Origin of the sequence: Pseudomonas sp. MF4836, assembly GCF_002018875.1 — a bacterium.
Taxonomy (GTDB): domain Bacteria; phylum Pseudomonadota; class Gammaproteobacteria; order Pseudomonadales; family Pseudomonadaceae; genus Aquipseudomonas.
On record NZ_MVOL01000002.1, the window covers coordinates 1 to 112,333 of the forward strand.

General features: G+C 63.9%; 99 protein-coding genes, 1 tRNA gene, 3 rRNA genes and 1 pseudogene (1 of these 104 cut by a window edge). 66 read left to right on the forward strand and 38 right to left on the reverse strand.

Annotated elements, in window-relative coordinates; translation table 11 throughout:
* From MF4836_RS03370 to rrf (MF4836_RS03380), 3 genes are all read left to right on the forward strand, one after another.
* Nucleotides 1-109 (forward strand): 23S ribosomal RNA (locus MF4836_RS03370); the annotation flags it as partial.
* 154 nt (nucleotides 110-263) lie between these two features.
* Nucleotides 264-379 (forward strand): 5S ribosomal RNA (gene rrf / locus MF4836_RS03375).
* 109 nt (nucleotides 380-488) lie between these two features.
* Nucleotides 489-604 (forward strand): 5S ribosomal RNA (gene rrf, locus MF4836_RS03380).
* A gap of 191 nt (nucleotides 605-795) precedes the next feature.
* Here the strand turns inward: rrf (MF4836_RS03380) and MF4836_RS03385 are convergent.
* The 4 genes from MF4836_RS03385 to MF4836_RS03400 form a co-directional block, all read right to left on the reverse strand.
* Entirely contained in the window at nucleotides 796-1,971 is a 1,176-nt protein-coding gene (locus MF4836_RS03385; protein WP_078469155.1) for a PepSY-associated TM helix domain-containing protein, read from the reverse strand.
* A 71-nt stretch (nucleotides 1,972-2,042) separates the two neighbouring features.
* On the reverse strand, nucleotides 2,043-4,532 hold the full coding sequence (locus MF4836_RS03390; RefSeq protein WP_078469156.1) for a TonB-dependent siderophore receptor: 2,490 nt from the start codon (nucleotides 4,530-4,532) through the stop codon (nucleotides 2,043-2,045).
* Between the two features lie 100 nt (nucleotides 4,533-4,632).
* The gene (locus MF4836_RS03395; RefSeq protein WP_078469157.1) at nucleotides 4,633-5,643 is read right to left on the reverse strand and encodes a FecR domain-containing protein; all 1,011 of its coding nucleotides are present in this window, start codon (nucleotides 5,641-5,643) and stop codon (nucleotides 4,633-4,635) included.
* A gap of 5 nt (nucleotides 5,644-5,648) precedes the next feature.
* Nucleotides 5,649-6,149 (reverse strand): sigma-70 family RNA polymerase sigma factor, encoded by a 501-nt coding sequence (locus MF4836_RS03400; protein ID WP_078469158.1) that lies wholly within the window; start codon nucleotides 6,147-6,149, stop codon nucleotides 5,649-5,651.
* Nucleotides 6,150-6,461: 312 nt separating this feature from the next.
* Between MF4836_RS03400 and MF4836_RS36050 the strand changes: the two are divergent.
* Together MF4836_RS36050 and MF4836_RS36055 are read left to right on the forward strand one after the other, a co-directional pair.
* A pseudogene (locus MF4836_RS36050) lies at nucleotides 6,462-7,487 on the forward strand (HAMP domain-containing protein); the annotation flags it as partial.
* Between the two features lie 69 nt (nucleotides 7,488-7,556).
* Nucleotides 7,557-8,342, forward strand: coding sequence for a methyl-accepting chemotaxis protein (locus MF4836_RS36055; RefSeq protein ID WP_371106565.1), 786 nt, complete (start codon nucleotides 7,557-7,559; stop codon nucleotides 8,340-8,342).
* Nucleotides 8,343-8,414: 72 nt separating this feature from the next.
* On the opposite strand, the gene MF4836_RS03410 is transcribed toward MF4836_RS36055, so the two are convergent.
* Nucleotides 8,415-9,209, reverse strand: coding sequence for a thioesterase II family protein (locus MF4836_RS03410; RefSeq protein ID WP_078469160.1), 795 nt, complete (start codon nucleotides 9,207-9,209; stop codon nucleotides 8,415-8,417).
* Between the two features lie 109 nt (nucleotides 9,210-9,318).
* Nucleotides 9,319-10,008, reverse strand: coding sequence for a GntR family transcriptional regulator (locus MF4836_RS03415; protein WP_078469161.1), 690 nt, complete (start codon nucleotides 10,006-10,008; stop codon nucleotides 9,319-9,321).
* 297 nt (nucleotides 10,009-10,305) lie between these two features.
* Between MF4836_RS03415 and MF4836_RS03420 the strand changes: the two genes are divergently transcribed.
* From MF4836_RS03420 to MF4836_RS03450, 7 genes are all read left to right on the forward strand, one after another.
* Complete coding sequence (locus MF4836_RS03420; protein WP_078469162.1) at nucleotides 10,306-11,226, forward strand: LysR family transcriptional regulator; 921 nt, start codon at nucleotides 10,306-10,308, stop codon at nucleotides 11,224-11,226.
* 126 nt (nucleotides 11,227-11,352) lie between these two features.
* Nucleotides 11,353-12,897 carry an MFS transporter gene (locus tag MF4836_RS03425; RefSeq protein ID WP_078469163.1) on the forward strand — a complete coding sequence of 515 codons (1,545 nt, stop codon included), beginning with the start codon at nucleotides 11,353-11,355 and terminating at the stop codon, nucleotides 12,895-12,897.
* Nucleotides 12,898-12,922: 25 nt separating this feature from the next.
* Nucleotides 12,923-13,981 (forward strand): HlyD family secretion protein, encoded by a 1,059-nt coding sequence (locus tag MF4836_RS03430; RefSeq protein ID WP_078469164.1) that lies wholly within the window; start codon nucleotides 12,923-12,925, stop codon nucleotides 13,979-13,981.
* The gene (locus tag MF4836_RS03435; RefSeq protein ID WP_078469165.1) at nucleotides 13,978-15,477 is read left to right on the forward strand and encodes an efflux transporter outer membrane subunit; all 1,500 of its coding nucleotides are present in this window, start codon (nucleotides 13,978-13,980) and stop codon (nucleotides 15,475-15,477) included. The genes MF4836_RS03430 and MF4836_RS03435 overlap by 4 nt, the downstream gene beginning before the upstream one ends.
* Before the next feature lie 71 nt (nucleotides 15,478-15,548).
* Nucleotides 15,549-16,058 carry a sigma-70 family RNA polymerase sigma factor gene (locus MF4836_RS03440; RefSeq protein ID WP_020300726.1) on the forward strand — a complete coding sequence of 170 codons (510 nt, stop codon included), beginning with the start codon at nucleotides 15,549-15,551 and terminating at the stop codon, nucleotides 16,056-16,058.
* The gene (locus MF4836_RS03445) at nucleotides 16,055-17,008 is read left to right on the forward strand and encodes a FecR domain-containing protein (RefSeq protein WP_078469166.1); all 954 of its coding nucleotides are present in this window, start codon (nucleotides 16,055-16,057) and stop codon (nucleotides 17,006-17,008) included. The genes MF4836_RS03440 and MF4836_RS03445 overlap by 4 nt, the downstream gene beginning before the upstream one ends.
* Before the next feature lie 102 nt (nucleotides 17,009-17,110).
* Entirely contained in the window at nucleotides 17,111-19,573 is a 2,463-nt protein-coding gene (locus MF4836_RS03450) for a TonB-dependent siderophore receptor (RefSeq protein ID WP_078469167.1), read from the forward strand.
* A 9-nt stretch (nucleotides 19,574-19,582) separates the two neighbouring features.
* Here MF4836_RS03450 and MF4836_RS03455 read toward each other — a convergent pair whose 3' ends face one another.
* The gene (locus MF4836_RS03455; protein WP_078469168.1) at nucleotides 19,583-20,296 is read right to left on the reverse strand and encodes a DUF3142 domain-containing protein; all 714 of its coding nucleotides are present in this window, start codon (nucleotides 20,294-20,296) and stop codon (nucleotides 19,583-19,585) included.
* Nucleotides 20,297-20,299: 3 nt separating this feature from the next.
* Entirely contained in the window at nucleotides 20,300-22,465 is a 2,166-nt protein-coding gene (locus MF4836_RS03460) for an outer membrane assembly lipoprotein YfiO (RefSeq protein WP_078469169.1), read from the reverse strand.
* A gap of 252 nt (nucleotides 22,466-22,717) precedes the next feature.
* Here MF4836_RS03460 and MF4836_RS03465 point away from each other — a divergent pair, with 252 nt between their 5' ends.
* From MF4836_RS03465 to MF4836_RS03480, 4 genes are read left to right on the forward strand one after another with little or no spacing between them, the layout of a single operon-like run.
* Nucleotides 22,718-23,497, forward strand: a complete 780-nt coding sequence (locus MF4836_RS03465) for an efflux RND transporter periplasmic adaptor subunit (RefSeq protein ID WP_078469170.1) — start codon at nucleotides 22,718-22,720, stop codon at nucleotides 23,495-23,497.
* A complete protein-coding gene (locus MF4836_RS03470) occupies nucleotides 23,494-24,813 on the forward strand; it encodes an efflux RND transporter periplasmic adaptor subunit (protein ID WP_078469171.1) in 1,320 nt (439 codons plus the stop codon). Before MF4836_RS03465 ends, MF4836_RS03470 begins: the two co-directional genes overlap by 4 nt.
* The gene (locus MF4836_RS03475) at nucleotides 24,813-26,909 is read left to right on the forward strand and encodes an efflux RND transporter periplasmic adaptor subunit (protein WP_078469172.1); all 2,097 of its coding nucleotides are present in this window, start codon (nucleotides 24,813-24,815) and stop codon (nucleotides 26,907-26,909) included. The genes MF4836_RS03470 and MF4836_RS03475 overlap by 1 nt, the downstream gene beginning before the upstream one ends.
* Nucleotides 26,910-26,936: 27 nt before the next feature.
* Nucleotides 26,937-27,431 carry a GNAT family N-acetyltransferase gene (locus MF4836_RS03480; protein ID WP_078469173.1) on the forward strand — a complete coding sequence of 165 codons (495 nt, stop codon included), beginning with the start codon at nucleotides 26,937-26,939 and terminating at the stop codon, nucleotides 27,429-27,431.
* Here MF4836_RS03480 and MF4836_RS03485 read toward each other — a convergent pair.
* Both MF4836_RS03485 and MF4836_RS03490 read right to left on the reverse strand, forming a co-directional pair.
* Nucleotides 27,424-27,735: a DUF6916 family protein gene (locus MF4836_RS03485; protein ID WP_078469174.1), complete on the reverse strand. Its 312-nt coding sequence runs from the start codon at nucleotides 27,733-27,735 to the stop codon at nucleotides 27,424-27,426. The genes MF4836_RS03480 and MF4836_RS03485 overlap by 8 nt on opposite strands.
* Before the next feature lie 56 nt (nucleotides 27,736-27,791).
* Nucleotides 27,792-28,382, reverse strand: a complete 591-nt coding sequence (locus MF4836_RS03490) for a phage tail protein (protein WP_078469175.1) — start codon at nucleotides 28,380-28,382, stop codon at nucleotides 27,792-27,794.
* Nucleotides 28,383-28,616: 234 nt separating this feature from the next.
* Here MF4836_RS03490 and MF4836_RS03495 point away from each other — a divergent pair, with 234 nt between their 5' ends.
* The 7 genes from MF4836_RS03495 to MF4836_RS03525 all read left to right on the forward strand — a co-directional run bounded on the left by MF4836_RS03495 (nucleotide 28,617) and on the right by MF4836_RS03525 (nucleotide 41,256).
* Nucleotides 28,617-30,203, forward strand: a complete 1,587-nt coding sequence (locus MF4836_RS03495; protein WP_078469176.1) for a glycosyltransferase family 39 protein — start codon at nucleotides 28,617-28,619, stop codon at nucleotides 30,201-30,203.
* A 164-nt stretch (nucleotides 30,204-30,367) separates the two neighbouring features.
* Nucleotides 30,368-31,213, forward strand: a complete 846-nt coding sequence (locus tag MF4836_RS03500; protein ID WP_078469177.1) for a sulfotransferase family protein — start codon at nucleotides 30,368-30,370, stop codon at nucleotides 31,211-31,213.
* Between the two features lie 98 nt (nucleotides 31,214-31,311).
* Nucleotides 31,312-37,359, forward strand: a complete 6,048-nt coding sequence (locus tag MF4836_RS03505) for an Ig-like domain-containing protein (protein ID WP_238596121.1) — start codon at nucleotides 31,312-31,314, stop codon at nucleotides 37,357-37,359.
* A gap of 40 nt (nucleotides 37,360-37,399) precedes the next feature.
* Nucleotides 37,400-38,914 (forward strand): TolC family protein, encoded by a 1,515-nt coding sequence (locus MF4836_RS03510; RefSeq protein ID WP_078469179.1) that lies wholly within the window; start codon nucleotides 37,400-37,402, stop codon nucleotides 38,912-38,914.
* Nucleotides 38,898-39,503, forward strand: a complete 606-nt coding sequence (gene cysC, locus MF4836_RS03515; protein ID WP_078469180.1) for an adenylyl-sulfate kinase — start codon at nucleotides 38,898-38,900, stop codon at nucleotides 39,501-39,503. Before MF4836_RS03510 ends, cysC begins: the two co-directional genes overlap by 17 nt.
* Nucleotides 39,500-40,291 carry an aspartyl/asparaginyl beta-hydroxylase domain-containing protein gene (locus tag MF4836_RS03520; RefSeq protein ID WP_078469181.1) on the forward strand — a complete coding sequence of 264 codons (792 nt, stop codon included), beginning with the start codon at nucleotides 39,500-39,502 and terminating at the stop codon, nucleotides 40,289-40,291. The genes cysC and MF4836_RS03520 overlap by 4 nt, the downstream gene beginning before the upstream one ends.
* Nucleotides 40,279-41,256: a sulfotransferase family protein gene (locus tag MF4836_RS03525; RefSeq protein WP_078469182.1), complete on the forward strand. Its 978-nt coding sequence runs from the start codon at nucleotides 40,279-40,281 to the stop codon at nucleotides 41,254-41,256. Before MF4836_RS03520 ends, MF4836_RS03525 begins: the two co-directional genes overlap by 13 nt.
* Here MF4836_RS03525 and MF4836_RS03530 read toward each other — a convergent pair.
* Both MF4836_RS03530 and MF4836_RS03535 read right to left on the reverse strand, forming a co-directional pair.
* A complete protein-coding gene (locus tag MF4836_RS03530; RefSeq protein ID WP_078469183.1) occupies nucleotides 41,245-42,003 on the reverse strand; it encodes a slipin family protein in 759 nt (252 codons plus the stop codon). The genes MF4836_RS03525 and MF4836_RS03530 overlap by 12 nt on opposite strands.
* Nucleotide 42,004: 1 nt before the next feature.
* Nucleotides 42,005-43,375, reverse strand: coding sequence for an NfeD family protein (locus tag MF4836_RS03535; protein WP_078469184.1), 1,371 nt, complete (start codon nucleotides 43,373-43,375; stop codon nucleotides 42,005-42,007).
* A gap of 234 nt (nucleotides 43,376-43,609) precedes the next feature.
* On the opposite strand from MF4836_RS03535, the gene MF4836_RS03540 reads away from it, so the two are divergent.
* The 22 genes from MF4836_RS03540 to MF4836_RS03645 all read left to right on the forward strand — a co-directional run bounded on the left by MF4836_RS03540 (nucleotide 43,610) and on the right by MF4836_RS03645 (nucleotide 64,625).
* Entirely contained in the window at nucleotides 43,610-44,071 is a 462-nt protein-coding gene (locus tag MF4836_RS03540; RefSeq protein WP_020296389.1) for an aminoacyl-tRNA deacylase, read from the forward strand.
* 51 nt (nucleotides 44,072-44,122) lie between these two features.
* Nucleotides 44,123-44,368, forward strand: a complete 246-nt coding sequence (locus tag MF4836_RS03545) for a DUF2789 domain-containing protein (RefSeq protein ID WP_020296390.1) — start codon at nucleotides 44,123-44,125, stop codon at nucleotides 44,366-44,368.
* A 65-nt stretch (nucleotides 44,369-44,433) separates the two neighbouring features.
* Nucleotides 44,434-44,679 carry a type II toxin-antitoxin system Phd/YefM family antitoxin gene (locus tag MF4836_RS03550; protein ID WP_078469185.1) on the forward strand — a complete coding sequence of 82 codons (246 nt, stop codon included), beginning with the start codon at nucleotides 44,434-44,436 and terminating at the stop codon, nucleotides 44,677-44,679.
* On the forward strand, nucleotides 44,669-44,950 hold the full coding sequence (locus MF4836_RS03555) for a type II toxin-antitoxin system RelE family toxin (RefSeq protein ID WP_078469186.1): 282 nt from the start codon (nucleotides 44,669-44,671) through the stop codon (nucleotides 44,948-44,950). The genes MF4836_RS03550 and MF4836_RS03555 overlap by 11 nt, the downstream gene beginning before the upstream one ends.
* A 147-nt stretch (nucleotides 44,951-45,097) precedes the next feature.
* The gene (locus tag MF4836_RS03560; RefSeq protein WP_078469187.1) at nucleotides 45,098-45,526 is read left to right on the forward strand and encodes a MarR family winged helix-turn-helix transcriptional regulator; all 429 of its coding nucleotides are present in this window, start codon (nucleotides 45,098-45,100) and stop codon (nucleotides 45,524-45,526) included.
* Nucleotides 45,523-47,607 (forward strand): FUSC family protein, encoded by a 2,085-nt coding sequence (locus tag MF4836_RS03565; RefSeq protein WP_078469188.1) that lies wholly within the window; start codon nucleotides 45,523-45,525, stop codon nucleotides 47,605-47,607. The genes MF4836_RS03560 and MF4836_RS03565 overlap by 4 nt, the downstream gene beginning before the upstream one ends.
* The gene (locus MF4836_RS03570) at nucleotides 47,604-47,813 is read left to right on the forward strand and encodes a DUF1656 domain-containing protein (protein WP_020296394.1); all 210 of its coding nucleotides are present in this window, start codon (nucleotides 47,604-47,606) and stop codon (nucleotides 47,811-47,813) included. Before MF4836_RS03565 ends, MF4836_RS03570 begins: the two co-directional genes overlap by 4 nt.
* A complete protein-coding gene (locus MF4836_RS03575) occupies nucleotides 47,810-48,706 on the forward strand; it encodes an efflux RND transporter periplasmic adaptor subunit (RefSeq protein WP_078469189.1) in 897 nt (298 codons plus the stop codon). The genes MF4836_RS03570 and MF4836_RS03575 overlap by 4 nt, the downstream gene beginning before the upstream one ends.
* Nucleotides 48,703-50,151 (forward strand): efflux transporter outer membrane subunit, encoded by a 1,449-nt coding sequence (locus tag MF4836_RS03580; RefSeq protein ID WP_078469190.1) that lies wholly within the window; start codon nucleotides 48,703-48,705, stop codon nucleotides 50,149-50,151. The genes MF4836_RS03575 and MF4836_RS03580 overlap by 4 nt, the downstream gene beginning before the upstream one ends.
* Nucleotides 50,152-50,244: 93 nt before the next feature.
* A complete protein-coding gene (locus MF4836_RS03585) occupies nucleotides 50,245-50,877 on the forward strand; it encodes an NADH:ubiquinone oxidoreductase subunit N (protein ID WP_078469191.1) in 633 nt (210 codons plus the stop codon).
* Nucleotides 50,878-51,139: 262 nt separating this feature from the next.
* On the forward strand, nucleotides 51,140-52,642 hold the full coding sequence (locus MF4836_RS03590) for a YdgA family protein (protein ID WP_078469192.1): 1,503 nt from the start codon (nucleotides 51,140-51,142) through the stop codon (nucleotides 52,640-52,642).
* 349 nt (nucleotides 52,643-52,991) lie between these two features.
* The gene (gene pgaA / locus MF4836_RS03595) at nucleotides 52,992-55,469 is read left to right on the forward strand and encodes a poly-beta-1,6 N-acetyl-D-glucosamine export porin PgaA (RefSeq protein ID WP_078469193.1); all 2,478 of its coding nucleotides are present in this window, start codon (nucleotides 52,992-52,994) and stop codon (nucleotides 55,467-55,469) included.
* Between the two features lie 12 nt (nucleotides 55,470-55,481).
* Nucleotides 55,482-57,479 carry a poly-beta-1,6-N-acetyl-D-glucosamine N-deacetylase PgaB gene (gene pgaB / locus MF4836_RS03600; RefSeq protein WP_078469194.1) on the forward strand — a complete coding sequence of 666 codons (1,998 nt, stop codon included), beginning with the start codon at nucleotides 55,482-55,484 and terminating at the stop codon, nucleotides 57,477-57,479.
* Nucleotides 57,480-57,482: 3 nt separating this feature from the next.
* Nucleotides 57,483-58,829 (forward strand): poly-beta-1,6-N-acetyl-D-glucosamine synthase, encoded by a 1,347-nt coding sequence (pgaC, locus tag MF4836_RS03605; RefSeq protein ID WP_078469195.1) that lies wholly within the window; start codon nucleotides 57,483-57,485, stop codon nucleotides 58,827-58,829.
* Nucleotides 58,829-59,350 (forward strand): poly-beta-1,6-N-acetyl-D-glucosamine biosynthesis protein PgaD, encoded by a 522-nt coding sequence (gene pgaD / locus MF4836_RS03610; protein WP_078469196.1) that lies wholly within the window; start codon nucleotides 58,829-58,831, stop codon nucleotides 59,348-59,350. Before pgaC ends, pgaD begins: the two co-directional genes overlap by 1 nt.
* Nucleotides 59,351-59,434: 84 nt before the next feature.
* Nucleotides 59,435-59,965 (forward strand): hypothetical protein, encoded by a 531-nt coding sequence (locus MF4836_RS03615; protein ID WP_153050186.1) that lies wholly within the window; start codon nucleotides 59,435-59,437, stop codon nucleotides 59,963-59,965.
* 6 nt (nucleotides 59,966-59,971) lie between these two features.
* Nucleotides 59,972-60,439 (forward strand): hypothetical protein, encoded by a 468-nt coding sequence (locus tag MF4836_RS03620; protein WP_078469198.1) that lies wholly within the window; start codon nucleotides 59,972-59,974, stop codon nucleotides 60,437-60,439.
* A gap of 159 nt (nucleotides 60,440-60,598) precedes the next feature.
* Nucleotides 60,599-61,159: a YbhB/YbcL family Raf kinase inhibitor-like protein gene (locus tag MF4836_RS03625; protein ID WP_020297015.1), complete on the forward strand. Its 561-nt coding sequence runs from the start codon at nucleotides 60,599-60,601 to the stop codon at nucleotides 61,157-61,159.
* A gap of 87 nt (nucleotides 61,160-61,246) precedes the next feature.
* Nucleotides 61,247-63,013 (forward strand): vWA domain-containing protein, encoded by a 1,767-nt coding sequence (locus MF4836_RS03630; protein ID WP_078469199.1) that lies wholly within the window; start codon nucleotides 61,247-61,249, stop codon nucleotides 63,011-63,013.
* Between the two features lie 37 nt (nucleotides 63,014-63,050).
* Nucleotides 63,051-63,632 carry an RNA polymerase sigma factor gene (locus MF4836_RS03635; RefSeq protein ID WP_078469682.1) on the forward strand — a complete coding sequence of 194 codons (582 nt, stop codon included), beginning with the start codon at nucleotides 63,051-63,053 and terminating at the stop codon, nucleotides 63,630-63,632.
* On the forward strand, nucleotides 63,629-64,354 hold the full coding sequence (locus MF4836_RS03640; RefSeq protein ID WP_078469200.1) for a hypothetical protein: 726 nt from the start codon (nucleotides 63,629-63,631) through the stop codon (nucleotides 64,352-64,354). Before MF4836_RS03635 ends, MF4836_RS03640 begins: the two co-directional genes overlap by 4 nt.
* A gap of 82 nt (nucleotides 64,355-64,436) precedes the next feature.
* Nucleotides 64,437-64,625: a hypothetical protein gene (locus MF4836_RS03645; protein ID WP_078469201.1), complete on the forward strand. Its 189-nt coding sequence runs from the start codon at nucleotides 64,437-64,439 to the stop codon at nucleotides 64,623-64,625.
* 60 nt (nucleotides 64,626-64,685) lie between these two features.
* Here MF4836_RS03645 and MF4836_RS03650 read toward each other — a convergent pair whose 3' ends face one another.
* From MF4836_RS03650 to MF4836_RS03690, 9 genes are all read right to left on the reverse strand, one after another.
* Nucleotides 64,686-65,150 (reverse strand): hypothetical protein, encoded by a 465-nt coding sequence (locus MF4836_RS03650; RefSeq protein ID WP_078469202.1) that lies wholly within the window; start codon nucleotides 65,148-65,150, stop codon nucleotides 64,686-64,688.
* On the reverse strand, nucleotides 65,147-66,001 hold the full coding sequence (locus MF4836_RS03655) for a hypothetical protein (RefSeq protein WP_078469203.1): 855 nt from the start codon (nucleotides 65,999-66,001) through the stop codon (nucleotides 65,147-65,149). Before MF4836_RS03655 ends, MF4836_RS03650 begins: the two co-directional genes overlap by 4 nt.
* Nucleotides 66,002-66,156: 155 nt before the next feature.
* Nucleotides 66,157-67,488 (reverse strand): carbohydrate porin, encoded by a 1,332-nt coding sequence (locus MF4836_RS03660; protein WP_078469204.1) that lies wholly within the window; start codon nucleotides 67,486-67,488, stop codon nucleotides 66,157-66,159.
* 146 nt (nucleotides 67,489-67,634) lie between these two features.
* Nucleotides 67,635-68,441 carry an HpcH/HpaI aldolase family protein gene (locus MF4836_RS03665; RefSeq protein WP_078469205.1) on the reverse strand — a complete coding sequence of 269 codons (807 nt, stop codon included), beginning with the start codon at nucleotides 68,439-68,441 and terminating at the stop codon, nucleotides 67,635-67,637.
* A gap of 15 nt (nucleotides 68,442-68,456) precedes the next feature.
* Nucleotides 68,457-69,227, reverse strand: a complete 771-nt coding sequence (locus MF4836_RS03670) for an SDR family NAD(P)-dependent oxidoreductase (protein WP_078469206.1) — start codon at nucleotides 69,225-69,227, stop codon at nucleotides 68,457-68,459.
* Between the two features lie 24 nt (nucleotides 69,228-69,251).
* A complete protein-coding gene (gene rhaT, locus MF4836_RS03675) occupies nucleotides 69,252-70,310 on the reverse strand; it encodes an L-rhamnose/proton symporter RhaT (RefSeq protein ID WP_078469207.1) in 1,059 nt (352 codons plus the stop codon).
* A gap of 61 nt (nucleotides 70,311-70,371) precedes the next feature.
* Nucleotides 70,372-70,692, reverse strand: coding sequence for an L-rhamnose mutarotase (locus tag MF4836_RS03680; protein WP_178102912.1), 321 nt, complete (start codon nucleotides 70,690-70,692; stop codon nucleotides 70,372-70,374).
* Nucleotides 70,693-70,707: 15 nt separating this feature from the next.
* Nucleotides 70,708-71,892 carry an L-rhamnonate dehydratase gene (gene rhmD, locus MF4836_RS03685; RefSeq protein ID WP_078469208.1) on the reverse strand — a complete coding sequence of 395 codons (1,185 nt, stop codon included), beginning with the start codon at nucleotides 71,890-71,892 and terminating at the stop codon, nucleotides 70,708-70,710.
* Nucleotides 71,893-72,245: 353 nt separating this feature from the next.
* Nucleotides 72,246-73,121 (reverse strand): amidohydrolase family protein, encoded by an 876-nt coding sequence (locus tag MF4836_RS03690; RefSeq protein ID WP_078469209.1) that lies wholly within the window; start codon nucleotides 73,119-73,121, stop codon nucleotides 72,246-72,248.
* Between the two features lie 120 nt (nucleotides 73,122-73,241).
* On the opposite strand from MF4836_RS03690, the gene MF4836_RS03695 reads away from it, so the two are divergent.
* Nucleotides 73,242-74,186, forward strand: a complete 945-nt coding sequence (locus MF4836_RS03695) for a LysR family transcriptional regulator (RefSeq protein ID WP_078469210.1) — start codon at nucleotides 73,242-73,244, stop codon at nucleotides 74,184-74,186.
* 193 nt (nucleotides 74,187-74,379) lie between these two features.
* Here the strand turns inward: MF4836_RS03695 and MF4836_RS03700 are convergent.
* Nucleotides 74,380-74,456: transfer RNA gene (locus MF4836_RS03700), tRNA-Arg, on the reverse strand.
* Between the two features lie 244 nt (nucleotides 74,457-74,700).
* Here MF4836_RS03700 and MF4836_RS35470 point away from each other — a divergent pair.
* From MF4836_RS35470 to MF4836_RS03725, 5 genes are all read left to right on the forward strand, one after another.
* Nucleotides 74,701-74,940, forward strand: coding sequence for a hypothetical protein (locus tag MF4836_RS35470; RefSeq protein ID WP_078469211.1), 240 nt, complete (start codon nucleotides 74,701-74,703; stop codon nucleotides 74,938-74,940).
* Nucleotides 74,941-74,990: 50 nt separating this feature from the next.
* Nucleotides 74,991-75,425, forward strand: coding sequence for a hypothetical protein (locus tag MF4836_RS35755; protein ID WP_078469212.1), 435 nt, complete (start codon nucleotides 74,991-74,993; stop codon nucleotides 75,423-75,425).
* 348 nt (nucleotides 75,426-75,773) lie between these two features.
* Entirely contained in the window at nucleotides 75,774-77,216 is a 1,443-nt protein-coding gene (gene gabD, locus MF4836_RS03715) for an NADP-dependent succinate-semialdehyde dehydrogenase (protein ID WP_020296991.1), read from the forward strand.
* Between the two features lie 176 nt (nucleotides 77,217-77,392).
* A complete protein-coding gene (gene gabT / locus MF4836_RS03720; RefSeq protein ID WP_020296990.1) occupies nucleotides 77,393-78,670 on the forward strand; it encodes a 4-aminobutyrate--2-oxoglutarate transaminase in 1,278 nt (425 codons plus the stop codon).
* Nucleotides 78,671-78,806: 136 nt separating this feature from the next.
* Nucleotides 78,807-80,021, forward strand: coding sequence for an HDOD domain-containing protein (locus tag MF4836_RS03725; protein ID WP_078469213.1), 1,215 nt, complete (start codon nucleotides 78,807-78,809; stop codon nucleotides 80,019-80,021).
* 28 nt (nucleotides 80,022-80,049) lie between these two features.
* Here MF4836_RS03725 and MF4836_RS03730 read toward each other — a convergent pair whose 3' ends face one another.
* From MF4836_RS03730 to desA, 3 genes are all read right to left on the reverse strand, one after another.
* The gene (locus tag MF4836_RS03730) at nucleotides 80,050-80,298 is read right to left on the reverse strand and encodes a hypothetical protein (protein WP_078469214.1); all 249 of its coding nucleotides are present in this window, start codon (nucleotides 80,296-80,298) and stop codon (nucleotides 80,050-80,052) included.
* Nucleotides 80,299-80,386: 88 nt separating this feature from the next.
* Nucleotides 80,387-81,376, reverse strand: coding sequence for a GGDEF domain-containing protein (locus tag MF4836_RS03735; RefSeq protein ID WP_078469215.1), 990 nt, complete (start codon nucleotides 81,374-81,376; stop codon nucleotides 80,387-80,389).
* 328 nt (nucleotides 81,377-81,704) lie between these two features.
* Nucleotides 81,705-82,889, reverse strand: coding sequence for a delta-9 fatty acid desaturase DesA (desA, locus tag MF4836_RS03740; RefSeq protein WP_020296986.1), 1,185 nt, complete (start codon nucleotides 82,887-82,889; stop codon nucleotides 81,705-81,707).
* Nucleotides 82,890-83,035: 146 nt separating this feature from the next.
* Here desA and dibA point away from each other — a divergent pair, with 146 nt between their 5' ends.
* From dibA to MF4836_RS03770, 6 genes are all read left to right on the forward strand, one after another.
* On the forward strand, nucleotides 83,036-84,955 hold the full coding sequence (gene dibA / locus MF4836_RS03745) for a phosphodiesterase DibA (protein ID WP_078469216.1): 1,920 nt from the start codon (nucleotides 83,036-83,038) through the stop codon (nucleotides 84,953-84,955).
* A 266-nt stretch (nucleotides 84,956-85,221) separates the two neighbouring features.
* On the forward strand, nucleotides 85,222-85,404 hold the full coding sequence (gene oscA / locus MF4836_RS03750) for a sulfur starvation response protein OscA (protein ID WP_007941032.1): 183 nt from the start codon (nucleotides 85,222-85,224) through the stop codon (nucleotides 85,402-85,404).
* Nucleotides 85,405-85,561: 157 nt separating this feature from the next.
* Nucleotides 85,562-86,572, forward strand: a complete 1,011-nt coding sequence (locus MF4836_RS03755) for a sulfate ABC transporter substrate-binding protein (RefSeq protein WP_020296984.1) — start codon at nucleotides 85,562-85,564, stop codon at nucleotides 86,570-86,572.
* Nucleotides 86,573-86,679: 107 nt separating this feature from the next.
* A complete protein-coding gene (gene cysT, locus MF4836_RS03760) occupies nucleotides 86,680-87,498 on the forward strand; it encodes a sulfate ABC transporter permease subunit CysT (RefSeq protein ID WP_020296983.1) in 819 nt (272 codons plus the stop codon).
* Between the two features lie 13 nt (nucleotides 87,499-87,511).
* Nucleotides 87,512-88,384, forward strand: coding sequence for a sulfate ABC transporter permease subunit CysW (gene cysW / locus MF4836_RS03765; RefSeq protein WP_078469217.1), 873 nt, complete (start codon nucleotides 87,512-87,514; stop codon nucleotides 88,382-88,384).
* Between the two features lie 3 nt (nucleotides 88,385-88,387).
* Nucleotides 88,388-89,377: a sulfate/molybdate ABC transporter ATP-binding protein gene (locus MF4836_RS03770; RefSeq protein ID WP_078469218.1), complete on the forward strand. Its 990-nt coding sequence runs from the start codon at nucleotides 88,388-88,390 to the stop codon at nucleotides 89,375-89,377.
* A gap of 64 nt (nucleotides 89,378-89,441) precedes the next feature.
* Here the strand turns inward: MF4836_RS03770 and MF4836_RS03775 are convergent, their stop codons facing one another.
* A complete protein-coding gene (locus MF4836_RS03775; protein ID WP_078469219.1) occupies nucleotides 89,442-89,972 on the reverse strand; it encodes an Mpo1 family 2-hydroxy fatty acid dioxygenase in 531 nt (176 codons plus the stop codon).
* A 99-nt stretch (nucleotides 89,973-90,071) separates the two neighbouring features.
* Between MF4836_RS03775 and MF4836_RS03780 the strand changes: the two genes are divergently transcribed.
* A complete protein-coding gene (locus MF4836_RS03780) occupies nucleotides 90,072-90,758 on the forward strand; it encodes a Crp/Fnr family transcriptional regulator (RefSeq protein ID WP_078469220.1) in 687 nt (228 codons plus the stop codon).
* A gap of 3 nt (nucleotides 90,759-90,761) precedes the next feature.
* Here the strand turns inward: MF4836_RS03780 and uraH are convergent, their stop codons facing one another.
* Complete coding sequence (gene uraH, locus MF4836_RS03785; RefSeq protein ID WP_078469221.1) at nucleotides 90,762-91,172, reverse strand: hydroxyisourate hydrolase; 411 nt, start codon at nucleotides 91,170-91,172, stop codon at nucleotides 90,762-90,764.
* 140 nt (nucleotides 91,173-91,312) lie between these two features.
* Nucleotides 91,313-91,792, reverse strand: a complete 480-nt coding sequence (locus MF4836_RS03790) for a GlcG/HbpS family heme-binding protein (protein WP_078469222.1) — start codon at nucleotides 91,790-91,792, stop codon at nucleotides 91,313-91,315.
* Nucleotides 91,793-91,928: 136 nt separating this feature from the next.
* Between MF4836_RS03790 and MF4836_RS03795 the strand changes: the two genes are divergently transcribed.
* From MF4836_RS03795 to MF4836_RS03805, 3 genes are all read left to right on the forward strand, one after another.
* Nucleotides 91,929-92,609 (forward strand): heavy metal response regulator transcription factor, encoded by a 681-nt coding sequence (locus tag MF4836_RS03795; RefSeq protein WP_078469223.1) that lies wholly within the window; start codon nucleotides 91,929-91,931, stop codon nucleotides 92,607-92,609.
* A complete protein-coding gene (locus MF4836_RS03800; protein ID WP_078469224.1) occupies nucleotides 92,599-93,987 on the forward strand; it encodes a heavy metal sensor histidine kinase in 1,389 nt (462 codons plus the stop codon). Before MF4836_RS03795 ends, MF4836_RS03800 begins: the two co-directional genes overlap by 11 nt.
* An 80-nt stretch (nucleotides 93,988-94,067) precedes the next feature.
* Nucleotides 94,068-94,316: a helix-turn-helix domain-containing protein gene (locus MF4836_RS03805; RefSeq protein ID WP_078469684.1), complete on the forward strand. Its 249-nt coding sequence runs from the start codon at nucleotides 94,068-94,070 to the stop codon at nucleotides 94,314-94,316.
* Between the two features lie 210 nt (nucleotides 94,317-94,526).
* On the opposite strand, the gene MF4836_RS03810 is transcribed toward MF4836_RS03805, so the two are convergent.
* Entirely contained in the window at nucleotides 94,527-95,531 is a 1,005-nt protein-coding gene (locus MF4836_RS03810; RefSeq protein WP_078469225.1) for an AraC family transcriptional regulator, read from the reverse strand.
* Between the two features lie 332 nt (nucleotides 95,532-95,863).
* Here MF4836_RS03810 and MF4836_RS03815 point away from each other — a divergent pair, with 332 nt between their 5' ends.
* Entirely contained in the window at nucleotides 95,864-96,790 is a 927-nt protein-coding gene (locus MF4836_RS03815; RefSeq protein ID WP_238596122.1) for an alpha/beta hydrolase, read from the forward strand.
* Here MF4836_RS03815 and MF4836_RS03820 read toward each other — a convergent pair.
* Together MF4836_RS03820 and MF4836_RS03825 are read right to left on the reverse strand one after the other, a co-directional pair.
* Nucleotides 96,784-97,599, reverse strand: a complete 816-nt coding sequence (locus tag MF4836_RS03820; protein WP_078469227.1) for an ABC transporter ATP-binding protein — start codon at nucleotides 97,597-97,599, stop codon at nucleotides 96,784-96,786. The two genes, MF4836_RS03815 and MF4836_RS03820, sit on opposite strands and share 7 nt — an antisense overlap.
* Nucleotides 97,596-99,194 carry an ABC transporter permease gene (locus MF4836_RS03825; protein WP_078469228.1) on the reverse strand — a complete coding sequence of 533 codons (1,599 nt, stop codon included), beginning with the start codon at nucleotides 99,192-99,194 and terminating at the stop codon, nucleotides 97,596-97,598. Before MF4836_RS03825 ends, MF4836_RS03820 begins: the two co-directional genes overlap by 4 nt.
* A gap of 293 nt (nucleotides 99,195-99,487) precedes the next feature.
* Here MF4836_RS03825 and MF4836_RS03830 point away from each other — a divergent pair, with 293 nt between their 5' ends.
* Nucleotides 99,488-100,510, forward strand: coding sequence for an ABC transporter substrate-binding protein (locus tag MF4836_RS03830; RefSeq protein ID WP_078469229.1), 1,023 nt, complete (start codon nucleotides 99,488-99,490; stop codon nucleotides 100,508-100,510).
* A 124-nt stretch (nucleotides 100,511-100,634) separates the two neighbouring features.
* Here MF4836_RS03830 and MF4836_RS03835 read toward each other — a convergent pair whose 3' ends face one another.
* Entirely contained in the window at nucleotides 100,635-101,555 is a 921-nt protein-coding gene (locus MF4836_RS03835; protein ID WP_020296968.1) for a LysR family transcriptional regulator, read from the reverse strand.
* Nucleotides 101,556-101,739: 184 nt separating this feature from the next.
* On the opposite strand from MF4836_RS03835, the gene MF4836_RS03840 reads away from it, so the two are divergent.
* On the forward strand, nucleotides 101,740-102,645 hold the full coding sequence (locus MF4836_RS03840) for a TauD/TfdA dioxygenase family protein (RefSeq protein WP_078469230.1): 906 nt from the start codon (nucleotides 101,740-101,742) through the stop codon (nucleotides 102,643-102,645).
* A gap of 252 nt (nucleotides 102,646-102,897) precedes the next feature.
* On the opposite strand, the gene MF4836_RS03845 is transcribed toward MF4836_RS03840, so the two are convergent.
* Nucleotides 102,898-104,514: an alkaline phosphatase family protein gene (locus MF4836_RS03845; RefSeq protein ID WP_078469685.1), complete on the reverse strand. Its 1,617-nt coding sequence runs from the start codon at nucleotides 104,512-104,514 to the stop codon at nucleotides 102,898-102,900.
* Nucleotides 104,515-104,643: 129 nt separating this feature from the next.
* Nucleotides 104,644-105,588, reverse strand: a complete 945-nt coding sequence (locus MF4836_RS03850) for a LysR family transcriptional regulator (protein WP_078469231.1) — start codon at nucleotides 105,586-105,588, stop codon at nucleotides 104,644-104,646.
* A 154-nt stretch (nucleotides 105,589-105,742) separates the two neighbouring features.
* On the opposite strand from MF4836_RS03850, the gene MF4836_RS03855 reads away from it, so the two are divergent.
* Together MF4836_RS03855 and MF4836_RS03860 are read left to right on the forward strand one after the other, a co-directional pair.
* A complete protein-coding gene (locus tag MF4836_RS03855; protein ID WP_078469232.1) occupies nucleotides 105,743-108,127 on the forward strand; it encodes a TonB-dependent receptor in 2,385 nt (794 codons plus the stop codon).
* A gap of 66 nt (nucleotides 108,128-108,193) precedes the next feature.
* Entirely contained in the window at nucleotides 108,194-109,501 is a 1,308-nt protein-coding gene (locus tag MF4836_RS03860; RefSeq protein WP_078469233.1) for an aryl-sulfate sulfotransferase, read from the forward strand.
* A gap of 59 nt (nucleotides 109,502-109,560) precedes the next feature.
* Here the strand turns inward: MF4836_RS03860 and MF4836_RS03865 are convergent, their stop codons facing one another.
* From MF4836_RS03865 to MF4836_RS03885, 4 genes are all read right to left on the reverse strand, one after another.
* The gene (locus tag MF4836_RS03865) at nucleotides 109,561-109,950 is read right to left on the reverse strand and encodes an Imm50 family immunity protein (RefSeq protein WP_078469234.1); all 390 of its coding nucleotides are present in this window, start codon (nucleotides 109,948-109,950) and stop codon (nucleotides 109,561-109,563) included.
* A 45-nt stretch (nucleotides 109,951-109,995) separates the two neighbouring features.
* On the reverse strand, nucleotides 109,996-110,694 hold the full coding sequence (locus MF4836_RS03870) for a hypothetical protein (protein ID WP_153050187.1): 699 nt from the start codon (nucleotides 110,692-110,694) through the stop codon (nucleotides 109,996-109,998).
* A gap of 39 nt (nucleotides 110,695-110,733) precedes the next feature.
* A complete protein-coding gene (locus tag MF4836_RS03880) occupies nucleotides 110,734-111,150 on the reverse strand; it encodes an SMI1/KNR4 family protein (RefSeq protein WP_238596123.1) in 417 nt (138 codons plus the stop codon).
* A 124-nt stretch (nucleotides 111,151-111,274) separates the two neighbouring features.
* Nucleotides 111,275-112,333: the 3' portion of a CynX/NimT family MFS transporter gene (locus MF4836_RS03885; RefSeq protein WP_078469238.1), read on the reverse strand. Its footprint extends 147 nt past the window's final position; 1,059 of the gene's 1,206 nt are visible here — the last part of the coding sequence; the start codon falls outside the window, past its right edge — the gene reads right to left on this strand; the stop codon is at nucleotides 111,275-111,277.

Genomic DNA, 112,333 nt, shown 5'->3' on the forward strand with positions numbered 1-112,333 from the left:
CTTGAGTTCCCTGAAGGGCCGTCGAAGACTACGACGTTGATAGGTTGGGTGTGTAAGCGCTGTGAGGCGTTGAGCTAACCAATACTAATTGCCCGTGAGGCTTGACCATATAACACCCAAGCAATCTCGTAACTTCGTAAGAAGAACCTGATTGCGGTGTGTGAAGACGAAACGAACCGAAAGTTCGAGAGAAACACACAAATCTATTACATACCCAATTTGCTGAAGCGAGACCATCTGGTCACGACTCAGTACCCGAATTTCTTGACGACCATAGAGCATTGGAACCACCTGATCCCATCCCGAACTCAGCAGTGAAACGATGCATCGCCGATGGTAGTGTGGGGTTTCCCCATGTGAGAGTAGGTCATCGTCAAGATTAAATTCCAGAACCCCTGATTGCTAACGCAATCAGGGGTTTTGTTTATGTAGAAGTCCATGATTTTCACCGGCACGTTGCTAGCGCAACGGACTGGTACACAGAATTTCTTGACGACCATAGAGCATTGGAACCACCTGATCCCATCCCGAACTCAGCAGTGAAACGATGCATCGCCGATGGTAGTGTGGGGTTTCCCCATGTGAGAGTAGGTCATCGTCAAGATTGAATTCCGAAACCCCTGATTGCTAACGCAATCAGGGGTTTTGTTTTTGTGCGAGATAAAGCCTGAGGCGCGATTGAGCAGGTGGCCCATGGCGAGCAAGGCCTTGCCTCAGGATCACTAGTAGCGTCTATCGAAGCCGCTTGTAGCCGGCTTCGACACAGGCTCAACCCGTATTGGACAGCTTGCTAGCTCAACCCCTACGAGCCCTGGCGCTTCTGCGCGCAAGCAACTTGCGCCACCAGATGTAGACACCCGTCAGCGACAGCCCGGCAATCAATACGCCCAATACGGCAATCAGGATCTGCCCGGTCAACCCGATGATTCGCCCGCCGTGAATCGGCAGTTGCAGCCGATAAAAGCGCTCGCCGAGGGTGCCTTGGCCGGCGATTTCCTGGCCCAGCAAGCGCCCGTTTGTACCGTGGAAGAACAGCCAGGATTTACCATGAGCCTCGGTATCGTGCTGACCGAAACCGGCCCCGTAGAAGTTGTACTCGAAGCTGTAATACAGCTCACCGATCGCGGCTTTCAAACCCAGGCGCCGGCCTTCTTCCAGGGCGCGCTCATAGGCTTGTTGATAGCTGATTTGGGTCACCCCCAGCTCTGTCGCCGGCAGCCGCCCACGGGCCTCATACACGCTGGGCTCAACCGTGGAAAACAGTGACACCGCAGGCTTGAACACCTGACTGGGCAGGTTCATGGCCACGCTGCTGATGGCGATCGGCACCAGCAGCAGCCACAACCATAGGCCCCCGGCGCGATGCAGGTCATAGTTGAGCCGATAGGCATGCCCGCCCTTGATCTTCCAGGCCGTCGACCACTTGCGCCAGAACGGCCGTCCGCGCGGCAAGGTCAGCAGCAGGGCCACCAGGCAATCGATGACCCAGGCGCAGGCCACCAGCCCCATCAGCCATAACCCCCAATTGCCCGGCAGGGCGAGGGTGTAGTGAAACTCCAGGAGGAACGGGATTAAGTTTTCCCGTTGCAGACAACACGCGCCCCATTCCCGCTGCCCTTGCTGCTCGCCGCTCACCGGGTCGAGGTAGAACACCTGATTGCTTTCGGCAAAGGGTTTGCCGGTGGCAGGATCGGTCCGGGGCACGGCGGCGAGCAATGCGGTATGCCCGCTTTCACTCGGGTACTCCATGTACCAGACCTGCAGCCGAGGATGTTGTGCCTGCAACCGGTCGACCAAGGCACCCGGTGGCAGCGCCTGACCTTGGCTCGGGGTGGTGTAGAAGGTCGGGTTGAGCCATTCATCAAGTTCATGATGAAACGCCAGAATGCTCCCCGTGAGCCCGGCCAGCAGCAGGAACAGGGCAGTGGCCAGGCCAATGTAGCGATGCAGTAGAACCAGAAGTGCGCGCATGGAATTTTCCCGTAGAGACGACAAAGCCAGCGCCCGGTTTCAGGCGCTGGCTTTGGGGGAACCGACAATGATTAGAACTGGTAGCTCAGGGTCGCCGCGACGTTGCGTTCTTCACCCATGTAGCAATAGCCCAGGCTGGCACAGGAGGCGATGTAGCTCTCGTTGGTCAGGTTGTTGGCATTCAGGCGCACGTCCAGGCCCTTGAGCCCGACCTTGCCCAGGTCGTAACCGACCGATGCGTCGAACAAGGTGTAGGCCGGCACCTTCATGGTGTTTTCCGCATCAGCCCAGCTGTAACCCACATAACGCACACCGCCGCCCAGGCGCAGGCCATCGAGGGCCCCCTGGCGGAAGTTGTAGTCGGCCCACAGCGACGCCATCTGGCGCGGGGCCTGAGTGGGCGAGTTGCCTTTGTTGTCGAGGGTGCTGCCTCTCAAGGCGCTCGGCATCGTCTTGGAATATTCGATATCGGTCAGGGTGTAACTGCCGAGCACTTTCAGGTTGTCGCTCAGTTGCATATGGGCTTCGAGTTCCAGGCCTTGGGAGCGAACTTGGCCAACAGGGCGGAAGAAGTCCTCCTGAGGCTGTTTCGACGCGAGATTTTCCTGCTCGATGCGAAACACCGATGCCGTGAACAGGTTCTCGGTGCCTGGCGGCTGGTACTTGATACCCGCTTCCCACTGGGTGCCCTCGGTCGGCGCCAGAGGTTTGCCAGTCTGGTCGGTCACCGAGTTCGGATTGAAGGACTCGGAGTAGCTGATGTAGGGCGCGATGCCGTTTTCAAACAGGTACAGCACACCCGCACGACTGGTGAGTTTGCTCGGCGTGTCGGTGGACTTCGGCCCTTCGTTGATGCGGTCTTCACTGGAGGTCTTGACCCAGTCCTGGCGCACCCCGAGGGAGAAGCGCCATTGATCCAGCTCGATCAGGTCCTGCATGTACAACCCGGTTTGCTGCAGGCGGCGCAGGTAGCTGGTGGGCGGGTCGTATTGCACGCTGGTGTTGCCGTACTGCGGGTTGAAGGCGTTGAGGCTCGAAGCACTGCCGGTACGCCAGTCGACCACGGTTTTGCGTCGTTGGTAGTCCACGCCCAGGAGCATTGTGTGCTTGGCCGCGCCGGTAAGGAATTCGGCCTGGAGCATGTTATCGACGATGAACGAATGCAGTTTTTCATCGGCGCCGGAATAGTAGCGGTTCAGCTCGTTTCCGCTGGGGCCGCCCCAGGTGCCCAGGGAATAGATCTGATCGGATTTGACCGTCGAATCCAGGTAACGGAAGTTCTGCCGCGCGGTCAGGACATCGTTGAACCGGTGTTCGAACTGGTAACCGAACGACTGCTGATCACGGCTGTAACGATCGAGCCCCGGCTCGCCGTCGAAGAAGTGTTCGGAGATCCGCTGCCCGTTGTGCGGGTGCAAGGCACCATCCGCCGGGACCCCCCCGTGATAACCGCCATCGGGGTCATGTTGCAGATAGGCTTGCAGGGTCAGCGAGGTGTCTTCGCTGAAGTCGATGCTCAGGGTCGGGGCCAGGGCGTAGCGTTTTTCTTTGACGTGGTCGAACTGGGTGTCGGATTTGTCCGCAAGGCCTGTCAGGCGATAGGCAATGCGCTTGTCGTCATCCACCGGGCCACTGAAGTCGAAACCCACGCCGCGCTGGCCCTGGGTGCCTACCGTGGCTTGTACCTGATGGTAGGACTCGTACAGCGGTCGCTTGCTGGTCAGCGCCACCAGGCCACCCGGCGAGCTGCGGCCGTAGAGCACCGAGGACGGGCCCTTGAGAATGTCCACTCGCTCAAGGAAGTACGGATCGACCTGCATGGTGCTGTAGGTCCCGCTGTCACCCATGGACTTGAGGCCATCGAGGTAGATGTTATCCACCGAACCGTCGTTGAAGCCGCGCATGGCCACGTAGTCGAAACGGTGTGTGGCGCCGTAGGGGTTGGTCAGTACGCCGGGGGTATAGCGCATGGTCTGGGCCACGGTTTGTGAGCCCTGGTCGTCCATCTGCTCGCGGGTCACTACCGAGACACTCTGCGAGGTCTCAAGCAGGGCGGTGCTGGTCTTGGTCGCGACCTGGCTGTGGGTGGCGTTGTAGCCTTCCATGCTGCCCAGGGCATTGCCCAGGGCGAAGCCCTTGATGTCGGTGGTCGGCAACGACAAGGCGCCGGTTTCAGGTGGCTCGCGCAGGATGTAGCTGCTGCCATCCTGGCTGACGGCCTCGAGCCCCGAGCCATTGAGCAACTGCTGCAGGCCTTGGTCCGCCGAGTACTGGCCCTGCAACCCCTGCGACTGCCGACCCTGGGTTTGCGCCGGGGTGGTGGACAAGGTGATGCCGGCCTGACGGGCGAACTGATTGAGTACGTCGCTCAAAGCGCCTGGGGCGATGTTGTAGCTTTGGCTGCTGAGGGCAGCATCAGTCGCGTGGCCCACGACCGGCAGCGCGCCCAGGCCCAGGGCCGAGCACAAGAGTGCGGCGCGGATGGCGTGGCGCAGTGCCTTGGGGGGAGTTGCAGTTCGCAAGTGTCCGAGATGGCGGTCAGGGGTGGCGCGGGCAGTCATGATGGTTTCCGTTGAAGTCGGTGAAGGCAGATTGAAGTGCTTACTGACTAAGCCGGACTTGCGGATAAAACCCGCCAAAAAAAATGCACGGTCTGATCGATCAGACCGCTCGCTCCAGGTTCACCCACCAGCGGGTGCGATAGCGCAGGCGCACCGGCAGGGTTTGCGGCAGGATCGCCAGCAACTTGTCGGTGTCTTGCAGGCGAAAGACCCCGGACAGGCGCAAGTCGGCAATCTCGCTCGAACAGCCCAGGTAGCCATGGCGATAACGTGCGACTTCCTGCAGGAAATCCCCGAGGCGCATATTGCGCGTCACGATCAGCCCCTCGGCCCAGGCCCCCACATCCATATCCAGCGCCGGTGCCTGTTGCGCCTGGGAATGGCTGATGAGGTAGCTCTGCCCGGCCTGGACCATGGCCGGCAGGCCGCCGGCGGTGGTCGGCGTATGGATGGCGACGTGGCCGGCGGTCACGCTCAACCGGGTGCAGTTGCCCTCCAGGCGGACGACGAAGCGCGCATCGATCCCTTCGAATTGCCCATGACGGCTTTGCACCATCAGCGGGCGCGGATTGGCCACCTGCGAATCGGCGCCACAGGTGACCATGATCTCGCCGCGGGCAAGGCTGATCAGGCGCCGCTGCGGGCTGAAGTCGAGGTCGGCCGCACTGTCGGTGTTGAGCTCCAGGCGCGTGCCGTCAGGCAGCTGGAAACTGCGTCGCTCGCCGGTGGCCGTGGCGAAGTCGGCCGTCCACTGTTGCCAGCCCACCAGGTCCTTGCCGAGCCAGGCCGCCGTGCCCATCAGCATGGCGCCACTGAGCAGCTTCAACGCCTGGCGTCGACCCAGGCGCTGGCTGCTGTTTTCCAGGGTCTGCAGCGCCACCTGGGCGCCGGGTACGGCTTGCAGGTTGGCGCTGAGCTCCTGCTGCAGCGACTGCACCCGCTGCCAGGCCTGCTCGTGTTCGTGATGCGCCGCCCGCCACACCTCGCACTGCTGTTGCAGCTTGGTGTTGCCGGCATTGTTGCGCAGCCGCAGCAGCCAATTGATGGCCTGCCTGACCACCAGTTGATCGGGGTGTTTGTTCAAGCGCGGGGTGATCGAGGCAGTGTCCATGGTGCTCAAGGCTCGTAGCGCAGCAGGTAGCAGTGATAGAGCGCATCGGCGACATAGCGTTCGACCGTGCGCACAGAAATATCCATCTGTTGCGCGATCTGTTTGTGGGTCAGGCCTTCACACTGGGCCAGCAGAAATGCCTTGCGCACTTTGGGCTTCAGCCCTTCAAGCATGCGCGCGATGCTTTCCAGCAGCTCCAGCACCAGCGCCCGCGATTCAGCGCTCGGGGTCTGGGCTTCAGGCAGGTGGGCAATGGTTTCTAAGTAGGCGCGTTCGATTTCTTCGCGACGCCAGTGATCGATCACCAGGCCACGGGCGATGGTGCGCAAAAAGGCCCGGGGTGCCTTGAGCTCCAGGCGTTCGCCGCGCTGCAACAGGCGCACGAAGGTGTCCTGGGCCAGGTCCGCGGCATCGGCGGCGTTGCCCAGGCGGCTGCGCAACCAGCTGTTGAGCCAGCCGTGGTGATGGCGGTAAAGCGTCTGTACGGCGAACGGCGATGATGACATTGAGGTACGGCCTGCATGTCACAAATGATAATCGGTCGCATTGTCTTTCATGGTCTGGCGATTTGGCAATATCGGCTCGACCAACCGGCATCGAAAAATACCGAGCAAAGGCTCTAAAGCGCCGTTCGGCGGGTTTCTGCTGGAACTAACGTGCATTTTCGATAAATCGCTAAGGGTTCTCGGATTGATGCCGACAGACTGGTGAGAAATGCGTGCACCAAAGTAGAGCGATCACAGAACATTGCCTGCGCTGTTAAATGGAATGTTGCATTCCGGACGCATCCCCCCTTTCGGCATAAGAAGTCCCATGACATGAATCTAAAGTTCAGCCATAAAATCCTTTTGGCCGCCTCTGGCGTAGTGGTTCTGGCTTTTGCGTTGTTCACTTTGTACAACGACTATCTGCAGCGAAATACCATCCGGCAAAACCTCGAGTCCTCGATCGAGCAAGCGGGCGAGTTGACCTCCAGCAGCGTGCAGAACTGGATGAGCGGGCGGATCCTGGTCCTGGAGAACCTGGCGCAGAACGTCGCTCACCAAGGCAGCAACGCAGACTTTCCGGGGCTGGTCGACCAGCCTGCCTTCACCTCCAACTTCCAGTTCACCTACGTTGGCCAGGCCAATGGCGTCTTCACTCAGCGTCCCGACGCGAAGATGCCCGATGGCTACGACCCGCGTCAGCGCCCCTGGTACAAACAGGCGGTCGCGGCGGATAAAACCATGTTGACCCCGCCTTACATGGCGGCAGTGGGCGGCCTGGTGGTGACCATCGCCATGCCGGTCAAGAAGCAGGGTGAGTTGCTCGGTGTGGTTGGTGGCGACCTGAGCCTGGAAACCCTGGTCAAGATCATCAACTCGGTAGACTTCGGTGGCCTGGGCCACGCGTTCCTGGTCAGCGCCGACGGTCAGGTGATCGTCAGCCCGGACAAAGACCAGGTGATGAAGAACCTCAAGGACATCTACCCGGGCTCCAACGTACGCATCGAAAAAGGCAACCAGGAAGTGGTGCTGAACAAGCAGGATCGGATCCTCTCGTTCACCCCGGTGACCGGGCTGCCTAATGCCGATTGGTACATCGGTCTGTCCCTCGACAAAGACAAAGCCTACGCACCCCTGAGCCAGTTCCGTACTTCGGCCTTGATCGCGATGTTTGTCGCGGTGGGCGCAATTGCCATTTTCCTGAGCCTGCTGATCCAGGTCCTGATGCGTCCGCTGACCACCATGGGCCGCGCCATGCAGGATATCGCCCAGGGCGAGGGCGACCTGACCCGGCGCCTGGTGTCGGTGACCAAGGATGAGTTCGGCGAATTGGCCGGGGCGTTCAACCAGTTCGTGGAGCGGATTCACGCGTCGATTTCCGAAGTGTCCTCGGCCACCCGCCAGGTGCATGACTTGTCCCAGCGCGTGATGGCGTCGTCCAACGCCTCGATCATCGGCTCCGACGAGCAGAGCGCCCGCACCAACAGCGTGGCGGCGGCGATCAACGAGTTGGGCGCGGCGACCCAGGAAATTGCGCGCAACGCGGCCGATGCCTCGCAACACGCCAGCGGTGCCAGCGAGCAGGCTGATGACGGGCGTCAGGTGGTGGAGAAAACCATCCTGGCCATGACCGAGCTGTCGCAGAAGATCAGCCTGTCCTGCACCCAGATCGAGACCCTGAATGCCAGCACCGACAACATCGGGCACATTCTGGATGTGATCAAGGGCATCTCCCAGCAGACCAACCTGTTGGCGCTCAACGCTGCCATCGAAGCGGCCCGTGCCGGTGAAGCCGGTCGCGGTTTTGCGGTGGTTGCCGATGAAGTGCGCAACCTGGCGCACCGGACCCAGGAATCGGCCGAGGAGATCCACAAGATGATCACCTCGCTGCAAGTGGGTTCGCGCGAGGCGGTCTCGACCATGAACGCCAGCCAGGTTTCCAGCGAAGAAAGCGTTGAAGTGGCGAACCAGGCGGGTGCCCGTCTGGTCAGCGTGACTCAGCGTATCGGTGAAATCGACGGCATGAACCAGTCGGTGGCCGCTGCGACCGAAGAGCAGACCGCCGTGGTTGAAACCCTCAACGTCGACATCAACCAGATCAACCTGCTGAACCAGCAGGGCGTGGCCAACCTCAACGAAACCCTGAAGGATTGCGATGCCCTGTCGCAGCAGGCCAGCCGTTTGAAACAGTTGGTGGACAGCTTCAAGATCTGATCGCGGCACCCCGGTGCCACGCCAAGGCCCGCTTTTGCAGTGATGCAGAGCGGGCTTTTTTCTGCCTGCAAACTAGTGCATCAGCGCCGAGCGCCGCAGAGGTTGTGCCGATTGCGGGCTCAGCAGCCCAAGGTGGGTGTTGATCACTTGCAGCAGGCGCTGGCGTTGCGACTTGATGAAGAAGTGATTGCCGGCCACTTCGATCAACTCGAATTCGCGGCGCGTGAATTCGCGCCAGTTCACCATGCGACTGGCCGGGGTCAGCAGGTCTTCGCTGCCGTACAGGGCCGTGAGGGGCACTTCGAGGCTGCCGCTGGAGGTGTCGAACCAGGTTTCGAAGAGTTTCAGGTCATTGCGCAGCAGGGCCTCATACAGCTGCTGGTCGGCTGCGTCGCGGGGTATTTCGATAGGGGTGGCGCCCAGGGTCAGCATCGCTTCGCGAAACGCCGGAGTCGGCAGCGAATGCAGCAATGGCCGGCCGGCGGGGCTGTCGGGGCTGCGGCAACCGGAGACGAACAGATGCTGGGTCTGGCCCGGGAAATGGGCCTGGGCATACTTGGCCGTTTCGTAGGCCAGCAGCCCGCCGAGGCCATGACCGAACAGTGCGTGAGGCTCGCTGAGCAGCGGTTGCAGCGCCGCCAGTACCTCCTCGAGCAGCGCCGGCCAGCTGGCGCAAGGTGCTTCGTCGCGGCGCACGCCGTGCCCGGCCAGGCGCACCACCACCAGTTCGATATGGTCGTCGAGTCCGGTGGACCAATTGCGCAGTTGTTCCGGTGCGGCGCCGGCCTGGGGAAAACAGATCAGGCGGATGCCGCTGGGTTGCCCGGAGTTGATCACCATCGTCCATTTCTTATTGTTGATATTCACAGCTCTTCCTTAAGCCTGAGTGACGGTTTTCCGTGAGTGCACCTGAGAAGTGCCGGGGTTCGCCCTGTCGATCCTGAAGGGCGCGCCGGGTGCGCGGTGTCGGGTGGGCTCATGCCTCCCGTTGTTGCAGGTAATTCCTGATCGTGGTGGCGCCGCTTTCCAGGTGCCGTTCGAGGATGCCCAGTGCGCGCTCGATGTCTTTATCGCTCGCGGCATCGACCAATGCCCGGTGGTCATCCTGGGTGAGGGTGCCAAGGCCCATGGAGGATAGGTGAAAGCGCAGGAAGCGCTCTTCTTCATTGAGTTCGAGTTCGATCAGGTTCAGCAGCTTGCGGTTGGGTGCCTTGTGATAGAGCGCCATGTGGAACAAGCGGTTGAGCCGGCCGAGTTCGGCGTGATCGGTCTGGGTTTCCAGGGCCTCGATGTAGCTGCGGGCCAGGGCAATGTCCTGGGGCTCCAGCAACGGGATCGACAGGCGCAGGGCTTCTTTTTCCAGCAGCAGGCGCAGGGCGTAGGTGTCGACGGCGTCATAGTCGATCAGCGCGGCCACCACCGCACCCTTGTGCGGCACCACCTTGAGCAGCGATTGCGCTTCAAGCTGGCGCAAGGCCTCGCGCACCGGCATGCGGCTGACCCCGAACAGGTCCGCCAGATCCTGCTGGCGCAACGCTGCACCGCTGGGCAGGCGTCCATCGAGGATCGCCGCGCGCAGGGTTTCTTCGATCACTGAGCGCGCCAGATGGGCAGGTATGGGCCCGCTGACTTCGATCTTGCTCAGGATGCCGGGTTTTTTCGTCACGTTTGGGTGTCTCTACTTCTATAAATTGGATCCAATGCACACTAGATAGTGCTGCAAGGCTTGTCAAAGCATCGGCGCCGCAAGGAGCGAGCGGCGCGCGGCGCGGGATTCTCCTTTGAAGCGGCGGTGATGCTCAAGCACCGGGGTGAAAACAGTCCGTGGATAGGCTCAAGTTTAGCGTTTGCTGCACACCATGCCGCGGGCAACGCTGCTGGCCTTGATCTTGCGCATTGTCGCTGCGGGCAAGGCTGCTAGGATTGCGCGGCAATCATTTCACCTCAGCCATGAGTGCTCAGCATGCAACTTCCGGATATGAACCTGCTGGTGGCCCTCGATGCCTTGCTCGACGAAGGCAGCGTGGTCGGTGCCGCACGCCGCATGAACCTCAGCCCGGCAGCGATGAGCCGGACCCTGACCCGGATCCGCGAGGCCCTCGGCGACCCGATCCTGGTCCGCGCCGGCCGCGGCCTGGTGCCCACGCCCAAGGCCCTGGAGTTGCGCGCTCAGGTGCGGGACCTGGTGGAGCAGGCCTCGCTGGTGTTTCGCTCCGGGGACCAGGTGGACCTCGGTACCTTGCAGCGGCGCTTCAATGTGCGCGCCAATGATTTTTTTGTCGGGGTGTATGGCGGTCGGTTGATCGACACCCTGGAGCGCCAGGCGCCCCTGTGCGAGCTGCGCTTTGTGCCGGAAGGCGATGGCGACGACGAAGCCCTGCGCGAGGGGCGGATCGATCTGCGCATCAGCAACACGCGGCCGCTGACCCCGGAAGTCAAGGTGCAGAACCTGTTCTCCACGACCTTTGTCGGGCTGGTGCGCGAGGGGCATCCCTTGTTCGACGAAGAGATCACCGCCGAGCGCTTCGCCGCCTTTCCCCATATCAGCATGTCCCGTCGCGGTTTTGCCCGGGGGCCGATCGACACGGCCCTCAGCGCCCTGGGCCTGGAACGCCGGGTGCCGCTGATTGCGCCGAGCTTTCATGCGGCGATGTTTGTCCTGCCCGATTCGGACCTGATCCTGCCGGTGCCCAAGGAAACCCTGCTCAGTGTGAAACGCCTGGGGTTGCGCCTGCGCTCGTTTGCGCTGCCGATTCCGTTGCCGACCCTGGTCCTGACCCAGGCCTGGCACCCGCGCTATGACAAGGACCCGGCCCATAAATGGTTCCGCGAAACCCTGAAGGCGTCCTGCAGCGACACCTGGCTGGCGGCGCAGCCGAGCTGACAGGGGCACGTCTGATGCCTGGATAGTTGCGTCTGGTGCACTTATAAGCTGTCGATAAGTCAGTTTTCGTCAGTAGTCGGGCTGCCTAAACTGCTCCGGTATTTCCTGTCCGGAGTTGTACCTTTCATGAGTTCCCTCGCTGTTGCCGCGCCTGCGGGCGTGCCAGCCACCAGCAAGCCGGCAGTTGTTGCTCCGCCCGTGTTCGGCCCGCGGATCATTATCGGCCTGGTGGGTGTGTTGCTGGCGGTGCTGGTCTCGGGCCTCAACGAGATGGTGACCAAGATCGCCCTGGCCGATATCCGTGGCGCGCTGTACATCGGCTACGACGAAGGCACCTGGCTGGTGGCCAGTTACACCGCGACTTCGGTGGCGGCCATGGCCTTCGCGCCCTGGTGTTCGGTGACGTTTTCCCTGCGGCGCTTCACCCTCGGCGCCATCGCGCTGTTCACGGTGCTGGGCGTGCTCTGCCCGTTCGCCCCCAACTACCCCAGCCTGTTGCTGCTGCGCACCGTGCAGGGTCTGGCCGGCGGCGCGCTGCCGCCGATGCTGATGACCGTTGCCCTGCGGTTCCTGCCGCCCAACGTCAAGCTGTACGGCCTGGCCGGCTATGCCCTGACCGCCACCTTCGGCCCGAGCCTGGGCACGCCGCTGGCAGCGCTGTGGACCGAGTATGTCGGCTGGCAGTGGGCGTTCTGGCAAGTGGTGCTGCCGTGTGTGGTGGCCATGGCGGCGGTGGCCTACGGACTGCCCCAGGACCCGCTGCGCCTGGAGCGCTGCAAGCAGTTCAACTGGCGTGGCCTGCTACTGGGGTTCCCGGCGATCTGCATGCTGGTGATCGGCATCCTGCAAGGCAACCGTCTGGACTGGTTCGCCTCGCCGCTGATCACTCTGTTGCTGGGGGGTGGCCTGCTGTTGCTGGTGCTGTTTCTGATCAACGAATGGTCGCAGCCAATCCCGTTCTTCAAGTTGCAGATGCTGGGCATCCGCAACCTGTCGTTTGCCCTGCTGACCCTGGCTGGGGTGCTGGTGGTGCTGACGGCGGTGATCATCATCCCCTCCAGCTACCTGGCCCAGGTCCAGGGTTACCGCCCGCTGCAAACCGCGCCGGTGATGCTGGTCATGGCCTTGCCGCAGTTGCTTGCCCTGCCGCTGGTGGCGGCCCTGTGCAACCTGCGCCGGGTCGATTGCCGCTGGGTGCTGGGGATTGGCCTGGGGATGCTGGTCCTGTCGTGCCTGGGCGGGACGCAGCTGACCTCGGTGTGGAACCGCGACAATTTCTACCTGCTGCAACTGCTGCAGATTTTCGGCCAGCCGATGGCGGTGCTGCCGTTGCTGATGCTGGCCACCGGCAGTATCCAGCCTGTCGAGGGGCCTTTTGCCTCGGCCTGGTTCAACACCGTGAAGGGCTTGTCGGCGGTGATCGCCACCGGCGTGCTGGACGTCCTGACCACCCACCGCCTGCATTTTCACTCGACCATGCTGGTGGACAGCCTGGGCAATTCACCCCTGGTCGACAGCGGCGTCGCCGGTCTGGCCCAGCGCCTGCACCAGCAGGCCGTGGTGCTGACCTCGATCGATCTTTATTACTGCATGGCAGGGCTGGCCGCGGCGCTGATCCTGCTGATTTTCTGGCTGCCGACGCGGGTCTACCCGCCGCGCGCGCCCACTTGAACGCTCAACGAGACAGAAGGTTTTTATGACGATTCATATCAAGCACAAAGTTGCCGTCAGCGTGACCGCGGTCGCGGTGCTCGGCGCATTGATCTACCTGGTCACCGGCAAGGCGACCGAGCAGACCACCAACGACGCCTACATCGCCGCCGACTACACCCTGGTGGCGCCCAGGGTCGCGGGGTTTATCAAAGAGGTGCTGGTGGAGGACAACCAGCAGGTCAAGGCCGGGCAGTTGCTGGCGCTGATCGATGACCGTGACCTGCGGGCCGCCGCCCAGGCCGCCGATGCCGACACCCTGATGGCCAAGGCGCAATTGCAAAACGCCCGGGCGACCCTGGAGCGCCAGAGTTCAGTGATCGCCCAGGCCCAGGCCACGCTGGTGGCGGCACGGGCGGAAATGGCCTTCGCCGAGCATGAACTGGCGCGCTACAACCACCTGGCCGGGGTCGGTGCCGGCACGGTGCAGAATGCCCAGCAAGCCAGGACCCGCATCGATCAGGCCAGTGCCCGGCAGGCCAATGCCGCGGCGGTGCTGGCGGCCGAGCGCAAGCAGGTGGAGATCCTCACGGCCCAGTGCGATGCGGCCGAAGGCGGCTTGAAACGGGCCCAGGCGGCGCTGGAAATGGCCAGCTACGAGCTGTCGTACACGCGCATCGTCGCCCCGGTGGACGGCATGGTCGGTGAGCGCGCGGTGCGGGTCGGGGCCTATGTCACCCCGGGCAGCAAGATCCTCGCCGTTGTGCCCCTGGAACGGGCCTATGTGCTGGGCAACTTCCAGGAGACTCAACTGACTGACGTCAAGCCCGGGCAAGAGGTGCAGGTACGCGTCGACAGCCTCGGCGGCGAAGCCCTGTATGGCCGGGTCGAGAGCATTGCCCCGGCGACCGGCGTGACCTTTGCCTCGGTCAAGCCGGACAACGCCACCGGCAACTTCACCAAGGTGGTGCAGCGCATCCCGGTCAAAATCGTCCTCGACCCGGGCCAGGCCCTGGCCGAGCGCCTGCGGGTGGGGATGTCGGTGGAAGCCAGCATCGACACCCTGGGCAATGGCACCCGGGTGCGCGAGGTGACGCAGCGATGATGGGCCATTCCCCAAACCGCGATTCAGGCCAGGGCCATCGCATCAAGGCCGGCGTTCGCTCGGTGTGGGCGCTGAGCCTGCTGTCGTTGGCCGCGTGCAGTGTCGGCCCGGACTTCCAGCCGCCCCAGGCGCAGCAGGTCAGTGCCTGGTCCGTGCCGGACAAAGCCGCCGCCAGCCAGGCGGTCAGCCGCGACATGGATGAGCGCTGGTGGGACGTGTTCCACGACCCGCAGCTCTCGGCCCTGAGCCATCGCGTGCTGAGCGACAACCTCGACCTGCAACTGGCCACCAGCCGCCTGGCGCAGAGCCGCGCAGCGCGCCAGGTGATCGGCGCCGATCACTATCCAACCACCACCGCGACCGGCAGCTACGGGCGCAAGCGCAACAGCGCCGAAGGCTTGAACGATCCGTCGGGGAACAGCGGCAAGTCCGCATTCAACCTGTGGGACGCCGGCTTCTCGGCGTCCTGGGAGCTGGACCTGTGGGGTCGCGTACGGCGCGAAACCGAAGCCGCCGACGCCACCCTGGAGGTCGCGGAAAACGATCGGCGCGGGGTATTGCTGTCGGTGCTGTCCGAGACCGCCCAGGACTACATCCAGCTGCGCGGGGTGCAGAGCACCCGGGCCGTGACCGAGCAGAACCTGGAGGTGGCGCGGCACAGCCTGCAACTCTCGCGACTGCGCCTGGCCGATGGCGTGGCCACCGACCTGGACGTTGCCGAAGCCGCGGCCCAGGTGGCAACCATCGAAGCCCGGCTGCCGGCCCTGGAGCAACAGCAGGCGCAGTTGATCAACGCCCTGAGCCTGCTGCTCGGTGAGCCGCCCCAGGCCCTGCACGCCGAACTGGCGGCCGACGCCCCGGTGCCGCAAACCCCGCGTCAGGTGGCGATCGGCTTGCCGTCGCAACTGGCGCAACGGCGCCCGGATATCCGCCAGGCCCAGGCCCGGCTGCATGCCGCCACCGCCAGCATTGGCGTGGCCGAGGGCGATTTTTACCCGCGCATCACGCTGTCGGGCAACCTCGGCTCGCAAGCCATGCAGCTTTCGGATTTCGGCTCCTGGGGTTCACGCCAGTTCGGCATCGGTCCGCAGTTCAGCCTGCCGCTGTTCGACGGCGGGCGCCTGCGCGGCATGCTCCATCTGCGTGAGGCGCAACAGCAGGAAGCTGCCCTGGCCTACCAGCAGACCGTGCTCCGTGCCTGGCATGAAATCGATGATCAACTGACCCGCTACAACGCCAGCCAGCTGCGCCGCGACAGCCTGGCCGAGGCCGTGCACCAGAACCAGATCGCCCTGCGCACCGCGCAGCAGCAATACGTTGAAGGGGTGGTGGATTTCGTCAACGTGCTGACTGTGCAAGGCGCGTTGTTGACCACGCAAGAACAGTGGGTCGAAAGCTCGGCCGGCGTGTCGCTGGCCATGGTTGGCCTGTACAAGGCCCTGGGCGGCGGCTGGGAATCGGTGTATCCGCTGACGGACGCGCAAGCCTCCCGCTGAAGACGGGCTTTGCCTGGAGATATAAAAAAGTGTAATGATAATTGCTCTCAATCACGTGTGCGGTTCCTTTCATGGAAGCAACGACTGACGGCAAAGAGCAGGTTCATCGCCTTTACCGCGATCATCACGGCTGGCTGCAAGGCTGGCTGCGCAAGCGCCTGGGGGATCGTGAGCACGCGGCGGACGTGGCGCAGGACACCTTTCTGCGGCTGCTGGTCTCGGGGCGGTTTCCCGGGCCACTGGAAAGCCGCAGTTACCTGGCGCAGATTGCCCGCAACCTGGTGATCGACCAGTGGCGCCGCTTGCGCATCGAGCGCGCTTACCTGGAAAGCATCGCCCACCTGCCCGAGCCGGAGTCGCCGTCGCTGGAGACCCGCGCGCTGATTCTCGAAACCCTGATGCAGATCGACGCCATGCTCGATCGCATGCCGGAAAAAGTCCGCCAGGCCTTTGTCCTCTCGCAGTTCGAAGGCCTGAGCTACGCCTGCATCGCCGAGCGCCTGGAGGTGTCGGTCAGTTCGGTGCAGAAGTACATGATCCGCGCCATCCAGGCCTGCTATCAGGTCATCTACGAAGAATGAAACGCCACGACGCGCCGATTGCCCCGTCCATCGTCGAGCAGGCCAGCGAATGGCTGATGCTGCATTGGGGCGGGGAGATGGATCCGGCCCAGCGCCAGGCTTTCGCCCGCTGGCAAACTGCCGATCCCGAGCACCAGCGTGCCTGGCAGCGCCTGCAGCAGTTGCAGCAGACCCTGGGCGCAGTGCCCGCCGAAAGCGCCCGCGCGGTGCTGCGCGATGTGCCGGATGCGCAACGACGTTCGGCGCTCAAGCTGCTGGGCCTGTTGCTGGTGGCCGGTGGCAGTGGCTACCTGGTGCAGGGCAGCCAGCCCTGGCGCAGCGCTTTCGCCGAGCAGCGCACCGCCACCGGCGAGATTCGCCACCTGACCCTCAGCGACGGCACGCGCCTGGACCTCAACAGCAACAGCGCCGTCGACTTGCGCTACAGCGCGCAGGAGCGGCGCATCCGCCTGATCAGCGGCGAGATCCAGCTGAGCAGCGGCCACGATGCCTCGCGGCCATTGATTGTCGAAACCGATGCCGGCGACATCCAGGCCCTGGGTACGCGCTTTACCGTGCGCGATGTCGACAACGGGACCCGGGTCGGGCTGTTCGAAGGCGCGCTGCGCATCAGCCCGCGCAACGCCCAGCCCGTGCACCTGGAGGCCGGCAACAGCCTGTGGTTCAGCGCCCGGCAGGTCGCGGCCAATCAGCCGTTGGACCTGAATGCCAGCAGCTGGAGCCAGGGCCGGCTGATTGCCGAGCGCCAGCCGTTGGGGCAGTTCATCGCCGAACTGTCGCGCTATCGCCCGGGCGTATTGCGCTGTGACGAGGAGGTGGCGCACCTGTTGCTGACCGGGGTATTTCCGCTCAATGACAGCGACGCGATCCTTGCCGCCCTGGAGCGCTCGCTGCCGGTGCGGGCCCAGGCCGTGACCCGTTACTGGGTCACGCTCAAGGCCCGGGTGTGACCCCCGCAAAAAAATAACTGCAGGCCCCTTGTCGATTTTGTCGTCTGGTCCGGGATAGCTGTTGAAAGCCGATCAAGACGCATTCTCATGGGGAGTTCCGGAATGCCTTACCAACCGTCACCGTCCACCCAAACCCTGAGCGCCGCCGTGCGCCATGGCCTGTTCGCCGGCCTGCTGGCGGTTGCGCCGCTGGTGCCCTGTGTGGCCCAGGCCGCCGAGGCCAGCCAGAGCGAATCGCGCCAGTACAACATCGCCGCCGGCAGCCTCGACCAGGCCCTCAATCAATTTGCCAGTGCGGCCGGGATCCTGTTGTCGGTGGATGCGCAAATGACCCAGGGCAAGCGCAGCGCCGGCCTGCAAGGGCGCTTTGACGTGGCCCAGGGCCTGCAACGCCTGCTGTTGGGCAGCGGCTTGCAGGCCCTGCAAGTGGGTGGCGGCTGGATGTTGCAACCGGCCCCGGCGGACGGTCCGCTGCAACTGGGCGCGACCCAGGTCAGCGCCCCTCAGGTCGAGGAAAGCGCCTGGGGCCCGGTGCAGGGCATCGTCGCCAAGCGCAGTGCCACCGGCAGCAAGACCGACTCGGCGCTGGTGGAGATCCCGCAGACGATCAACGTGGTCACCGCCACCGAGATCAAGGCCCGTGGCGCGCAAACGGTGACTGAAGCCTTGCGCTACACCCCGGGCATGACCGGCGGTGGCTTCGCCGACCGGGTGAAGATTTTCGATGAGCCGACCTCGCGCGGCTTCACGCCGACCCCGCTGTACCTGGACGGCCTGCACCTGCCCTATGGCGGCGGCAGTACCGGTGGCGCATTGCAGATCGAGCCCTATTCCCTGGAGCGCATCGAAGTGCTCAAGGGCCCGGCGTCGGTGCTGTACGGGCAGAACCAGCCCGGAGGCATCGTCAACATGGTCAGCAAGCGCCCCACGGCCACGCCCCTGCATCAGGTGGTGCTCGAAGGCGGCAGCGATGACCACAAAAGCCTGGCCCTGGACCTGGGCGGTCCCCTGGACGAACAGGGGCAGTTCCTCTATCGCCTGACCGCCCTGGCCAACGACAGCGGCTCGCCGATCGATTACGTCGAGCAGAAACGCCAGTTCATCGCGCCCAGCCTGACCTGGCGCCCCAACGAAGACACCAGCCTGACCCTGTTCGCCCAATACCAGAAAGACAACGACGTGCCCGAGGCCCAGGGTTTGCCGCGCATCGGCACCCTGGTGCCCACGGTCAACGGCAAGATCAGCCGCGACCTGTTCCTTGGCGAGCCGGGAGTCAACGCCTACGACCGTGATCAGTTCGTCCTCGGCTATGAACTGTCCCATCGCCTGAACGAGGTCTGGACCCTCAAGCAGAACGTGCGCTACGCCGATGTCGACGACCATTACCGCGCGCCGCTGCACGGCTACAGCTTTGTCGCCAACCCGCTGACCGGGGCCAATGACCAGCGCTACATGACCCGCTACGGCGTCGACTGGAAGCAGCACAACAAGGTGGTGGGTGTGGATAACATCGCCCAGGCCGAATTCGACACCGGCGAGCTCAAGCACACCTTGATCGTGGGCCTGGATTACTACCACTCCAACAGCCAGTTCGCCGGCAAGTACGACCGCACCAACCCGATCATCGATCTGTACAACCCGACCTACGGCACGCCGATCAATTTCAACGGGCTGTATCGCTGGGACAACACCGTGACCCAGACCGGCCTGTATGTGCAGGACCAGATCAAGCTCGACCAGTGGGTGCTGGTGCTCGGCGGCCGCTATGACTGGGCCGAGACCAACAACAAAGTGGTGCTGACCAAGCAGAACAGCGGCAGCAAGGACCAGGCGTTCTCCGGCCGTGCGGGGCTGGTCTACCTGTTCGATAACGGCCTGGCGCCGTTTGTCAGCTATTCCGAGTCGTTCATGCCGTTGAGCGGCACCGCCGAGGGCGGCAGCCCGTTCGAGCCGTCCACCGGCAAGCAGTATGAAGTGGGCCTCAAGTACCAGCCGCCGGGGCAGGAAAGTTTCGTCCAGCTCTCGGTCTACCACCTGGACCAGGAGAACGTGCTCAACGCCATTCCCAATAGCACGTTCAGTGACCAGAGCGGTGCAGTGCGCTCCCGTGGGATCGAGCTGGAGGCCAAGGCGGCCCTCAGCGAGTCCCTGGACGTGATTGCTTCGGTGTCGCGCAACGACATCAAGTACACCAAGGACGATTCCGGCCGCGAAGGTCGGCACCCGGCCGGCAGCCCGCCGCTGACCGCCTCGGCATGGGCCAACTACACCCTGCTCGGGGATACGCCGCTGGCCGGCCTGGGCGCCGGGTTGGGGGTGCGCTACGTGAAGGGCAATTACGGCGATGATTACGCCGGTGCGTTCCAGATTCCGTCCTACACCGTACTGGATGCGGCGCTGACCTATGACCTGAACCGCTCGCCGTTCAAGCTCAAGGGCGTGAAGCTGGCGCTGAATGTGAAGAACCTTGAAGACAAGACCTACGTCGACCTGTGCCGGACCGAGCTGGACTGCTACTACGGCGAAGGGCGCACGGTGGTCTCGAGCCTGACTTACGACTGGTAAAAAACAGCCCTAGTTCTGCAAAAACACCACATAGCCCCTGAACCAGGGGCTATCGCGCAGGTAAGCGGGTTCGGTCCAGGCACCGCCCTGGATCAGCCCGACCTTGTACGGCAGCCCCAAGCGGTCTAGGCGCGGCAGGTAGGCTGCGTAATTGGGAATGCTGTGGCGGCCCTGGTAGGTCTGCACCACCACCTCGTCGATCACCCCCTTGAGCTGGCCGATGGCTTGCGGGTCGGCGTTGCTGCCCCAATCCATCAGTCCGGTAATGCTCAGGCGGTATTGGCGTGGCAGGCGCTGGCGCAGGTCGCGCAGGAAGTCGGCGTATTCATCCAGGTAACGGGTGCCGGCGTCGAAGTCGATCTGGATCCCGACCACCGGGTTGCCCGCCTGTTGCCAGCGTTGCACCTGCCCCAGCAATTGGGCGTAGATCGGCTCCGGCCAGCGCAGGGTATGGGCGCGGTACACCACCCACACTTCACCTTGAGTCAGGCGCGGCACCGAGACGCCCTGGGCGATCAGGCGCACGCCGCGTTCCGGCTGGCGGCGCGAGGTGCTGATCTGGCCCTGGAGGATGTACAGGCTCTTGGCCTGGGCCAGCACCGGCTGCGGCTTGACCCCGCTCCATAACCAGAACGCGTCATAGTCGCCGGCGTCGACCGCGGCCCAGGCCTGGCTGCTGATCAATACGGCCAGCAGCCATCCAGCGCGCAACAGAGCGTTCATGGGTTACCAGTAATACGGCAGGGATTTGCTCCACTGGGTATCGGCGTAGGTGCCCTTGATCTGGCGGAACCAGGCCTTGCGCACCGCCGGCTCGACATCGGTGCCGCCGCAGCTGTTGTTGCCCGAGGGCGCGTAGCACTTGATGGCGCGGAACAGCGCGTAGGCGCGATCGTCCTTGGGCGCGTGCTGGTTGTCGATCACCTGGCGATAGCCGTCATGGCGGGAAAACACCGCCGGCTTGGCGTCGATACCGCTTGAGCCCAGCTCGCCCTTATACGGCGCGGCATCGAGCGGCGAATGGTCGAGGCCGTTGCGCAGAATGAACTCGCCCAGGCAGTTCAGGCCCTTGGGCTGCTGGTTGTTGGCCTGCAACACGGCGGCGATCTCGGCGATGCTCGGGCAGCCGTAGCCGGACTCTCCCGGCTCGCCTTGCCAGTTGAACATCGCCAGCGGCTTGCCGCTGTCGTAGAAGTAGCCGATGCCGACCCCGAGCTTGTCGGGCGAAGGGCTGGCGGGCATGCGCTTGAAGTCTTCGGCAAAGGCTGCGTACTGGCCGCGCAACAGCTCTTTGTAGAGCAGCACGAACAGGGCGCTGTCGCGTTCGCCGGCGTCCACGCCCTGGGTCACCTGCTGGCGCAGCAGCGGCAGGTCGGCGCTCAGGCGTTGCAGGCGATAGCGCAGTTGCGGGGTCTTGATCGGCGAGTCGGCGGCAAAGACTTTGTCCAGACGCTGGCTGAACTCGTAGTTCCAGGCCAGAGCCAGCTCCACGTAGTCACGCTGCAAGGGTTGTTTGACCTTGCCCAGCAGCTCCAGCCACAGGGCTTCGGCCGCCTTCCAGTCCTGGGTCTTGTGCAGCGCCAGGCCGCGCAGCACCTGCTGGCTGAAGGCGAAGTAATCGAGTTGCGCGGGCACGCTGCCTGGCAACAACGCCAGGGCCTGCTGCGGCTTGTCCTCAAGGTTCAGGTAGGCCGCCGCCTGCAGGTAGTCGAACAGGGCCGGCTGTTCGGCGAACACGGCCTTTTGCGCCTGGAGCTGCTTGAGGTTGAAGGTGCCCTGGTAGGCGCTGATGCGACTCAGGTCCTCGACCGCCAGCAACTGCGGGGTGCGGATATCCGGGGCCTCGGTGCCGAGCAGCTTGTTGTCGGTCTCCTGAATCAGCTCCGGCAGGCTGATATTGCGTTGCGCGGGCGTGGCGTGCAGCAGTTGCCAGCTGTAGTCCTCGGCCAGCTTGCGGTCATCGCCGGACAGCCAGTGCACCCGGCGCAGCAGGCCCTTGGCCGACGCACTGAAGTGCCCCTGGGGGTAGGCCGCCAGGTAGCGTTCCAGGTTCTGCTCGGCCAATTGCAGGTTGGGCCGATCGACCTTGTTCAGGTCCGGCAGGCCCATGTCATCAAACGTGTCGGCTTGCGCGGCGTTCAGTGGGATGCGCGCGCTCATGTACAGCGCGGTTTCCTTGAGCCAGGGCTGGGGGCTGTCGGTCAGGCTGGCGAAACGCTGGGTCGCCTTGTCGAAGCGGCCGCTGTAGAACTCGGCGGCGCCCCGCAGGTAATTGGCGAAGGCCTTGCCGGTTGCAGAGAAGTGCTGATCTTCGATCAGTACCTCGGCATTCCCGGCCTCCCACTCACAGACTTGCAGCATCTGCATGCGCTCGCCCGCCAGGTCGCTGCGTTCCTGCGTCGACAGTTCCGGGGTGTCGAGCAACTGGCCGATAAAGGCGCTGGCGCTTTCCAGGTTGTTACTGCGGCAGCGGTTGCCTTCGCCCTCGATAAAGTGCGGACGCTGATCCAGGGTGGCCACCGCCGGCAACTCCAGTTGCGCCAGTTGCTGGTCGAGGCGCGCGACCAGCGCATCCTGTGCGGCGGGCGTGGCGTTTTCCGGCTCCGGGTCCAGGCGCATCAGGTCGAACGGCACCGGGCCGTAGCCGGCTTGCAGGTCATTGTTGCTCAGGGCGACAGGGCTCAGGGGCAGGGTGCCCTGGTCGGACATCAGCAGGCGCAGGTTGGTCCGGCTGTCGTTGTTCGGGCTCAGGAACGGCACGCTGTTGCAGGCGCCGCTGCCTTGCGGGGTCCAGAGCACTTCGCATATGGATTCGTCGAAACTGGCATAGGCCGGGGTCGCGCAGACGGCGCCAAGCGCCAGTGACACAGATGACAGAAAACCGATACGCATGAATTGTCCCTAATCCCTAAAGCACGAAGTGCGGTGGTCCGATAGTGGCGCAAATCATACAGAAGCTCCCGGGACGTACCTACTGGCTGGCGTATTGATTCCAGCGAACCTTTTTCGGGTGAGCAGGTAACAGGCCCGGGCTAGAGCGGGCGGCGTGAAATGGCAGCGGAGGCTCGATAAAGATGATGGCGTTGTGCTTGACGCTCACCCTCGCTGTCGTAGACTCCGCCCATCCGACAGGGAGTAAAGGTTATGCGGCGTTTTCGTGGTTTGGGATTCGGATTGACCTGCCTGGCGTGCCTGGCGCAAGCGCAAACTCCCGTCGCCGACGATCCGCTGCTGGCCAGCCCGGCCTCGGACGCCAGCTCGACCAGCACCCAAGCCCGTGGCGTACTGCGCGCCCGCGACCAGGCGATGATGGCCAGCGAGCTGTCCGGGCGGATTGTCGAACTGCCTTTCAGTGAAGGCGAATCCTTCAAAAAGGGCGATGTGCTCGCCCGTTTCGACTGCTCGGCCTATCAGGCCCAGCTCAATGCCGCGCAGGCCGCCAGCCGGGGTGCCAGTGAAGAGCTGGCCCACAACAAGCAACTGGCGGCGCTGAACTCGGTGGGGCGTTTCGAGGTGTCGCGGGCCGAGGCCAAGCTCACCGAAACCCAGGCCCAATCCCAGGTCTATCAGGTGCAGGTCAAGCGTTGCAGCGTGGTCGCGCCTTTCGACGGCCAAGTAGTGCAGCGCAAGGTGCAGCGCTTCGAGAGCGTGGCGGCCGGTTCGCCGCTGCTGGAAATCGTCGACAACCGCACCCTGGAAATCCACCTGCTGGTGCCGTCGCGCTGGATGGGCAAACTCAAGCCCGGGCAGACCTTCAGCTTTATCCCCGATGAAACCGGGCAGTCGCTCACGGCCACCGTCAAGCGCCTGGGCGCGCGAATCGACGAGGGCAGCCAGACCCTGCTGCTGGTGGCCACGGTGCCCAGTGCCGCCGGGCTGCTGGCGGGCATGAGCGGCACGGCGCGGTTTACGGAGTCCCCATGAACGCGCCGCTGTCGGGCTCGGCGGAACAGGTATTCGCCCGCTTTCTCGACCTCGAACGCCAGACCCGCGCCGCGTCGACCGTGGAGCAGCTGGCCTACAGCCTGGTCAATGACGGCCAGGCGCTGTTCGGTTTTCGCCATGCCGCACTGCTGATCGCCGGCAAGGTGCGCGCGGTGACCGGGGTCAGCAGCCTCGACCCGAATGCGCCGTTCGTGGCCTTCGTCGAACATGCCGTGGCGCAGCTATTCAAGCGTGAACAGCTGCAGCAGGCGCGGGTGGTGACGCCGGATATGGTCAGCGACTCGGTGCGCGCCGATTGGCAGGGCCTGTCGGCGGCCCAGGTGTTCTGGTTGCCGCTGCTCGATCGCAAGGGTGAAGTTTTCGGCGGCCTGTGGCTGGCCCGGGACACCGCGTGGAATCCCGCCGAACAAGTGCTGTTGTCGCAATTGGGCGACACCTACAGCCATGCCTGGCTGGCCCTGCAACCGCGCCAGCCATGGCGCCTGCGCTGGACCCGCAAGCGCCAGCTGTTGCTGGTGGGCGTGGTGCTGCTGGGGCTGTTGATCCCGGTGCGGCAATCGGTGCTGGCGCCGGCCGAAGTCGTGCCCCTGGGCGGGCGGGTGGTGGCGGCACCGCTGGATGGGGTGATTGCCGAGTTCCTGGTCAAACCCAACCAGAGCGTGAAGACCGGGGATCTGCTGCTGCGTTTTGAAAGCACCACCCTCACGGCCCAGGCGGATGTCGCGGCGCGGGCCCTGGGTGTGGCCGAGGCCGAGCTCAAGGCCAATGCCCAGCGTGCCTTTGCCGATGCGGAGTCGAATTCGAAAATCGACCTGCTGGCGGCGCGGGTCGAACAGAAACGTGCCGAGCGCGATTACGCCAGGGAGTTGCTCAAACGCAGCGAAGTGCGCGCCGAACGCGATGGCATTGCGGTATTCGCCGATGCCGAGCGCTGGACCGGCAAGCCGGTACAGACCGGCGAGCGGTTGATGGAAATTGCCGATCCGAACCAGGCCGAGCTGCGCATCGAGCTGGCGGTGGGGGATGCCATTGCCCTGGAGCCCCAGGCGGAAGTGGCGCTGTTTCTCGACAGCGACCCGTTGCAGCGGCACCTGGCGACCCTCGAACACGCCGCCTATGAAGCCCAGCCCACGGCGGGCGGGCAATTGGCCTACCGGCTCGATGCGAGTTTTCGCGAGGCACCGCCGCGGATCGGCTTGCGTGGCACGGCGAAGATCTTCGGCGAGCGGGCCCCGCTGGCCCTGTATCTGTTACGCCGTCCCCTGGCCGGTCTGCGCCAGAGCGTAGGTCTGTAATGAACCTGCCGGCCCTGCGCACCGACTTGCAGTTGTCGGCCGCCGCTGCGGCCCGGGATGGCTCGCCGCGCTGGACCCTGGCCGACCCGGTGCGCGGGCGTTATTTCAAGCTGGGGGCGGCGGCGATCCGCCTGTTGCGCCATTGGGCACTGGGCGACGCGCAGCAGGTGCTGCAAGCGGCCAACCGCGAGCCTGGGCTGGCATTGAGCGAAGGCGAGCTGGAGGAGTTGCTGGGATTCTTGCGGGCCCATGACCTGATCAGCGCGCTGGACCCGGAGCAACGCTCCAGTTACAGCCACAAGGCCGCGGCGCAGCGCCAGAGCCTGTGGCAGATCCTGTTGCATCAGTACCTGTTCTTTCGAATTCCGCTGTGGCGCCCGGACGCCTTTCTCAATCGCGCCTGGCCGTGGTTGCAGCGCTTCGGCCCCCACCTGTTGCGGTTTGGCCTGCCGATCACCCTGGGGCTTGGGGTGTTTCTGGTGTCGCGGGACTGGCAGCGGTTTCTCGCGACCTTTCCCCATCTGTTCAGCCTCGGCGGGGCCCTGGCGTTCGGCGCGGCGCTGTTTTTCGCCAAGCTGTGCCACGAATTCGGCCATGCCTTTATGGCCAAGCGCGCGGGGTGTCGGGTGCAGAGCATGGGGGTGGCGTTCATGGTGCTGTTGCCGATGTTCTACACCGATGTCAGCGATGCCTGGCGGGTCAACGACCGGCGCGCCCGGCTGCTGATCGGGGCCGGCGGCGTGCTGGCGGAATTGCTGCTGGCGTGCATCGCGTTACTTGCCTGGTCATTGCTGCCGGACGGCCCGGCGCGCACCGCCGCCTTTATGCTGGCCAGCGCCACCTGGATCACCACCCTGGTGATCAACCTCAACCCGTTCATGCGCTTTGACGGGTATTTCCTGCTCAGCGATCTGTGGGAGGTGGACAACCTGCAAGGCCGGGCCTTTGCCCTGTGCCGCTGGCACCTGCGCGAAGTGCTGTTCGGCTATGGCCAACCGGCGCCCGAGCCCTGGTCGCCACCCATGCAGCGGCGCCTGCTGTGGTGGGGCTACGGCTCGTGGCTGTGGCGTGCGGCGCTGTTCTTCGGGATCGCCCTGGCGGTGTATCACCTGTTCTTCAAGTTGCTGGGCATCTTCCTGATGCTGGTGGAGCTGGTGTGGTTCATCTTCCTGCCGATCTGCAAAGAGGGTTACCAGTGGTGGGCACGCCGCGAACAGGCCCACACCCCGCGCGTGCTGCTCAGTGGCCTGGGCCTGCTGGCGTTGTTGCTGCTGCTGGCGGTGCCCTGGCGCAGCAGCGTCGAAGTGCCGGCGATGCTCGAAGCCGGGCGCGTCACCGCGCTGCATGCGCCGGTGGCGGCGCGGGTCAAGCAGGTGCTGGTCGAAGACGGCCAGAGCGTGGCCCAGGGCGCGTTGCTGGTGGAGTTGGAGTCGCCGGATATCGACTCGCGGCTGGTGATCGTGCGGCGTGAAATCGACATCCTGCAATTGCAGATGCGGCGCCAGGCCGGTCGCAGCGAAACAGCGGCGGATGTCGGCGTGCTTGAACAACGCCTGGCCGAGGCGGTGGCCGAGTATCGCGGCTTGCAGGCCCGGCGCGAGCGCCTGCTGCTACGCGCACCCCAGGCCGGCCAGGTGCGGGACCTGATGCCGCAGCTGGTGGCCGGGCGCTGGGTGTCAACCCGCGAGCCCCTGGCGCGGATTGTCGAGGGCGGCACCCGGGTGCGCGGTTACCTGGCTGAAGCCGATTTGTGGCGGGTCACCCCGGGGGCAAGCGGGCGCTTTATCGCCGACGACCCGATGCGCCCGGCCTGGCCGCTGGAGCTGGTGGATGTGGACGTCAATGGCGTGGCCGCCATCGACCTGGAGGCCTTGACCTCCGACCACCACGGGCCGATTGCCGTGCGCCGTGATGAGAACAGCCGGCCCGAGCCGGTGCAGGCGCAGTACGGTGCCCGCCTCAGGTTGCTCGAAGAAGTGCCGACGCCGAGCCATCCGCTGCGCGGCGTGGCGGTGTTGCAGGGGCGCAGCGAGTCGTTGCTGGGCACGGCCTGGCGGCGCCTGGCGGCGCTAGGGGTGCGGGAAAGCGGGTTCTAGTGATCAGGTCTTGAGGGAGTACAGCCGATGTTGAACAGTTCGTCCGCCGCCGGGTTATCCATGCGCCCCTCGCGGCCCACGGATGGGCCCTTTATGCAGAGCCTTTACCAGTCGGCCCGGCCCGAGTTGCAGTTGATCGACGCCGAACCCGAGGTGGTGGCGCAGGTGGTGGCCCAGCAGTTTCTGGTGCAGGAACGGGGCATCGGCGACAACTTCCCCGACGCCCTTCACTACGTGGTGGAAAAGCTCGACACCCCGATCGGCGTGCTCAGTGCCGACTTCGGGCCCAATGAAATCCGTGTGCTGTACCTGGCGTTCATCCCCGGGGCGCGGGGCAAGGGCTATGGCCGCTCGGTGCTGCAAGGGGTGCAGAAGGCCGCCGAACAGGTGCGCTGCCCGGTGGCGACGGTGGTCTGGGCCAGCAACCCCCAGGCGCGCCAGCATTACCTGGCGCTGGGGTTTCGGGTCGAGGAAAGCACACCCGGCGCCGAGCGCCTGGTGTGGTACCCGGGGGTCAGTTGAAGATGATGTTGAAGTAGCCCTGGGCCGGGTCGCGACCCAGCGCTGGCTCGCGAGATACAAAAATCGCTTCTACGCGCCCCAACTGCGGCAGCTCCAGAGCGCATAGGCCATCGACAAAGTCGGTCGGTTGCAGGCTGCGCAACTGCACGTTGAACGGGATGCGGGTGTTTTCCGGCAGGCGCGATTGCGGGCGCGACACCACCGCTTCGACTTGCACCGGCAACGGGCTGCCGTCGGGCAGGTACAGCGGGCACGGCTGGTTCACCAGTGCCAGGAAGTGTTCGTTGCAAACCTGTTGCAGCATTGATGTTCTCCTGAAAAACCACTAACCGGAGCACTAGGCCCCGGCCAGCGGCTGGATCAATTGCGTGAAGGGAAGATCCCTTGCAAGGCAATGCTGAAGTTCACCGCCAGGAACGGATTGCTCACTTCCAGCGGCACGTTGCCACCGACGGTGCTCAGGGTGCCGCCGATGCTGCTGCTGGTGCCCTTGAGCGGGACCGGCGAGGCACCTTGCTGGTCCGAGAAAATCGCTGCCGAAGGTGGCCCGCCGGAGATGGAGGCGCCGATGTAGGAATTGGTCGGCGTGGGGGCGGTGAGCGGATTGCTGGGAACGTTTGCCAGGTTGACGGTGGTGGTGACGGTCAGCGAGTTAGTCGGAATCGCCTGGGCTGGCACGTTACTGGTCAATACATTCAAGCGCTCGACGCCGCCGATCTCGCCGATGGGCCGTGGCGACAAGCCAGGCCCTTGCCCCATCCCCATGGGCAGCCGGCTTTGCAGGTTGGGCAGGTTGAAGGTGGTCTGGCCATTGCCGCCGTAGTAGGTGCCGAGCAGGGCAAACAGCGCCGAATTCTGCGCGATGCCGATCACTTGCCCATTGCACAATGCCCAGCCATTGGGGGCAAAGTTGAAGCCGAGCATCTGGATACTGCCAAGATATACATCCATAGATCCTAGTCCTTGCGCTGTGTTGAGTGAGGTGCCCTGCCCGTTGGCAGCCGCGGTGCGGTCTGCCGGGTCTGCTTTGCACCGAGAGCAAGCGTAGACCTAACCTTGGGCGGCGTCTGGCATTAATTCGGTTGAGGTCGCGATTGGAACAACTGCGTGGATTGCGAGGCGTGTGGCCTACAATCAGCGCGTCATGCCCTGCCGGTGGCAGTGGACGATTTGTCGAGGATGGTGATGGGCGTTCCGAATAACGATGAAGTGGCCAACCTGCCTTACCGCCAGCCCGTCGCGGCTGAGCACTCTGTTCTGCACCTGCTGCGCGCGCCCTGGCTGATACCGCTGCTGGCCCTGGCCCTGGGCGCGCGCCTGTATCAATTGACGGCGGCGGCGATCTGGGGCGACGAGGGCTCCAGCCTGTTGCTGGCCCAGTTTCCCCTGGCGGGCATCTGGTTCCATGCGGCCCATGATGTGCATCCGCCGCTGTATTTCATGCTGCTGCGGGCCTGGATCGGCCTGTTCGGCGACTCCATCGAATCGATCCGCATGATGAGCGCGGTGCCCGGGGTGATTGGGGTGTTCCTCGGTACCTGGCTGGCGCACCTGATCGCCAGCCGCCGGGCCACGATGCTCACCTGTCTGTTGCTGGCCCTGTTGCCCACGGCCGTGCGCTACAGCCAGGAAATACGCATGTATTCGTTGATGGGCGTGTGGCTGCTGGGGGCGACCCTGGCGCTGGTGTACTGGGTTCGCGCACCGCAGCGCCGGCGTTACCTGGCGATCTACGCGCTGCTGATGGCGGCGGCGTTCTATACCCACTATTTTTCCGCACTCTGTGTGCTGGCCCATTGGGCGTATCTGCTGGTGCTGCGAGCCCCTTTCGCCGGTGCCCAGCGCTATATCGCCCGCCGCGACTGGTGGCTGGCCAATGGGGCGATCGTGCTGCTGTTCCTGCCCTGGCTGCCGGGGTTGATCGACCTGGTGCTGCACATGGATGCCCTGGAGGTGGGTGGGGATGTCGGCTGGGAGCCGGCGGTCACCCTGCGCTCAATGCCGTCGATGCTGTGGCAACTGATGGCCCAGGACGATGCTGAAGGCATGCCGCTGTGGCTGCTGCTGACCCTGCCCGGCGTGCTGGCCGCGATGATGGTCTATGTAGTCTGCACCGACCGCAGCCGCTATCGGTTTGCCACCCTGGTGGTGCTCTACAGCGCGCTGCCGTTGCTGGTGCTGTATGGGGTGTCGTTTGTCTCGCCGGTGTTTATCGAGCGCTACCTGACCGCGCCGGCCTTGGGCTTGGCGATCATCCTGGCCCTGGGTATCGACCGCCTGGCCCGGCGCTTCAAGGTCCTGGCCCTGGCCTTGCTGCTGGCGGTGCTGGCCGTTGAGGGCGTGGGGCTGAAAAACAACTACACGGTGGACGCCGACGACCAGTTCAATGACCTGGTCGCCTACATGAACCGCCATACCCAGGCGGGGGATCAGGTGGTCCTCGGCGATATGTTCTGGTACCTCACCTGGGGCTACTACGACCAAAGCGCGACCGCCCCCAGGCTGTATACGCCGCCCACCGCCGCCGGCGTGTCCACCCGACCCAACAGCTACGGTTTCGGCACGCTGATCGATGAAAACGCCGGGGTCTACCTCGACCACCTGCAAGACCTGCCCCAGGGCAACGGCCGGGTCTGGCTGGTGATGAGCCGGGAGGCACCGGACGAGTTTCCGTCCATTCCCAGTGGTTGGCGGAAAATTGACCAGCATGCGGGAGGCGATACCCAGGCGGTTTTATATGAGGCTTGTCATGTTCCCTGTGGCACCCGCTGAGGCTGGGAAGGCCGATGTAGAGCCGCCGACACGACTTTTGCCGGAAACCCCCGTGGTTATGGGGGTTTTCCGACTTAAAACCCCGGCCGTTGATATCAAAATACTACTAGTTAGAAACAATTCCTTACGCTACGCTTTGTCCTACAAAATGGACTGAATCGCAGGTGAAGGGATTGCCCAACTTCCACTTTATCTCTGGATTGCCGCGCTCAGGGTCAACCCTGCTCTCTGCCATTCTTCTGCAAAACCCGCGTTTTCATGCCGGCATGACCAGCCCGGTCGGGTCGCTGTTCGCCAGCGTCCTGGGTCAGTGCAGCGCCGGCAGCGAGTTCGGCTCGGTGATCGACACGGCCATGCGCCGGCGCCTGCTGGGCGGGCTGTTCGACTCCTACTACGCCGACAAGGCCGATAAACCGGTGATTTTCGACACCAATCGCCAATGGTGCTCGCGACTGCCGGCCCTGACCGACCTGTTTCCCCAGTGCAAAGTCATTGCCTGTGTGCGCAACGTGGCCTGGGTCATGGACAGCATCGAGCGCCTGTATCGGGCCAACCCTTTCGAAAACACCAAACTGTTCAACGACGATGTCGAGCGCAACACCGTCTACAGCCGAGTCGAAACCCTGGCCCAGCGCAACCGCCTGGTGGGGTTTGCCTGGGCGGCGCTGAAAGAGGCGTATTACGGCGAGCACGCCGACTCCCTGCTGATTGTCGATTACGACCTGCTGAGCCAGGCGCCGGAGCGGGTCATGCGCCTGGTCTACGAGTTCATCGGTGAGCCCTGGTTCGAGCATGACTTCGAACACCTGGCCTACGATGCGCCGGAGTTCGACCAGGCCCTGGGCGTGGCCGGGCTGCACAAGGTCAAGCCCCGGGTGGCCCTGCAATCGCGGCGCACCATCCTGCCGCCGGATCTGTTCGAGCAGTATTCCAAGCTGTCCTTCTGGCTCGACGGCTCGGCCAGCGCAGCCAATGTCATACGCATGAAGGCCGAAACCGCGATCAGTTGATCGCGGTTTTTTATTTCCCTTAAGTAAACGTTCGAGTTCGGGTGAGCAGCATGTGGTGGAGCAAAGGTAAGTCGCGGGTTACCCAAGGGGCCAGAGCCATGGCTTCGCCACTGATCATGTCCCTTGAACCGCGCATGCTGTTCGACGGCGCGGTGGCGGCTACCGTGGCCGATGCGGCGCAACCCGAGAGCCACCCCACGGCGGACCCTACCGCAGACGCAGCCAAGGCCCCGGCCTCGGCCGATCACCCGGCCACCGGCAGCAACGCCAATGCCACCACCGGCACCCGTGACAGCCATGACCAGGCCGATGCGCCCCTGGCCGCCACACCGAACGCGGTGCCCGGGCAGACCGTGGTGTTCGTCGACTCCCGGGTCAAGGATGCCGCCGACCTGTTGAAGGACGTGGCGCCCGGCACTCAAGTGGTGCAGCTGGACGCGACCCGCGACGGCCTGCAGCAGATCGCCGACTACCTGGACCAGCACCAGGGCGTCAGCTCGGTGCAGATCATCGCCCACGGCAATGCCGGCGACCTGTGGCTGGGCAACAGCTACCTGTCGGCGGACAACGTCGCCGAGCGCAGCGCGGTACTGGCCGAGATTGGCAAGGACATGAACGTCGGCGGCGATATCCTGATCTACGCCTGCAACACCGCCCAGGGCGAGCGCGGCATCAGCTTCGTCGACTCCCTGGCCGCACTCACCGGGCGCGACATTGCCGCCTCCACCAATCGCACCGGCATCGGCGGCGACTGGACCCTGGAAATCGCCACCGGCAGCATCGAGAGCGTCAACGCGCTGTCGAGCCAGGCCATGGCCGGGTACGACTGGGGACTGGCCACGATCACCGTGCAAAACCTCAATGACAGCGGCGGCGGTTCGTTGCGCGATGCACTGGCGAGCGCGCAGAACGGCGATATCGTGACCTTCAAAGACACCCTCAGCGGCAGCTCTGTAGCGCTGAATACTCGGCTGGAAGTGACCAAGAACATCACCCTCGACGGTGACCTGGACAACAACGGCACCGCCGACATCACCCTCGACGGCCAGTACAAGACCAGCGTGATCAAGGTCGATGCCGGGACCAAGGTGGTGTTCGACGGCCTGGTAATTACCCGTGGCCTGAGCGCCGGCAATGGCGGCAATGGCGGTTTTGCAGCGGCCGATGCCCTGGGCGCAGGGATCAGCAACTTCGGCGACCTGACCCTGAAAAACGTCAGCGTGACGGCCAACGCGGCCTCGGGCGGCGGCGGTGGCGGCGGTGTGCTTGCGCCAACGGTTGGTGGCGCTGGCGGCGGCGGCGGTGCGGTCGGTGGGGGGACCGGCGGCAATGGCGGCATCGCCGGCGATGGCACCGGGACCTACGCCGGTACTTCGGGCACGGCCAACCATGGCGGTCACGGTGGTTCCTACGGGGCGACGATGAATATGGGCGGCCAAGGTGGGTCAACCACCGGGGGCGCCGGCACGACCAATACGTACGGCTATTCCAATGGCTCTGCGGGCGGAACCGCATCCGCTGGCGGCTTGTCGATCGGCGGCGGTGGCGGCGGCTCCGGCTGGGACTTTACCGGGGGCAAGGGCGGCTCGGCGGCCGGGGGTATCTACAACGCCAGCAGCGGCAAATTGACCATCGTCGGTACGTCGGTGATTACCGGCAATATCGGTGCCGGCGGCGGCGGTGGTGGGGGCTCGATGGTGGGCAGTGGTACCGAACTTAACGGCGGCGAGGCTGGCCGGGGCGTGGGTGCCATCTGGAACAAAGGCTCGGTGCTGATCACCGTGGCCAACTTTGCCGCCCTGAACGCGGCCAACAACGCCGGGGGCAGTGGCGTAGGCGGCTTGACCACCGTTTCCACGGCCTCGCAAGGCGTCTCGCCGACGGCGATCCCCGGCTTGTTCAATGATGTCGGCGCCACCTCGAACACGGCCTACGATCCGTCGCCGACCGCGACCATTGTGGTCACGACCCCGGCCCAGCACATCGGCACCACCTCCCAGGTCACCATCACCTTCAGCGAAGCGGTCAGCGGTTTCACGCTGGCCGACCTGACGGCGCCCCACGGTGTCCTGAGCAACCTGGCCACCAGCGACGGCGGCAAGACCTGGACCGCGACCTTTACCCCTGATGCCGGTGTCATCGGCACTGGCCATATCACCCTGGACAACACCGGCGTCACCAGCGTGTCGCTGAACCTGGCCGGGGTCGGCAACACGCTGTCCGGCAACTACAGCGTCGACACCGTAAGGCCGACGGCGACCGTCACCTTTACCGGTCCGACCCTGAGCACCACCGCCACCGGCACGGTGAACATCACCTTCAGCGAGGCGGTGAGCAACTTTAGCCTGGCGGACATGACCGCGACCAACGGTGTCCTGAGCAACCTGAGCACCAGCGACAACATCCACTGGACCGCGACCCTGACGCCCGTGGCCGGCAACGCCAGCAGTGGCAACATCGTGACCCTGAACAACACCCTCTACACCGATACCGCCGGCAACGCCGGGATCGGCGATTCGACGTCCGGCAGCTACGTGGTCGACACCGTGTTGCCGACGGCGACCATCGTGGTGGCCAACCCTTCGTTGAGCATCAATGACACGTCTGTGGTGACCATCACCTTCAGCGAGGCGGTCACCGGGCTCACCACCGACGACCTGGCGGTGGCCAATGGCACCCTGAGCGCCTTGACCACCCTTAACGGTGGCCTGACCTGGACCGGGACCCTGACCGCGACCGCCGGCATTAAAAACACCGGCAATGTGATTACGCTGAACAACAGCGGTGTCAGTGACCTAGCGGGCAACGCCGGCAGCGGCAGCACCACCTCCGGTCAGTATTCGATCGACACCCAGCGTCCCACCGCGTCCATCGTGTTCGGCAATAACAACCTGGGTATCGGTCAGACCACCACCGTGACCATTACCTTCAACGAGGCCGTGAGCGATCTCGACCTGGGCGACTTGGCGGTGAGCAACGGCAGCCTGAGCAACCTGGCCACCAGCGACGGCGGCCTCACCTGGACCGCGACCTTCACCCCGACACCCGGCATCTTCAGCGCCACCAACCACATCACCCTGGACAACAGCGGCGTGCATGACGCGGCGGGCAACGCCGGCAGCGGCACCACCGACTCCGACAATGTACGGATCGATGGCGTACGCCCGACGGCCACCGTAGAGGTTGCCAGCAGCTCGATAAAGGCGGGTGAAACGTCGCTGGTGACCGTCACCTTCAGTGAGGCGGTCACCAACTTCAGCAACAGCGACCTGACCATTGCCAACGGCACCCTCAGCACCCTGAGCAGCAGTGACGGCGGCATTACCTGGACCGCGACCCTGACCCCGAGCAGCGCCGTTGAAGACGCCAGCAACCTGATTACCCTGAATAACACCACCTATCAGGACCTCAGCGGCAACGCCGGGGTCGGCACCACGGACTCCAACAATTACGCGATCGATACCCTGGTACCCACGGCGAGCATTGTGGTGGCCGACCCGCAGTTGACCGCGGGCGAGACCACCACGGTGACCATCACCTTCAGCGAGGCGGTGACCAGTTTCGACAACACCGACCTGAGCGTGCCAAACGGCACCCTGAGCGCAGTCATCAGCAGCGACGGCGGCATTACCTGGACCGCGACCTTCACGCCGACGGTCAACGTGCGTGACACCACCAACCTCATCAGCCTGAACAACGCCGGGGTGAAGGACCTGGCTGGCAATGACGGTATCGGTATCACCAACTCGACAAACTTCACCATCGATACCGTGCGTCCCAACGCCACCATCGTGATCTCGGACCCGGTCCTGGGCATCGGCGAAACCTCGCTGGTGACCATCACCTTCAACCAGGCGGTGACTGACTTCAGCAACGCCGACCTGACGATCAGCAACGGCACCTTGAGTGCTGTGACCAGCGGCGATGGCGGCATCACCTGGACCGCGACCTTTACCCCAAGCAGCAATGTCGCGGACGCCAGCAACCAGATCATCCTCGATAACAGTGGGGTCCAGGCGGCGGGTTCCGGCAATGTCGGCGTCGGTAGCAGTGTGTCCAACAACTATGCGGTCGATACCCAGCGTCCGACCGCCACTGTGGTGGTGGACACCGATCACCTTGGGGTCGGCGGTTCGTCCGTGGTGACCATCACCTTCAGCGAGGCTGTGAGCGGTCTGGACCTCGGCGACCTGACCACCGACAACGGCATCCTGAGCGGCCTGAGTACCAGCGACAACATTACTTACACCGCAACCCTGACCCCGGTCGGGGGCATCAACCAGGCCAACAACCACATTGTTCTGGACAGCAGTGGCGTGACCGATGGTGCTGGCAATGCGGGCGGCGGTAACGTGAGCTCGAACGCCTATGTGATTGATAGCCTGCGTCCGACCGCGACCATTGTGATGTCCGATTCCGCGCTGTTGGCGGGGCAAACCTCGCTGGTGATCATCACCTTCAGCGAGCCGGTGGTCGGCTTCGACAATAGCGATTTGACCGTGGTCAATGGCACCTTGAGCACAGTCAGCAGTAGCGATGGCGGCATTACCTGGACCGGGACTTTTACCCCGACCAGCGGCGTGAGCGACATCAGCAACCTCATCATCCTGAACAACGCCGGGATCGAGGACCTGGCCGGCAACGCCGGTATTGGTGTGACCACCTCCGCCAACTACAGCATCCAGACTGTGCAGCCAACCGCCAGCATCGTGGTGGCGAACCCGGCGTTGCTGGCCGGTGGCGATTCCCTGGTGACCATTACCTTCAGCGAGGCGGTCAGCGGTTTTGACAACTCGGACCTGAGCGTGGCCAACGGCACCCTGAGCAACGTCACCAGCAGCGATGGTGGCGTCACCTGGACCGCGACTTTCACCCCGAGCAGCAATGTCACTGACACCACTAACCTGATCACGCTCAATAACACTGGAGTGCTCAACGCCGTCGGCAATACTGGCAGCGGCAGCACCGACTCCAACAACTACAGCATCGACACCCAGCGCCCGACGGCGACCATTTCGGTGGCCAACGCGCACCTGGGCATCGGCCAGACCACCACCGTGACCATCACCTTCAGCGAAGCGGTCAACGGTTTTGACCTGTCGGACCTGGACGTGACCAACGGTGTGCTCTCCAACCTGGCCAGCGCCGATGGCGGCACGACCTGGACCGCGACTCTGACCCCGACGGTTGGCGTCACCGACGCTACCAACCTGGTGATACTCGATACCAGTCAGGTCACTGACCTGGCGGGTAACCAGGGCTCGGGTATCTCCATCTCCAACAACTATGGGGTCGATGCCGATCTGCCGAGCGCCACCATCGTGGTCGCCAACCCGAGCCTGACTGCCGGCCAGACCACCACCGTGACCATCACCTTCAGCGAAGCCGTCACCGGTTTCGATCTGTCGGACCTGAGCGTGGCTAACGGTTCCCTGTCCAACCTGGCCACCAGCGATGGTGGCAAGACCTGGACCGCGACCCTGACGCCGACGGCCAACCTGACCGACCCCAGCAACTTCATCACCCTGGACAACAGCAGTTACACCGACCTGGCGGGCAACGCCGGCAGCGGCTTTGCCAACTCCAACAATTATTCGGTGACCACGGTGTCCCTGGCCGGCGATCCGGAGTTCCGGGTCAGCGAGCCGGTGGCACCGCCCGCACTGCCCAACGTCCCGTTGCAACCGATCATCTTCGGCCCGCCGAGCGGTGACCTGGGCTCGCCGCTGGTGATGCCGCCGCTGTTCGAGCAACGCACCAGCGGCGGCGGCCTGCCGCCAATCGGCAGCATATTCATCAATAACGGTGCGCTGGCCCCAAGCTTTATCGCCCAGGTGTTCAGCACCGACAGCGGTGGCGACGGCAATGGCAGCGGCTTCCTCGGCTTTGGCGGTGGCGATGGCGGGGTGTTCGGCAGCAGCACCCTGTCGAGCCTGTTCAACCAGGACTCGGGCACCCAAAGCGACTCCCTGAACGCCTTCGGCAAGCATTCGATCAGCAGTGATGCAACCCAGGGGCTGCGCGGGGTATTTGGCGCGCCGACCCTGGGCCAGCAACTGCAGCAACTCAAAGACAATGAACAACGGCAGATCCAGGATCTGACCTATGCTTTCGAACAGGCCGGCATCAGCGAAATGCAGGCTTGAAACTCACTTAATCGATGCAGTTCCCAGGGGCAATTCAGGGATGAGAAACAGTCAGAAGTTGTTCGGCGTCAGCCTGCTGGCGCTGGTAGTGAGTGGTTGCGCGGTCACCAGCGACCCCATCGAACGCAGCGTCAGCGAGCAGCGCGCGAAAAGCGACCTGTCGAGCATGTACAAGGATCAGGAGCCGCTCAGCGGCCCGCTGACCTTGCACCAGGCCATGGCCCGCGCGGTGAAGTACAACCTCGAAGGCCGCCTGAAAATCATGGAGGAGGCCCTGGCCAAGCGGCAGCTGGACCTCGCCAGCTTCGACATGTTGCCGCGCATGGCGCTTTCCGCAGGCTACGCCGGGCGCAACAACGTCAGCGCCTCCAGCAGCGAAAGCGTGCGCACCGGCACCCAGTCCCTGGAACCCTCGACCTCCCAGGACCGCGACCGCAATGTGGCCGACCTGACCATGGTGTGGAACGTGCTCGATTTCGGGGTCAGCTACATCAGTGCCAAGCAGCAGGGTGACCAACGCCTGATCGTCCAGGAACGGCGGCGCAAGGTGATCAACACCATCGTCCAGGACGTGCGCTCGGCCTATTGGCGGGCGGTGGCCGCCGAGCGTCTGCTCGGCCAGATCGACAGCCTCATGGCACGGGTCGACAAAGCCCGGGGCAACAGCCAGAGCATGAGTGAACAGCGGATCGGTGACCCGGTGCAGGCCCTGGGTTACCAGCGCTCGCTGATCGAAGCCACACGCCAGCTCGAAGAGCAGCGTCGCGCCTTGTCCCTGGCCAAGACCGAGCTGGCGACCCTGATCAACCTGCCCTTGGGCACCCACCTGACCCTGGCGACCGTGGATGATTATTCAATCCCCGAGCTCAAGGTCGACATGGCCGTGCTGGAACAGGAAGCCCTGGCCAGCCGTCCGGAACTGCGCGAACAGGACTACCAGAGCCGCATCAGCTCGGCGGAAACCCGCAAGGCGATGCTGCGCCTGTTGCCGGGGCTGGAATTTTCCGCAGGCGGGCATTACGACAGCAACTCGTTTCTGGTCAACGACAAGTGGGCCGACTACGGGGTCAAGGTCACCTGGAACCTGTTCAACGTGATCTCCGCACCGGCGGCGATCAACGTCGCCAAGGCCGGTGAAGAAGTGGCCACCGCGCGGCGCCAGGCGATGTCGATCGCGGTGCTGGCCCAGCTCTACGTGGCCAACGCCAACTACCGTGAAGCCATGCGCCAGTTCAAGACCAACCAGCAGCTGGCGAATATCGACGGGCAGATCGTCGGTCAGTTGCGCAATCGTTATCAGGCCAACGGCCTGGGTGAGCTGGACCTGATCCAGGGCGAGCTCAATACCTTGCAGACCGACCTGCGACGTGACCTGTCCTACGCCGACCTGCGCAATGCCTACGGCCAGATCTTCGCCAGCGCCGGGCTCGACCCGCTGCCGGATGAGCTGCAATCGACCCAGGTCCAGTCCATCGCCACGGCCATGGCCGGTCGGGAAGCCGATTGGGCGGCGGGTAATATCGCGGCGCCGGTGGTCCATGCCCGGCAGCAGTGACCTGCAGGCACCCACGGCCAGCATCAGCCGCACCCGCCGCGAGGCCCGCAATGGCCATCGCGGTGCGGCGATCCTGCTCACCGGGTTGCCGGCTGCGGGCAAGTCGACCCTGGCTCAGGCCCTGCACGCCGAGCTGTTCGTCCTGGGCGCGCAAAGCCTGGTGCTGGACGGCGATGCCCTGCGGGGCGGGCTGAATCGCGACCTGGGTTTTACCGAAGCCGATCGCTGGGAAAACATTCGCCGGGCCAGTGAGTTGGCGGCGCTGTTGGTGGGCAATGGGCAGATCGTGATCATGGCGATGATTGCGCCCCTGATCGAGCTGCGCGAACTCTTCGCCCAGCGCCTGGGCGAGGACTACCACGAAGTCTGGTGCAGCGCCTCCCTGGCGGTGTGCGAACAACGTGACCCCAAGGGCCATTACGCCCGCGCGCGACGTGGCGAGATGGCGAGCTTTACCGGAGTCTCCGCGCCCTATGAAGTGCCGCTTGCCGCGGCGCTCGAACTGGACACCGGCCACGGTTCCGTCGAAACCTGCGTGGCCCGGCTGCTGGATTGGCTGGGCGAGTGCCGGGTACTGCCCCAGTCATGAGTCGAGTGGCGTATGCGCGGCTGCCGGTCAGCCTGGATCTGCCCCTTTTGCTGCAAGCCCTGGCCGAGGTCAGGCCGGAGCAATGGCAGCGCCATTTCAATGCCGAGTACTACCAGGGGGACTGGAGCGGCGTAGCGCTGATTGCGCCGCAGGACGCCCTCACTGAACTGGCGCCGGGGCAGGGCGCCTCAGTCGAGCGCCAGCCCTGGCAGCGTGATCCGCGCTGGCAGCAGGCCCTGCGCGACCTCGGGCTTGAGATCCGCTCGGCGCGCCTGCTGCGGGTGGGGCCGGGCAGCCGGATCTTCGAGCACCGCGACTACGATCTGCAAGGGCCCGAAGCTGATCTGCGCCTGCATATCCCCTTGCTCAGCCCGCCGCTGGTCGACTTTATGCTTGATGGCCAGCGCATGCCGCTGGCCGCGGGCGAATGCTGGTTTCTCGATCTTTCACGGCCCCACAGCGTGGACAACCGGGACCGCAGCGAGCGGATTCACCTGGTGCTCGACTGCCGCCCCGGCCCTTGGCTGAGCCAGACCATCGAAGCCGGTTCGGCCACGACTCCGGCCCCGGGAGAGGGGGCGGCCGCTGCCGCGTTCGCTCAGTTCCGCCAGCTGCTGGAGGACCATCCGCACCTGTGCCAGAGCCTGCAGGCGCTGACCGACAGCGAAGCCTTTATCGCTCGCACCCTGGCGCTGGCGGCGCAGCACGGGCTGGGCATCAGCGCCGACCAGGTGCGCGCGGCAATGCGCCAGGGCCGTCGCCAATGGAATGAACAATGGAGCCACTGAACCTGCACGGCTGGTTGCCGATTCGTATTTTTGCGCGCCAGGGTCAGTGGCGGGTCGACTGGTGCTGGTTTGGCGATACGCCCTTGCACCAGCCGTTTTTCCGCGAGGCGGTGGATGCGGCGCTGCGCTTGCCGTTCAACCAGGCGTTTCGGCGCGAGACGCCACTGGCGACCCTCAGCCAATGGCAGGCCGAGAGCCCGGGGTGTGAGCCCCAGGCCTTTATCTGCCACGCCTCGCGCTGCGGTTCGACCCTGATCAGCCAGATGCTGGCGGCGCTCGATCACTGCACCGTGATCAGCGAACCGCCGCCGCTCGATAGCCTGCTGCGCAGCGGGCTGCCGGCCGACACCCTGGTGCCGGCGCTGCGGGGCCTGATCAGTGCCTATGGCCAGGCCCGGGGCTTTGTGGAACAGCGCCTGGTGATCAAGCTCGATGCCTGGAACATCGGTGAGCTGCCCTTGCTACGCCGCTGCTTTGCCACGACCCCCTGGTTGTTCGTGTACCGCGAGCCTTTGGAAATTGCTGTCTCTCATCTGCGTCGCAGCGGCATGCACATGGTGCCGGGGTTGATCGGGCCCAGTGCTTTGGATGATGCCGAGAGCGGTTTCGAGCGCGAGGCGTTTATCGCCCGACGCCTGGGGCGGCTGTTGCAGTTGGGGCTGGAGCGCTGCGTCGAGTTCCAGGGGCTGGCGGTCAATTACAGCGAGCTGCCCCAGGCAATGGCCGGGCGTCTGGCGCTGTTTTTCGGGCTCGACGCCGAGCAGTGCGCGCGGGCTTTTTCCAGGGTTGAACAACATGCCAAGCAGCCCGACCAGGTGTTTGTGGCCGACGGCGCGAGCAAGCGCGATGAGGCCTCGCCCCTGCTGCGAGAACAGGTGGAGCGTTGGGCCCGAGGGCCTTACGCACGCCTGGAAAGCCTGCGCGCGGCGCAGGCTCGGGGCCGTGCTGCGGGTTCAGGGTTTTGAGGACAGGTCGGCCATGCCCTTGAGCAGTTCGATCGGCAGCGGGAAGACGATGGTCGAGGTCTTGTCACCGGCAATCGAACTCAGGGTCTGCATGTAGCGCAGCTGCATGGCGCCGGGTTGGCGGCCGAGCATTTCGGCGGCCTGCATGAGTTTTTCCGAGGCCTGCAACTCGCCCTCGGCGTGGATCACCTTGGCTCGGCGTTCGCGTTCGGCTTCGGCCTGTTTGGCGATGGCGCGGACCATGGATTCATTGAGGTCGACGTGTTTGATTTCGACGTTGGCCACCTTGATGCCCCAGGCGTCGGTCTGCGCGTCGAGCACCTGCTGAATATCCATGTTCAGGCGTTCGCGCTCGGCCAGCAGTTCGTCCAGCTCATGCTTGCCCAGCACCGCACGCAAGGTGGTCTGCGCCAGTTGGCTGGTGGCCATGAGGAAATCCTCGACCTGGATAATGGCTTTTTGCGGGTCCAGCACCCGGAAGTAGAGCACCGCGTTGACCTTGACCGAGACGTTGTCGCGGGTGATCACGTCCTGGGGTGGGACGTCGAGCACCACGGTGCGCAGGTCGACGCGAACCATCTGCTGCACCACCGGAATCAGCAGGATCAGCCCCGGCCCCTTGACCTGCCAGAAGCGCCCGAGCTGGAACACCACGCCGCGTTCGTATTCGCGCAGGATCCGAAAGGTCGACACCAGCAGCACAATCAGCAGCGCCACGAGCGCCCCGACACCTATTTCCAGGCCCATCTCATTCTCCTTGCGGCGCGGATGCGACCGCTGTGACGTGCAGATACAGGCCCTGGCGGGCCATCACGCGCACCGCTTGCCCGGTGTGCAAGGGGCTGGCGCCGAGGACCTGCCAATGTTCGCCCTGCAGCTGGACCCAGCCGTGACAGGGTTGGTCGATGTCTACGGCGGTCACCGGGGTCACGCTGCCCACCAGCCCAGCATCGCCATTGACCGGTTGTTTGCGTCGCGTGCGCAGTGCCAGGCTCGCCAGGGCCACCAGCAGCACGGCGCTGAGCACCGCCAGGCTGACGATCAGCGGCAGCGGGATGCCATAACCCGGGATGTCGGTGTCCATCAGGATCACCGAGCCGGCGATAAAGGCGACGATGCCGCCGAAGCCGATCACGCCGAAGGTCGGCAAGAAGGCCTCGGCCACCATAAAACCGATGCCCAGCAGGATCAGTCCTGCGCCCGCATAGTTCACCGGCAGCAACTGCAGGGCATACAGGCCCAACAACAGGCAGATGCCTCCCAGCACCCCGGGCAGCGCCGTACCGGGGCTGACGAATTCGAAAAACAAGCCATAGACGCCGAGCATCATCAGGATCATCGCCACGCTGGGGTGGGTGATCAGCGACAGCAGTTGGGTGCGCCAGTCGGGGTCATGGTGAGTCAGCGCTGCGCCCAGGGTATGCAGCTGTACCGCCTGCCCGGCGGCGTTGAGGGTTTTGCCATCCAACTGCTTGAGCAGGCCCGGAAGATCGTCGGCCAGGTAGTCCACCACCTTGATCTTCAGGGCCTCTTCGGCCGGCAGGCTGACGGCTTCGCGCACGGCCTTCTCGGCCCACTCGGCGTTACGCCCGCGCAGTTGGGCCAGGCCACGGATGTAGGCCGCGGCATCGTTGATCTGCTTGTGCGTCAGGCTGTCGACAGCGGGGTCGGGGGTGGTGGCTTTGTCGCTGCGCGGTGCGGCCGGCGGGTTGGCGGACCCTGGCAGGACGCCGAGCTGCACCGGGGTGGCGGCCCCCAGGTTGGTGCCAGGGGCCATGGCGGCAATATGGCTGGCGTAGAGAATGTAGGTCCCGGCGCTGGCCGCCCGCGCACCGCTGGGGGCGACAAAACTGGCGACCGGTACCGGGCTGGCGAGAATGGCCTTGATGATCGCGCGCATCGAGGTGTCGAGCCCACCCGGGGTGTCGATGCCGATCACCACCAGTTGCGCGTGTTCGGCGGCGGCCCGGTCCAGGCCGCGCAGCACATAGTCGGCGCTGGCCGGGCTGATCACATCGTTCAGCGTCAGCACCACCACTGGGTCCACGGCCCAGGCCGGCCCGACCGGTAGACCGATCAACAACCCGAGCAGCACTGCCCGCCATCCACCTCTGTTCATATGACCCTCCTGGAGAGTCATGCACCGGGACGTCCATCCGTTCGCTGGCCTTGTGCTTGAGTCTAGTTGAGCAAGCGGGCGCCCGAATCGTGCAGCCCTGCACGGCGGGTGCCGTTGGGAAGTTAATCGGCCGGGCGGTGGTGGCGACCCCTGGCGCGACCTAGACTCAGGTGCAGTGAGCAACAGGTGGTCAACCCAAGTCCGGCAACCCTGTGGCGGACACCGAGGTGCAGCATGCGTATGGCAAAAACCGTGCAACGCAGCCTGGAGCAGGCGCATTGCGAATTTGATGTGGTGACTCATCCGCATTCGGCCAGCAGCCTGGAGACCGCGCGAGTGGCCGGGGTGCCCGCCGAGCGGGTGGCTAAATCGGTGGTCCTCGACGACCACCATGGGCATTACCTGATGGCGGTCCTGCCTGCGAGCCGGCACCTGGACCTGAGCAAGGTCCGCGGCAGTGGCGAATGGCAGATCACCCGCGAAAGCACCCTGGCCCATCTGTTTCAGGACTGCGAACGGGGCGCCGTGCCGGCCCTCGGCGAAGCCTACGGCCTGGACATGGTCATAGACCCCTTGCTGACACGGCAGAAAGACATCTACGTCGAAGCTGGCAACCATCACAACCTGGTGCACATGAGCATGGAGCAGTACCTGAAGATGGTGCCCCATGCCGAGGTGTGCGAGGTCAGCCACTAACCGGCCCGGGCGCTTTTCACCCCGGCCCCTTTGCAAATCCAGGAGCCCCCCATGGAGTCACCGACCCACAGCCTGCCGGCGCTGTTCAAGCAGCTCGGCCTGCCCGACGACCCGATCAGCATCGAGCGTTTTATCGCCACCCATTCGCCGCTCAAGCCCGAGCTGCACCTGGCGGACGCGTTCTTCTGGTCCCGCAGCCAGGCGGACTTTTTGCGCGATGAAGTGCTGGAGGATGCCGATTGGGCGGAGGTGGTGGATCAGTTGGATGTGTTGTTGCGCAAGGGGCGTGGGGGGTAGAAAGGGCACATTTGTCACTATGCGAAATTTAGACCAGAATTAGGTACTAATTTGAGGTCTTAATTATGCAAAGTGTGTTGGCTGATAAAGCCGTCAGTGTGTCGGAACTGAAGAGAAACCCCTCTGCTGTGCTCAGTGGCGCCCAGGGGGGGGCGGTGGCGGTTTTAAACCACAACCGGGTCATGGGTTACATGGTTCCGGCTGATGTTTTCGAGGCCATGATGGAGCGGCTTGATGATCTGGAGCTGGCGGAAATCGTACGGGCGCGCAGCAAGGAGACCCCGATATCGGTAAGTCTGGATGACTTATAAGCTTGAGTTCCTGCCTTCTGCGCTTAAAGAGTGGAACAAGCTGGGGCATACGCTGCGTGAGCAGTTCAAGAAGAAACTCGTGGAGCGCGTGCAGTTCCCGCGAGTGCCTGGCGATGCGCTGCATGGCATGCCTGACTGTTACAAAGTCAAATTGAAGGCCTCCGGGTACCGATTGGTTTACCAGGTGATAGACGAACGGGTGGTGGTTTCCGTGGTGGCGGTTGGCAAGCGTGAACGCGGCACGGTTTACGAGCGAGCCAAAAAACGCTGAGTCATTTCTTGTGCACGGACCCATAGCGGTCGCCAGGAATAGTTTGTATCAAAACTTGACCAAAAATATCCGCCAATGTCATATTGATAGTTAGCAAACTAACAGTGTGCGAATCCTCCCTTGTCCCAGAATCTCGATGCGCTCCAGATGAATATCAGCAGCGGCATGGTGGTCGCCTCGCGCCATTGGCGGCGGATCTGCCAGACCACGCTGCTCAACTATGGAATCTCCGAAGCCTGCGCCGTGCCGTTGTTGATGATCGGGCGCCTGGGCGAGGGCGTGCGTCAGGTGACGGTGGCCCATGCCGCCGGGATGGAGAGCCCGTCCCTGGTGCGCCTGCTCGATCAGTTGTGCAAGGCCGGTTACGTGTGTCGCACCGAAGACGCCCATGATCGCCGCGCCAAATGCCTGAGCCTGACCGCCAGTGGCCGCGAACTGGTACAGGCGGTGGAGGTGGAGTTGGCGCGCCTGCGTCGCGAAGTGCTGGACGGCATCGCGCCTGGGGACCTTGAGGCCGCGCTGCGGGTGATTCGCGCCTTCGAGTCGGCGACCCATTTGCCGGTGGCCGCTTCTTGAACGGATTTTTTACCGGCATGCCGCCGGCGCGGGACTGGTTCTACGGGGCGCGCACCTTCGCCGCGTCGATGATCGCGCTGTATATCGCCATGCTGATGCAGATGCCGCGTCCCTACTGGGCCATGGCGACCGTGTATATCGTCTCCAGCCCCTTTGTCGGTCCCACCAGCTCCAAGGCGCTGTACCGCGCGGTCGGCACCTTGCTTGGGGCGTCGGCGGCAGTACTGTTTGTGCCAATGTTCGTGCAGAGCCCCTACCTGCTGGTGCTGGTGATTGCGCTGTGGACCGGCATCCTGCTGTTTTTGTCCCTGCATCTGCGTACCGCCAACAGTTACGCGCTGATGCTGGCCGGCTACACCCTGCCGCTGATCGCCCTGCCGGTGGTGGATAATCCCCTGGCGGTGTGGGACGTGGCTGAGGCGCGTACCGAGGAAATCTTCCTCGGCATCGTCTGCGCCGCGGTGGTTGGCAGCATGTTCTGGCCGCGGCGCCTGGCCCCAGTGTTTGTCGACGCGGCCGGCAAGTGGTTTGCCGATGCGTCCACCTACAGCCAGCGTTTCCTCAGTCGCACCGTGGACCCGCAGGAAGTCAGCGCCCTGCGCGGCTCGATGGTCGCCACCTTCAACAGCCTGGAACTGATGATCGGCCAACTGCCCCACGAAGGCGCGCGGCCACAGACCGTGCGCAATACCAAGGAACTGCGGGGGCGCATGATCCACCTGCTGCCGGTGGTGGACGCCCTGGATGACGCGCTCTATGCCCTGGAACGACGCACTCCGGAATTGGTGGCGCAGTTCGCACCGCTGCTGGAACAGGCCAATGCGTGGTTGCAGGACACGGCCGCGGGTGCCTCGGTGGAGCGCTGGCAAGCGCTGCGCAATCAGCTCGACGCCTTGCAGCCGAGCGCCGAAGCGCTGGATGACCGACGCCAACTGCTGCTGTCCAACGCCCTGTATCGGTTGGGCGAATGGATCGACCTGTGGCAGGACTGCCGCAGCCTGCAACACGCCATTCAATGCGAAAGCCAGGACACCTGGCGCGCGGTCTACCGGCATTGGCGCCTGGGCCGGCTGACGCCGTTTCTCGATCGCGGGTTGATGCTGTATTCGGTGGTCTCGACCATCACCGCGATCATCGTCGCCTCGGTGCTGTGGATCCTCCTGGGCTGGACCGACGGCGGCAGCGCGGTGATCCTGGCGGCGGTGGCGTGCAGCTTCTTCGCCTCCATGGACGACCCGGCGCCGCAGATCTACCGCTTCTTTTTCTGGACCGCGATGTCGGTGCTGTTCGCCAGCCTCTACCTGTTCCTGATCCTGCCCAACCTGCATGACTTCCCGATGCTGGTGCTGGCCTTTGCCGTGCCCTTTATCTGCGTCGGAACCCTCACGGTACAGCCGCGCTTTTACCTCGGCATGCTGCTGACCATCGTCAACACCTCGTCCTTTATCAGCATCCAGGGCGCCTACGACGCCGACTTCCTGAGCTTCGCCAACTCCAACCTGGCCGGGCCCATGGGCTTGCTGTTTGCCTTCGTCTGGACCCTGATTGCCCGGCCCTTCGGTTCGGAGCTGGCGGCCAAGCGCCTGACGCGCTTCAGCTGGCGCGACATTGTCGGCCTGACGCAGCCGGCGACCCTGGCCGAGCATCGGCACCTGGGGGCGCAAATGCTCGACCGACTGATGCAGCACCTGCCGCGATTGGCCATGACCGGTCAGGACACCGGCGTCGCCCTGCGCGAACTGCGGGTGGCGCTGAATCTCCTCGACCTGCTGGCCTATTCGCCACGGGTGCAGGGTTCGGCGCAGGCACTGGTGCGGCAAGTGGTGGCCGAGGTCGGGGCGTATTTTCAGGCCTGCCTCAAGGCCGGTGAACGCCTGCCGGCGCCCAGTGCTCTGCTGATGACCCTGGACCGTACCCGGCGCGCCCTCAACGCTCAGGCCCAGGACGACCACGAAACGCGCCTGCATCTGCTGCACGCCCTCAGCGGCCTGCGCCTGGCCTTGCTGCCGGGGGTGGAATTCGTCGTCGGCGGCGAGCTTGAAGAACCGCTTCCCCATGGCATCGATGGAGCGCCTCTATGATCGGTGATCTGGATATCAGTGGGGTATTCCTGCCCACGCTGCTGGTGCTGATGGGCATTACTTATGTGTTGTACCTGGTGGTGCACGGGTTGTTGACGCGCATGCACTTCTATCGCCTGGTCTGGCACCGGGCACTGTTCAACGTGGGTCTCTACGCCTTGCTGCTCGGCGTGGTGGATTCACTCAGTCGATACCTGATGACATGAAAAAACCTTTATTGACCATCGGTCGCGTAGTCCTGACCTTGCTGGTGGTGACCTTCGCGGTCGTGGTGGTGTGGCGCATGGTGATGTACTACATGTTCGCGCCCTGGACCCGGGACGGGCATATTCGCGCCGACATCGTGCAGATCGCGCCGGATGTGTCCGGGTTGATCCAGCAGGTCCAGGTGCGCGACAACCAGTTGGTGCAGCGCGGCCAGGTGCTATTCAGCATCGACCAGGACCGTTTCAAGCTGGCCCTGCGCCAAGCCAGGGCGGCCCTCGCCGACCGCCAGGAAACCCTCGACCAGGCCCAGCGTGAAGCCCGGCGCAACAAGGGCCTGGGCAACCTGGTGCCACGCGAGCAACTGGAAGAAAGCCAGTCGCGGGTGGCCCGTGCCCAGTCGGCCCTGGCCGAAACCCTGGTGGCGGTGGACAGCGCGCAGTTGAACCTCGACCGCTCGGTGATCCGCAGCCCGGTCGACGGTTACGTCAACGACCGTGCGCCGCGGGCCCAGGAATTCGTCACCGCCGGGCGCCCGGTGTTGTCGGTGGTGGACAGCAACTCCTTCCACATCGACGGTTATTTCGAAGAGACCAAGCTCGACGGTATCCATGTCGGCCAGGCGGTCGACATCCGGGTCATCGGTGACCGTGCACGGTTGCGCGGGCATGTCGAAAGCATCGTCGCCGGTATCGAGGACCGCGACCGCAGCAGCGGTTCCAACCTGCTGCCCAACGTCAATCCGGCCTTCAGCTGGGTGCGGCTGGCGCAGCGGATTCCGGTGCGCATCGCCTTTGACGATGTACCGGCGGATTTCCGCATGATCGCCGGGCGCACCGCCACGGTGTCGATCATCGATGGCCAGGGCAAACCGCAGCAGGAGCCCGGGCAATGAACACGGCGGCGCGTTTGGCCCTGGCCGGGCTCGGCCTGCTGCTCTCGGCCTGCCACATGGTCGGGCCGGACTACCAGTTGCCGGCGGACGCCGCGCTGCAGCGTCCCGACTTGCAAGGTGAGCTGGCGGCCAAGGATGCGGATGTGGTCTCGGCGCCGGTGCCCGGCGATTGGTGGCGCCTGTATCAGGACCCGCGCCTGGACCAGTTGGTGCAGCAGGCCCTGGCCTCCAACACCGACCTGCGGGTCGCCGCGGCCAACCTGGCGCGGGCCCGGGCCCAGGTCGACGAGGCCCAGGCTGCCGGCGGCTGGAGCGGCGGGGTGAAGATGGGGGCGCAGCGCTTGCAGGAGTCGGGCGAAGCCTTCCTCCAGGCCGGCAAGGTGCCGGTGGCCAATGTCGGTGATATCGCGATCAGCACTTCCTATCAGTTCGACCTGTTCGGCACCCTGCAGCGAGGCATCGAGGCGGCCAAGGCCAATGCCGACGCAACCCAGGCCGCGGCCGACACCGCACGCATCACCCTGGTGGCCGACGTGGTCCGGGCCTATACGCAAATCTGCGCGGCCAACGAGGAGCGGCAGATCGCCGAGCATTCCCTCGACCTGCAAGCCCAGAGCACCCAGCTGACCCAGCGCCTGCGGGATGCGGGGCGCGGTGACGAGACCCAGGTCACCCGCTCGCAGACCCAATTCAAGTCATTGCGCGCCGAATTGCCGCGCTATGAAGCGGCGCGCCAGGCCGGGCTGTTCCGCCTGTCGATGTTGCTGGCCAAACCCCTGGACCAACTGCCCGCCGGCACCAGCAGTTGCGCCGAGCTGCCGCACATTGCGCAATTGTTGCCGGTGGGTGACGGCGCGACCCTGCTCAAGCGCCGGCCCGACGTGCGCCAGGCCGAACGCCGTCTGGCGGCCGCCACCGCCGACATCGGCGTGGCCACCGGCGCGCTGTACCCGGACATCAGCATCGGCGCCACCGTCGGCACGGTCGGCATCCTGGAAAACCTCGGCAAGCCCGCCACCAACCGCTGGGGCTTTGGCCCGCTGTTGAGCTGGAGCGTGCCGTCCAATGGCGCCCGCCAGCGTATTCATCAGGCCGAAGCCGTGAGTCAGGGCGCCCTGGCGCATTTTGACGGGGTGGTGCTCAACGCCATCCGCGAAACCCAGACCGGCTTGGCGCAATACAGTGCCCAACTGCAACGCCGCGACGCCCTGGCGGATGCCGAAGTGTCGGCGCAGCAGGCGGCGGACCAGACCCACCGCTTCTTCCAGGCCGGCCGTGCGTCGTTCCTGGCCGACCTGCAAGCCACCCGGACCTACACCGATATGCGCGCGCAACTGGCCTCGGCCAACACCCAGGTCGCCATGAGCCAGATCGATCTGTTCCTGGCCCTGGGCGGTGGTTGGGAAAGCGGACGAACGCAAGGCTCGCCGTCCAGCAAACCCTGAGCCCGTTGCTATGCTTTGAGCTGTTGGGCGAGCGCCTTTCAAGAGCGCCCCCGTCCACGGCTCAAGCACGTGATGGTCATGGGGATTCCAATAATGAAAAACCCTTATGCTCCCGGCTTCTGGTGCGTTCTGTGCGCGCTGTTGCTGCTCTCTGCGACTTACTTCTACGGCATCATGCTGGCCCACCAGATCGACAAGGCGATGGTCTTCCTCGACAGCGCCAGTGCGCTGATCGCAGTACTGGCAATCGTGGTGGTGGCCTGGGCTTCGCTCGGCAGCCTGCGGCTCAAGAAAAAACAACTGGAACAGAGCAAGACCCTGGTGGTGATCTGGGACACCAAGGTCGCGCTGCGTCGGGTCGAAACCGTGTTCGATCGCTATTTCTGGGGCAGCTACTGGCAGCCGGGGCGCAGTTTCCAGGAAGTCATGGGCGAACTCACCGGCACCCCCCTGGAAAAAAGCCTCGAAGCCCTGAAGAAACAGTGCGTGGTCCTCGACCGCCAATCCTCCGACGGCCGGCACTGGCTGAACAACGCCCGGGAACTCTCCGACGTCGCCGCCGCCATGGCCCGCCAGCGCTACCAACTGGACTTCTGCGACCCGCGAGGGGATTCCCCGGGCGGCGCCGTGATCGATCGCGACTTCGAAGTGCTGGTGTACACCTGGAGCGCCCGCCTCAAAAGCTTCGACCACCAGCTCGATGCCCTGGAAATCGAATACTCCTGAGCCGTTGTAGCCGCCGCCAGGCTGCGCTGGCCCTTGCAGGCCCACAAAAAACCCAAGCCAAACCGCCGTGGATGGCCCCGTCCGTTCGTCCCATGAATGCGCCCTGGCTCACGGATTAACGAGTTTTCACACGCAAAGGCTGGGTCGCCGGGCGCCGCCAATGCTAATCTTCGCCCGCTTTACGCGAAGTCGAGCCGCAACCCGTCATGGGTTCAGGGAAGACGACCACACCTTCAAACAACGGATATTGATCGGGTCAGACATGAATAAATCAGCAGGCGTACTGTTAGGAATCGTCGTCGCAGTAGGTGCAATCAGTGCCGGCGGCGCCTGGTACACCGGCACCAAGCTCGAAGGTGTACTGCAAACCTCGATCGCCGATGCCAACAAGGAACTGCAGGCCGCAATGGTCGGTTCCAACGGCAGCGCGACCCTGGAGCTGGTATCCCTCGATCGCAAGCTGTTCACCAGCACCGCCCATTACCGCCTCAAGGGCGAAGGCGAGCTGTTCAACGGCAACGCCGAGCTGCTGTTCGTCGACCATATCGAACACGGTCCGCTGCCGTTCTCGCGCCTGATCAGCCTGAAGTGGCTGCCGGTCATGGCCACCAGTCACTACGAGCTGGAAAAGAACCCGCAGACCGAAAAATGGTTTGCCGCCGCCAATGGCCAGTCGCCGCTCAAAGGCCTGGTCAACATGGGTTACGACCGCTCCGCCAACGGCACCCTCGAGCTGCTGCCGCTGGATATCGCCCTGGATGACAACACCAAGTTCAAGTTTTCCGGCCTGAACCTGAATGTCGACAGTTCTTCCGAGGCCCAGAAGGTCAAGGTCGACGGCTACATGGACAGCCTCACGCTGCTCCTGAGCCCGGCGGACAAGCCACCGGTACTGGTCGAGCTGAACGGCCTGACCCTGGCCAGCAACCTCAACAAAAGCAGTTTCGGTTTCTACCTGGGCCAGAACACCCTGGAGCTGACCAGCACCAAGGCCACCTTTGGCGACAAGAAATCGGTCCTGACCCTGAAAAACTTCGAACAGAAGACCTCCAGCGAAGAAACCGGCACCACCCTGGGCGGCCGCGCCGATTACAAGGTGGGTGAGATCAACTTCGACGGCAAGAACATCGGTTCGGCGCAGATGGCCTGGAGCATGAAGAACCTCGACACCCAGTCCCTGATGGACCTGGTGCAGGTTTATCAGACCAAGCTGCAACCCTACGAAGCTGCTTCCACCGCCGCCGCCGAAAATGGCGAACCGGCACCGGAGCTGCAAATGACCGAGGCCGAAGAGGCCAAGGTGCGCAGCGCGGTGAACAAGGTGCTGGAATCCAAGCCGCAGCTCGCCCTGGAAAACTTCTCGTTCAAGACCACCAACGGTGAGAGCCGCTTCAACCTCAGCCTGCACCTGGCCAAGCCGCAGAACCTTGAGTTGCCGCCTGCTGAACTGGGCAAGCAACTGATCAGCCTGCTGGACGCCAACCTGCAACTGTCCAAGCCGATGATTGCCGATGTGGCGGCGCTGCAGGCGCAACTGGATGGCCAGACCGACGCCAAGCTGATCGCCGATCAGAGCAACATGGCGGCTGAAATGGTCAGCGGCATGGCCCTGGGGACGCAACTGGCGAAGCTGGAAGGCACCGATATCGTCTCCAAGCTGCACTACGCCGATAACCAGGTGGACTTCAACGGCCAGAAGATGAGCGTTGAGCAGTTCATCGGTTTTGTCATGAGCAAAGCCGGTGGTGCTGGCGCCCTTCGCTAAGCCCGCTTCGGTCGGTCACCGCCGGCCGATAACGTTGTAGCAACCTGACGCCCGACGCCTGTTTTCTAACAGGATCGGGCGTTTTGCTGTGCGCGCAAAAAATGTCTGGAGCCTGATGGCGATCCGCAAACTCCGGGCTTGAGCTCTTGGGGAAAACCCAACGGGTTCAAATTTCCGAAACCTTGGGCGGGAAATGAATCTGAATAAATATTGCGCTGCAAATTCTCGACTAACCTTGCGTGAAAGAATCCACTCGAAAAGATTTAGCCGGATCTTCTGATTCCGGCTTTCCGGCGCGTAACCAGCAGGGGGCGCAAGACCTCGGCTAGCCATTAAGGATGCTGACGAAATGCCGTTTATTGTTCATCCCGTTCGCCTCTATGGTTTGCGACCGCTGTTTCGCCTGGCGTTGTGCAGCCAGTTGCTCTGGCCGACCCTGGCGTTTGCCGACGCGGCCTATGACCAACTGATTATCCAGGCGCGGGCCGGTACTTTCGCTCCGGCCCTGACCCATCTGCGCGCCGTACCGCCCGATCAGTTGACCAATGGGCTGGTCAGCGACCACCTGCAAATTGCCAGTTGGGCCGGCCTCGATTCAGAGGTGGTGGACGTCTATGAGCATCAGGCGCGCAACCGGGTATTGCCGGTGCAGGCGTTGACCGCCACGGCTCGCGCCTATCGCAACCTCAAACGCTGGGATTCGGCGACCCAGGTCTACCGTAAGGCCCTGGAGCGCGACCCGCAAAACGCCGACCTGCAACTGGGCCTGGCCATGACCCAGGCCGATGCCGGCCAGCCCGCCGAGGCGGTTGCCCGGGCCCGAGCCCTGGTGGCGGCCAAGCCCGATGACCCGGCGCGCCGTCTGGCACTGGGTTACGCGCTGACCCGTTCGGGCGCGCCCTATGATGCTTTGTTCGAATACGACCAGGCGTTTGTCCGCGCCGGCAACAAGCCTGAAGTCGCCCGTGAATACATTGTCGCCCTGCAGCGGGCACGCTTGCCGGAGCCGGCCCTGCGCCTGGCTCGCCAGCGCCCCGGGCTGCTCGATCCGGTGACCCAGCGCCGCCTGGAAGGCGACGTGGCGGCCGAGCGCGTGCGCCTGGCCGAGTTTGCCACCCGCAGTGAAAAAGAACGCTTCGTCATCGCCGACCGTGCCCTGGCCGATTACGACCAGTTGCTCGGCACCTGGACTCCGGACCCGCAAGCCAAGGAAGACGTGACCCGCTGGCGCATCGATCGCCTGGGCGCGCTGCGGTATCGCTCGCGCACCGACGAAGTGATCCGCCAATACCACCAGTTGGTGGCCGAGGGCGTGACCATTCCAACCTACGCCATGCGTTGGGTCGCCGCGTCCTTCCTTGATCAGCGCGAGCCGGAAATCGCCAGCGACCTGTATCGCGAGGTCCTGGCGGCGCCGGATGCCGACAGTGCGAACAAGGTCGAAGACAGCACCGCCTTGTACTACGCGCTGCTGGAAAGCGACCGCCCGGAAGAAGCGCAAAAGGTCGCCAGCGACCTGGCGCAAAGCCAGCGGCCACGGGTTGAACTCAAGGGGCTGCCGATCGGCAACCCCAACGATGACTGGATGGACGCTCAGCAATTGCTGGCCCAGTCCGGCACCTACAGCGCTGACCTGCCTGACAGTGAACAGCGGCTCGCGGCCCTGGTCGACCAGGCGCCGGGCAACACCGGCCTGCGCCTGGCCCAGGCCGATCTGTACCTGGCCCGGGACTGGCCGCGCCGCGCGGAAAGCCTGCTCAAGGAAACCGAGAGCTTGGTGCCGCGCGATATCGGCCTTGAGGTCGCCCAGGGCCACACCGCGATGGATCTGCAGGAATGGCGGCAGATGGACGCGCTCACCGATGACACCCTGGAGCGCTTCCCGGACAACCGCCAGGTCCAGCGTCTGGCGCGCCAGCGGGACGTCCACGACATGGCCGAACTGCGGGTCGAGACCTACGGCGGCAAGAGCTACGGCGGTGGCAACAATGGTGCCGGGGCCGTGTCCGGGAGCCGGGATTTCGGCATCGAAAGCGTGCTCTACAGCCCGCCCATCAATGAAGACTGGCGCCTGTTCGGCGGTGTCGGTTACGCCACCGGGGATTTCCAGGAAGGCACCGGCCACCATCGCTGGCAGCGCCTGGGCGTAGAGCAACGCACCCGGGACATGACCCTGGAGGCCGAGGTCTCCAACCATTCCTACGGCTACGGCGACAAGCTCGGGGCCCGAGTGTCGCTGGCGCGGGATATCGACGATCACTGGCAATACGGCGGCAGCCTCGAATACCTGTCGGCCAACACCCCACTACGGGCGTTGAACAGCGATGTCACGTCCAACGGCGGCAGTGCATTCCTGCGCTGGCGCGCCAACGAAAGCCGCGAATGGAAGTTGGCCTTGAGCCCCTCGCACTTCAGCGATGGCAACAACCGCCTTGAAGCCTTGCTCACCGGTCGCGAGGGCGTGTACGCCTCGCCCCACGTGCAGGTCGATCTGGGACTGGAAGTCGGCGCCAGCCACAACACCAAGGAAGACACGCCGTACTTCAACCCCAAGTCGGACTTCAGCGTGTTGCCGACGGTCAACGTCAACCACGTGCTCTACCACCGTTACGAAACCTCGTGGAGCCAGCAGTTCCAGGCCGGGGCCGGTACCTACAGCCAGCGTGACTACTCCACTGGTGGCGTCTGGCTGCTGGGTTACGGCCAGCGCGTGACCTGGAATGACGTGTTCGAAGCAGGGGCCAACTTGAGTGTGATCAACCGGCCTTACGACGGCGATCGGGAAACCGACCTGCGGCTGCTTCTCGACCTTACCTATCGCTTCTAGAAGAGTTTGACGATGCCTCTGATCACCCGTTGCATCCTCCTGCTGGGAGTCCTGATTCTCAGCGCCTGCGCCCAACAAGCCCCGGAGTTCGTGCCGCCGGCCCAACGCCCGCTGCCGGACAATGAGGCCCCATGGCCGAAAAACCATGTCCTGGGCATCGCCTATCACGACGTCGAAGACCGCGACCCCGATCAGGCGGTGGTGGCGGTGCGCACCGAGCGCATGATCGAACAGCTGGCCTGGCTGCGTGAAAACAACTATCGGCCGGTGACCATCGACCAGATCCTGGCGGCGCGCAAAGGCGGCCCCGAGCTGCCCCCCAAGGCCATCCTGCTGAGCTTCGACGACGGCTATGCCAGCTTCTATACCCGGGTGCTGCCGGTACTGCGCAGCTACAACTGGCACGCGTTGCTGGCGCCGGTGGGTGTATGGATCGACACCCCGGCCGACCAGAAGGTGGACTTTGCCGGTGAAATGCGTCCGCGTTCGCAGTTTCTGACCTGGGCGCAAATCCGCGAAATTTCCCAGTCCGGGCTGGTGGAAATCGCCGCCCACACCGACGCCAGCCACAAAGGCGTGTTGGCCAACCCGCAAGGCAACCTGCAACCGGCAGCCGCCACCCGGCGCTACGATGCAACCACCGGCCGCTATGAAAGCGAGGCCGACTTCCAGGCACGCCTGCGCAACGACGTAGCGACCATCTCCAAGAAAATTCGCGCAGTCACCGGCTACAACCCACGGGTCTGGGTCTGGCCCTATGGGGTGGCTGACGGCACGGCGCTACAAGTCATCGGCGACCAGGGTTACCAGATGGCCCTGACCCTCGACGATGGGCTCGATGCCCTCGACAACCTGATGAGCAGCCCGCGTTTCCTGGTGGCATCCGACCCGGATGGCATGCACTTCTCCAACAGCATCACCGGCGTTCAGGCCGACGCGCCGATGCGCGTGGTGCACGTGGACCTGGATAACGTCTACGACCCCGACCCGGCGCAGCAGGAGATCAACCTCGGCAAGCTGGTGCAGCGCATGTCGGACATGGGGGCCAACACCGTGTTCCTGCAAGCCTTCGCCGACCCCAAGGGTGACGGTCTGGTGCACTCGCTGTACTTCCCCAACCGCCACCTGCCAGTGCGTGCCGACATCTTCGACCGCGTGGCCTGGCAACTGCGGACCCGGGCCCACGTCAAAGTCTTTGCCTGGATGCCGGTGCTGAGCTTTGCCCTGGACTCCAAGCTGCCACGGGTGACCCGCTGGGACCCGGCCACCGGGCAGGTGTCCACCGATCCCAAGCAATACCAGCGGCTGTCGCCGTTCGACCCCGAGGTCCGGCGAGTCATTGGCGAGATCTACCAGGACGTGGCGCGCCTGACTTCGGTCGACGGCATCCTCTACCACGACGACGCGGTGCTTTCCGATTTCGAAGACGCCAGCCCCGCCGCCCTGCGGGTGTATACCGCCAACGGCTTGCCCGGCTCGATCGCGGCCCTGCGCGCCGACCCGGCCACGTTGCAGCGCTGGACTCAGTTCAAGACCCGCTACCTGACCGATTTCACCCATGAGCTGACCGCCAAGGTTCGCGCCATTCGCGGTCCGCAGGTGCAGACCGCACGCAACCTGTTCGCCGAGCCGATGCTCAACCCCGACAGTGAGGCCTGGTTCGCGCAGAACCTCGACAACTTCCTGGCCAACTACGACTGGACCGCGCCCATGGCCATGCCGCTGATGGAGGGCAAAAACGTGCACCAGTCGGGGGCCTGGCTCGAAGACCTGGTGGCCACGGTCAAGGCACGTCCGGGCGCCCTCAAGCGCACGGTGTTTGAATTGCAGGCCCGGGATTGGGCGGCAAAACCGGCGGCGGATATCTCCGCTGAACAGATGGCTGACTGGATGGGCCGTCTCAAGCGTCAGGGCGCAACCAGCTTTGGTTACTACCCGGACAACTTCCTTGAGAACTCGCCGGACCTGAAAACAGTTCGGCCCGCGCTCTCCAACAAATGGAACCCTTGAATCATGATCGATCGACTCTTAGCCCTATTGGTGCTGGCGATTGTCCTCGGGGTGCCGCTGGGCCTTATTTTCCTGGTCACGGGCCAGTTCCTGATGGACTTCGTGTTCTTCTACCCGTTGTTCATGTCGGGGCTGTGGATCGCCGGCGGCCTGTACTACTGGCTGCACTGGGAGCGCCACTGGCCGTGGAAGGAAGACACCCTGCCGCCGGTGCTGGAAGGCGAGCCGCTGATCACCATCCTGATCCCTTGCTACAACGAAGGGGATAACGCCGCCGACACCATCCATGCCGCGCTGGGCCAGCACTACCCGAACATCGAAGTGATCGCCATCAACGATGGCTCCAAGGACAACACCGCCCAGGTCCTCGATGCCCTGGCCCTGCAGGACCCACGCCTGCGTGTGCTGCACCTGGCGGAAAACCAGGGCAAGGCCGTGGCCCTGCGCATGGGCGCCGTGGCTGCGCGCAGCGAATACCTGGTGTGCATCGACGGCGATGCGTTGCTGGCGCCCAATACCGCGGCGTACCTGGTGGCGCCGATGCTGCACAACACCCGTCTCGGGGCAGTGACCGGCAACCCACGGATCCGCACCCGTTCGACCCTGGTCGGTCGGGTGCAGGTCGGCGAGTTCTCCTCGATCATCGGCCTGATCAAGCGCACCCAGCGGGTGTTCGGCAAAGTCTTCACCGTCTCTGGCGTGATCGTCGCCTTCCGTCGCACCGCGTTGCACCGGGTGGGCTACTGGAGCCCGGACATGATCACCGAAGACATCGACATCAGCTGGAAGCTGCAACTGGACCACTGGACGATCTTCTACGAGCCCCGGGCGCTGTGCTGGATCCTGATGCCGGAAACCCTGGGCGGCCTGTGGAAGCAGCGCCTGCGCTGGGCCCAGGGCGGCGCCGAGGTGCTGTTCAAGAACATTCGCGGCATCTGGGAATGGCGCCACCGCTACCTGTGGACCCTGCTGTTCGATTACTGCCTGTCCACCGGCTGGGCCTTCACCTTCCTGTTGTCGGTGATCTTCTGGGCCGTGGGCAAATTCATCGAGATGCCCGAGGCCATCGCCGTGCACCACCTGCTGCCGCCGGCCTTTACCGGCCTGGTGCTGGCGATGGTGTGCCTGATGCAGTTCGCGGTCAGCATCCTGATCGACCGACGATATGAAAAGGACCTGTGGAAGACCATGTTCTGGGTGGTCTGGTACCCCCTGGTGTTCTGGTTCATCAGCTTGCTCACCACACTGGTCAGCTTTCCCAAGGTGCTGTTCGGGAGACATCAGAAACGGGCGCGCTGGGTCAGCCCCGACCGCGGCATCAAGCCGATAGATGATGAGGAGGGGAACTGATGAAAATCATCAGAACCCGTCAACGCCCGTTCCTGGTGGTCGTCGATGTGTTTTTCACCGTACTGGCATGGATTGGCCTGCTGTACCTGTTGGTGCGTGGCCTGTTGCCGCTGGTCGGTTCCCATGAAGGCGGGCCGCGCATCGATGTCAGCCTGCTCGACGCCTTGAGCACCCTGGAGATCTACCTCTGGGTCGCGCTGGTCAACGCCGCATTGCTGATCGGCTGGGCGCGCTACCGACAACTGCGAAGCCGCAATTATCCGCCCCGCCTGCCGGCGCCGGTGGTGGATGATCAGCGCCTGAGTGAAACCTTCAACCTCAGCGAAGACAATTTCACCCGCATCCGCCTGCCGGGCACCATGGTCGTGCACAACGACGAAGAGGGCGGCATCAGCCACGTTGCCACCCAGTTCTATCGCATCGAGCCGCAGGACCAATTGCATCCGCCGCTGGCCGCCGTCACGCCGACCCGGGTCATCCACCTGCCGGATGAAGACGGCAAGGGCAAAGACAAGGCCTGAGCCCCTTTGGCACAATGCGCCGAACGCTGAAAAGCCCCGTTTCCCGGGGCTTTTTATTGCCCGCTAAAACCAGGGATGAAGCAGATGCACGATGAGTTACCGGCGGCCCTTGCGACCCTTGTCAGCCAGTTGCCGCTACCCTGGATCACCGTTGCGCCGCAAGCCGGCCCGGCCCTGGATTGGTTGCCCATCTTCGCGTTTGCCCAAGGGCGAGTCGGCATCGGCCTTTCGTCTCAGGGGGCCTGGGTGCAAGTGCATGACCAGCGGGTTATGCCCTGCATCGAGGGCGCGGCGCTGGTGGCGCTGCTGCCGCTGCTGGAGATGCCCCTGGAGCAGGTCCGCGCGCTGCTCAGCGAGGGCCTGGATCGGCATGGATTGCCCCAAGCCATTGGCGAACACTTTCCCTTTGCCCGGGTGGTCGCCACCGGCTTGCTAAGTCCGAGCGAATACTGGACGACCCGGGCCCTGCAATGGGCGGCGGACGGCGTCCGCTGCGCCACGGTGCAGGCAGCCCTGCACACCCTGAGCGAGAACGGACCGACACAGAACGTGCGACACCGGGCTCGGAAACTGGCCCGGCATTTACCGGTCAATGCACTCAGGTCAGGAGAGTAATCAGCGATGACAGATCTGTTTATAAGCGAAGCCGATAGCGCGCTATTGGCCCGCAGGCTGGCGGAGTTTGCCGTATTCAAGGCGGAGCGTTTGCCGGTGCTGCATCAGTTTGTCGAGGCCATTGGCGGTGAGAATGCCTACGAGGTATTGATTGCACCGGCGAAATTCCTGCCGCTGCTGGAACGCTCCTTCAACCACTTGGAGGTGGAAGAACACAATCGGATCTGGTTGATCACGCGCATTGGCTACTTTATCGGCGAATACCTGCTGATGGCCTATGACGGCTGCTGGCAGGTGGATGAGGATCCCCGGTCGACGGCCTTTGCCCGCTATGTGGTCGGTGAGTTCTCCTACCCGCCGCGGCCAGGCTTGAGTGTCGACCCTTTTGATATCGCCCAGCGCTATGTCGATGGAGCGCTTCCCAGGAGCCTGGCCGGGGAGATTGAGCGGGGTGTGCAGGCGCACCAGGGTTGATCGCCCGGCCGCGTTGATGAAATCCCGTGCTTGCCCATTTACAAGCACCCCCCACCTCAAGCTCAATCACCCCCCGTGCGCTGCACGAACGGTCATGGCCGGTCGTGCAAGCTATAGTCTTCAGCTCACCGACCCTCCGCGTAATAAAGGTGCTTGTGTATGTCTCGCTTTGCTTCTCGCACTACTTGGCTGACCGCCAGTGCCCTGTTGCTGTGCCTGCAACTGCCGGTTCAGGCCCAGGAGCGTTTTACCCTGAATATCCCCGGTGTCACCGATGACCGTCTCTTCACCTCTGGCAGTGCCAGCGATGCCAAGGGCTGTGGCGGGCACAACAATTCGCCGGCGCTGAGCTGGACCGCCGGGCCGGAAGGGACCTTGAGCTATGCGATCGTCATGCACGACCCTGATGGCGCCAAAGGCCAGGGCGTGGATCATTGGGTGCATTACGGAATCAAGCCGACCACCCGGCAGATCGCCGCCGGTGCCGGGAGCAAGTCGACCCTGGAAGGCGTGGGCGGTACCAACAGCAAGAAGACCACCACCTATGTCGGCCCTTGCCCTCCGATTGGCGACAGCGCGCACCACTATGTGATCCAGATCTATGCCCTGGACCTGGCGCCCGACGCGTTGCCGGCCGGCCTGACCCGGGCCCAGTTGCTGGAGAAAATCAACGGCCATGTACTGCGCAACAGCAGCGTGGTGCGGCGCTACGTGCGCTGAAAAAAATTTCACGGGGCTTAACCCGAATTGCACAGGGGCTTCGTCTGAAGGGGGGAATGGATCACTTTTCTCCCGAGGTCAGCCCCCATGTCCCTTCCTCTGCACTACCTTCGTCCGGCCGCACAGGGTTTCGCCGCCGGATTGTTGTTGGCAATCGCCGGTTGCGGCGTTTCTTCCAAGCCGGATGTCACCGCGGCCGAACCAGCTTCGCCGAGCGGGGTATTGATCCCGGCTCCGGCCCCGATCCCGGTTGCGCCGCAGGTGCAGAGCGAAGCGTTGAGGGCCGATGCGGTGGTCAGCAAGCGCAGCATGAGCCGGCCGATGATGACGGCGCCGATGATGGCCGCCGATCAGCAGCCTGCCGGCTATCGCGATGAATCGCGCGAGCAGTACCAGACCCTGCCTGACAACCCGATCCACAGCGTGGCGCAGGCACCGGTCTCGACTTTCAGCGCCGACGTCGACACCGGCGGCTACGCCAATGTGCGGCGCCTGCTGAACCAGGGCAGCCTGCCCCCCGAAGGCGCGGTGCGCCTGGAGGAAATGGTCAATTACTTCCCCTACGATTACGCGCTGCCCAGCGATGGCTCGCCCTTTGGCGTGACCACCGAGCTGGCGACGTCGCCGTGGAACCCCCACACCCGTCTGCTGCGTATCGGCATCAAGGCTTCGGACCGCGCGGTGGCCGAACTGGCGCCGGCCAACCTGGTGTTTTTGGTGGACGTGTCCGGCTCCATGGACCGCCGCGAAGGCCTGCCCCTGGTAAAAAGCACCCTCAAATTGCTGGTGGATCAACTGCGCGACCAGGACCGCGTGTCGCTGGTGGTGTACGCCGGTGAGTCGCGGGTGGTGCTGGAACCGACTTCCGGGCGCGACAAGGCGAAAATCCGCAATGCCATCGAGCAGCTCACCGCCGGCGGCTCCACGGCGGGTGCTTCGGGTATCGAGCTGGCCTACCAGATGGCGCGCCAGGGGTTCATCAAGGACGGCATCAACCGCATCCTGCTGGCCACCGATGGCGACTTCAACGTCGGTATCAGCGACTTCGACAGCCTCAAGCAGATGGCTGCCGACAAGCGCAAAACCGGGGTCTCGCTGACCACCCTGGGCTTTGGTGTGGATAACTACAACGAGCACCTGATGGAGCAACTGGCCGATGCCGGCGATGGCAACTATGCCTACATCGACAACCTGCGCGAGGCCCGCAAGGTGCTGGTGGATCAACTCAGTTCGACCCTGGCGGTGGTGGCCAAGGACGTGAAGCTGCAGGTGGAATTCAACCCGGCCCAGGTCAGCGAGTACCGCTTGCTGGGCTACGAGAACCGCGCGCTCAAGCGTGAGGACTTTAACAACGACAAGGTCGATGCCGGGGAAATCGGCGCCGGGCACACGGTGACTGCGCTCTATGAAATCGTGCCCAAGGGCGAGAAGGGCTGGCTCGAACCCCTGCGCTATGCCTCGGGCAAGGCGGCAGGCGAGAGCAGCAACAACCCGGAACTGGCGATGTTGCGCGTGCGCTACAAGGCGCCCGAAGGCGGTAGCAGCCGCTTGATCGAGCGCCCGATCATGTCGCAGTCCCAGCCTGCCACGCTGGCGGCGGCCAGCACCGACCTGCGTTTTGCCGCAGCCGTGGCGGCGTTCTCGCAGCAGCTCAAGGACGGGCGCTACACCGGCAGTTTCAGCCTCGACGACACCCTGAAGCTGGCGCGTGGCGCCCGGGGCGATGACCATTACGGCCTGCGCGGCGAGTTCGTGCAGCTGGTTGAACTGGCGCAAAGCCTGCAAACTCAGGCCCCACAACCCGGCCTGGCCGCGCAGCGCGACGACAGCCAGATTCAGAGCCGACTTGAATGACACCATGATCCGCAGCGAACAGGAGTTGATCAGCACTATGGCGGCTGCGAACCCACCCTCCGCCGCCAGCAGCGATGAAGCGCTGCTGGCGCGCTACCGCGCCGGTGATCCGGCGGCCTTCGAGGTGCTGTATCAGCGCCATCGCCAGGGGCTGTACCGCTTTCTCCTGGGCCTGTGCAACAAGCCCGAGCTGGCCGAAGAGGTGTACCAGGACACCTGGCTGAGCCTGATCCGCAGCACCAGCCAGCCCCAGGGCCGGGCGACCTTTCGCACCTGGCTGTACCAGATCGCCCGTAACCGGCTGATCGATCACTGGCGCAAGCACGGGCAGCGCAACCCGTTGCACGACAGCTACGACGAGCAAATGCACGGTGAGGTCGATGACGCGCCGGGCCCGGAGCAACAGTTGAGCCTGAGCCGTGACCAGCAGCGCATCGACGCGGCCCTCGAAGACTTGCCGGCCGACCAGCGCGAAGTGTTCCTGCTGCGTGCCCATGGCGACCTGGACTTGCCGGAGATCGCCAGCCTCACCCAAACCCCGCTGGAAACCGTAAAGAGCCGTTTCCGTTATGCGTTGAAAAAACTGCGTCGGCTCCTGGCCGAGGAGGTACTCACATGACTGACGCCCGACAAACGCCACCTTCTGTCGAAGAACAGATGCTCAAGCACATCCGCCAGCACAGCGTTGGCGAGCCCCCGGCCAGCCTCGATGCACTGATTCTGGCCAGCGCCCGGCGTGAACTGCCAAAACCCGCGCCGAACCTGTGGCAGCGCTGGTTGCAGGCCTGCCAGAAACCCCGCCTGCAGATGGCGTTCGCCAGCCTGTTTGGCGTGGCCTTGATCCTGGTGCTGGTCCAGCGTTCGCCGGATCATTACCCGACGCCGACCATGGCACCCGCGCCGGCTCCCGCTCCCGCCTCCGCGCCCATTGCGCCCATGGCCCGGCAAATGGCCGAGCCGGCCCCCGCCGAGCTGGCCGAGCGCGTGCCGGAGCCGATGGTGCGGGGTGCGATGTCTGCGCCTGCTCCACGCCCGGCGGCGCCCATGGGCGGTTTGTCGGCCAGCCCCGCCGCCCGGGAGTACAGCGACCAAACCCAGATGTTCAGCGACGAGGCCTCGGCCCAGGTAGCCAAGCCCATGGCCGATCAGGCCAAGGGCAAGCCCATGCTCAGCAAGCGGGCGGCGGTCCCGGTGCGGTCGGTGGACGACGAGTTGCGGGAGGTGTTGCGCCTGCGTGAAGCGGGGCAGGTGAAGGAGGCTGACCAGCGTCTGGAGGCTTTGCACAAGCGTTATCCACAGCTGGACGTGCAGGCTCGATTGCAGGACTTGCAGCGGCCATGATGCAAAAGGCTGCGCAAAAATTGGTCTGCGGCGCTGAAAGCGAGCACTATCGAGCCCAGGTCCGCAAAGTGGGAGATTGGCCATGGCGCCACGTATCGACGGCATCGCCAAACTATTGAATTGCCCGACCAAGGGCAATGACATACGCCAGGCGATCAAGCAGAGCCGCAAGGATTTCGGTCTGGAAGCTGAGGCAGAAGATGACGAAGGGGAGCCATTGCCGGCTCCCGGTAGCGCGGAGCCCCCGGCCCCCGATACCGACACGAAATAACGCCGCGAGCACGCTCGCGGCGTTTTGGTTTGACAGCCCCGCCTGTACTGCCCTCGACGCTTAGTGGTAGGGCGAACTCTTCAAGTCGAGAAACTCGGGCGGGCAGCCGGCCTCCCGCATGCGCTGGCCACGGTTGGGGTACAGCTGCCATTGGGTTTCCAGCTGCCAGCGATACCAGGTCAGGTGCTGGACTATCCGCCGCCGGCAAAGCGGCGACAGTTCCGCCAGCCAGTCGGGACCGTCCGGTGCCAGGCGCAGGCGCGTCGCGTAATAACCGAAGAGGTTTTCCCGCAGGCTGAAGCCATCGTCCAGGGTTTCTTCGAGGCTGTGCACATACAGTTCGAAACTCTCGCGCAGTTGCTGCTCGCCTTCGGCATGGTCGCGAACGTAGAGAAAAATATCCGTCCAGTTGATGCTGAACATATGGTCGCCCCAGTCGGGATCACGGGTGAAATACGGGCCCTTTCCGCGAAAGAACTGCGGGATTTCCTGGCGCTGCAGGGCATCTTCGAAATTGTTGCTCATGGGCGGGGTTCCTCGCGTGAACCTTGGACGTTGCTGATGCTGACCGACAGCGCCACGCATTCGATCAGGCAGTCGAAACCGATCTTCAGTTGTAGAAAATACCCGCCCGGCACTGCGGTTATTCGGGTCCGGGCGCGGCCATCGAAGCGGGTGCCGCTGACCGCCAGGTCGCTGATCCCTTGCACCGTCAGATCCAGGGCGCAATGGCTCGGCGCCTGGCTGTCCGGCCAGGTGGAAGGTCGTGATGTCAGGCGCGTCAGAGCGCCCGCCAGGTGCAGGCTCAGTTGCTCGTCTTGAAACACCGGGCCCCGGGTGGCCAGGTCATAGGGGCTGGCCGCCATGCCGAATACGGCTTTCCAGGCTGCGGGGTTATCGACGGCGAACAACCAGTCGTAAGTGCCCAGGTCGCGCTCGGGGAGGGCCCGGCAGTGCGCCAGGGACGGCAGGCTGGCGCGGGCCAGATCATCGCGCCAGAGCTCCTGGGCAGCGTTAAGCAGGCGCTGGAAAAAATCCCGGCTGTTTTCGATCCTGGCCGGCCAGGTGGAGGGCCACTGACTGTCTTCGTAGTCGTCTTCGTCGTCCTCCCACACGTGCTGGAAGTCATAGCCAGGGTCGGCCAGGGCTTCTTGCAGCACTTCCACCAACAGCCGCCGATGGCGAAAATTTTCCTCGCCGTGGGTGCGGGCCAGACAATGCTGGCGGATCAGGTAGTCGCGGTCTTCGTCGGCGTTGGGGTTGTAGCGGCTGAGTTCGGCGTCGAGGGCGGGGGGCATGTCATAGCGCATAAAGCAGCTGACCCAATGCCGCAGGCTCGGCTGGTAAGGCTGGTTGGAACCGGGGTGGCACAGCATCGGGACCTCCTGTCCGGGCTCGGCGCGAGGCGCCGCGAACCTGGCCGGGACGCTGGCCATGCAGCGCCCTCTGGCGAAAGGCGCGAATGTAGCAAGTTGCGCCCCGCCACGACAGCTTCGGCAAGCGGCTGCTGGCAGGGCGCGATCACGGCACCTCAGAAATCGGCGATAAATTGCACGCCGCCCACCACGGCCGAGTCGGTCTGGGTCACGCCGCCGGGGTACTTCACGTATTGCAGGTTGGGCCGCACCATCAGCCAGCGGGTGGCCTGGTAGCCGTAGTTGATCTCGTAGCTGTATTCGCGCTTTTGCTCCGGCACATAGAGTGCGTCGTCGATGGACGTCACCCCGTGGTCGGCATTGAGCACCTGAGCGTTACGGCTGTAGCGGTCGTTGACCTTGAGCCGCGAGGCGCCCAGACCAATGGTGTCATCCGGGCGCGAGGCGAACGGGCCGCGATAGATCAGGCCGACCTGGATCAGGTTCTCGATCATGCTGCTGTCCGGGTCGTTGAAGGTCATGTTGGTGAACACATTCAACCCACGCTTGTTGTTGCCCTCCACCGTGGTCAACTGCTGCTGGGCCGAGAGCCACCAACCGCTGTTGTCGCGGTACTTTTTGTAGGGCAGGCCGCTGCGGGCGGCATCGTTGCCGTCGGCGTCCTTGAGCATGTCGCGACCGTCGACATCGCTGTAGTAGTAACCCAGGTGGTACTCGGACGAGAGGTCGTTGATCCGGCCTTTCCACACCGCTTCCAGCGGGAAGCTGGTGCCCACCGAACCTGCGATAAACGGCTTGAAGCCATTGCTCAGCTCGGCGTTGCCGGGGTTTTTGTCATAGGCGCCGGCCTGCACGTAGAACTCGGGGGTGAAGTGGTAGCGCACGCGGATCGCCCACTGGCTGATGGGGAAGCTGTTCCAGGTGCCGTTCCAGTTGCCTTCCTGGGAGCCGCACAGGGTCACGTTCTGGAATTCGCAGGGGAACTGGTCGAAGTCTTCGCCATGGCCGAAGCGCCCCAGTTTCACTGCCAGTCTGCGCTCGAAGAACTTCTGCTCGTACCACAGCTGCGACAGGCGCCAGGCATTGCCGCCGCCGTAGACCTCCATGGTCGACGTCATGCCGGTGGCGTCGGGGTGGTGCACCCGGTCATTGGTGATGTCCTTGCCATGGCGTTCGCCGATGCCGATGCGCAAGGTCGCGTCCTGCCAGCCCAGGAGCTTCTGCAGGTCCATGTCGACACCGAGAATGATCTGGTCGCTGAGCCGCGCCGTGGTGCTGCTGTCATAACCGCCGGCGAGGTTGGAGCCCAGCTCGGCGACGTATTTGAGGGTGAAGTCAAAACCCTGCTGCGCCAGTTTTTGCCGCTGGCCGTTCCAGTCTCCCAGCAGCCACGGCGACTCGGCGTCGAGGGCATCGTAGGCGAAGGCACCAGCGGAAAAACCACTGGCCAGCAAGCACAGTACAGCCCCGGATAAGTGTTTGTTCATGAGCGGATTTACCTGTTGTTATTGTTGTGGGCACAGCCCTGCGCGAGGATTTCCGGGCGCAGTGATCCGCGACGTGGTGGCCACGCCGTTCGCGGAATGTTTAAAAAAAGCCCGGGCCTGCTCAGGCAGACCCGTAGAGGTTCGGCTCAGTAAGTGCGGGAGGGGCCTGTCGCCGGGGCGCCGTCCGGCTCGCGATAGCGCGCCAGATTGTTCAGCGCGGCCTGGCGGAACAGGCTGATATCGATGCCCACGGCAATGAACTGGCAACCCCATTCGCGATAGCGGCGAGCGTCCTCTTCAAAGGGCGCGAGGATTCCGGCGATCTTGCCGGCGGCCAGGGTGGCATCGATGGCGGTGCGGATCTGCGCCTGCACCTCGGGGTGTCCGGGGTTGCCGGGAAAGCCCAGACCTGAAGACAGGTCCGCCGGGCCGACAAACACCGCGTGCACGCCTTCGACGGCGGCAATATCGGCGACGTTTTCCACCCCCAGTTTCGATTCCACCTGGACGATCAGGCACAGCTCTTCATGGGCCGTGGCCAGGTAGTCGGGCACCCCGTCCCAGCGCGTTGCCCGTGCCAGGCCACCACCGACGCCGCGAATGCCGTGGGGCGGATAACGCATGGCGCGCACCAGTTGCCGCGCCTGCTCCGCGGTTTCGACCATGGGCACCATCAGGCTCTGTACGCCGATATCCAGCAGTTGCTTGATTAGGCTGCTGTCGCCATTGACCGCCCGTACCACCGGCGCGCTGGCGTAGGGCGCCACTGCCTGGAGCTGGGCGAGGATGCTGGGCACGGTGTTGGGCGCGTGTTCGCCATCGATCAGCAGCCAGTCGTAGCCGGTGCTGGCGGCGATTTCCGCGGCGTAGCCGGTGGCAAAACCGGCCCACAAGCCGTATTGGGTGGTACTGCCGGCCAGGGCAGCCTTGAAGCGGTTAGGGGGCATCTGCATGGCGAGGCTCCTGGGTTATTGCAGGTTGACGAACAGACCGCCGTCCACCAACAGGGCGGCGCCGGTGACGTAGCGGGCCATGTCGGACGCGAGAAATACGATCGGCCCAGCGATGTCATGGGGTTCGCCGAGGCGGCCCAGGGGCGTGCGCTTGACCATGTACTCGCGTTTTTCCGGATCGGCGAAGTCGTCCTTGTTGATGTCGGTGGCGATCGACCCCGGCAGCACCGAGTTGCAGCGAATGCCATAGGGCCCCAGGGCAATGGCGCAGGACTGCATCAGCGAATGCAGGCCGGCCTTGGTCGGCGTGTAGTGGGTTTGCATGCCGCCGCCCACCAGGGCGCTGATGGAGCTGACGGCGATGATCGCGCCGCCGCTGCCCTGGCGTTTCATCTGGTTGGCCGCGGCCTGCACTGCGAAGTAGGCGCCATTGAGGTTGGTGTTCACCGTCTTCAGGTACACCTCCTTGGGCATGTCGAGGAAGGAGTGGAAGGGGCAGATGCCGGCGTTGTTGACGAACACATCGACACTGCCGAAGGCCTCGACGGCGGCATCCACCAGACGCTCGCCGGTGTCGAGGTCGGCGGCGTCGCTGCCGATCTGGATCGCCTGGCCGCCGAAGGCCTCGATCTCCTTGAGCAGGGACGCGGCGGACTCGTGGCCCTGGGCGCTGCCGCTGTGGGCAACCACCACCCGGCCACCCTGGCGGGCGCATTCGAGGGCCGCAGCGCGGCCGATGCCACGGGAGGCGCCGGTGATGATGACAGTCTTGTCTTTGAGCAACATAAAGAGACTCCTTTGGAAGTGGGATCAGCCCAGGTAATTGCCGTAGCCAACCATGGCGATGGACGCCAGGATCACCGCGATGCCCAGTAGCAGCACCTGTTTGGTTCGAGCGCTGGTGCCCTGCCATTCACGGAAGTACAGGCCCCAGAAGTTGGACACGATGATGATGAACGACATGTGCAACACCCAGGAGCTGGCGTCGTTGTGCATGCGGCTGGCGCCCATGCCGTAGAAGAAAAACTGCAGGAACCACAGGGTGCCGGCCGTGGCCACCAACAGGTAGTTGCGCAGCAGCGGGGTCGAGCGGTCGGTGTAGTTGTGGAAGGTGCGGTTGCGGTAGTTCAGCCACAGGCACCAGAGGCCGTTGGTGGTCAGGCCGCCCCACATGATCACCATAAAGGTCACGTTGTTCTGGAACAGGCTGTTGGCGCCGTGGGCGATGGCGGCTTCGGCCAGGGGTTGGCCGGCAGCGATACCGTAGCTGAAGCAGGCACTGAGCACCCCGGAGATCAGCGCCACGAGGGCGCCCTTGGCCAGGGAGAACTCCTTGACGCTTTCGAACTTGGTGCTGTCCGGTACTTCCCGCTCCTTGACCAGCCCGGCGCGGCCGCACAGGGCGATGCCCAGCAGCGACACCAGAACGCCGATCAGTACCCAATGGCCACCGGGGTTGCCGAGCATTTCGCTGAAGGTGCCGGCCTGGGCATCGGTGAACAGATCGCGGTAGATCGGTGGCATCAGCGCGCCCAGGGCCGAGGTCAGGCCCATGATCAGCGACATGCCCAGGGACAGCCCGAGGTAGCGCATGGTCAGGCCGAACGTCAGCCCGCCGATGCCCCACAGCACGCCGAAAAAGTAGGTCCAGAACAGGGTGACGCCGTCGGCGTTGCGCAGGATCTCGACAAAGCCCGGCACCGTGAGTTGCGCGGCAATCAGCGGCACCACCAGCCAGGACACCAGGCCGCCGGTGATCCAGTAGCTTTCCCAGGCCCAGCCACCCACTTTCTTGTAGGGGATATAAAAACTGCCGGAGGCGAAGCCGCCGATAAAGTGCAGGATCACTCCCAGAAAAATGATTTCCACGTTGCGCTTTCCTTCTTATTTTTATCAGCGATAAGGGCCGGCACCGAGGCGCCGGCACGGTTCAAGGGCGTGGCAGGTCGAACATCGGTTGCAGCTCCACGCTCAGCGGCGAGCCGTCGGGGTGGCTGGGCATGATGTCTTGCATGTATTGCCACCAGCGTTGCATCACCGGGTGTCGGGGCAAGTCGTCCAGGCCGTGGGCGTCCTGGTGGGTCATCACCGCGAACAGGGCGTGGCTCTGGGGGTCGAGGAAGATTCGGTAATCCTCGATCTCGGCCCCGTGCAGCAAGGCCACCAGCTCCGGCCAGATTTGATCGTGGCGGCGCAGGTATTCCTGCGCCTGACCGGGGTTGAGGTTCATCCGAAAAGCACGGGTCTGCATGGCGTGGCTCCTCGATCAGCGCGGGTAAGGGCGGTTCAGCGCGCACTCGGGGTTGAGCTCGACGCCGAAGCCGGGCTTGTCCAATACCGAGGCGCGCATGCGGCCGTTGACCGGCACCGGTTCGCCCAGCAGTTGCGGGGAAAACATCGGCACGATCTGGTCGGCCTTGGGCGACATGTTGAGGAACTCGGCGAACGGGCTGTTGGTGCGGGTGATCACGAAGTGGTAGCTGTACACCGACGAGCCGTGGGGCACGACCATGGCGTTGTGGGCATCGGCCAGGGCCGAGATCTTGATCAGCTCGGTGATCCCGCCGCACCAGCCGACGTCCGGCTGGATGATGTCGCAGCAGCCCATTTCCAGCAGCATGCGAAAGCCCCAGCGCGTGGCCTCATGTTCGCCGGTGGTGACCAGCATGCCGCTCGGCACGTTTTTGCGCAGGGCGGCGTAGCCCCAGTAATCGTCCGGCGGCAGAGCCTCTTCGATCCACTTCAGGCCGAATTCGGCGGCGCCCTTGGCCAGGCGCGTGGCGTAGTTCAGGTCCAGGCTCATCCAGCAGTCGAACATCAGCCAGAAATCATCGCCGACTTTTTCGCGCATATGGGCCAGGTGCTCAAGGTTCTTGCGCAGGCCCTCTTCGCCTTCGGCAGGGCCGTATTGCAGGGGCATCTTGCCGCCGATAAAGCCCATCTCCTTGGCCAGGTCCGGGCGGGCGCCGGTGCAGTAGAACTGCAGCTCATCGCGCACCGCCCCGCCCAGCAGTTGGTGCACCGGCTCTTTACGGATCTTGCCGAGCAAGTCCCAGAGCGCCAGGTCGACCCCGGAAATGGTGTTGAGGACGATGCCCTTGCGGCCGTAGTAGAGGGTCGCGTGGTACATCTGGTCCCAGATTTTTTCGATGTCGGTGACCTTGGCCCCTTCAAGGAAGCGCGCCAGGTGCTTCTCGACGATAAAGGCGCCGATCTCACCGCCGGTGGTCACCGCAAAACCGACGGTGCCGTCGCTGGCCTCGATCTCCACCACCAGGGTGCCGAGCACGTTGATGCCGAAGCTCTGGCGGCTCTGGCGATATTCCGGGTAGCGGCCCATGGGGGTGCAGATGTGATCGTCGATCCAGTGGCCGGCCGCCTGGTCGTGGTAGTCGGCGCCGCCTCCGGTGAGGGTGAAGGCGCGAACCTGCTTGATGGTCGGTGTGCTCATAAGGCTCTCCTGCAAGGCAAAGGGGCAAACAGCGGGCAAGTCGAAGACCCGGGCTGAAGGTGTCAGCCGTGGCGGCGTGGAAGTCGGTGGGGGAAAGGCGGGCGCGTCTGTAGCGACAGCGCAGCGAAATGTGGGCAAGACCATGTAGGGCTGTTCATCACGCCGGTTTCCTTATTGGATTTATCGGGGCGTAAAGGGTGGGCAGCGCCTGCGGGGAGCAGGCCGTGCCGAAGTGCATGGGAGGGAGCTTACGGAGGCGGATTGATGCTGACTAATTCAAATAAACTTAATACTGATGCCCTCAAGGTATCGATTGCGTCACCCGCCACCTGTAGCCGCTGCCTCGGCAGCGGCTACAGCTTCAAGCCATACGCCTGCGCCGCATTGCGATAAAAAAACTTCTCCTGGGCCGCCAGGGAGTACTGCGCGATGCAGCGCTTCACCAAGCCCAGGGTGGTGTCGAAATCCGCCACCTGCTCACTGTTCGGCCAGTCGCTGCCAAAGAAACACCGGTCCTCGCCAAATGCCTGCCACAGGCCATCGATCCGCTCCCGGTAAAACCCCGGGTCGAGCCGCAATTGCCCTTCGCGAACCTGCGGAATCTCCGCCAGCTTGGCGAACACATTGGGGCGCTGCGCCAGCTCCTCGATCCGCCGCATAAAAGCTCGCTCCTCGCCGGGCTCGATCGTGGCGTTGGGCAGGTGATCGATGACGATCCGCAATTGCGGCAGGCGCTCGCTGAGCTTCAACAGTCCATCCAGCAGGCGCCCGTCGGGGTTGGCACTGTCCAGGCTGCGCCCGCTGGCGGCGAGGCGCCGCAGGTTGTCGAGAAACCCGGACTGGTCCTGATCCGTCAGCAAGTCGCGGTCCCACAGGTTGCCGTAGCGCAAGCCGAGAAACAGCGGCTCCTGCTCCAGCCATTCCAGCTCCTGGCGAAACTGGCCGTGGGCCGGGTCCAGGTTGCCGACGAAACCCAGCATTCGCGGATCGCCACGCAAGGTTTCGAGCAGCCAGCGGTTGTCCCCGACCCAGGGGCTGGCCTCCACCGCGATCGCGCCGGTGATGCCATGGGCCGGGGCTAGGGTCCAGTAATGTTCGGGCAGATGAGGCGCGTAAATGCTGTCGGCCGGGGTCGGCCACGGGATGCCTTCGGCACGGCGCGGATCGAACAGGTGGATGTGGCAGTCGATGATCGGGCCGGCATAGACGGCGGGGGCGAGGGCGCTCACAGGCGATCTCCATTGTTATTGTCGGGGGCTTCGGAATAACAAACCCGACCCGCAAAAGCTAATAGGGGATTGGGGCATTGCGATACCCTGCGGGTATCAGAACAACAATAGGGTGCCTTTATGTCGACGCCGATCACCGCCCGCAGCCTGTTCAACCGCCTGCGCTACAAGCACCTGCTGATGCTGGTGACCCTGGGCAACAGCCAGAACCTGCACCGCGCCGCCGAAGCCTTGAACATGTCGCAACCGGCCACCACGCGCATGCTCCAGGAAATCGAAGAAGCCTTCGGCTGCACCCTGTTCGAACGCCAATCCCGGGGTATGCGCGCCACGGTCCTCGGCGAAGAACTGCTGCGCTTCGCCCGTGCCGCCCTCAACGGCCTGGAGCGCTGCGCCGAAGACCTCACCGACCGCCAGGCCGGCGGTTACGGTTACTTGTCGGTGGGCGCGATCATGGGCGCGGTGCCGGACCTGGTGGTGCAATCCATCGCCGAGATGAAAGCCAGCCACCCGCTGCTGCGCCTGCGGATCATGGGCGACACCAGCGACCAGCTCAGCGAGTTGCTGGACCAGCGCCGCATCGATGTGGCCGTGGCGCGCCTGTCCCACGCCCAGGACCGTCAGCGCTTCGCCTTCGAGCCCCTGGGCAACGAACACCTGGCCGTGGTCGTGCGCGCCGGCCACCCGCTGACCCAGGTCGCCGCCCCCAACCTCGCGGAAATGGTCGAAGCCTGGCCCTGGATCCTGCAACCCGACACCAGCCCCGCCCGCGTCGCCCTGGAAAACGCCTTCGCCCGCCTCGACGTCGCCTCCCCCAGTGACGTCATCGAATGCACCTCGGTGTTCGCCATGCTGCAACTGGTGCAAATCACCGACGCGATCCTGGTCCTCACCGACACCGTGGTCCGCGATCACGTGCACACCGGTTTGCTGACGGCCCTGGACCTGGAGATAGAAGAGCAGTTGAGCCCGTTCGGGGTGATGCTGAGGAAGGACGAGCCGCTGAGTCGGGAGTTGGAGATTTTCTTGAACATGCTGCGCGAGAGGGCGCAGCGCAGAGCGTGAAAAGGAGGGGCGGCAAGCGGTTTGGCCTGTTCGCGCAGGCTTTGCTTGAACGATGGCTGGCGCAGCCCAGATGCTCGGTCAAACACGTGCGGTGCAGAGCAAGCGGTAAAAAGACGGCTATCCGTATGCCGCTGGTTTCCCCTGGCCACAAAAAAGCCCCAGGCCATAAGACCTGGGGCTTTTTCGATGTATCTGGTGCACCCGGCGGGATTCGAACCCACGACCCCTGCCTTCGGAGGGCAGTACTCTATCCAGCTGAGCTACGGATGCAGTGCGGGCGACATCATACCCATGTCCGCCCGGGGCGTCCACGCCGGTTTTTGTTTCGCTCGCGGGGCGTGGGGGCGGGGTGTGCAGGTGCTGCTGTTCTTCAGCTATTGGGCCGACGACCAGCGGTAAAGGCAGATAGCCATCACTGCTTTGACTTTGCGCTAAAGTCGTTGGGCGACTTTTAACCGGCTGTTGCCATTGTGTCTTGGCGCCGTCGCACAGTCCCTTTATCAAGGAGAGAAATATGCCCGATTCCCTGGTCAATCCGCAGGCCGCTGACGTGCTGACCCAGACCACCCACCAGGCCCATGGGCTGGCCTCACCGTCGCCCGCCGCTTACTTCGATGGCGACAGCAAGCTGGCGCTGGCGGCCCAGGCGGTGTTGCTCAAGCAGATGCCTGGAGGCCCTGGCCAAGACGCGCCGCTCGCCCCCACAGATGACGCCTTGGTGATCGTGAGCAGCGACGTGCCGCTGGGCGCCTGATTCTTGCGAGTCTTTGTTTCTTCACACCCCACCCTGGGAGGGAATATTCGATGGCAGACACCCCTGAAAATGATATGGCCGCCTTCCTGCAAGTTGCCGAAAGGTATTTGAAGCGCCCATTGCAGAGTTATGAACAGGAGCTGTTGGAACGGTACAGATGGGCGCTGGCGGCCAGTGGCCGGCCATCGCTAAACGCCATACAGGTGATGGAGATGATTTTGCAGGGCGTTGACCCGCATGCGTGGCGTAAGGCGAACGAGGCAAACCTCGCACCACTCTTGGCCAGCAAGGAGGTGCCACGGCCACTTCAAGCGACGAACCTCGGCGCTCAGTTGTCGGCTCGCACTGCGGCTGTGCAGCCGCTGACGTCGATCGATGATCTGGTGGGTCGACCCGGCGCGGAAGGCACCGAGAAAGTGGCCCAGGCCGGGGCGCCCGACGACCTCAAGAGCCTGCTGGCGCTGCTCAAGTCGTTTCAATCCTAGGGGCCTGGATCTCCAGCGTCGGGCGTCCGGCTTCCCGCCCCTGGGGCCTTGTCGGGTCGCAGGGGCATTTTGGCATCGGTGCTGGGAATCACGCTGATCTGAAATTTTCGGCAAATGCGCCGTTTTCGTTCTTTTTTTCGAACGGACTATTGTCCTTTACCCCTGTTGACCCTAGGATCGTTTGAGATTTCAAACGCTCTCGCTCGGGTGCTGCGCTGCGCGCGTGTCTTTTGTGCGCTTTTTCTGTCATCACCCGGTGATTGAATTCCCTGACGGCAGCCACCTGTTGGCGCCTTTCAACAATCACAATTCGCCCCGCGCCTGCGCGGTGCTGTTAAGGAAGCCGACATGCAGCTCAAAGACACCCAATTGTTCCGCCAACAAGCCTTTATCGATGGGGCCTGGGTCGACGCGGACAATGGTCAGACGATCAAAGTGAACAACCCGGCCACCGGTGAAATCATCGGCAGCGTGCCGAAAATGGGCGCCGCTGAAACCCGTCGCGCCATCGAAGCTGCCGACAACGCTCTGCCAGCCTGGCGTGCACTGACCGCCAAGGAGCGCGCCAACAAGCTGCGCCGCTGGTACGAGCTGCTGATCGAAAACCAGGACGACCTCGCGCGCCTGATGACCCTGGAACAGGGCAAGCCACTGGCCGAAGCCAAGGGCGAAATCGTTTACGCCGCCTCGTTCATCGAGTGGTTCGCCGAAGAAGCCAAGCGCATCTACGGTGACGTGATTCCTGGGCACCAGCCCGACAAACGCCTGATCGTGATCAAGCAGCCGATCGGCGTGACCGCTGCCATCACCCCGTGGAACTTCCCGGCGGCGATGATCACCCGTAAAGCCGGCCCGGCCCTGGCCGCCGGTTGCACCATGGTCATCAAGCCTGCGTCGCAAACCCCATTCTCGGCCCTGGCCCTGGTTGAACTGGCGCACCGCGCCGGTATCCCGAAAGGCGTACTCAGCGTGGTTACCGGCAGCGCCGGCGACATCGGCGGCGAGCTGACCAGCAACCCGATCGTGCGCAAGCTGTCCTTCACCGGCTCCACCGAAATCGGTCGCCAGCTGATGGCCGAATGCGCCAAGGACATCAAGAAAGTCTCCCTGGAACTGGGCGGTAACGCGCCGTTCATCGTGTTCGACGACGCGGACCTGGATAAGGCCGTCGAAGGCGCGATCATTTCCAAGTACCGCAACAACGGCCAGACCTGCGTCTGCGCCAACCGCCTGTACATCCAGGACTCGGTCTACGACGCATTCGCCGAAAAACTCAAAGTGGCCGTGGCCAAGCTGAAGATCGGCAACGGTCTGGAAGAAGGCACCACCACCGGTCCGCTGATCGATGAAAAGGCCGTGGCCAAGGTTCAGGAACACATCGCCGATGCCCTGAGCAAAGGCGCGACCCTGCTGGCTGGCGGCAAGGTGATGGAAGGCAACTTCTTCGAGCCGACCATCCTCACCAACGTGCCGAAAAACGCGGCCGTGGCCAAGGAAGAAACCTTCGGTCCATTGGCGCCGCTGTTCCGCTTTAAAGACGAAGCCGAAGTCATCGCCATGTCCAACGACACCGAGTTCGGCCTGGCGTCCTACTTCTACGCCCGTGACCTGGGCCGTGTGTTCCGTGTGGCTGAAGCCCTGGAATACGGCATGGTCGGCGTCAACACCGGTTTGATCTCCAACGAAGTCGCGCCTTTCGGCGGCATCAAGGCTTCGGGCCTGGGCCGTGAGGGCTCCAAGTACGGGATCGAGGATTACCTGGAAATCAAATACCTCTGCCTGGGTATCTGATCCGGTTTCAAGCGCAAAGGGCACGAGAGCGCTGTCCCTTTGCGCAGCTGTAAAAACGCACTTTTCAAGGTGGCCCGGGACCGCTCCGGCAGTCGATCATCGCATGCTGCCGCAGGCGCTTCCCCGCCCCGCAACCCTTGAACCACACCGTTTTAAAGACGGTGAATGAGGACACTATGAGCAAGACCAACGCATCCCTGATGAAACGCCGCGAAGCTGCCGTACCACGCGGTGTTGGCCAGATTCACCCGATCTTCGCCGAGTCGGCGAAGAACGCCACCGTGACCGACGTTGAAGGTCGCGAGTTCATCGATTTCGCCGGCGGTATCGCCGTGCTCAACACCGGTCACGTGCACCCGAAAATCATCGCCGCGGTGACCGAGCAGCTGAACAAGCTGACCCACACCTGCTTCCAGGTCCTGGCCTACGAGCCTTACGTGGAGCTGTGCGAGAAAATCAACGCCAAGGTGCCAGGTGATTTCGCCAAGAAAACCCTGCTGGTGACCACCGGTTCCGAAGCCGTCGAGAACGCCGTGAAAATCGCCCGTGCCGCCACTGGCCGCGCTGGCGTGATCGCCTTCACCGGCGCCTACCACGGTCGCACCATGATGACCCTGGGCCTGACCGGTAAGGTCGTGCCTTACTCGGCCGGCATGGGCCTGATGCCAGGCGGCGTGTTCCGCGCGCTGTTCCCGAACGAATTGCACGGTGTGAGCGATGACGATTCCATCGCCAGCATCGAACGCATCTTCAAGAACGATGCCGAGCCGCGTGATATCGCTGCCATCATCATCGAGCCGGTGCAGGGCGAAGGCGGTTTCTACGTCGCGCCTAAATCCTTTATGAAGCGTCTGCGTGAACTGTGCGACAAGCACGGCATTCTGTTGATCGCCGACGAAGTGCAGACCGGCGCTGGCCGTACCGGCACCTTCTTCGCCATGGAACAGATGGGCGTTACCGCCGACCTGACCACCTTCGCCAAATCCATCGCTGGCGGCTTCCCGCTGGCCGGTGTCTGCGGCAAGGCCGAGTACATGGACGCCATCGCTCCAGGCGGCCTGGGCGGCACCTACGCCGGTAGCCCGATCGCTTGCGCGGCGGCCCTGGCGGTGATGGAAGTGTTCGAGGAAGAGCACCTGCTGGACCGCTGCAAGGCAGTGGGCGAGCGTCTGGTAACCGGTCTGAAAGCCATCCAGGCCAAGTACCCGGTCATCGGTGAAGTACGTGCCCTGGGCGCGATGATCGCGGTCGAGCTGTTCGAAAACGGCGACAGCCACAAGCCAAACGCTGCCGCGGTGGCATCGGTGGTGGCCAAGGCTCGCGACAAGGGTCTGATCCTGCTGTCGTGCGGCACCTACGGCAACGTGCTGCGGGTTCTGGTACCCCTGACCTCGCCGGACGAGCAACTGGATAAAGGCCTGGCCATCATTGAAGAGTGCTTCTCGGAACTCTGATTGGTTGTGACCTGATCGACAAAAAACCCGCTTCGGCGGGTTTTTTTATGGGTTGAGGGCCGACGGACGGTATTTACGCTGTATGGATGGCGTCCCATTGACTAAGGTGCAAAGGATTGCTTTGGGAGCGTGCTGCATGACTGCTGTGGATTTACCCGCTGTACCGCGTGTGCTGATTGCCGAGGCAGACCCGTGGTCGCGTGATTTGTTGAAGCAGGTTCTATTGAATGTGCGCTGCGACGCTCGGCTGGATGTGTGTGCCAACGGCCAGGAAGCGTTGCAGCTGTTGAGTGAAAAAGCCTACGACCTGGTGATCGCCGACTGGGAGTTGCCCGGTGTCGATGGCCTGAGTGTTTTGCGCAGCGTGCGCCAGCGCCGGCGCAACCCGGTACTGCCGTTCATCCTGCTGAGCAGTCGCAGCGACAGCGCCAGCGTACGTGAAGCCCTGCCCCTGGCGCCCACGGCCTACCTGACCAAACCCCTGAACATGGACGGCCTGACCCAGCGCCTGCAGGACCTGCTGCTCGATGCCGGTCAGGAAGTCTCCTGCGAGGTGCCGGCGCTGGCGCCGGGCATGACCCTGTGGAATTTCCTTGAGCGGCGCCGCGAGATCGCCGATGGCGCGCCCTTGTTGGCCGATGTGCAGTTGGCGGTCAAGCGCAGCCTCAACCCCGGTGGCCTGGACCTGAAGCTGCTGGAAGAAGAGGTCCGCACTGATCCGCAAATCACCGCAGTCTTGATCGCGGCGGCCAACAGCGCCGCGCAGCATCACGGCAGCGCGGTGCAAACCTTGTCCCAGGCCCTGCACCGCCTGGGGACCGGGCAAAGCATGAACCTGATTCTGGGCCTGGCGCTCAAGCGCAGTGCACGGTTGAGCTCCCCGGCCCTGGCCGACTACGCCGAACGTTACTGGGATTTGTCGCTGCACACGGCGGAATACGGCCGGACCCTGGCGCGCCTGCTGGACCTGGACCAGGAGCGCTGCTATTGCGCCGGCATGTTGCATCGCCTCGGCGACCTGGCGTTGCTGCGCTGTCTGCAGGAGTGGAAACAGGCTGGCGGCGAGTTGGACGATCAGCAAGAAATCGGCGACGCCCTGGATGAGTTCGGCGCCAGCTACGGTTCGGCGTTGCGCACTCGCTGGCGCCTGCCCCTTGAGTTGCGTGAGCTGATCGCCTCGGTCTATCAGCTCGGTGGCGGGGTTTATTCCCGTGAAGCCCTGGTGATGAACCTGGCGGCCCAACTGGCCCGCCTTCGGCCGTCAGAAGGCGTCGAAGACATCGCCAAAAGCAAGACCGCGCGCCTGCTGAAGATCGGCCTGCCGGAGTTGATGCGCCTGCGCAAAGGCTGATCAGCGCCAGGGTCTGCTGCTGGAGCGCTCAGCGAAAGATTTCGAGAACGCTGAACCAGCTATCGACCGTGTCGTCCGCTGCCAGAATCGCCAGGTACAGCGGCGGCAGCGACAAGATGATCAGCAGTGGCACCGCCAGTTCGAAGCCATTCCTGAACCAGAGCATGACGCCCATCCCCAGTAGAAACGCCCCGAAGCCGAACGCCAGGAAACGCTGCAGGAAGCAGCCGCCGCGTTGCTTGCCGTTGATGCGCTTGAGTAGCTGCTTTTCGTTCATGTGCACAGGGAGGCGGAAGGGGCCGCTACTTTAGCAAATCCCCCGACGCATCGGCGCGAGGCACCGCAAGTCGGGGGCGGCTTGGGCATCAGCCCGAGACAATCCGATTCTTGCCTTCACGCTTGGCCTGGTACATGGCGGCGTCGGCGCGGGCGAACAGGCTGTCGAGGTTTTCATCGTCGTCGCTGAGGTTGCTCAGGCCCTGGCTGACGGTAATGCCGAACGTCTGGCCTTCATGCTCGAAGCTCAGGCGCTGGATTTCCCGTTGCAGGCGTTCCGCGACTTGCCGGGCAATATCCGGCGTGCAGCCCGGAAACACCGCAGCAAATTCCTCGCCGCCGATGCGCCCGAACAGGTCGCCCCGTCGCAGGGCCGCGCGGCCGCTTTCGGCAATGTGCTGCAGGACGATATCGCCCGCCGGATGGCCGTAGGTGTCGTTGATCACCTTGAAGTCATCGATGTCCAGCAACAGAAAGGCCATCTGCGAGCCCTGGCTGCGGGCCTGGTCGAACTCGCGGTTGGCGCATTCGAAGAAGTGCCGGCGGTTGCTGCTTTGGGTCAGGACGTCAGTGGTGGCCAGGCGTTGCAGTTCGTTTTCCAGGTGCTTCTTTTCGGTGATGTCTTCGGCAATGCCGACAATGATCACTCGCTGCCCGGCCTCGGGGTTGCGGTTGATGAAGCACTTGTCGCTGAGCCAGCGAATCTGGCCTTCGGCATCGATGATGCGGTATTCGCGGTCTTCCACCGCGCCCTTTTCCAGCACCTGGGCCAGGCTGCGCTCGGCGTATTCCAGGTCGTCGGGGTAGATGCTGTCGCGCCATTCATTGAAGTCGGCGAGCAACAGGCCGGCAGAGCGTCCGAAAATCCGTTCATAGGCCGGGCTAACGTAAAGCATCTGGCGGCTTTCCCAGTCAAAGGCCCACAGCACGGCATTGACGCTGACCAGCAACGAGCTGAACAGCTGTTCGCGTTCGGTCAGGCGCGCCACTTCACCTTGGGCATGAATCAACGCCATCAGGGTTTGCGCGGCTTCTGGCCATTGCGGGAGGGATGAGTCTTGTAGATTTTTATTGACCATCGGCACAACTCTCAAAGGGCGTGCGCCGCTCGACATTCGAACACGGCCACTGCGTGGGGCCCCTTATCAATTATTTCTTGTGCCACAGCAGGCGCTCACGCTTTGGTGTGGGAATTAATTGATAAAAGGTCTCGGCCCGCCTGGATGGCGAAGTGTCTTTGAGATAGGGGAAACGGAGCTAAGTTCCCGCCGCGTGTGGCGAGGCGGCGTGTGCCCGCCCGGCGGTACGCGGGGGATTTTTCAGTTGAAGCCGGTCGCCAGGGAGGCTATCGACCTGTCCGCGAGGAGAGCGCCTTGCCACAGCAGGTGCTGTGGCAAGGGCCAGGGGTCAGGCCGTGGTGGGGCGCAGCGAGTAGGTTTTCAGCTGGTTGGCGAAGTCGCGCAGCGATTGAATCCCGCTGGCCTCGGCTTCGTGTACCCAGTCCTTGATCGCCGCCAGCATGTCGTGGCCGTTGGAACTGGTCTTGAGCCAGATCTGCTGCAGGGCCAGGCGTTTTTCGTAGATCACCTTCAGTGCCTGGCTGTGTTCGAGCATGTTCTGGATGCGCAGGTGATGGCGGTCGTCCAGCAGGCTGGTTTCCCGCGACAGCAGGCGCTTGGCGCGGTGGAATTGATGACGCACCGAATGATCGACCTTTTCCAGTTCCTGTTTGACCAGGGGCGCAATCACCAACTTGCGGTACTGGGCCATGATCTGGAACCGGTTATTGAGGATCGCCATGGCGGTGTCCATGTCCAGATGGCCTTTGCCTTCGACCCGGTGGGCGATCGGCGCGACCCGCTGGACCTTGGCCAGGCGCAGGAAGCTGAAGACCTTGATCCAGGCCCAGCCCAGGTCGAACTCCCATTTTTTCACCGAGAGCTTGGCCGAATTGGGGTAGGTGTGGTGGTTGTTGTGCAGTTCTTCGCCGCCAATCAGGATGCCCCAGGGCACCAGGTTGGTCGCGGCATCGCGGCACTCGAAGTTGCGATAGCCCACGGCATGACCCAGGCCGTTGATGACCCCGGCGGCCCAGAATGGGATCCACATCATCTGCACGGCCCAGATGGTGATGCCGGCGGTGCCGAACAGCAGCAGGTCGATGGCGGCCATGAAGGCCACGCCCAGCAGCGGATAACGTGAATAAAGTTTGCGCTCGATCCAGTCATCCGGGCAATTTTTGCCATAAATGCGCAGGGTTTCAGGATTTTCCGCTTCTGCGCGGTATAGTTCCGCGCCTTTACGTAATACGGTGGACAAACCTTTGATCACCGGGCTGTGCGGGTCATCGACGGTTTCGCATTTTGCGTGGTGCTTGCGGTGGATGGCGGTCCACTCGCGGGTGTTCTGGGCCGTGGTCAGCCACAGCCAGAAGCGGAAGAAATGTTTCAGGCCGGCGTTGAGCTCAAGGGAGCGGTGGGCTGAATAACGATGCAGGTAGACTGTAACCCCGACAATGGTTACGTGGGTCATCAATAGGGTGACTGCCACCAGTTGCCAGGCCGACAAGCCAAGTAAACCTTCGTACCACATAGGCTATAGGGACCTCGATAAAGAAAAAAACAGCCGTCGCATTATCACTCAGCGTGCACAGAAAACCAGTCGCCCTTTCAGATAAGAGTGGCGGGATGTTTCTTCCTCTATAATTCCAAGCTTTTCGTAAGGACATTGACGACCTTATGCCGGTTTCTTATCGCGATGCGATGCGTGCAGCACTGCTCTATCTGTTGCTATCTGTAGTGTGGCTACAGCTCAGTGGTCATTTATTGAGCAGTTTCTTCGATGAGTCGGCCGATCTCGCTCGATGGCAACGGATCAACGGTTACGCCTGGGTGCTGATCAGCACCGCGCTGATTTTTTTCTCTCGTTCGCGCCTGCTGCGCCTGTTGGGTGCGGACACCTGGCTGCGTCACCAGCAGGAGGATCGCGAGCGCCTGCGCCAGGCGGCGGCGGTGTTCGACTGCACCCGGGAAGGGGTGCTGGTCAGCGACCGCAAGGGCCTGATCGTGCACGTCAATCGGGCCTTTATCGAAATTACCGGCTACCAGCAGGATGAAGTGCTGGGGCACATGCCGAGCATGTTCAAGTCCGGGCACCATTCGGCGGACTTCTACCAGGCGATGTTCGAGTCCCTGAAGAACACCGGCGAGTGGAGCGGCGAGATCTGGAACCGGCGCAAGTGCGGCGAAATCTACCCGCAATGGCAGACCATCCGCGCAATCCACGATGACCATGGCCAGCTCAGCCATTATGTCGCGGTGTTTTCCGACATCAGCGCGATCAAGGATTCCGAGCACGAACTGGCGCACCTGGCCCATCACGACCCCCTCACCGACCTGCCGAACCGCCTGCTGTTCACCGACCGTGCCGAACAGGCCCTGGCTTCGGCGCAGATCCACAAGCGCGGCTGCGCCATGCTGATGATCGATCTGGATCACTTCAAGATGATCAACGACAGCCTGGGCCACAACATCGGCGATCAGTTGCTCAAGGCCGTGTCCACGCGTTTGCTGGACATGTTCGGTCCGGGCATCACCCTGGCGCGCCTGGGGGGCGACGAGTTTGCCGTGCTCGCCGAAAGTTGCCCGCAACCCGGGCAGGCTGCGGCGCTGGCGCAACGCATCATCGACGGCCTGAAAGAGCCCTTCGAGTTGGCCGATCATCAGTTGTTTATCAATGCCAGCATCGGCATCAGCCTGTTCCCCAGCGACGCCTTGAGCGCCGAACAGCTGCTGCGCAATGCCGACTCGGCCTTGTTCAAGGCCAAAAGTACCGGGCGCGACGGGTATGCCCTGTACACCGAGGAACTGACGGCCCACGCCCAGCAGCGGGTGGAAATCGCCTTCGAACTGCGCCGCGCCCTGGAGCAGCAAGAGCTGCGGGTGTATTACCAGCCGGTGCACGACCTCAAAAGCAGCCGCCTGATCGGGGTCGAGGCGCTGGTGCGCTGGGAGCATCCCCAGCGCGGCCTGGTGTCGCCCGCCGAGTTCATTCCGATTGCCGAGCGTACCGGGCTGATTTCCGAGATCGATGCCTGGGTGATGCAGCAGGCCTGTCGGCAGATGTGCGAATGGCAGGCTGCCGGAGTGGTGCTGTCGTTTATCGCGGTGAACGTTTCGACCCGTTTGTTTGCCCGCCGCGAGTTGTATCAGCAGGTGGCGCAGGTGCTGCACGACACCGGGCTGGATCCGGCCTTTCTGGAGCTGGAAGTCACAGAGAGCGCGGTGATGGATGATCCGGAGGTCGCCCTTGAGCAGATGCATCGCCTGCGCGAGTTGGGCGTGCGCCTGGCCATCGATGACTTCGGCACCGGTTATTCGTCACTGCTGCGGCTCAAGCGCCTGCCGGTGCAAAAGCTCAAGATCGACCAGGGTTTTGTCGCCGGCCTGCCGTGGGATGAGGACGATGCGGCGATCTCGCGGGTGATCATCGCCCTGGCCCAGAGCATGGGCATGCAGGTGCACGCCGAAGGCATCGAGCAGGAGGAGCAGGCGCGTTTCCTGCTCGACCATGGTTGCGACCTGGGCCAGGGCTACTGGTTCGGCCGACCGGTGCCGGCGGTGCAGCTGGATTGGAACTGCGCCCCTCAAATTCACTGACCCACTCCCTCGCCCTGGTGCCCCGGCCAGCAGCTACACCTCTGTAGCCGCTGCCGCCAGGCGGCGCTGGTGGGCGCGTTGGTGCGGGAGGCCAACGCGGCGTTCGGCAGTGGCCACGGTAAACCCGCGTCGCCACAGGTAATTTCTTTTCGTTATATAAACATTCTTAAATAGTATTTTTAAGAATATCCGCGCCTATCTACTATTGCCCTCACGCCACAAGCAGTGCCGCCACTGCGAGGCACATCCCATTCAGGAGCAGCACCATGAGCGCATCTCTACGTAGCGTTGACGGCCAGGACGAAGCAACCATCTTGCGCGAGATCCAGAGCGCCTTGCGCGACCTGCGCTTTGGTGCGGTGGAAATCACCGTGCATAACGCCCAGGTCGTGCAGATCGAACGCAAAGAAAAATTCCGCCTGCAAAACCCCGGCAACAAACCCAGCTGAACCCCGCGTCACCCTCTCTCCCGATAGAGAGGCCCGACTGGTCAACCGGAGGGCGTCAGCCATGACCCCCAGCAGAATCAAGAGCGTTCAGTCACGAATGCGGGCCTGAAGCGCCAATAAGAAAAGCCAACACACACAAAATTTCAGGAGCTTGATCATGTCGTCAATTCGCCGTTACGCGCTGGCCGCCCTCGCCAGTGCCATTTTTGCCGGTTCCGCAGTCGCCAAGGATTACGAGTTGTTGAACGTGTCTTACGACCCGACTCGTGAGCTGTATCAGGATTACAACGCCGAATTCGTCAGCTTCTGGAAGAAAGAGCACCCAGGCGACAACGTCAAGATCCAGCAATCCCACGGTGGCTCGGGCAAACAGGGCCGCGCCGTGATCGATGGCCTGCGTGCCGACGTGGTGACCCTGGCCCTGGCCGGCGACATCGATGAAATCGCCAAGCTCGGCAAGACCCTGCCGGCCGATTGGCAGAAACGCCTGCCGGACGCCAGCACCCCGTACACCTCGACCATCGTGTTCCTGGTGCGCAAGGGCAACCCCAAGGGCATCAAGGACTGGGGCGACCTGATCAAGAAAGACGTATCGGTCATCACCCCCAACCCGAAAACCTCCGGCGGCGCTCGCTGGAACTTCCTCGCCGCCTGGGCCTACGGCCTGAAAGCCGGCGGCAGCGAAGCCAAGGCCCAGGAATACATCACCGAACTGTTCAAGCACGTGCCGGTTCTCGACACCGGTGCCCGTGGCTCGACCATTACCTTCGTCAACAACGGTCAGGGCGACGTGTTGCTGGCCTGGGAAAACGAAGCGTTCCTGGCCCTGAAGGAAGACGGCGGCGCCGACAAGTTCGACATCGTGGTGCCTTCGCTGTCCATCCTTGCCGAGCCGCCAGTGGCGGTGGTCGACAAGAATGCCGAGAAAAAGGGCAACACCGAAATCGCCGAGGCCTACCTCAAGCATCTGTACAGCCCGGCTGGCCAGGAAATCGCGGCGAAGAACTTCTACCGCCCGCGTGACGAGAAGGTTGCAGCCAAATATGGCCAGCAGTTCCCTAAACTCGACCTGGTGACTATCGACAAGGACTTCGGCGGCTGGAAAACTGCGCAACCGAAATTCTTTAATGACGGTGGTGTGTTCGACCAGATCTACCAGGCGCAGTAACCTTCAGCGGCGAGCCCTGGCACTGCAAGATGTTCAGGGATCGCTCAATAGCTAGAGCAATGAGCCCGGATCCGTTTCCGGGCTTTGCGCGTAAACCAAGGACTTTTATGTCGCGTCGTATCTCCCCCGTCATACCCGGCTTCGGGCTGACGCTGGGCTACACCTTGGTGTACCTCAGCCTGATTGTACTCATACCACTGGCGGCGATGTTCGTGCATGCCGCTCAACTCACCTGGGATCAGTTCTGGGCCATCATCTCGGCGCCCCGGGTGCTCGCGGCGTTGAAGCTGAGCTTCAGTACGGCGCTGTATGCCGCGATCATCAACGGCATTATCGGCACGCTGCTGGCCTGGGTGCTGGTGCGCTACACCTTCCCCGGGCGCAAGATCATCGACGCGATGATCGACCTGCCGTTCGCCCTGCCCACGGCCGTCGCCGGTATCGCCCTGACCGCGCTCTACGCGCCGACCGGCCTGGTTGGCCAGTTCGCCACCTACCTGGGCTTCAAGATCGCCTACACCCCGCTCGGCATTACCCTGGCGTTGACCTTCGTCACCCTGCCGTTCGTGGTGCGTACGGTGCAGCCGGTACTGGCCGACATCCCGCGGGAAGTCGAAGAAGCCGCCGCCTGCCTCGGTGCCAAGCCGCTGCAAGTGTTCCGCCATATCCTGGTGCCGGCGCTGCTGCCGGCCTGGCTCACCGGTTTTGCCCTGGCGTTTGCCCGGGGCGTCGGCGAATACGGCTCGGTGATCTTCATCGCCGGCAACATGCCGATGAAAACCGAGATCCTGCCGCTGCTGATCATGGTCAAGCTCGACCAGTACGATTACACCGGCGCCACTTCCATCGGCGTGCTGATGCTGGTGGTTTCCTTTGTCCTGCTGCTGCTGATCAACCTGCTGCAGCGGCGCATCGAACGACCATAAGGAGGCGCGAACCATGTCCCAATCGTCTATTTCCGCTGCCTCTTCTGCCAACGCCGCACGCCGTGGCAGCGCGTCTTCACGGCTGGTGCTGATCGGCCTCGGCTGGCTGATCTTCGCCCTGTTCCTGCTGCTGCCGCTGTTGATCGTGGTGTCCCAGGGGCTGAAGCTGGGCCTGGGGGCGTTCTTCACCGCGATCTTCGAGCCTGACGCCTTGTCCGCCCTGAAACTCACGGTGATCGCCGTGCTGATCTCGGTGCCGCTGAACCTGGTGTTCGGGGTCAGCGCCGCCTGGTGCGTGAGCAAGTACTCGTTCCGTGGCAAGAGCATCCTGGTGACCCTGATCGACCTGCCGTTCTCGGTATCGCCGGTGATCGCGGGCCTGGTCTACGTGCTGATGTTCGGCGCCCAGGGCCTGTTCGGGCCATGGCTGCAGGATCACGACATCCAGATCGTCTTCGCCTTGCCCGGCATCGTCCTGGCCACCATCTTCGTCACCGTGCCCTTCGTCGCCCGGGAACTGATCCCGCTGATGCAGGAGCAGGGGACCCAGGAAGAAGAGGCGGCGCGGTTGCTGGGCGCCAACGGCTGGCAGATGTTCTGGCACGTCACCGTGCCCAACATCAAGTGGGGCCTGATCTACGGCGTGGTGCTGTGTACCGCGCGGGCGATGGGCGAGTTTGGTGCGGTGTCGGTGGTGTCCGGGCACATTCGCGGGGTGACCAACACCCTGCCGTTGCACGTGGAGATCCTCTACAACGAATACAACCACGTCGCCGCGTTTGCCGTTGCGAGCCTGTTGCTGATCATGGCGCTCTTCATCCTGCTGCTTAAGCAGTGGAGCGAAAATCGTATTAACCGCCTGCGCGCCAGCGCCGCGGAGGAATGACACATGTCGATCGAAGTCCGTAATGTCAGCAAGAACTTCAACGCCTTCAAGGCCCTGAACAGCATCAACCTGGATATCCAGAGCGGTGAGCTGGTGGCCCTGCTGGGCCCGTCCGGCTGCGGCAAGACCACCTTGCTGCGGATCATCGCCGGCCTGGAAACCCCGGACGCCGGCAGCATCGTGTTCCACGGTGAAGACGTCTCGGGCCACGACGTGCGTGATCGCAACGTCGGTTTCGTGTTCCAGCACTACGCGCTGTTCCGCCACATGAGCGTGTTCGACAACGTTGCCTTCGGCCTGCGCATGAAGCCGAAGAACCAGCGCCCGAGCGAAAGCAAGATTGCAGAGAAGGTCCATGAACTGCTGAACATGGTGCAGCTCGACTGGCTCTCCGACCGCTACCCCGAGCAACTGTCCGGCGGCCAGCGCCAGCGGATCGCCCTGGCCCGCGCCCTGGCGGTGGAGCCCAAGGTGCTGCTGCTGGACGAACCCTTCGGCGCCCTCGATGCCAAGGTGCGCAAGGAGCTGCGGCGCTGGCTGGCACGGCTGCACGAAGACATCAACCTGACTTCGGTGTTCGTGACCCACGACCAGGAAGAGGCCATGGAAGTCGCCGACCGTATCGTGGTGATGAACAAGGGCGTGATTGAGCAGATCGGCTCGCCGGGCGAGGTCTACGAGAACCCGGCCAGCGACTTCGTCTACCACTTCCTCGGCGATTCCAACCGCCTGCACCTGGGGGACGACAACCATGTGCTGTTCCGCCCGCACGAAGTGTCGCTGTCGCGCTCGGAGCTCGAAGATCACCACGCCGCCGAAGTGCGTGACATTCGTCCGCTGGGGGCGACCACCCGGGTCACGCTCAAGGTCGAAGGCCAGAGTGAACTGATCGAGGCCGAAGTGGTGAAGGACCACGACAGCCTGGTCGGCCTGGCCCGGGGCGAGACGCTGTTCTTCAAGCCCAAGGTCTGGCAGAAAGTCGCCAACGTCTGAACCCGTCAGCGCTACACCGGCCCAGGCGGCGATGTCGCTGCCGGGCCGGTGTGATGAGCGAGCGTCAGGCGTGCCCGGAGCCACCGGCAGCCAGGCGGCGTACCGGGCCCGCCCGTTGTTCGATTTCGCGTTTGAGGGGCTGGCGCAGCCCCAGCAGGAACGCCAGCTCAGCCACCACAAACAACGGCCCGACGATCAGCCCCGACAGGTCATCGACGAACGCCGGTTTGCGCCCCTCGTAGTAATGGCCGACAAACTGGATCACCCAGCCCAGCACGAACATCCCCAGGCCGCTGGCCAGCCAGACCAGGGTCTGTTGCGCCGCCAGGGCATGACCCAGCCACACCGACAGGCCCATCAACAGGCTCATCAACAGGCCCAGGCGCCATTCCAGGCGCAGGTAGAACCAGGCCGAAGCCAACGCCAGCAGCACCGCCGGCGACAGGGTGATGCCGGCCACTGCCCATTGCGGCCGCGACAGCAGCACCGCGACCGCCACCACAATCAGCGGAATCCCGATAAAGTGGCTGGCAATGTTGCGCGGGTCGCGATGGTAGGCGGCGTATTGACTGAGATGGTCGACGAGGCTTTTCATTGTTGTTCCTCCTGAAGGTTGCCTGATCATGCCCGGCCCGTGCGCCGGGCTCTGTCGGCTAGGCGACACTCCTCTGCGGTTTTGCCGGATAAGGTGTTCATGGATAAGCAGGCCTGGCGCGAACGCCTCCTGAGTGGCCAGTGGTTCAGTCACTTGCCCCTTGAGTTACAGAGTAGTGTGCTCGACGCCGCGCGCCTGCGCCGTCTGGCACCGGGGCAGGCGTTGTTTCTGCGGGGTGATCCACCTTGTGGGCTGTATGCGGTGCTGGAAGGTTCGGTGCGTATCGGTGCGGTCAGCGAGCAGGGCAAGGAGGCGCTGCTGAGCCTGGTGGAAGCGCCGCACTGGTTTGGCGAAATCTGCCTGTTCGATGGCCAGCCACGCACCCACGATGCCTATGGCCTCGGCCCGTGCACCCTGTTGCAGGTGCCGCAGGCGGCGCTGTTGGCCTTGCTCGACCAGCAGCCGCAGTACTGGCGTCAGTTCGCCCTGCTGATGAGCCACAAGTTGCGCCTGGCCTTTATCAACCTCGAACAATTGAGCCTGCTGCCCGCCCCGGCCCGGGTCGCCCACCGTCTGTTGGCCATGGCCAGCGGCTACGGCGAAATCGAGCAGGCCCGGGCCGTGCTGCAACTGCCCCAGGAGCAGTTGGCGCTGATGCTTTCGCTATCGCGGCAGACCACCAACCAGATCCTCAAGGATTTGCAGAGCCTGGGGATCCTGCGCCTGGGCTACGGCGAGATCGAGATTCTCGACGCCCAGGCTCTGCGCGCCCAGGCCGGGCTCTAGCGGCTACGAACCGCGGTAGGTGGAGAAGCCGTAGGGGCTGAGCAGCAGGGGAATGTGATAGTGCTGATCGGTCTGCTTGACCTCGAAGATCACCGGAATCTCCGGAAAAAACGTCTCGCGCCTGGCCTGCTTGAAATACTCCCCGGTCTTGAACACGACCCGGTATTCACCGGCCGTCAGCGCCTGCCCGGCCGGGAACAACTCGGCGATGCGCCCCTGTTCGTTGGTGGTGCCTTCGGCCAGTGGCTTCCAGTCATGGCCCACCTGTTGTTCCAGGGTGACCTTGACCCCGGGCGACGGCAGGCCGTTCTCCAGGTTGAGCACATGCACGCTCAACGGATTCCCCGCCGCCAAGGCCAGGCCCGAAACACCGCAAAGCGCTGCGGCGACTAATGCATTACGCAAAATACTCATTCAAAAATTCCTCATTGGATAAAAAATCAAATTTGTAGCCGCTGCCGAAGGCTGCGCTGGGCCTCACAATCGCCGCGCCGTATCAGCAGTACCCCCGGCGTTGCCTATGGTCAGCGCAGCCTCGCGCTGCTCGGCAGCGGCTACAGGCTGCTGCTCAACCCCACTTTCTGCGCTGCCTGGAGCGCGCAGCTTTCGTCCTGGGCGGCGCCACCGGCGCCGGCGATGCCCATCGCCCCCACCAACTCACTGCCCGCGAACAACGGGATACCGCCCCCGAGCAACAACAGCTCAGGCAAGGTATTGAGGTTGGCTGCCTCCGGGTTGTTGCGGGCGCGCTCGGCAAACAGCCGGGTCGGGGTCTTGGTCGACAGCGCGGTATAGGCCTTGCGCTGGCTGGCGACGGTGTTGTGCGGCCCGACGCCATCGGCGCGCAGGGTCAGCAGCAGGTTGCCGCCACGGTCGAGCACCGAGACCACCGCGTTGCACTGCGCCAGGCTGGCGTCGGCCAATTGCCGTGCAGTGCGCAGGTCGAGGTCGGCGTGCCGGGGCAGTTCCGGGGCGGCCACAGCCAGGCCGCAGAGGCCCAGGCCAAGGCTCAAGACAAGGGGTTTGCAGATCATGGGTAAGGCTCCGAAAGCGAAGGCCGTCACCTTAACCAGCGTCCTTCGTCAGAACCTCGTCAGTTGCATTACAAGTTTGTAATGGGCAAGCGCGAACAACGCGCCTAGCCTGTGCCCATCCATATTGAGGTGTGCCATGCGTTTGCTGGTTGTTGAAGACGAAGCCAAGACCGCCAACTTCCTGGCCAAAGGCCTGGGTGAATCGGGTTTTGCAGTGGATGTGGCGCTCAATGGCCTGGACGGGCGGCACTTTATCGAGCAGCAGGAATACGACCTGATCATCCTCGACGTGATGCTGCCAGGGCTCAACGGCTGGCAGTTGCTGCAACTGATCCGTCAGCGCGGCGCCACGCCGGTGCTGTTCCTGACTGCCAAGGACGCCATCGAAGACCGCGTGCGCGGCCTGGAACTGGGCGCCGACGATTACCTGCTCAAACCCTTCGCCTTTGCCGAACTCCTGGCCCGGGTCCGCACCTTGCTGCGTCGTGGACCGATGCGCGAGGCCGAGTCCTACAGCATTGCCGACCTGGAGATCGACGTGCTGCGGCGCCGGGTCAGCCGAGGAGGCCAGCGCATCGCCCTGACCAACAAGGAGTTCGCCCTGCTGCAATTGCTCGCCAGTCGCCAGGGCGAAGTGCTGTCGCGGACCCTGATCGCCTCCCAGGTGTGGAACCTGAATTTCGACAGCGACACCAACATGGTGGAAGTCGCCGTGCGCCGCTTGCGCTCCAAGGTCGACGACCCCTACATGCCCAAACTGATCCACACCGTGCGCGGCGTCGGTTACCAGCTGGATGCCCCGGACGATGCGCTCTAGGTCGATTGCCTGGCGCCTGGCGCTTGCGTTTGCCGCCGTCTGCGCCCTGGTTCTGAGCGTGATCGGGGTATTCCTGTATCGCTCCCTGGCCTCTGAAATCGCCTTGCGCGACGACCAGGCCCTGCTGGGACGCCTGGAGCAGGTCAGGGCCCTGCTGCAAGACAGCGACAGCCTGGACGCCCTGCAAGCCCGTCCCCGGCTGTACCAGAACATGCTCGGCAACCAGGACAGCCTGCTGCTGGTGGAAGCGGCCGATGGCTCGCCGGTGATCCGCATCAACCCGCGCCAGCAGAACCTGCCGACCCTGGCGGCGATCCCTGCGCAACAGCGCCCGCAACGCAGCGACGTGCAGACCTGGCAAGCCACCGACGGCGCCGCCGTGGCCCTGCTTGCCGGTGCCGCCGTGGGCCCGCGCGGCGAAGCGTTGACCGTGATTGCGGGCAAGGTCCTCAGCGAGCGCGAACAGATGCTCGCCAGCTACCGCCTGCGCCTGTACCTGGCGGTCGGGTTGGGCGCCGCCCTGGCCTTCGCCCTGGGCCTGTTGCTGCTGCGCCGGGGCCTGTTGCCGCTGCGTCAGTTGAGTGAGTCGGTGCGCGGCATCGATTTGCGCAGCCTGGACAAACGCCTCGAAACCCGCGGCATCCCCGCCGAATTCCACGAACCGGTGCAGGCCCTGAATGCCATGCTGGCGCGCCTCGAAGAAAGCTTTCAGCGCCTGTCGCAGTTTTCCGCCGACCTGGCCCATGAAATCCGCACCCCGCTGCACAACCTCCTGGGCAGCAATGGCCTGGCGCTCAACCAGCTGCGCAGCACGGCGGAGTACCAGGAGGTCCTGGCCTCGAACATGGAAGAGTTCGAGCGCCTGACGCGCATGGCGGAAAACCTGATGTTCCTGGCCCGCGCCGAGCAGGCCGAACGCGCCCTTCAGCTGCGCCAGCTGGAGCTGGCGAGCGTGGGGGAGGAGCTGTGCGACTACTTCGAGGCCCTGGCCGACGACCGCGATATCCGCCTGGAAAACGCCCTGTGCGGCCAGTTGCTGGCCGATCAGCAACTGCTTCAGCGGGCCCTGGGCAACCTGCTGGCCAACGCCGTGCGTCATGCCGACCCCGGCTCGCCCATCAGCCTGCGGCGTGTGGATACGCCGGGCCTGTGCTGGCTGCAAGTGCACAACCAGGGCCCGCCCATTGCACCCCAGCACTTGGGCAAACTCTTCGACCGCTTCTACCGCGTCGACCCCTCACGGGCCGAACCCGGCGACTCCGGCGGCCTGGGCCTGGCCATCGTGCGCTCGATCATGCTGCTGCACGGCGGGCAGGTGCGGGTCAGCAGCGATGAGGGCGGGACGGTGTTCGAGTTGGGATTCAAACAGGTGCAATAGTCTATATTTTTGCATCAAATACAGTGTGTATTGGCCCTTAATCATAAAATGCACTGTATGCGATGCAATTTGGGGGCGAAATGTACAGACTCGGCGAGCTGATCAAACAGTTGCGTAAAGAGCACAAACTGTCGCAGCAGGCGTTGGCCCAGCAATACGGCATGAGCCGGGCGACCATCTCGGGCATTGAAAACGATACGGTTTCCGAGATCGGAATCCGTAAGGTTGAAGCCATCCTCAATGGCTTCGGTTACGAACTGACGGCTGTGCCCAGGTCTCGGCAGCGGCCGACTCTGGATAACCTGAAAGAGCGCGGTTTCCATGACTGACCCCCAGCTCCTGTCGATCGGTGTAGCCCAGGCCACGGTTGGCACGCTCGGCCGTGGTCAAGCCGATGCGGGCTCGGTTTTCGCCTACGCTCCGCAGGCTTTCAGCGCATGGGCGAGGCGATGCTGGCTGCCTGGTCTGCCGGTGTGGCGCGCAGCCTGACCCCGGGTTGATCCGGCACCGACCGCTTTGAACCGTTAGGCCTGGGGTTGTCAGCGCACTCCATCGCGAAACTGCCCCGGGGTCAGCCCGGTCCAGCGTTTGAAGGCGCGGCTGAAGCTGCTGGCGTCGGTGAAGCCGAGCAGGCAGCTGATTTCGCTCAGGGAGCATTGCGGGTCGCGCAGGTGGAGCAGGGCGAGGTTTTCCCGGCATTCGTTGAGCAGGGTGTCGAAACGGCAACCCTCGTCCGCCAGGTGCCGTTGCAGGCTGCGCAAGCTCAGGTGCAAGGCCTGGGCGACGCGTTCGGCGGAGGGCTCGCCCTCGGGTCGTTGGGCCTCGATGGCCCCGAGTACCTTGCGCTCCCAGGTCAGGGGTTGCAGTTGCGCCAGGGTGGGTTGAGGCGTGGCCTGGCTGGAGGCGGCCAGAATCGGTTGGGTGTCGTCGAGGTGGCGCGCGAAATCGTGCAGGCCGAACTCCAGGCAGTCATCTGCGGCGTCGAACACCAGGTCGCAGCGAAACACCTTGTGCCACGGCCCGCAGTCGACGGGCACCGGACGCCGCAGGTGCACGGCCAATGGCGCATAGTCGCGGCCCAGGCGGTTGCGGCAGGTGCGCACGTAGATCGCGGCAAAGGCGTCGATGGCCTCCACCGCCGGTTGCGGGCTGCCGGGCGGAACCTTGAGTACAAAGCGATAGCGGTCGGCGTTGCGCGTCAGCTCCAGCACCAGGGCGTCGCTGACCATCTGGTGGTAGCGCACGATGCGTTCGAACACCTCGCGCAGGCTGCCGCTGGCCACCAGCGCATAGCCAAGGGCGTGGAAGGTCGTCGGGCTGACAAACCGCGACACCCGCAGGCCGATGGCCGGATCGCCGCTGGCCGTGACCGCCAACCCCCACAAACGGGTGGTGGCCGACAGCGGGTAGCGGGCGTTGGGGTCATCCATCCATTGCAGGTCGAGCCCTGCCTCGCGGCACAAAGCATTGCCGTCGAGGCCCAGGGCATCGAGTTGTCTGCGCAAGGCGCGGGTCCAGCTGGCAAGGGAGGTGGGTTCACTCATGCTGACGGCGCGTCCGGTCGACTGGTTGGCGTTCGCGGCGAAAGCCCGGGGCAATGGCCCAGGGCAGGAAGCGGGCCGGGATAACCAGAGAATGGAATCAGCCACGCTCTTTGTGCAAGCCCCAGCCGACTGAATACCCGTAGCCGCTGCCGAGCCCGCGAGGCCCTGGAGACCGTCGAGGGGTGTCAGGTGAATGGACGGTGCCCGATGCCGCCAGCGCAGCCTTCGGCAGCGGCTACAGTGGCGTGTTTGCGGTGTCTTCCGGATCGCAAACTCGAGCACAATGCCGGGCTGCCGTTATTTCTCGACGAGCCTGTATGAGCGCCGCACCTATGTCTCCACCTTGGATTTTCCCGCTTCGCCCCTCGCTGATGGCCTGTAGGCGCGGGTTGCTGGCTGCGCTGGTGCTGGCCTGGCTCAGCGGTTGTACGCAACTGCCGGGTAACGCCGAGCTGAATCGGCACGCCGACGACATGGCCCGGGCCGCCGGCCTGCAGCGGGCCCAGGTGCAGACCGAGGGTTTTGTGCTGACCAGTTTCTACCGCATTACCCGTCCCGATCAGCCGCTGACGGTGTACATCGAGGGCGATGGGTTTGCCTGGCGTACACGCAGCCAGCCCTCCCTTGACCCTACGCCGCGCAAAGCCCTCGGGCTGGCCCTGGCGACGGCCGACCCGGCGCCCAACGTGCTGTACCTCGCCCGCCCCTGCCAGTTCACCCAGGCCTCGGCCAACCCGCGGTGTGCGGTGGCCTACTGGACCGGCAAGCGCTTCGCCGAAGAGGTGATCGCGGCCATGAACCAGGCCGTGACCCAGTACGCCGTGCGCGTGCCGGGGCAGCCGATCCAACTGGTGGGTTATTCGGGGGGCGGGGCCGTTGCCGCGCTGATTGCCGCCCGGCGCGATGATGTTGCCTGGATGCGCAGCGTCGCCGGCAACCTGGACATGGCCGAGGTCAATCGCCTGCACCGGGTCTCGGCCATGCCGGATTCGCTGAATGCCATCGACATCGCTCCGCTGCTCGCAACCCTGGGGCAAATCCACTACGCGGGCAGCGAAGACAAGGTCGTGCCCGCGCCGATTGCCCAACGCTTTGCCAACGCCACCGGCGGCCGCTGCACCCAGGTGCGCATCATCCCCGGCATGAGCCATGACGGTCACTGGGCGCGGCTGTGGCCCGGGCTGCTGGCCGAGCCCGTGCACTGTTCGGCAAGCCCTGGCAGCCGGGGTGAAGGCCTGCCGCAGGCGGTTACTCAGTAGGCAATCGATGCCAGGGGCAGGTCGCGGATCTGTATCGGCGTCGGCGCCTGGTAGTGGTCGTCGCTGGTCAACTCGTGCAGCAGCTCTTCGCGCAGTTGGTGGAAGTCGAAACTGCTGCGCTGGCGCGGGTGGGGCAGGGCGATCTGTACCACGCGCTTGATGCGCCCAGGGCGCGGTTCCATGACCACCACGCGGTCGGCGAGGAAGATCGCCTCTTCCACATCGTGGGTGACCAGGACAGTGGTGATTTTCGCCCGCTCGCGGATCGCCAGCAGTTCGTCCTGCATCTGCTGGCGGGTCAGGGCATCGAGGGCCCCGAAGGGCTCATCCAGCAGCAGAATGCGCGGGCTGGCCACCAACCCCCGGGCGATGGCCACCCGTTGCGCCATGCCCCCCGACAGCTGGTGTGGAAAGGCATGGGTGAAGTCGCGCAGGCCCACCAGTTCGATGAAATCGGCGATGCGTTTTTTGCGCTGGGCCTCGCTCAGAGGCTCGTTGACCAGGCCCAGGCCGATGTTGTCCTCGACGTTGAGCCAGGGAAACAGACGGTGCTCCTGGAACACGATGCCGCGCTCGCTGCCAATGCCGCGGATGGCGTGGTCATCGACCCGGATCTCGCCGCGAAACTCGGTGTCCAGGCCGATCAGCAAGCGCAACAGGGTGGATTTGCCGCAGCCGCTGGAGCCGACGATGGCGACGAATTCGCCTTCGGCGATTTCCAGGTTGAAGTCGCGAATCGCCTCGAACTCGCCGCCGGCGACCTCGAAGGACTTGCCCACATGGTTGAAGCTGACAAGGGGTGCGTTCATGCGTGTCTCCAGCGGGTGGCGCGAATTTCGATCTGTTGGCCAATGAGGTTGAGCAGGGCGCCGGTCAGTCCCACCAGCAGCATGCCGGCCATGATCAGGTCCATGCGCAGCAGCTGTTGCGCGCCGATCATCTGGCTGCCGATGCCGCCGTTGGAGGGCATGAAGTATTCGGCGCCGATGGTGCCGAGCCAGGCGTAGATCAGGCTCAGGCGCAGACCGGCAAAAATCCCCGGTGCTGCCCCCGGCAATACCAGCCGCCGCAGGCGCTGCCAGAGGCTCAGGCGCAACACCTGGGCGGCCTCGGCCAGTTGCGGTGACAGGTTGGCGACGCTGCGCTGGGTGGCGATAAACAGCGGGAAGAACGCGGCAAGGGCGACGAACACCCACTTGGCCAATTCACCGAGGCCGAACCAGGCGGTCAGCAGCGGCACCCAGGCAAAAATCGCGATCTGACGGATAGCGGCCAGGGTCGGGCCGAGGATGCGTTCGCTGATCCGCGACAGCCCCAGGAGCAAGCCCAGGGCGAACCCCAGGCCGCCGCCCAGGGCCAGGCCGCCAACGGTGCGTCCCAGGCTCAGACCCATGCCGCCGAGCAGGGTGCCATCGAGCAGCCCGTTGAGGGTGGTTTGCAGCACCGTCAGCGGGCTGACCAGGATTGCCGGGTCGACCCACTGGCGCCAGCACGCGATTTGCCAGAAACCGAACAGGGCCAGCGGCAACAGCCAGGGTTGCAGCCGCTGCCAGCCCTGATAGCGCGGGCCACGGCGAATTTCAGCGGTGGCCGGGTGTGGCCAGTACAGGAGTTTTCGGTCCAGGGCGCCGATGCCGCGATCCATGGCCACGCCGATCACGCCGATCACCAGGATGCAGACGAAGACGATGTCGAGCATGAACAACTGCCGTGCCCAGACCATCAGGTAGCCGATGCCCTCACTGGACGCCAGCAGTTCCACCGCCAGCAGCGAGGTCCAGCCGGCGGCCAGCGCCAGGCGCACCCCGGCCATGAAGGCCGGCAGCGCCGCCGGCAGCACCAGGCGGCGAATCAGCAGGTGCGGCGGCAGGCGCAGGACGGCGGCGGCTTCGCGCAATTTGGGCTGGGCGTCGCGCACCCCGACCAGGGTGTGCAGGGTGACCGGGACCACGATGGCCTTGACCAGCACCACCAGCTTCAGCACTTCGCCGATGCCGAAAAACACCATGAACAGGGGAATCCAGGCCAGGGTCGGGATCTGGGACAAGGCGCTGAAGGTGGGGAACACCAGGCGTTCCAGGCGTTGGCTGAAACCCAGCGCGCCCCCCAGGATCGCGCCTGCGCTGATGCCGGCCAGCAGGCCCCAGCACAATCGCTGCAGGCTGATCGCCAGATGGCTCCAGAGCTCGCCGCCGGCCAGCTCCACGGCGCTGCTCCAGACCAGAGACGGAGCAGGCAGGATCTGCTCGCTCATCCACTGATTGCGGCTGGCCAGCCACCACAGCAGGAACAGGCCCAGTGGCACGATCCAGGGCAACAGGCGCTGGCTGAGGGTGGGCCAGATCTTCCGCGCGCTGGCGCCGGGTGCCGCGAGCGGCAGACTGAGAAGGGAAACACGGGCCATGGATGACCTCCGTTGTCGGGTTCTGCACGGGCCGAATATTCTTTTGCGATCTATAAAAAAACTTATCAATGCTATTGGGAGATAAGAGGAGCCATTTAAGGCTTCTCGTTGTTCAGCATCCAATGCATTTGAGGAATATTTTCGATGCTGTTCATGCATAAGCCGCGCAGACAGGCGTTCTAAACGGGTTATTCGATTTTGTTATTAAAATGTGAATTTATAGTATTTAAGCGTTGATCCCCTCAGGGCCTACCTTCTGCTCCTCAATGCCCGTGCAACCAGGAGCCGCACCCATGAACCTTCCCTTTAAACGTGTTATCAGTCTGTTCGCCGCGCCGGCCCTGGCGGGGCTCCTGGGGTGCCTGCCGCTGATGGCCCAGGCCGCCGCCGTCACCGAGATCCGCATTGCCGTGCCCGACCTCAGCGCTGGCACCCAGCACAGCGGCGGCGGGGTGGTGGACGTATTGCGCGAGCAGCAGATCTACGAAAAAGCCTTCGCTGACCAGGGCATCAAGATCCAGTGGAATTTCTTCAAGGGCGCCGGTCCGGTGATCAACGAAGCGTTCGCCAACGGCCAGGTGGATTTCGCCTACCTGGGTGACCTGGCGGCGATCATCGGCCGCTCCAACGGCCTCGACACCCGGCTGCTCAGCGCCTCGGCGCGTGGGGTCAAACACTATTTGGGGGTGCAGCCGGGCTCCGGGATCAAGACCCTGCAAGACCTCAAAGGCAAGCGCGTGGCGGTGTTTCGTGGCACGGCTACCCAGCTTTCGTTCGACGCCGCCCTGGCCAGCCAGGGCCTGAGCGAGAAGGACCTGAAGGTGATCAACCTCGATTTCAGCGCTGCCGTGGCGGCCCTGGCGGCCAAGCAGATCGACGCCTCGTGGGGCAGCACCGGGCTCTCGGCCCTGCGCATCAAGGGGCTCGCCGAGTTGCCGCTGAACACCAAGGACCTGGGCGGCGCCGGCAGCGTGCAGAGCGTGCTGGTGGGGTCCGGCAAGTTTGTCGACGAACACCCGGAAGTGGTGGCCAAGCTGCTCAAGGCGCAACAGCAGGCCGTGCAGTGGCTGACCGACGACAACAACAAGGAAGCCTATATCCAGCTGGTATCGGGCCTGGCCAGCTACCCGCCGGTGATCCTGCAAGAGGACTTGCATGACCAGAAACTCAGCGAACTCTTCCCCTCCAACCTGGATCCGGCGTTCCTCGCCAAATTGCAGGGCTCGGTGGACCTGGCGGCCAAGGAACGTTTGATCCGCAAACCGTTCCAGGTCACCGAATGGGTCGCGCCGCAACTGACGGCTGCAGGCTTGTAATCGCTGCCGAAGGCTCGGGCCGCGTTCGGACGCTGGCCCTTATGTGCGCCGTGATGTTCCAGATGGATGTGCGGTGCTGCTGAGGGCCAGCCCAGCCTCGCGCCGCTCGGCAGCGGCCACGGGGTCAGACGGCGATGCTGTGTTCCTGTTTGTCCACCGCCACCAGCACTTCGATCAGTTTGCGTGCGGCCGGTGACAGGCGGAACCCGGTGCGGCTGACGATGCCGCAACGCGCGTTCAGCACTTCGATGTTCTGCGGCAGGTTGCGCCAGTGCAGCAGCGCCAGGGAGCCCTGCTCGATGTCCTCGATAAACGACTCCGCCGTGCCGATGCCAATGGCATTGGATTGGCGGACGATTTTCACCAGCGCCGGAAAATGCTCGGTCTGGATGGTCGGCGAAAAATCCATGCGGCCGCTGAGGTTGGCCAGCAGTTTGCGAATCCCTGGCGGGATCAGTGTGGTCGCCAGCGGGTAGTCGAACATGTCGTTGGTCGACAGGCTTTCCTTGGCCAGCAACGGGTGCCCCGGCCGGCAGAAAAACACCCCGCGCTTGGGGGTCAGGGCCTGGGTCTGGAAGTTCGGGTCGGCCTCGAAATGACGGATGTCGGCGATAAAGAATTCGATCTCTTCACGGCTCAGGCTGCGGCTGAGTTTTTCCCAGTTATCCACTTCCAGGCAGATCCGCACCTTGGGGTGCGCCGAGGTGAATTGGGCCAGCGCATCGGGCACCAGTTTCACCGCCGGTGCCGGGCCGCAGCCGAAGCGCAATTCGCCGGCGTCGAGCTTGGTCATCTGGGTCACTTCACTGCTCAACAGCGCCGCGCCCTGGACCAGGCTCAGGGCATGCTGCAGCACCACTTGGCCTTCGGGTGTGGGTCGCAGATCCTTGTTGCCACGGTCCACCAGCACGCAGCCGAACTCCTGCTCCAGCCCCTGGATACTGCGGCTGAAGGCCGGTTGAGTGATGCCCATGGCGTCCGCCGCGCGGACAAAACTGCGGTGCTCGTTGAGGGCGATGAAGTAGCGCAGCTGGCGTAGATCCATATGCTTTTGCGGCATCCTAAAAATAGCTCGAAGGCATTTGCGACGAGTGAGGAATGAGGTTTTAAATGCAAGCTATTATTCCGTCAACGAAGCATGTAGATATCTATTAGATCTAAATTGAATATAGATAGAGCGTTGTTTCGCTGCGGCTCAAACCGTAAGCAGTCAGATGAGGGTGTACCCGATGAGCAATGCCGCATTAGCCGTTAAACCCGCTGTTCATGCGCTTGAGATTCACCCGGTGGCCGGTCGCATCGGCGCCGAGATCCGTGGTGTACAACTTTCCGGCAACCTTGACCCCGCCACCGTGGACGCCATTCAGCAGGCCCTGCTGCAGTACAAGGTGGTGTTCTTCCGCGGCCAGGGTCACCTCGACGACCAGAGCCAGGAGGCCTTCTCCCACCTGCTGGGCGAACCGGTGGCGCACCCGACGGTGCCGGTGCGCGATGGCACCCGTTACCTGCTGGAACTGGACGGCGCCGAGGGCCAGCGCGCCAACTCCTGGCACACCGACGTGACCTTCGTCGAGGCCTACCCCAAGGCGTCGATCCTGCGCTCGGTGATCGCTCCGGCTGCCGGTGGCGACACGGTCTGGGCCAACACTGCCACGGCCTACAACGAGCTCCCGGCGGAACTGCGCGAGCTGGCGGATAAGCTCTGGGCGGTGCACAGCAACGAATACGACTACGCCTCGGCCAAGCCGGATGTCTCGGCGGAGAAGCTGGAGCGCTACCGCAAGGTGTTCACCTCCACCGTCTACGAGACCGAACACCCGATCGTGCGTGTGCACCCGGAGAGCGGCGAGAAGAGCCTGGTGCTGGGGCATTTCGTGAAGCGCATCAAGGGTTATTCCCAGGCCGACTCGGCGCACCTGTTCGGTTTGCTGCAAAGCCACGTGACCCGCCTGGAAAACACCGTGCGCTGGCGCTGGACCGCTGGGGACGTGGCGATCTGGGACAACCGCTCGACCCAGCACTACGCCGTGGACGACTACGGTACCCAGGACCGCATCGTGCGCCGCGTGACCCTCAAGGGCGACGTGCCAGTGGGCGTGCATGGACAGCGCAGCCAGACCACCAGAGGGGCGTGACAGGACTGCTCGGCAGCAGCCGGTCCCGTGGCGAGGGAGCTTGCTCCCGCTCGGTCGGCCGGCGCCCCGAGGCGCAGCAGCCGCAACCCTGCTACCCGGTGCTGCCTGACGGGATGCGGTGCCGGTTTTAGGGCCGCTTCGCGGCCCAGCGGGAGCAAGCTCCCTCACCACAGGGGCCAGCCGCTGTGGTGAGGCTGCGCTGGCCTTTAGCGACACCATGATTTCTCAGCCCCCCCTTGGCGCCCCCCGGGTTTACCACACGCCGATCTGCACCAGTTTTTCCGTTTCCGGCTCGCCGTAGCGGAAGCGTTGGCCGCGCAGGTCGATTTCTTCGTGGCTGATGGTGGTGCGGCGTTTCAGGCCGCGCAGCCAGTCGAACAGGTAACCCAAGTGCTCTTCGCGCACAGCAGCGTAGGCCGGGTCGGCGCCGAGGTCGTGCAGCTCCTGCGGGTCGTTCTGCAGGTCGAACAGTTGCGGGCGGAAGCCATCGTAGGCCAGGTATTTCCAGCGCTCGCTGCGAACCATGGTCATCCGGCAGCGGTCGATGGGCTGGGCCAGACGTTCCCGTGCCGGGGCCTGGAAGGCGTAGTCATATTCGCTGATGGCGTAGCGCCGCCAATCCGTCGGCGTGCCGTGCAGCAGCGGGATCAGCGAGCGACCTTCAAGGCGATGTTCGGCGCCGGGCAAGCCCAGGGCCTCGAGGAACGTCGGCAGCGCATCGATGGTTTCCACCAGGCGCTGATCCACGCTGCCCCGGGTGCTGTCCGCCGCCGCGCGCGGGTCACGCACAATCAGCGGCACACCGACCGCCGGCTCCAGCAGAAACTCTTTCTCCCCCAGATAGTGATCGCCCAGGAAGTCGCCATGGTCGCTGGTGAACACGATCAGCGTGTCATCCCAGCGGCCGTTGCTCTGCAGGAAGTCAAACAGCCGCCCGAGTTGATCATCCACTTGCTTGATCAGCCCCATGTAGGTCGGCACCACGTTCAGGCGCACCTCGTCGCGGGAGAAATTGAGGCTCTCTTCATGCTGGCGAAACGCGGCGTACACCGGGTGGTCGCTGGCCTCGCCCGCTGCTGGGCGCACCGCCGGGATCACCTGCTCGGCGCCGTACAGCGCGTGGTAGGGCGCCGGAGCGATATAGGGCCAATGGGGCTTGATGTAGGACAGGTGCAGGCACCAGGGCTGCTCGCCCTGTTCGGCGATAAAGTCGATGGCGCGGTCGGTGGTGTAGACCGTTTCCGAGTGCTGCTCCGGCACCCGCGCCGGGAGATGGGCGTTGCGCATTTTCCAGCCGCTGAGGATCTCGCCGTTCGCGCCTTCGGCCGCATTGGCCCAGTCGTGCCAGGGGTTGCGGCCGTCAAAACCCTGCTCGCGCAGGTAGTGGGTGTAGGGCGCGGATTCGCGCTTGTCGTCGAACAGCGGGTCGTCGGGGAAGATCCCGTCATGCCGGAAATACGCCTCGAAACCGACCTCGTTCAAGGCATCGGCCTGGACGCTTTGCTGTTCGATGGCCAGGCGCTGCAAGGCATCGATATTGGGCGTGGCGTGGGTCTTGCCCACCAGCGCGGTGCGGATGCCGTGGGGCCGCAGGTAGTCGCCGATGGTCAGTTCTTCCAGGGGCAGCGGCACCGCATTCCACGCCACCTGGTGGCTGCTGACGTAGCGCCCGGTGTAGGCCGACATGCGCGACGGGCCGCAGATGGTGCCCTGAGTGTAGGCGCGGCTGAAACGCACCCCGGCGGCGGCCAGGCGGTCGATGTTCGGCGTGTGCAAATGGGGGTGGCCGTAGCACGACAGGTAATCGCGACGCAGTTGGTCGCACATGATGTACAGCACGTTGCGCAAGGGCTGGGCAGGGTTGGACATGGGGTTCACCGAAGGGAAGACAGGCGTCGATTTTTCACCGTTGCGGGGGGCTTTCAGCAAGCGCATTTGCTGAATAGTTTTGATGCACGAACTGCATGCGCCGGTGCCCCATAGCGCCTGGCGGCGGGATCAGACCGCGACGTTGTCCAGGCTGTACACGTCCTCGTCCAGTTCATCGGTGCGCTTGATCTCCTCGATCATCGCCTCGGCCAGGGGCGACAGGCGATAGCCGGCGCGGCTGACGATGCCGTAGCGGGTGTAGAGCTCTTCCAGGTCATCGGCCAGGCCGTCGATTTTCAAGCGCACCAGTTCGCCCTTGGCGTTGTGCAACGCGTCGCTGTAGGAGCCGACGATGCCGATCGCATCCGAACGCAGGACCACGCCGAGCAGGCTGTAGCTGTTTTCGCACTCGACATTGGGCGTGTAGTCCGGCCGGCCGCTCAGGTCGACGATGACCTTGCGCAGGTTCGGCGGGCGGATGGTCACGGCCAGCGGGTAGCTCATCAGTTCGGCGGCGCTGACGCTGTCCCGGCCCGCCAGCGGATGCCCGGCGCGGCAGCAGAAATGCCATTTGCGCGGGCGCAGGCGTTGGGTCAGGTAGTCCGGGTTGGCTTCGAAGTGCCGAGTGTCGGCGACAAAAAATTCGAACTCTTCGCTGAGCAGGCGCTTGCTCAGGCTTTGCCAGTCATCGACCTGGAAATGCACCCGGGCCTTGGCGTAGCGCCCGATAAAACTGCCAATCGCCCGGGGTATGAGGCCGGACGCCGGCGCCGGACCACAGCCGAAACGGATCTCGCCGGCCTCCAGGCCATTGAACTGTTCGATCTCATTGGCCAGTTGCTGCGCGCCGCTGACCAGGCGCCGCGCATGTTCCAGCAGGACCTGGCCCTGCTTGGTCGGCGCCAGGTCCTTGCGTCCACGGTCCACCAGCTGGCACCCGACGCTGTGTTCCAGGGCCTGGATGCTGCGGCTGAACGCCGATTGCGAGAGGTTCACCGCCGCCGCAGCCGCGACAAAGCTGCGCTGTTCGGCGAGGGCGATGAAGTGGCGGAGCTGGCGCAAGTCGATATGCATTTTTCACATAAAAAATATCGGGGAAATGCATTGGCTATGCATTAGGTCGACTCCTTATAAAGGCAATCTCTTATGCAGTAAATCTTTGTAAAAACATAAATAAATAACTTAAAAGAATATGCAGGCCTGTATATTTTTTCACCAGGAGCCGCCCATGAGCCCGTCGTACCTCGCTTCACCCACTTCGCCCCGGCGGCTCAAGCGCTTGCCGCTGGCCCTGTTGCTGGCTGGCAGCGCCAGTTGGTCCCAGGGTTGGGCGGCCGAGACCCAGGCCCCTGCCGAGAGCCCGGTACAGGCCGTGGACAAGAGCGCCGGCGGCAAGGCCAAGGCCGGCAGCGGCCAGCTGGAAACCGTCACCGTGACTGCGCGCCGCCGTGAAGAAAGCTCGCAAAGCGTGCCCACGCCCATGAGCGTGATCGGGGGCCAGGCCCTGGAGAGCCAGCGGGTGTATCGCATCCAGGATCTGCAGCAACTGGTGCCCAGCGTCAACGTCGCCTATATGCATGCGCGCCAGTCCAGCGTGTCGATCCGCGGCCTGGGCAACAACCCGGCCAGCGATGGCCTGGAAGGCAGCGTCGGGCTGTACATCGATAACGTCTACCTCGGGCGCCCGGGCATGGCGGTGTTCGACCTGATGGACATCGAGCAGCTGGAAGTCCTGCGCGGCCCGCAAGGCACGTTGTTCGGCAAGAACACCACCGCCGGGGTGATCAACATCAGCACCCGCGCGCCGAGTTTCACCCCGGAGCGCAGCATCGAGACCTCCCTCGGCGAGGACGGCTACTTCCAGACCAAGGGCACGATTTCCGGTCCGCTGACGGATGAGCTGGCGGGGCGTTTTTCCGCTTACCGCACCCGCAGCGACGGCGACATCAAGAACGAACACGACGGCCACGACTTGAACGGTGGATCGCGCCAGGGCTTTCGCGGGCAACTGCTGTACAAGCCCAGCGAGACCTTCAACCTGCGCTGGATCGGTGACTACAACGAAGAGGATTCCAGCGCCGGCACCCGGGTCCTGTACAGCACCGGGCCGACCATCAACGGCACCAATATCTACGAGTCGCGGGCCGCTGCGGCAGGCGCGACCCTGGTCAACGGCTCGCACCGCAAGGTCAACCTGGACAACGACCAGCACGTCACGGTGTTCCAGGGCGGGACCTCGCTGGAAGCCAACTGGACCCTGCCCAGTGACTTCACCCTGACCTCGGTCAGCTCCTACCGCTGGTGGAATTTCACCCCGCGCAACGACGATGGGCTCAACGTTCCGGCCAGCTACAACGCCGGGGTTTCGGTGGAAGACAAACAGTGGTCCCAGGAATTTCGCCTGGCCTCGCCCAGCGGCGGGTTCTTCGACTACGTGCTCGGCGCCTACTACTTCGGTTCCGACCTGGATAACAAATCCTTCAGCTACTACGGGCCTCAGGCGGACATCTGGAACGGCACCGCCAACGGTGCGTTGAGCAACGTCACCAGCATCGGCAACGGGCATATCCAGACCGACAGTTTTGCGTTGTTCGCCCAGGGCACCTGGCACCTCACCGAGCGCCTGGACTTCACCGCCGGTCTGCGGGGCACCTATGAAGAAAAAAGCGCCTGGGTCAGCCGCAATGCGCCGCTCGGCGGTGCCGCCGTCACCGGGGCCGCAGCCACGGCCCGACGCGGACGGGCCGGGGCCTACGACTCGGGCGACTTGAGCCAGTACAGCACCAGCCCATCGGGGCTGCTCAATCTGAGCTACCGCTTCACCGATGATGTGCTGGGCTACGCCACCCTGTCCCACGGCGAGAAATCCGGCGGGGTCAACCTGGCGGTGGGCTCGGCGCCGACCGCCGGTGCCGACTCGCTGCTGATCGGCACCGAGCGCGCGAACAACGCCGAACTGGGTTTCAAAAGCACACTCTGGGAGCGTCGCCTGCAACTCAACGCCAACCTGTTTTGGACCCAGGTCAACGGCTACCAGACCAACGCCTACGACTATGGCAACCGCGTGCAATACCTGACCAACGCCGGTTCGGTGCGCTCGCGTGGGGTGGAAGTCGAAAGCACGCTGATTCCGCTGCGGGGCCTGACCCTCAACCTCAACGGCTCTTACAACGATGTGCGGTACCTGTCCTACAAGGATGCGCCGTGCCCGCCTGAAGTCAGCCTGCGCCCGGGCGCCCCGGCCTCATGCGACCTCAGCGGCCACCAGGTGGTCGGCGCCTCGAAATGGATCGGCAACGCCAACGGCGAATACAAATGGAACCTGGATAACGGCCTCGAAGAGTACGTCACCGCCAGTTATGCGTTCCGTTCCAAGGCGGTAGGCACCGTCGAGGATTCCGAGTACGGGCAGATCCCCAGTTACGCAGTGGTCAACCTTTCCACCGGCCTGCGCGGCAACTACGAGCAGGGCCAGTGGGACGTTTCACTGTGGCTGAAAAACGCCTTCGACAAGACCTACTACACCACCCTCTGGACCGGCGGTAACGGCGGTTACGAAGGCCTGCTGGGGACGCCGCGGACCTTGGGCGTGACCGGTCGCTACGACTTCTGATTGCCGACTTTCCGCTACGCCGCGCCGGGTGTTCCGGCGCCCATGAACTTGAACAGGAGTTCCACCATGTTGCGTGCCACCGTCGCTTTGCCGCTGTTGTTGATGTTCAGTGCCGGCGCTTTCGCCACCCCCAGCGTCTACCCCACCGGGGTTACTCGCTACGACCCGGCCAAGGCCTATAACCAGTACGTGATTTTCAGCGGCGCCGACAAGCAGACGCACCTGATCGACATGAACGGCAATCAGGTCAAGACCTGGCCCCAGGCCGGCTTTCCCTCGGCGATCATCGACCCGCACCTGGTGGGTGGCGAACGTGGCCGGGTGCTGCTGCAACTGAGTGACAAGGCTCCGGGCCCGCTCGGCTCGGCCGGCAATGGCCTGGGTAACCAGAGCGTCGGCGAGCTGGACTGGGACGGCAAGGTGGTCTGGCAATGGGGCGACAAGGCGCCCGGCGGCGCGGCCCAGCAGCATCACGATCAGCGGCGGTTGAGCAATGGCAACACCCTGGTGCTGGCGAACAAGGTGCACAAGGTGGCGGGGTTCAAGGTGCCCGAGGTGATCGACGATGTGATCTATGAAGTCAGCCCCGACGGCCAGGTCAAATGGCAGTGGCTGGCGTCCGAACACCTCAAGGAATTTGGCTTCACGCCCGAGCAGTTGAAGCTGGTGCGGGCCAGTAAAGACCCGGACTACCTGCATATCAACAACCTCAGCGTGGTCGGGCCCAATCGCTGGTTCGATGCCGGGGATAAACGCTTTGCTCCGGACAACCTGCTGCTGGATTCTCGCAACGCCAATTTCATCGCCATTATCGACAAGCACAGCGGCAAGGTGGTGTGGCGCCTGGGACCGAACCTGCCGACCCTGAGCCCGAAAACCGCCGGGCAAGTGCCGCGTCCGGTGGACCAGTTTGTCGGCCAGCATGACGCCCATATCATCCCCGCCGGTTTGCCAGGAGCGGGCAACCTGCTGGTGTTCGACAACCAGGGCACGGCCGGTTACCCCTCGGTGCCCCTGGGGCTGATCTCCGGGTCACGGGTGCTGGAGATCGATCCGCTGACGCAGCAGATCGTCTGGCAGTACAGCGCGGCCAGTTCCAGGCAGCCGGGCTGGGCGTTCTACAGCTCGTTCATCAGCAGCGCCCGGCGTTTGCCCAACGGCAATACCTTGATCGATGAGGGCATGAACGGTCGTTTCTTCCAGGTCACCCGCAGCGGGGAAAACGTCTGGGAGTACGTCAGCCCTTACCTGGGCAAGGCCCCGGGCAGCGACGCCGTGAGCAACTGGGTGTACCGCGCATTGCCGGTCAGCTACGACTGGGTGCCCAAGGACACCCCGCGCTCTGAAACCGCCGTCATCGCCCCCACTCTGTAGCCGCTGCCGCTAAGCTCGGGCCGCGTTCCGACGCAGCCCGTCATGGGCGCGGTGATTTTTCAGACCGCGCCGTCGTCGTGGTAGGCCTTGATGTTGATGACCTCCAGGCTTCGGGCGCGGCAGTTGAGTTTGCAGTGGGGGCCGATCTCCAGCTGGACGTAGTGATAGCTATCGTGCCGGGTCACCGTGATGTTCAGTGCGCCGTAGAAGTTGAAGTCGATCATTTCAACGTCGCTGACGGCGCTTAACAACAGGTCGAAGCCGTAGGCGTTGTACTGCCTTTCGTGCCATTTGCTCGGGTAACCGTCGCCGATGATCTGGCCGATCACTTTGATCCAGACCCCGTTGTCCCTGAACATCACGTAGTCCACGCTCAGGTGGCGAAGGGTGTTGGGGTCGGTAAACACGGCTTGCCACTGAGGGTGGTTGGCCAGAAAAGCAGTCCACATGGATGAAGCCTCACAGCGATTGAAGGGGGCAGCGCGCGTCCGCGCTCACCAGGGCCAGGGCTCTTCGCGATAGAACACCGGCGGCGTCAAGAGCGGGTGCACCTGGCCGAGGCAGTGTTCGAGCGCATGCTGGTCCGGGAAGCGCAGCACCAGGCCGATGACGGGTTGGTCCTGGAAAGAAAGCACCAGCATGTGCTGCTTTTGATCGTGGATCACCAGGTTGAACCCACTCCAGGGTGAAACAGTGCGTTTGACTTCGTTTTTCCAGCTCAGCAACCGCAACGCTGCCATCGCAGCCATGGCCGCCGGCCCGAGCAGGAACAGCAACGAGCCGGTGAACACGGCGACCGCGAAAAACAACAACAGAACGACCAGTGCCGTGCCACGAAACATCGGCGCCGCCCAGTCCGGGAAGTACAGGTACTGTTCGACCTCGACACCGTCGGTGGTCAGGCGGTAATTGAATACGGTCTTTTGCCGGACCATCATCAGCATCGCGAAAAACAGGCCGTACACGATGCAATAAATCGCGATCAGGCTGTCCAGGTTCTCGCGAATGCTGCCCCACATGCTCCAGGTCACGCCCAGGCAGATGGCACTGGCGATGACCATCAGCACGATGGGCCCCAGGACAATGTCTCTCCTGGGTTGTTTGATGGCCTTGATCGACCAGGCTGCCAGCTCACGCCCGGTCAGTACCGGGGGAGCGGGATCAGGTGTTGCTTCGGGTTGGGTCGAGACCATGGACAGTGCTCTTGCGGTGAAAAGGGCGCAGGCCGTGGACTATTCGCGCCACAACTGAACGAACCCCGGAAAATGCGCAGCCACCCAGTGGCTGCGTCGGGCGTCGGTGTCGAACAACGCGACTGCGACCGAAGGGCTGTTGAAGTCCAGGCAGATCAACCAGCCACCGGCATCGCGAGCGATGGGCAGGTAGCCGGCAGGGAGCCCGGGCACGCGTTGGGCGTACCAGAGGAGGGAGTAGGGCTGGGCTTGGGCGCTGAAGGTGAAGAATTCACTGATGCAGGTTTCGCCGAGGTCGTAACTGAAGCAGGAGACCTCGGGCGAGGCCGCGTCGGCGTACCTGACCAGGTCCAGATACAGCGCCGGCAACAGCACGCCCAACTGCTGTTGCACCTGGGCGATCACCGCGTCGGTGACGGTCGATCCGGGTTCGATCGCAAAACTATTCCAATCCATGGTCAGCACTGGCATCCGCTATTTGATAGGTCGACAGTGCCCGTGCGCTGCGAGCGCGGCGGGTTGCCGGGCGCGGATTGTAGGCGGGGCGCGGGGACTTGGGAAAGCCTCGCGCCTGATTGAGTCAGCGCACGGCGTGCAGTGCCGGTGCCTGCTGCGGCTCCCGGTAGCTCGCCGGGCTGAAGACTCGGGTCAGCAGCAACATGCCGAGCACGGTGGCGGTCAGCACCCACCAGGCGCTGACGAAGCTGCCGGTCAGCTCCCGCAGCCAGCCGGTCATCCACGGCGAGACGGCGTTGATCAGAAAGCCCACGCCCTGGACGAAGGCCGCCAGTTGCCCGGCGGCGCGCGGGTCGCGGCGATGATCGAGGGTGAGGATCAGGCTCAGGGCAAAACACGCCCCCAGGCCGAAGCCGATCAGGGCCACCCACACCTGTGGCGCCTGCTGCGGCCACAGCACCAAGCCGACGTAGCCCACGGCTTGGGCGCTGAGGCTGATGCCCAACAGAGGACGACGGTCGCTGCTGCGTTGGGCCAGGGCCGGCATCAACAGCGCGGCGAGCACCTGGAAGATCGTCATGAACGCCAGCAATGAACCGCTTTGGGTGGCGCTCCAGCCTTGTTGCAGGTAGTAGGCCGGAAGCCAGGCCACCATGCTCATGTAGCCGCAGTTGATCAGGCCGAAATACAGCGCCAGCAGCCAGGCTCGACGGTTGCCCCAGAGGCGGCTGGCGCTGGCCGCCAACTGCGGATTGCGCGCGGCGCCCAGGGGCACGCACAACCACAGCAGCAACGCGGCCATGGCCGGCAGCAACCACACGCCGAGTCCGGCCTGCCAATGGGCAAAGTGCCCGGCCACCACCGGGCTGAGCAGGGCCGCCAGGCCGCCGCCACCCATCAGCGACGCCGAATACACGCCCATGGCCAGGGCCACCCGCTGCTGGAACTGGCGCTTGATCAGCGCCGGCACCAGGGCCTGGATCAAGGCCACGCCGGCTCCGCCCAACAGCGCGGTGGCCAGGAGCGCCGGCGCCTGACCGATCAACAGCCGGGCCAGGCATGCCAGCAGAATCAGCATCAATCCCAGCGCGACCCCTCGACGTTCCCCCAGGCGTGCTTCGAGGCGCACCCCGAGCAGCGCCACCAGGCCCATGCAAATCACCGGCAGGCTGGTGAGCCAGGC

What these genes read in the sequence shown, in the direction of transcription:
- MF4836_RS03385 (WP_078469155.1), bottom strand. Translation starts at nt 1,971, where the DNA reads ATGCGCGCACTTCTGGTTCTACTGCATCGCTACATTGGCCTGGCCACT.
- MF4836_RS03390 (WP_078469156.1), bottom strand. Translation starts at nt 4,532, where the DNA reads ATGACTGCCCGCGCCACCCCTGACCGCCATCTCGGACACTTGCGAACT.
- MF4836_RS03395 (WP_078469157.1), bottom strand. Translation starts at nt 5,643, where the DNA reads ATGGACACTGCCTCGATCACCCCGCGCTTGAACAAACACCCCGATCAA.
- MF4836_RS03400 (WP_078469158.1), bottom strand. Translation starts at nt 6,149, where the DNA reads ATGTCATCATCGCCGTTCGCCGTACAGACGCTTTACCGCCATCACCAC.
- MF4836_RS36055 (WP_371106565.1), top strand. Translation starts at nt 7,557, where the DNA reads ATGGCGTCGTCCAACGCCTCGATCATCGGCTCCGACGAGCAGAGCGCC.
- MF4836_RS03420 (WP_078469162.1), top strand. Translation starts at nt 10,306, where the DNA reads ATGCAACTTCCGGATATGAACCTGCTGGTGGCCCTCGATGCCTTGCTC.
- MF4836_RS03425 (WP_078469163.1), top strand. Translation starts at nt 11,353, where the DNA reads ATGAGTTCCCTCGCTGTTGCCGCGCCTGCGGGCGTGCCAGCCACCAGC.
- MF4836_RS03430 (WP_078469164.1), top strand. Translation starts at nt 12,923, where the DNA reads ATGACGATTCATATCAAGCACAAAGTTGCCGTCAGCGTGACCGCGGTC.
- MF4836_RS03435 (WP_078469165.1), top strand. Translation starts at nt 13,978, where the DNA reads ATGATGGGCCATTCCCCAAACCGCGATTCAGGCCAGGGCCATCGCATC.
- MF4836_RS03440 (WP_020300726.1), top strand. Translation starts at nt 15,549, where the DNA reads ATGGAAGCAACGACTGACGGCAAAGAGCAGGTTCATCGCCTTTACCGC.
- MF4836_RS03445 (WP_078469166.1), top strand. Translation starts at nt 16,055, where the DNA reads ATGAAACGCCACGACGCGCCGATTGCCCCGTCCATCGTCGAGCAGGCC.
- MF4836_RS03450 (WP_078469167.1), top strand. Translation starts at nt 17,111, where the DNA reads ATGCCTTACCAACCGTCACCGTCCACCCAAACCCTGAGCGCCGCCGTG.
- MF4836_RS03455 (WP_078469168.1), bottom strand. Translation starts at nt 20,296, where the DNA reads ATGAACGCTCTGTTGCGCGCTGGATGGCTGCTGGCCGTATTGATCAGC.
- MF4836_RS03460 (WP_078469169.1), bottom strand. Translation starts at nt 22,465, where the DNA reads ATGCGTATCGGTTTTCTGTCATCTGTGTCACTGGCGCTTGGCGCCGTC.
- MF4836_RS03465 (WP_078469170.1), top strand. Translation starts at nt 22,718, where the DNA reads ATGCGGCGTTTTCGTGGTTTGGGATTCGGATTGACCTGCCTGGCGTGC.
- MF4836_RS03470 (WP_078469171.1), top strand. Translation starts at nt 23,494, where the DNA reads ATGAACGCGCCGCTGTCGGGCTCGGCGGAACAGGTATTCGCCCGCTTT.
- MF4836_RS03475 (WP_078469172.1), top strand. Translation starts at nt 24,813, where the DNA reads ATGAACCTGCCGGCCCTGCGCACCGACTTGCAGTTGTCGGCCGCCGCT.
- MF4836_RS03480 (WP_078469173.1), top strand. Translation starts at nt 26,937, where the DNA reads ATGTTGAACAGTTCGTCCGCCGCCGGGTTATCCATGCGCCCCTCGCGG.
- MF4836_RS03485 (WP_078469174.1), bottom strand. Translation starts at nt 27,735, where the DNA reads ATGCTGCAACAGGTTTGCAACGAACACTTCCTGGCACTGGTGAACCAG.
- MF4836_RS03490 (WP_078469175.1), bottom strand. Translation starts at nt 28,382, where the DNA reads ATGGATGTATATCTTGGCAGTATCCAGATGCTCGGCTTCAACTTTGCC.
- MF4836_RS03495 (WP_078469176.1), top strand. Translation starts at nt 28,617, where the DNA reads ATGGGCGTTCCGAATAACGATGAAGTGGCCAACCTGCCTTACCGCCAG.
- MF4836_RS03505 (WP_238596121.1), top strand. Translation starts at nt 31,312, where the DNA reads ATGGCTTCGCCACTGATCATGTCCCTTGAACCGCGCATGCTGTTCGAC.
- MF4836_RS03510 (WP_078469179.1), top strand. Translation starts at nt 37,400, where the DNA reads ATGAGAAACAGTCAGAAGTTGTTCGGCGTCAGCCTGCTGGCGCTGGTA.
- cysC (WP_078469180.1), top strand. Translation starts at nt 38,898, where the DNA reads ATGCCCGGCAGCAGTGACCTGCAGGCACCCACGGCCAGCATCAGCCGC.
- MF4836_RS03520 (WP_078469181.1), top strand. Translation starts at nt 39,500, where the DNA reads ATGAGTCGAGTGGCGTATGCGCGGCTGCCGGTCAGCCTGGATCTGCCC.
- MF4836_RS03525 (WP_078469182.1), top strand. Translation starts at nt 40,279, where the DNA reads ATGGAGCCACTGAACCTGCACGGCTGGTTGCCGATTCGTATTTTTGCG.
- MF4836_RS03530 (WP_078469183.1), bottom strand. Translation starts at nt 42,003, where the DNA reads ATGGGCCTGGAAATAGGTGTCGGGGCGCTCGTGGCGCTGCTGATTGTG.
- MF4836_RS03535 (WP_078469184.1), bottom strand. Translation starts at nt 43,375, where the DNA reads ATGAACAGAGGTGGATGGCGGGCAGTGCTGCTCGGGTTGTTGATCGGT.
- MF4836_RS03540 (WP_020296389.1), top strand. Translation starts at nt 43,610, where the DNA reads ATGCGTATGGCAAAAACCGTGCAACGCAGCCTGGAGCAGGCGCATTGC.
- MF4836_RS03545 (WP_020296390.1), top strand. Translation starts at nt 44,123, where the DNA reads ATGGAGTCACCGACCCACAGCCTGCCGGCGCTGTTCAAGCAGCTCGGC.
- MF4836_RS03550 (WP_078469185.1), top strand. Translation starts at nt 44,434, where the DNA reads ATGCAAAGTGTGTTGGCTGATAAAGCCGTCAGTGTGTCGGAACTGAAG.
- MF4836_RS03555 (WP_078469186.1), top strand. Translation starts at nt 44,669, where the DNA reads ATGACTTATAAGCTTGAGTTCCTGCCTTCTGCGCTTAAAGAGTGGAAC.
- MF4836_RS03560 (WP_078469187.1), top strand. Translation starts at nt 45,098, where the DNA reads ATGAATATCAGCAGCGGCATGGTGGTCGCCTCGCGCCATTGGCGGCGG.
- MF4836_RS03570 (WP_020296394.1), top strand. Translation starts at nt 47,604, where the DNA reads ATGATCGGTGATCTGGATATCAGTGGGGTATTCCTGCCCACGCTGCTG.
- MF4836_RS03575 (WP_078469189.1), top strand. Translation starts at nt 47,810, where the DNA reads ATGAAAAAACCTTTATTGACCATCGGTCGCGTAGTCCTGACCTTGCTG.
- MF4836_RS03580 (WP_078469190.1), top strand. Translation starts at nt 48,703, where the DNA reads ATGAACACGGCGGCGCGTTTGGCCCTGGCCGGGCTCGGCCTGCTGCTC.
- MF4836_RS03585 (WP_078469191.1), top strand. Translation starts at nt 50,245, where the DNA reads ATGAAAAACCCTTATGCTCCCGGCTTCTGGTGCGTTCTGTGCGCGCTG.
- MF4836_RS03590 (WP_078469192.1), top strand. Translation starts at nt 51,140, where the DNA reads ATGAATAAATCAGCAGGCGTACTGTTAGGAATCGTCGTCGCAGTAGGT.
- pgaA (WP_078469193.1), top strand. Translation starts at nt 52,992, where the DNA reads ATGCCGTTTATTGTTCATCCCGTTCGCCTCTATGGTTTGCGACCGCTG.
- pgaB (WP_078469194.1), top strand. Translation starts at nt 55,482, where the DNA reads ATGCCTCTGATCACCCGTTGCATCCTCCTGCTGGGAGTCCTGATTCTC.
- pgaC (WP_078469195.1), top strand. Translation starts at nt 57,483, where the DNA reads ATGATCGATCGACTCTTAGCCCTATTGGTGCTGGCGATTGTCCTCGGG.
- pgaD (WP_078469196.1), top strand. Translation starts at nt 58,829, where the DNA reads ATGAAAATCATCAGAACCCGTCAACGCCCGTTCCTGGTGGTCGTCGAT.
- MF4836_RS03615 (WP_153050186.1), top strand. Translation starts at nt 59,435, where the DNA reads ATGCACGATGAGTTACCGGCGGCCCTTGCGACCCTTGTCAGCCAGTTG.
- MF4836_RS03620 (WP_078469198.1), top strand. Translation starts at nt 59,972, where the DNA reads ATGACAGATCTGTTTATAAGCGAAGCCGATAGCGCGCTATTGGCCCGC.
- MF4836_RS03625 (WP_020297015.1), top strand. Translation starts at nt 60,599, where the DNA reads ATGTCTCGCTTTGCTTCTCGCACTACTTGGCTGACCGCCAGTGCCCTG.
- MF4836_RS03630 (WP_078469199.1), top strand. Translation starts at nt 61,247, where the DNA reads ATGTCCCTTCCTCTGCACTACCTTCGTCCGGCCGCACAGGGTTTCGCC.
- MF4836_RS03635 (WP_078469682.1), top strand. Translation starts at nt 63,051, where the DNA reads ATGGCGGCTGCGAACCCACCCTCCGCCGCCAGCAGCGATGAAGCGCTG.
- MF4836_RS03640 (WP_078469200.1), top strand. Translation starts at nt 63,629, where the DNA reads ATGACTGACGCCCGACAAACGCCACCTTCTGTCGAAGAACAGATGCTC.
- MF4836_RS03645 (WP_078469201.1), top strand. Translation starts at nt 64,437, where the DNA reads ATGGCGCCACGTATCGACGGCATCGCCAAACTATTGAATTGCCCGACC.
- MF4836_RS03650 (WP_078469202.1), bottom strand. Translation starts at nt 65,150, where the DNA reads ATGAGCAACAATTTCGAAGATGCCCTGCAGCGCCAGGAAATCCCGCAG.
- MF4836_RS03655 (WP_078469203.1), bottom strand. Translation starts at nt 66,001, where the DNA reads ATGCTGTGCCACCCCGGTTCCAACCAGCCTTACCAGCCGAGCCTGCGG.
- MF4836_RS03660 (WP_078469204.1), bottom strand. Translation starts at nt 67,488, where the DNA reads ATGAACAAACACTTATCCGGGGCTGTACTGTGCTTGCTGGCCAGTGGT.
- MF4836_RS03665 (WP_078469205.1), bottom strand. Translation starts at nt 68,441, where the DNA reads ATGCAGATGCCCCCTAACCGCTTCAAGGCTGCCCTGGCCGGCAGTACC.
- MF4836_RS03670 (WP_078469206.1), bottom strand. Translation starts at nt 69,227, where the DNA reads ATGTTGCTCAAAGACAAGACTGTCATCATCACCGGCGCCTCCCGTGGC.
- MF4836_RS03680 (WP_178102912.1), bottom strand. Translation starts at nt 70,692, where the DNA reads ATGCAGACCCGTGCTTTTCGGATGAACCTCAACCCCGGTCAGGCGCAG.
- rhmD (WP_078469208.1), bottom strand. Translation starts at nt 71,892, where the DNA reads ATGAGCACACCGACCATCAAGCAGGTTCGCGCCTTCACCCTCACCGGA.
- MF4836_RS03695 (WP_078469210.1), top strand. Translation starts at nt 73,242, where the DNA reads ATGTCGACGCCGATCACCGCCCGCAGCCTGTTCAACCGCCTGCGCTAC.
- MF4836_RS35470 (WP_078469211.1), top strand. Translation starts at nt 74,701, where the DNA reads ATGCCCGATTCCCTGGTCAATCCGCAGGCCGCTGACGTGCTGACCCAG.
- MF4836_RS35755 (WP_078469212.1), top strand. Translation starts at nt 74,991, where the DNA reads ATGGCAGACACCCCTGAAAATGATATGGCCGCCTTCCTGCAAGTTGCC.
- gabD (WP_020296991.1), top strand. Translation starts at nt 75,774, where the DNA reads ATGCAGCTCAAAGACACCCAATTGTTCCGCCAACAAGCCTTTATCGAT.
- gabT (WP_020296990.1), top strand. Translation starts at nt 77,393, where the DNA reads ATGAGCAAGACCAACGCATCCCTGATGAAACGCCGCGAAGCTGCCGTA.
- MF4836_RS03725 (WP_078469213.1), top strand. Translation starts at nt 78,807, where the DNA reads ATGACTGCTGTGGATTTACCCGCTGTACCGCGTGTGCTGATTGCCGAG.
- MF4836_RS03730 (WP_078469214.1), bottom strand. Translation starts at nt 80,298, where the DNA reads ATGAACGAAAAGCAGCTACTCAAGCGCATCAACGGCAAGCAACGCGGC.
- MF4836_RS03735 (WP_078469215.1), bottom strand. Translation starts at nt 81,376, where the DNA reads ATGGTCAATAAAAATCTACAAGACTCATCCCTCCCGCAATGGCCAGAA.
- desA (WP_020296986.1), bottom strand. Translation starts at nt 82,889, where the DNA reads ATGTGGTACGAAGGTTTACTTGGCTTGTCGGCCTGGCAACTGGTGGCA.
- dibA (WP_078469216.1), top strand. Translation starts at nt 83,036, where the DNA reads ATGCCGGTTTCTTATCGCGATGCGATGCGTGCAGCACTGCTCTATCTG.
- oscA (WP_007941032.1), top strand. Translation starts at nt 85,222, where the DNA reads ATGAGCGCATCTCTACGTAGCGTTGACGGCCAGGACGAAGCAACCATC.
- MF4836_RS03755 (WP_020296984.1), top strand. Translation starts at nt 85,562, where the DNA reads ATGTCGTCAATTCGCCGTTACGCGCTGGCCGCCCTCGCCAGTGCCATT.
- cysT (WP_020296983.1), top strand. Translation starts at nt 86,680, where the DNA reads ATGTCGCGTCGTATCTCCCCCGTCATACCCGGCTTCGGGCTGACGCTG.
- cysW (WP_078469217.1), top strand. Translation starts at nt 87,512, where the DNA reads ATGTCCCAATCGTCTATTTCCGCTGCCTCTTCTGCCAACGCCGCACGC.
- MF4836_RS03770 (WP_078469218.1), top strand. Translation starts at nt 88,388, where the DNA reads ATGTCGATCGAAGTCCGTAATGTCAGCAAGAACTTCAACGCCTTCAAG.
- MF4836_RS03775 (WP_078469219.1), bottom strand. Translation starts at nt 89,972, where the DNA reads ATGAAAAGCCTCGTCGACCATCTCAGTCAATACGCCGCCTACCATCGC.
- MF4836_RS03780 (WP_078469220.1), top strand. Translation starts at nt 90,072, where the DNA reads ATGGATAAGCAGGCCTGGCGCGAACGCCTCCTGAGTGGCCAGTGGTTC.
- uraH (WP_078469221.1), bottom strand. Translation starts at nt 91,172, where the DNA reads ATGAGTATTTTGCGTAATGCATTAGTCGCCGCAGCGCTTTGCGGTGTT.
- MF4836_RS03790 (WP_078469222.1), bottom strand. Translation starts at nt 91,792, where the DNA reads ATGATCTGCAAACCCCTTGTCTTGAGCCTTGGCCTGGGCCTCTGCGGC.
- MF4836_RS03795 (WP_078469223.1), top strand. Translation starts at nt 91,929, where the DNA reads ATGCGTTTGCTGGTTGTTGAAGACGAAGCCAAGACCGCCAACTTCCTG.
- MF4836_RS03800 (WP_078469224.1), top strand. Translation starts at nt 92,599, where the DNA reads ATGCGCTCTAGGTCGATTGCCTGGCGCCTGGCGCTTGCGTTTGCCGCC.
- MF4836_RS03805 (WP_078469684.1), top strand. Translation starts at nt 94,068, where the DNA reads ATGTACAGACTCGGCGAGCTGATCAAACAGTTGCGTAAAGAGCACAAA.
- MF4836_RS03810 (WP_078469225.1), bottom strand. Translation starts at nt 95,531, where the DNA reads ATGAGTGAACCCACCTCCCTTGCCAGCTGGACCCGCGCCTTGCGCAGA.
- MF4836_RS03815 (WP_238596122.1), top strand. Translation starts at nt 95,864, where the DNA reads ATGTCTCCACCTTGGATTTTCCCGCTTCGCCCCTCGCTGATGGCCTGT.
- MF4836_RS03820 (WP_078469227.1), bottom strand. Translation starts at nt 97,599, where the DNA reads ATGAACGCACCCCTTGTCAGCTTCAACCATGTGGGCAAGTCCTTCGAG.
- MF4836_RS03825 (WP_078469228.1), bottom strand. Translation starts at nt 99,194, where the DNA reads ATGGCCCGTGTTTCCCTTCTCAGTCTGCCGCTCGCGGCACCCGGCGCC.
- MF4836_RS03830 (WP_078469229.1), top strand. Translation starts at nt 99,488, where the DNA reads ATGAACCTTCCCTTTAAACGTGTTATCAGTCTGTTCGCCGCGCCGGCC.
- MF4836_RS03835 (WP_020296968.1), bottom strand. Translation starts at nt 101,555, where the DNA reads ATGGATCTACGCCAGCTGCGCTACTTCATCGCCCTCAACGAGCACCGC.
- MF4836_RS03840 (WP_078469230.1), top strand. Translation starts at nt 101,740, where the DNA reads ATGAGCAATGCCGCATTAGCCGTTAAACCCGCTGTTCATGCGCTTGAG.
- MF4836_RS03845 (WP_078469685.1), bottom strand. Translation starts at nt 104,514, where the DNA reads ATGTCCAACCCTGCCCAGCCCTTGCGCAACGTGCTGTACATCATGTGC.
- MF4836_RS03850 (WP_078469231.1), bottom strand. Translation starts at nt 105,588, where the DNA reads ATGCATATCGACTTGCGCCAGCTCCGCCACTTCATCGCCCTCGCCGAA.
- MF4836_RS03855 (WP_078469232.1), top strand. Translation starts at nt 105,743, where the DNA reads ATGAGCCCGTCGTACCTCGCTTCACCCACTTCGCCCCGGCGGCTCAAG.
- MF4836_RS03860 (WP_078469233.1), top strand. Translation starts at nt 108,194, where the DNA reads ATGTTGCGTGCCACCGTCGCTTTGCCGCTGTTGTTGATGTTCAGTGCC.
- MF4836_RS03865 (WP_078469234.1), bottom strand. Translation starts at nt 109,950, where the DNA reads ATGTGGACTGCTTTTCTGGCCAACCACCCTCAGTGGCAAGCCGTGTTT.
- MF4836_RS03870 (WP_153050187.1), bottom strand. Translation starts at nt 110,694, where the DNA reads ATGGTCTCGACCCAACCCGAAGCAACACCTGATCCCGCTCCCCCGGTA.
- MF4836_RS03880 (WP_238596123.1), bottom strand. Translation starts at nt 111,150, where the DNA reads ATGGATTGGAATAGTTTTGCGATCGAACCCGGATCGACCGTCACCGAC.